Below are 111553 nucleotides of genomic sequence, written 5' to 3' on the forward strand. Positions count from 1 at the left end.
CGACTGGGGTGGGTTCCCCGGCCGCTGGGAGATCACGCGGTCGACGGCGGACACGGACGGCGAACTGCTGGAGATGCGATTCGAGATCGAGGACGTCCCCGAGGAAGGCCCGTTCGTCCACACCCATCCACACGCCGAGGAGCGCTACGAGGTGCTTTCAGGCGTGCTGGAAGTGTACGTGGACGGGGAATGGATGGAGGTGACGGCTGGTGAGGAACACATCGTTCCGCCAGGCACGCCCCATACGTTCCGGAACAAGACCGCCGTCGAGATCATAAACGTCCACGAGCCCGCCCTACAGCACGAGGCGTTCTTCCGGCGGTTCCATCAGCTCGTCACGGAGCGGGGTGTGTCGTTGCCTCCGGAGGGATTCAACGACATCCTGCTGTTAGCGATGCTGACGACGGACCACGAGGACGATATCTACGCGGTGAGCCCGCCGCATTGGGCCTTCAAGGCCCTGACCGTTCTCGGAGGTGTGTTGGGATACCGGCTGCCTGACTGACCGTCACCGCAGATAGCACCAGTGACTTCCAGTACAACGATTCGAGATCGACTATGACACGATCATCAGACCAACGAATGGAGAACCAAGACGGGTCGAACAGTCGACCGATCTGCCGACGCAGAACCGTCCTCAGAGCTACCGGACTCGGCGCAGCGGTCCCGATATTCGGAGACGTTGCTACGGCGAAAGAGAGTGCCTCCGAACCGCCAAACGGGCGGCATGAGGCTAATACTGCCCGTCCACCGATTATCCACTCCCACTTCGGCTATTCGGGGACGAGTGACGACGAGATTCCGAACCGGTTGGAGCCGGACGAGACCGTCGAACTCCACGTCGACGAGGACAAGATCGACGATTCGAATCTCCCGGCCCTGACGGTCGAGTTCGGTGCGTTCCACTTCGATCCCGTGGGGCTTCACGTGGAGCCAGGGGCGATCGTCGAATTCGTGTTCGACACGCCGGAGCACACGGCGACGGCGTACCATCCGGGCCAAGAACGTCAGCAACGCGTCCCCGACGGCGTTCCGGCGTTCTCTTCGACGGTCAACGAGCACCACGGGTTCTGGCTCTATCGCTTCGAGAAAGAAGGCGTATACGACCTGTTCTGTGCCCCGCACGAATGGGGTGGGATGGGCATGCGAATCGTCGTCGGGGACGACCCGGGTGGTGTCGTGCGGGCTCCTGGCCGTCCACCGCTTCCGATGACCGCCGCACTCCTCGGGACGGGACTAGACGGAGATATCGGCCATCCAGACCTGGAACCGCAGAACATCATCGACAACGGGCCAATCTCTGGGCAAGACCTGGGTATCGATCTCGAGGTGACGATAACTGCCCCAAGTCCGACCTGAGATCTCATCTATCTTGACTGCTGCTTTCTGTAAACGAGTAGAAATGAGTGGCGGATACAGTCACCGTATGGAGTACGTGAGGCGTGTCTGCTGAAAGATGCCTGTGTTATCGATCGACGAACGAAAGAGCAACCGTCGAAAGAAGAATCGGCTACTCGAACAGCAATAGAAGCCCTGATCCTCCCAAATCAGACTACCTGCTCTCACGCTGCTCGACCTCGTTCAGGTAGCTGAAATCCAGCACGGATTCTCCTGAAACGTTGGGGAATTGGTCCAATTGAAACCCTTCAAATCCGGGGAGAGTAGCCTTAAATACGCCGCACATATAAATGAACGACTGGGTAACCGCGCGATAAGGGTATGGTGTGGTAACTCGTAGCACAGGTATGGGCACGCCGCTCGACGAGAGATGGTTCGTAACATGCCAGAACCACAAACCGAAATAGACGAAGAAACCGTCCAAGGATTCAGCGCAGAGCTGCGAGGCGAAGTCCTTCGCCAAGGGGACGCGGGCTACGACGAAGCGCGCACAATTTGGAACGGGATGATCGATAAACGGCCAGCCCTCATTGCCCAGTGTGCGGGCGCCGCGGACGTGATCACGGCAGTGAACTTCGCACGAGAGAACAACCATGAAATCGCTGTGCGCGGCGGCGGCCACAACGTAGCCGGCACCGCCGTCTGCGACGACGGCATCGTTATCGACCTCTCAGCGATGCGGGCCGTGTGGGTCGACCCACGCGCGCGGACCGCCCGGGTACAGGGCGGTGCCCTGTGGAGTGACGTCGACCACGAGACCCGGGCCCACGGACTTGCGACCACGGGCGGCATCGTCAGTCACACCGGCGTTGCCGGGCTCACCCTCGGCGGCGGAATCGGCTGGCTGATGCGCAAGCACGGCCTCACCGTCGACAACCTGCTCTCCGCCGATATGGTGACCGCCGACGGCGAGTTCGTCCGCGCCTCGGACGACGAGCACTCGGACCTGTTCTGGGCGTTGCGGGGAGGCGGTGGAAACTTCGGGATCGTGACCTCCTTCGAGTTTGCCCTCCACCCTGTCGGTCCCACTGTACTCGCCGGCCCCGTGTTCTGGCCAGCGGACGACACCGCCAACGCGCTGCGCTTCTACCGCGACTTCGTGCGGGATGCGCCCGACGAGCTGGGCACTGTCGTCAAGTTCGGGACGATCCCTCCTCTCCCAGTTGCCCCCGAGGAGCTTCACTGGCGACCCGCCGTGGCCATCAACGCCTGCTACGCGGGTCCGGTTGAGGAGGGTGAGAGCGTACTCCGACCGCTGCGCGAACACGGCACACCGCTTCTCGACTTGGTCTCTCCCGAGCCGTATGTGGCGCATCAGAGCGGGACCGACAGTACCGTTCTCCATGGATGGCACTACTACTGGAAGTCGACCGACTTGCCCGAACTGTCCGACGACCTGATCGACGTGTTCGTCAACCACGCCTTCTCGGCTGAATCACCCCGTTCGTACTCGGTCCTGTTCCATCTCGGCGGAGCGGTGAGCCGGGTCGATAATGATGCCACCGCCTACACCGGTCGGAACGCGCCTCACAACATCAACATCAATGGCGTGTGGCGTCCCGACGAGACGGAGGAGTTCGCCGATTCGGAGACCGCGTGGGTCCGGCGATTTTTGGACGCACTCGAACCGTATCGAGAGGGCGTCTACGTGAATTTCCTCGATGCCGATGATGGCACCCAACGGGTCCGTGAAGCCTACGGTGAGCACACCTACCGACGACTCGCCGAGATCAAGGCCGAATACGACCCCGACAACGTGTTTCACCTCAACCAGAACATCGAGCCCACAGGCTGACGGTTCTCGACCAAGCCTGCTCACAGCCTTTCGCACCCACAAGAATGCCTGGATGAGTACACAATAAGAATATTGCTTGTTAGCACGTACCACAGTTATGACCACGCCCCTCGAGGAGATCGAGTTTCTCGCGCGGTCGCCGAACAGGGTAACCGTTCTCGACGAACTGACCCAGGGGCCGATTGGACGGTACGAATTGGAGGACTCGACTGGCGTGACACGAGCCACCCTCGGTCGTATTCTCGAAGATTTCATGGAGCGAGGATGGCTCCGTGAGGAGGACCGACAGTACCAGACGACCCAGCTCGGCACGTACGTCTCGCGGGAAATGATGAACGTCTTGGAACGGTTTGAGGCGGTCCCTGCACTCAATGAGGTGGCGCAGTGGTTCCCCGATGAGGGGTTCGGTTTTGACCTCAGGAGTCTCGCTGGCTCACGGATCATTCAATCAACGAAGCAGAATGCCCTTGCTCCAACGGCCCATATCTCGAAACGCATCCGAGGTGCCGACCGCGTCCGACTCATCACGTATTCTGTGCTTGCGGACGTCATGGACGAGTGCTGGCGGGGAATCGTCGATGGCGGGCTCGAACTCGAAGGCGTGCTCGATAGTGGAGCGCTCGAGAGCTTCGGAACCGACCCGCAGATACTCGAACAGGCACGAGAAATGATTGAAACCGAGCATTCAGAGGTCTACGTGTACAACGGCGACATCCCGTCTACCGTGTTCATCGTCGACGACGTGGTGCTCCTATGCCTGTCGGGTGGTCAGGGCGCACCGCTCGCGGTGATCGAGACCGACGACGAGGCGGTCCGCTCGTGGGCCGAGTCCACCATCGACGACCTCCGCGACGATGGAGAGCGACTCGACCCGGCCCTGTTCACGGCGTGAGCGTCGTTTGTCGGTGAGAGGGTGGCCCTCGTCGAATGTGGCATCGCGAATGAAACTGACGAATTCGTCGATCGACCTGTCCTCATAACTAGACTCACTCCGTGCACGGTTCTCACACCGTGTAAGACTCCCAGTGAGAGTGTATATCGGGTTCTCGGCGGAACAGTTACTTGCGGAGGGAATCGGCCATGGCAACTGATCACCAGCACCACGACCACGAAATGGACGGTCCGGGATACACCACACCCCAGGCCGCAATCGAAGAATCGACCCCAGAACAAGTCGCCTACGTCATCGGGCTCTACACCGGCAGTGACGTCGATGCACCGGACTTCATCGCGGTGGTCGATCTCGACCCGGACTCGGACACCTACCAGGAGATCGTCCACCGTGTCGAGATGCCGAACCGTGGCGACGAACTCCACCACTTCGGCTGGAACGCCTGTTCATCGTCGTGCCACGTCGAAGGGCTGGCGCGCCAACACCTCGTGATCCCCGGTAACCGATCCGGGCGTATCCACGTCGTCGACACGGCGGACCGTCGCAATCCCGAGTTGCTGACGGTTATCGAACCCGAGGAGGTCCACGAGTACGATCTCTCGGGGCCTCACACCGTCCACTGCATCCCTGATGGGAAGATCCTCATCAGCATGACCGGCAACGCCGATGGTGACCTCCCCGGCGGCTTTCTCGAATTGAACGACGAGTTCGAGATCGAACGCCGGTGGGACGCGCCCGGCGAGATCGAGTTCAACTACGACTTCTGGTACCAGCCGCGCCACGACGTGATGATCTCCAGCGAGTGGGCCGCGCCGAGAACATACCAACCGGGTTTCGACATGGAGGACGTCGAGGCCGGGGAGTACGGCCACCGCCTGCACTTCTGGAACTGGACGGATCGGACGGTCGAGCAGACGGTCGAACTAGGCGAAGAGGGGCTCGTCCCCCTGGAGACGCGGTTCCTCCACAGTCCAGAGTCGGTCCACGGGTACGTCAACGCCGCGCTCTCCTCGAACATCTTCCACTTCTGGGAGGAGGATGACGAGTATCAGGTCGAGAAGGTCATCGACTTCGAGTCGGGCGAGCACGCGGACTGGGACATGCCCGTCCCTGCGCTCCCGGTGGATATCCTCGTCTCGATGGACGACCGCTATCTCTTCGGGAGCAATTGGCTCCAAGGCGAGGTCTGGATGTACGACATCAGCGACCCGAAGACGCTACGGAAGGCTGACTCGATCTCCATCGGCGGGTACTTCGGTGACATCCGGGAGGTCCAGGGCCGCGAACTCGTGGCCGGCCCACAGATGCTCCAACTCTCGCTGGACGGCGAGCGCCTCTACTGGACGACATCGCTCTACTCGACGTGGGACGACCAGTTCTTCCCAGAGGAGCGCGAGCGGGGCTCGGTGATGTTGAAGGCCGACGTGAACCCGCGGAAGGGGACGATGACTCTGGACGAGGAGTTCCTCGTCGACTTCGGAGAGTTGCCTGCTGGGCCGGCGCGCGCACACGAGATTCGCTGGCCCGACGGCGACTGCACTAGCGACGTCTGGCTGTAGTGTGATGGCACCCACTCCCACGCTCACCCTCCTGTGGCGGGACGGAAGCGAAGAGGCCGTGCGAGCGAGTGGGGAGAGTACGGTCCTGGAGGCGGCTGAGTCGGCAGCAATCGGCCTGCCGTTCGGATGTCGTACTGGCGCATGCGGTACCTGTGCCGGGCGGTCAGTCGAAGGAACCGTCCAGTATAATCGTCCACCGCGGGCGTTGAAGACCCGGCACAGTGAGGCAGGTTACCTGCTTTGCTGTATCGCCCGACCTCTCACTGACTGCCAAATCGAGGTCGGGGCAGACGTACGGGCAGAAATGGTGTCGAACCCATGGAAGTAACGAACCGAAAAGAGCCGCAACCGTTGTCCACACCTGCCGGTGACGGACGCCCGCTGCGTTTCGCCAAATCACAGAAAATCCTACTATCAGGCACGCAGCGACTCCTCATTCGTCTCACGGTCTGGTTCGCTGCCCTCGTCGTCGGAGTGACACCGGTGGGCGCGCACGGAGCTGATGGACACGGCGGCGCTCCCGTCGCGTTCGCGGTCGTACTCGGCTTACCCATCATCGCTGGCCTCGTTGGGGGCGCCGTCATCGTTCGATGCAGAAACGAGGACCACAGGGCCGGGAGGGGTCATCCTACGAGTATCGGCCTCTTGCTCATCGTCTTGGGTATCACGTTCGCGGGGACTGCACTTTCGAGGAGCCTTTCACTGGGTATCGGAGGCGGAATCGTCGGTTCGCTTTCGGTACTGTGGGCCGCGCACAGTCGCGCATCCAAACGGCACGGGCACCTTTCGCACGCGAACCTCTCGCTCGGTGCCGTCTTCCTGCATCGCCTGTTCGAAGGAATCGTGCTCGGGACGCTCTACAGCGTCGGCGCAGCCGTGGGACTACTCGGTGCTGTCGTCATTGCCGGCCACACGGCCCTCGAAACGGTAGCAGTCGGAGGTCTGTTCACCCCTCACCGTCTCCGAGTTGTTGGCGCAGTCGTCCTGCTTCAGGTCGGCTACGCTGTCGGCGCCATGGTCGGAATCGTCGTAGCTGGGACCGTCCCGTCATCGGTCCACACCATCGCACTCGCGCTCGCCGGAGGGATACTCCTCGTCACGGGGATCAATGAATCGAGACGCGCCTCTCCAATCCATCCGACGGAGATACCCATCAAGGGACAACGTGCTAGGGTACCGGACGGTGGGCAACGGGTAGAAAGAGAGCGGACGGCCATCACGCTGCCAATCAAGCGGCGGCTCGAAATGCAGGGCTTCACGTGCTCGTCGGACCCAGCGTTCGAAGCCGTCGTCCCGTGGCTTCGGTTGTCGCCTGCGCTTACCACCACCGTCGCCACGCTAGGAATCATCCTGCCGTCACCGCTCGTCCTCGTCACCCTCGCTCTCGTCACGGGGTTCTGTGCGGTGACCACCCGACATCCATTCGACCTCCTCTACAATCACGGCATCCGGACGCTGATCGGGTCCGCGACGCTTCCTCGTAACGAAGTACCACGCCGGTTCGCCTGTGGCATGGCCACGGTCTGGTTAGTGATGACTGCGATCGCCTTCTGGAGGGGTACGACGCTCGTCGGATATGTTCTCGGTCTGCTGTTGATTGCATTCGGTGGACTCGTCGCCACGACGCACTTCTGTTTCGGGGCACTGGTGTATCGAGTACTGGTTCGACGTGGCGCCGAGCTGTTCCTCAGGTCATGATGGAATCTACCCACATCCGCGGCGAGACGACGGTGCAGGGGTTGTAGCAACTCAGCGGTCTGCAACTAACAGCGCCAGGATATTGCTGAGAGAACTGTCACTTGATACTGGTGTAGTCAGGGAGGAGGCGAGAGCAGTCTTGTATAACATGGTCAGACCGGGAGGCTCGCATTCTCACGCCACTCCTCATCTACCCGCGCTCCAATTTCCGTCAGGCTGTCGAACACTGTTTCGATGTCATCGATGGTCGTCCGGTGGCTGCAAATCGACATTCGGAGGGCGCGGCGGTCCTGGATCGACGTGGTCGTGAGAAATGCGAGTCCACTCTGCACGACCTCGTCTGCGATGCGCTGGTTGAGTTCGTCGAGGTACTGGTTGACTCGCACCAGCGGGACCGCCGGCGGGTCGACCAGCACCTCCTGGAGGTCTGCCGGAACGTAGCGGAACGAGTAGATGAACAAATTCGGTTCCTGAACTGCTGCGAAGTGGTCGTGAGCCCGGACGAGCGTATCGAGATGCTCGGCGCAGTTGACGCTCTTGCGCAGCAGCGCCTGATATCCCTCCTGCCCGTAGTGCTTCAGGGTCATCCAGAGCTTCAGCGCACGGAACCCGCGGGACATCTGCGGCCCGAACTCGTAGTAGTCGAATTCCTCCGGAGTCTCCGCAACTGACCCTCGGAGATACGACGCGTCCATCGCGAACGTCCGTGCGAGGATCTCCTGCTCGCGGACGAGAACGGCACCGCACTCATAGGGAATGAACAACCACTTGTGGGGGTCGACCGTTACGGAGTCAGCACGCTCCATCCCCGCATAGCGCGGCTCGAACTCGGGGACCATCGCCCCTACCGCCCCGCAGGCGCCATCGACGTGGAACCAGAGGTCGCGCTCCGCACAGATGTCGGCGAGTGCGTCAAGGGGGTCGATTGCACTCACGTTGATAGAGCCTGCCTGGCCGATGATACAGAAGGGTTCGTCTCCGTTTGCTTGGTCGGCTTCTAGCATCTGTTCGAGAGCGGCCACGTCCATCGTGAAGTCGTCGTGACTCGGCACTCGTCGGACGGCGTCGCGACCGAGATTCAGCATGTCTGCAACCCGGACGACGCTGGAGTGGCCCTCGTGATCGGCCACGTACAGTGTATACCGTGGGCGGTCGGTCTCCTGCAACCCAAGATCGGTTGTTTCGAAATCGGTATGCTTGCGGAGTGCGGCCAGAAGAGCGGTGAAGTTGGCCATTGTCCCGCCGCTGGTTAGCAGACCGCCAGTCTCAGATGAGTATCCGATCGCCTCTGCCAGCCACTGGATGCAGCGGCGCTCAACCTCCGTCCCTGAGGGTGCCGGGTGCCAACCGCCCGTGTTCATGTTCACCGTTGCTGCGATGGCGTCGGCTAGCGGAGCAAGCGGGGTACCCGACCCCATCACGAAGCCAAAGTATCGCGGCGAGGGGTTGTGGGTCGCATAGGGGATGACGAACTCTTCAACAGCGTCGAGGATCAGTTCCGGATCTTCACCCTCCTCGGGAAGAGGTTCGTCGAACGCAGTAACGATGTCCTCAGGGTCGGCCTGGACGTAGACCGAACGGTCATCGATACTCTCGTAGTAGTCGGCGATGATGTCCACGGTCCGGTATCCCAGTTCCCGGAACGTATCGTGGTCGAATTCGGAAACCGACGACTCATCTGGGGGTTTCATAACAGACGCTACGCTTTGGGGGGAGTTAACAACTAACACTAGCCGAGGGTAAACGACGGGATTCTCACCTTGAAAAATGATAGAACGCCTAAGACGTGTGTTTTGAGTCTTCCCTGCTCTCACGTTGCTCAGCTTTGTTCAGTTCGATAGCAAATTTATCGCCCCTCATAAATACACAAGGAGATATTGTTTGGTAATGCGATATGATGAGCGGGAGGATGTGTATGGCCGTGAGGAGTACTATTGGGGAACGGAGCCGAACAAGATGGCCGAGAAAACGGTCGAGGTGGCACCGGTGGTGGAAAATACGATAACAGCGATTGATATCGGAGCCGGTGAGGGACGAGATGCGGTGTTTTTCGCCGAACAAGGATGGCACGTCTATGCGACGGATGTTTCCCCTAACGGGCTGGCGAAGGCAGAACAACTTGCCGAGACTCGGGGAGTGACGCTTCAGACTATCGAAGCCGATGCAAATGACGCCACCCTTCCTGAGCCGGTCGATGTAGTCTATTCGGCCGGGGCGATCCAGTACATCCGCCCTGAGAACCGCGAGCGGCAGTTTGAGCACTTTAAATCTACAACGGCTCCCAGCGGGATCCATGCGATGTTCGCTTTCGTTGACCATCCCGACATCTCGACGCCACCGGATTGGACGAAAAACGAGTATTTCTACGCACAAGGTGAACTGGCAGAATATTACACAGAGTGGGAAGTGCTGCAAGCCGAGAGGTTCGTGTTCGATGACGATTCGGGTGACGAACGCCACCAACACGCCGCTGAGATACTCTACGCTCAGAAACCAAACTAACCGGCTATCCTATCCGATATACGCACTTCCTGTACTTCCCGATAATCTGTTATTGTGAGACGAATCCGACATATAGCATGAAACGGTCGTCGTGGCCGTATGTGCAACAGACTTGGGTCGAATCTTCCGGCTGCTCATCGAGTCTGAAAATACGGAGGGTGCTGTCGTGGATCGAGTTCCAAAGCACCAGTCCGTAGTTAGAAGCTCTGTGACAGCCGTCCTTTCCCCTACCGACTCTCCCGCTGCTCCACCTTGTTCAGGTAGCTGAAATCCGTAACACACACGTGTGAAAGAAAGCCGTTTTCCGAATCTGAAACCCTCGGATACAGTACGTAGAATCAATTTCTCGTCCCCGCTTATAAATGAGAGAGTGCAGTGGATAGTGAATCGCCGCAAACTGTCCTCAAAAAACGTCCGGCGACTTCCCGGTAATCGCCCACGATGGTCTCTGCCGTGGCCCTGTTGAAATCCTGAACAGTGACATCTTTCGACGCCCGTACTGAATACACAGCGCGTATCTTGTATGGAGCTCCGGCCAGTTCGAATCGGTCAATATAGGACGCTCATAACCGATTAATACAGGGCATTACTTACCAATTGGATGAATGTTTGACTGTAGACCGACGGGTACCGATGGTGGGGAAGAGGAGTTGGTCAGGCACTCACCGTCCAATGGGTCTTATACAGGCCATCCTCAGAACAGTACGGAGACCGCGCACTGAATTCGGATTCTAGTCGGGAAGACTGGATCGGCGAACGGTACAGGAATCCCCCAACTACTACAAAAGCAAAGACGAATCAGGAGATCCAATTCGACGGGCTGACGTCGTGGTGCGCTACGCGCCGGAAGACCGGTAGACGTTCGCGTCCTCTCGCCGAACCATGCAATCAGCCGTCCAGCGGCTCCTGTAACGCCTCCTCTATCGGCTCGTCGCCGGCCGCGATTTCGAACGTTTCGCCGTACGTGCTCTTGGCCTCGAGCGCCGCGACCAGTGTCCGGGCGACGTCCTCGCGCGGGATATCCACGTCGTCCCCGTCGAGATCGGCGCCGATTCTGATTCGTCCGGTGCCGTCCTCGTCTGTCAGCGGCCCGGGCCGGATAATCGTGTACGTCAGGTCGCTCTCCCGGAGGTACTCGTCGGCCTCGGCCTTCGCCTGGAGGTACTCTCGCAGCGCTTCCGGGCCGCTCTCGGGGCGATCGGCGTTAATCGAGCTGAGCATCACGAACCGTTTGATGCCTTCGGATTCGGCCGCGTCGACGAGGTTGATCGCGCCGTCGCGGTCGACGCCCCACACGTCCTCGCCGCCCGAACCCGCGGCGAAAATGATCGCGTCGATTCCCTCGACAGCGTGCGAGACGTCCCCGGTCAGATCCGCGACGACCGGCTCGGCGCCCAGGTCCTCGATGTCCGACGCTTGCGACTCCGCGCGAACCATCCCCCGAACACTGTGGTCGCTCTCGGCGAGGATATGTGTCGCGTGTTGGCCGACCTGTCCGTGCGAACCGGCAACGAGTACGTTCATACGCTAGATATCGGTCGGTATCGTGAAGAGGGTGGCGGCGATCGGCGGTCACAGGAGCGACGCAATAAAGGAAAGGGGACCACGTTGTGGTCGGAGCCGGATGCCTCAATGGCCTCGCATCCAACGTTGCCCGCCGCTCCGGTGAGTGCTATGCGAATTATCAGTAGCCTCTCGGCCCTTCACGGGTGTGGAGATGTGGTATGGTCTCACGAGCCGTGACAGCGCACGGTCCCGTCGCTCGATCAGAGACCGGAGGGAGCTACGTTGCACGCGTCGCGGAAGGCACCCTGGACGACCTCCGAGATGGCGGGGTGGACGTGGATCGTCTCTGCGATCAGCTCTGCATCGGCACCCGCTGCGACGGCCGTGCTCACCTCGTGAATCATCGTTGACGCCTCCGGGCCAATGATGTGACAGCCGAGCACCTCGCCCCCGCTCCCCACGATAGCCTTCGCGAATCCGCCCTCGTTACGCAGCGCCACCCCGAGCGCCGTGTCGTCGTAGGCGCAGGTTCCCACCTCGTAGACGACCCCCTCGTCGAGGTCACCCTCGTTTTGCCCGAGGCTGGCGACCTGCGGCGACCCGAAGATGGCGTGAGCCATCCCTGGGTACTCGACGGGTCGCTCGTTCCCGCGAACGGCGTTCTCGACGACGTATTTGGCCTCGTTGTCACCAGAGTGTTTGAACATATAGTTGCCCGCGATATCGCCCATTGCGTAGACGCCGTCGACCGACGTACGGAGGTACTCGTCGGTTTTGACGAACCCCTTTTCATCGGTCTCGATGTCGGCTGCCGAGACGTTCCAGACATCGCTGTTCGGTTTCCGGCCAGTTGCGATCAGGAGCCGGTCACCGCGAACATTGATCTCCTCGCCACCTTCCGACTCGGCGGTGACCACGCGCTCGCCGTCCTCATCTGCGATTGCCGTCGCTTCGAATCCGAGGTGTAACTCGTGTTTCTCCCGGTAGGCATCGGTGAGGCGCGCGGCTATCGCCGCGTCCTCTCGGGCGACGAGTGCGTCGCCACGGCCAACGATGGTCACGTCGCTGCCTACTTGTGAGAAGAAGTGACTCATCTCGACGGCGATGTAGCCGCCACCGACCACGACGAGTCGGTCAGGGAGTGTGTCAAGCCGAAGCGCCTCGTCGCTCGTAAGGTAGGGCGTTTCGTGGGTCCCGTCGATGGAGTCAGGGATCATCGGTCGGCTCCCGCCCGCCAGAACGATTGTCTCGGCAGCGAGCCGGTCGCCGCCCGGGCCGTCGTTGCTGTCGACTTCCACCTCGTGTGGACCGACGAACCGTCCCTCGGTCTGATAGAAGGTGAGGTTGCTTCGGTTGCGCGCGCGGCGAGCCTTCTCTTCGGCCGCCTCAGTGACGGTCTCTATCACGTCGTCGACGATTTCGCTGAACGCGATGCCATCGACGGACGCCTCGATACCGAACTCGTCGGCGTGACGGACGGTCTCGGCGATGTCCGCGCGGTGAATGAGTTTTTTCGAGGGGTTACAGCCGCGGTTCAGGCAGGTACCACCGAGCAGCCCTCGCTCGACGAGCGCCGTGTCCATCCCCATGTCGGCCGCCGCTGCGGCGACCTGGTTTCCGGTCCCGCCACCGAGCACGATGAGGTCGTGATCAGTCATTCTGCCTAGTGGTTGGGGGTTCAGGGGGGAGCCTCTTTCGCCTAGGAGGGTACCCTGGGTGCTCGTCCCCCGTTCGTTTTTTGGACTGGCACCCCAAACGCCCCCATGACTGCTGAATCACACAATGGATCGCACCTGATGCTCCACGTGAGGTGGGGCCGATGAGCGAGTGTGAATACACGCCAATCTAGGACTACGGTCTCGTGGGGAACTTGGAGATCGCCGCGTTCGTGGCCCCCGATGGGTCGATCGACTGGTTCCCCGTCCCGCACGTCGATTCCTCGAGTATCTTCGCCGCGATACTCGATGCGGACCGCGGCGGTCATTTTCGCATCGGTTCTATCAGCGGGGAAACGAGAACCCTGCGCTATCTCGACGGGACAAACGTCCTCGAGCTTTCCGATGGGAACCACCTGTCCCGGCGCCGTCTGCAACTCCTTGAACACCCCGACGACTGCACTCGTCAGGTCTTTTCCACTGACTACGGCTTCACCCAGGCGCTGGCCAATCGCTGCTCGCGACCAGCCATCCAGCTTCTCCGCCAGCCGCATCGACTGCTTGTTCACCGCCGCCAACTGCTCCTGCGTCAATTCTGCACGAGGGTCGTCTCGCTCTGGGTCTGCCCCACGGGTCCACGCTCGCCGCCTGTTTCTGGAACTCTGCACGCCGCTCAGCGCTCCGCTTCGCTGCGATGTCTCGCGTGCGCTTCTCCCGACCTTCTTGCGTCCCCATCTCTGTCTTGGCACTGATGCGCTCCAATTCAGCTTCTCGCGCCCGAATGCGCTCTTCCTGTTCGAGGGTCGCACCGTAGATCCGCTCTTCACTGGTGTCAACCATCCCATCCGGGTGGTTTGCATCGACCTTTGCTTGCACCTCCATCTGCACCGTCGCCTGGAATTCCGGCGTCTCATCGACGACCTCGAAGCCGTCCTCATCGACCGCCGCTTCGTCTGCTTTTTCGAATGCCTGTTCATCGACCGAAACTACTCCACTGGGAACGTTCTTACTTGACATTGGAATTCTCCAAAATTCCGAAGGCGCTCACGCGCCCGACACCGCGATGCTGCTACATCGCGGTTCTTCGACGACACGCCCGACAGAACCATCTACGCGCTCTCGGGGATTGGGGGTGAATACGCGTTCTTAAGTGCGTGCCGTGCTATTAGTTAGCATGGACGCAATGGTCATTACGGAGTTTGGCGGCACTGATGTCTTCGAACGACGTGACGTCGAGAAGCCGACTCCGGGGCCGACAGAGCTGTTGGTTCGCGTCCACGCGTCATCTATCAACCCCGTCGACTGCCAGATTCGAGAGGCGGGCTCGTGGGCTGGCATCTCTCCGCCTACGGTCATCGGGTACGACGTCTCGGGCGTCGTCGAATCGGTCGGTGGCGCCGTTACGGACTTCGAAGCCGGGGACGAGGTGTTCTACACGCCGGAGATATTCGGCAAACAGGGAAGTTACGCCGAGTATCACGTCGCCGACGAGTCGATCGTCGCGCGAAAACCGGATCGCCTCTCGCATCAGGAAGCCGCTGCGCTCCCTCTCGCAGGCGGGACGGCCTGGGAGGCGATTGTGGACCGCGGTGATGTGATGGCCAGCGAGACTGTATTGATCCACGGCGCCGGCGGCGTCGGTTCCCACGCGGTCCAGATCGCCGATGCCAGCGGTGCACAGGTCGTCGCGACGGCGAGCCCCCAGACGGTCGAACAGACGGAAAACCTCGGAGCGACGCGAGCGATCGATTACGAATCGGAGTCGTTCGAGGACGTGATCACGTCGGAGTTCGACGAATCGATGGATTTAGTCTTCGATACCGTCGGCGGAGAGATGCTCGTGAAATCCACCGACGTCACGAAAGCCCACGGCCGACTGGTCACGATCCTCGAACCGGAAGGCGCGTGGGGCAACGCCTATCAGAAGAACCTGACTGTCGAGATGCTGTTCCTCGAACGCGATCGACGGCCCCTCGACGGGCTGCGCCGTCTCGTCGAGCAGGGCCGACTCGACCCCGTCATCGATTCGGTTCTGCCCCTAGAGGAGGTCGCAAAGGCCCACGAGATGGTCGAAGGAAGCGGCCTAACCGGCAAGGTGGTGCTTGACGTCGCCGGCGACTAACAGCCGCCACGGATTTCGACTTCTCACAGCGATAACAGCACGGAGAGCACTCTTCTGGGGTAGGTAGCTTACTTCAGCATGTAGGTGTTCACGGAATCAGTTTGTAGTCCCGAAACGGCCGTTCAGCAGGTGGGTTTTCGATACCGCTCTTGGGAAGTAGATTGGTGACGGCGAGAGCGACGGCTGAAAGTCGATGAATGCAAGGGCATCGCGCCAGCCGTGCCCGATATGTTTCCAATAAGCCGGTTCGTCTCGGAATCGGTGGGACTCAACACACTGTAGCCACGAGCATCGAAGACCGGGGCCATATGGAGTACCCGGTATTGCTCGGCCGAGACATCCTCTCGGAGTATCGCGTCGATGTGGAGAAGCGAGTCAGCGAATCGGGTAGTGGGTCGGCCCCACGGGGCGAAGAGTAGTCGGGACTCGATTCTTCGACTCGTCATGCTTGATCAGTAGTATGGAGGACAGACTGAGAGACTTGTCTGATCACTTGGGCACTGACAGTCTGCGGGCTTTTGAGACGATCTCTGCAAGATATGCGTCCTGTATGCAGCACAACTGTTTGAACCTCTCACCAGTTGCGAATTTCAACAAGGCTAACGGCTGGTCTCAGCTGCGAAAGAGTCCGCACTCAGATTGGATTGACAGTGGGAGTAGTTGCAGTGGTGTCAACTTCCATGATGTCGACGTCGTCACGGGTGTGCGTCCGTAGGTATGCACCAATGTCGGGTTCGTTCCTGAGGAGGCGACTGATGAGGCGACGCCACGATGGGTCTCCGTCTCAGAGATTCAGAGGGAATCGACGGATAGAGTGACGGCACTCTATCTGTAGCTCGCAGTCGGGTTCCGGACGAAAAAGCGAGTCAACGGAACCGCAACTATCGAAAACCACCTGATTGACTCTTATCCTTCTTCAGCACCTTGTCATTTGTGAGCAATAAGCATTAGACCGTGCTCCGCGTAACGGACGTGTATGCAAACCGTTATTCATCTCGTTTCAGGAGACGTGACCGAGCAGAAAACAGCGCTGACTATTGCGAAAAACCTCTTGGACGACGAGACTGGCAGTATAGACGACGTTGCGGTTGTCGTTCAGGCGGATGGAATGAAGGCGATCAAAACTGGCCAAGAGAGCGAGGAGCAAGTTCGGGCCCTCTTGGACGACGGTGTCTCATTCAAGGCCTGTAGCAACACACTTGAGATGATGGATCTTGACGAATCCGACCTCGTTGAGGGCGTTGAGGCCGTCCCAGAGGGTGCTGTGGAAGTAACGCGATTGGAAACGGAAGGATACGCCTATATGCGGCCGTAGTGACCTCACGAAACTCTCACTTGATTTGGGAAAGTTTGCAGTCTAGTTCTTGCGGATGGCTCAGTCAAATACTGGTGGAATAAACAGAGTCCACCCTCTGTATGCAGCATGAGACTCTTGGCAGATGATTGATTAAAAGCGCCTATTCTCGTGACGCATCCGTCGAATAGCGATCCCAACCAACAGAAAGGTCGTGAACAAATAGCCTCGAATATCTCGACAGTCGCCGCAAGGTCACATTTAGATTCGGTGTCCGAGGCGGCTGTGGAACTGTGTTACCGTTCACCGACCGAGAAACTACAGAACAACTGCCGGAAGAAGAATTAGCTATCCGAACCGCAATAGATGCCCTAAAACAGCCGAATTTGGCTACCGACTCTCCCGCTGCTCTACCTTGTTCAGCTCGATGAGCAGCCGGAAGATCGCCTTGACGAGGTTTGCGTCGACCTCGAATCGTTCGGCGTTCTCGCCGGCACGGTCCATCACCGCCTGCTCCTGCTGTTCGTCGGTCGTCGGCAGGCCCTGGTCGGCCTTGACGTCCGCGATGGTGTCGGCGACGTACGTCCGTCTCGCGATGAGTTCGACGAGGTCGCGGTCTATCTCCTCGATCTCCGCGCGGAGTTCGTCGAGGGTCATCTCGTCCGGCAGCCGGTCTGTCGTGTCGTCGTGTGCCATGTGGTTCCGTCTCTCTCGTTCCAGTGTCCTGCGAGCGATTCGAGCGCGTCCGGACTGCCGACGGCGACGTAGCTGGGGCCGGTCCCAGACAGCGAGACGCCGTCGACGGCGGGCATCCCTTCCAGGAGCGGCTCCGTCGGAAAGCCGAGCGCGCCACAGAAGGCGAAGCCGTTGACCGTCATCGCCTCGGCGTAGCGGCCGTCGAGCGCGAGCTCCTCGACGAGCGCCGCGAGCGGGGCGACCCGCCGGCAGCGGTCGACGTCGGCGTCGGCGCTGAACGCCTGGGCGTCGGGCCACCAGACGAGCACGTCCCAGTCGACGACCTCGTGGCTGAGGAGCTCGTCGCGGTCGTTGTCGGTGACGGTGACGCCGCCGAGCATGCTCGCGCTGGCGTCGTCGAACGCTCCGGTGACGGTGACGCCGGCGTCGCGGGCGGCCTGCACGCCGAGCCGGCAGGCGTCGAGGGGCTCGGGGTCGACATCGAGTGCGTCGGCGGTCGCCATCACGGTCGCGTTCGCGGCTGCGCTCGAACTCTTGAGGCCGGCGGCCATCGGTACCTCGCTCTCGGTGCGGACCGTCGCACCCTCACCGTCGCCCCACTCCGCGACCGCGAGTTCGGCGCAGCGCTCGACGAGACCGGTGTCGGCGTCGGGTGCATCGGCGATCTCGCCGCGGAACTCGCCGCTCGCGTCGAGGTCGACCGTCGCGGTCGTCTCGAGGTCGATGGCGAAGGCCGAGCCTCGCCCGGTCGCGAGCGCGTTGAGCACCGTCCCCGCGGCGGGGGCGACGGCGCGGCCCTGGCCGTCCATGTGCGACCGGATGACGAGGGGGAACTTGGCGGTTGTGGTGCTCCCCAAACCTGCCGGACTGGTGGCTGTTCATGCGAGCACGGCGGGTGTCACGCCAGCGTGCCACGGCTGTCCCCGCATCGCGGCGCTTTTGCCCGCCGCCGAACAAGCAACGGCCATGAGCAACCGGAGCGACATCGCGCCGAGCACGCTCGGCGTCGAACTGCAGGAGGTCGGCGTCGTCGTCGAGTACACCGACGGCCGGGAGACGTTCTACAACGGCGTCCCACAGAAGAAAGAGGAGTCGGTGCGCTGCCCGCCGGGCAAGCACGTCCAGATCCTCGTCACCGACCCCACGGAGACGGAGGGCGTCATGCTGTACGTCAACGACCGCAACACCCACGACGACATCCTCGAATCCACCGGCGTCGGCCGTGTCATCCTCGACCCCGGCGAGGCGGAGGAGGTGTTCCCGGGCGTCACCGCCCGCGCCGACGGCTACGCGGTCGTCGTCGAGGCCGATCCCGAGCAGGCTCGCGGCCGCGTCTTCGTCTTCGCCGAGGACGAGATGAGCGAGCACTCCTACGAGGTCGTCTGATGCCGCTGCAGCGTCGCTGGGAGCCGTTCGAGCGCCGGACCGTCGGCTCCGCCCCGGACCGCCTCGGCGTGTACGAACTCGGCGATTCCGAGGGGACCGTCGTCGAGGTCGGTCACGGTGTGCTCCGCGACGAACTCAAGGACGCGCTGGCGTACCGCGACGCCGCGAAGGTGCGCTGGACCACGGTCCAGACGCGTGAGCAGGCCACGGCACTCGCGGCCGAGCACGAATCGAAGCTCTGAGCCGGGCTACTGGATGTACGACGGGTCCTCCCCGTCACAGTCCGTCTCGTGCATTCGTGCATCGTCCCGGTCGTCGAACAACAGCCCGCAGTCCTCGCACTCGTACCAGGTCTCGCCATCTCGGTGTGTCGTGGCGACCATGGTCGACATAACGACGGCGAGGACCATCGGTGTTTTCCCGTGTGTCGGTTCGTGGGTCCGGCGGGTCCCGACCGGACCCCGACGTGCGCGAGAGGACGAGCAATGTAGGACGAGAGGGCGGGGCGCTCTCGTCGTCACTGGTTCCAGTGCTCGTCCCGTCGGCTGCAGCTTCACAACGCGGTCCCGGAATCCAACACACGCGGGAGGGACAATTCTCAAGAGCGTCCGACCAAAAGGAATCGACATGAGTCCCGAGGGAGGGAAGGAGGTGCTGTTGACGGTCCGAGCCGCCGAGAAGCGCGACGCGGGCCGCGGGGTCGCCCGGGTCCCCGAGTCGGCGCGGCGCGCGCTGGGGGTGCTGAGCGGCGACACGGTCCTGGTGGAGGGAGCGCGCCGCACGGTCCTGAAGGTGTGGCCGGCCGACGGTGAGGTACCCGATGGGGTCATCCAGATCGACGCCGACGCGCGGGCGAACGCCGGCGCGAACGTCGGCGACCAGGTCCGTGTCTACGCCGAGGATGTGGAGGACGCGACCACCATCAGGCTCTCGCCGCCGCAGTCGCTTCGTGACGTGCCCGACGGAATCGTCGAGCGGGCCATCACCCGGGACCTGGAGGGGCATCCGGTGAGCGTCGGCGAGCGCATCAGGCTGGAGCGCATCGCGGCGGAGCCGTTTCGCATCGCGGAGACGACGCCCGAGTCGCCCGTTCGTATCACCTCGGGGACGCGGATCGTGGTCGACGCTGCGGAGCAGCCGGCGACGTCGAGTACCGGCAGCGCCGGTGGCCGGCCGCCCGGGACCGACGGCGAACCGAAGTCCGGGTCGTCGCCATCGAAACCGCCGTCCGGGGTCACCTACGAGGACATCGGCGGGCTGGACGACGAGCTGGAACTCGTCCGGGAGATGGTCGAACTGCCGCTCTCCGAGCCGGACCTGTTCCGGAAGCTGGGCATCGACCCGCCGCGCGGCGTGCTCCTGTACGGGCCGCCGGGCACGGGGAAGACGCTCATCGCGAAGGCCGTCGCCAACGAGGTGAACGCCTCGTTCCACCACGTCTCCGGCCCGGAGGTCATGTCGAAGTACAAGGGCGACTCGGAGAAGAAGATCCGCGAGACGTTCCAGTCCGCACGCGAGGAGTCGCCGTCCATCGTCTTCTTCGACGAGATCGACTCCATCGCGGGCAAGCGCGACGACGAGAGCGACGTGGAGAACCGCGTCGTCGCCCAGCTGCTCTCGTTGATGGACGGCCTCGAATCGCGTGGCGACGTGGTCGTCATCGGCGCGACGAACCGCGTGGACAGCATCGACCCCGCGCTGCGCCGCGGCGGCCGGTTCGACCGGGAGATAGAGATCGGCGTGCCCGACGAGAACGGCCGTCGGGAGATCCTCGACGTGCACACCCGCGGGATGCCCCTTTCCGACGACGTCGACCTCGACCGCATCGCGCGCCGCACCCACGGCTTCGTCGGGGCGGACCTCGACAGCGTCGCCAGCGAGGCGGCGATGATCGCCATCCGGAACCGCCCCACCGAGGAGGCGGCCCGCAGCGAGTGGAACCAGAACCCGACGGTGGGCCGGTCGGATTTCGAGTCCGCACTCGCCTCCGTCGAACCGTCCGCGATGCGGGAGTACATCGCAGAGAAGCCCAACGTCGACTTCTCCGACGTTGGCGGGCTGGACGACGCCAAGGAGACCCTGCGCGAGGCCGTGGAGTGGCCGCTGGCGTACGGCCCGCTGTTCGAGGCGGCGAACACGACGCCGCCCTCCGGGGTCCTCCTGCACGGCCCGCCGGGAACCGGAAAGACGCTGCTCGCCCGGGCGCTGGCCGGTGAATCGGGAGTCAACTTCATCCGGGTGAACGGTCCCGAACTGCTGGACCGCTACGTCGGCGAGTCCGAGAAGGCGGTGCGGAAGGTGTTCGAGCGCGCCCGCCAGTCCGCACCGAGCATCGTCTTCCTAGACGAGGTGGACGCCGTGGCGGGCCAGCGCGGGGGCGACACCAACGAGGTGACCGAGCGCGTCGTCTCCCAGCTGTTGACCGAGCTCGATGGGCTCGCCGAGAACCCGAACCTCGTCGTGATCGCGGCGACGAACCGCAAGCACCACGTCGACGACGCGCTCCTGCGGCCGGGCAGACTCGACACGCACATCCTCGTCCCCGAACCCGACGAGGCGGCCCGCCGGAAGATATTCGAGGTCACCGTCGCGGGCCGGCCGCTCGGCGACGACGTGGACCTCGACGACCTCGCCGCCCGAACGGAGGGGATGACCGGGGCGGACATCGACGGGCTGGTGCGGAACGCCTCGATGCGCGCGATCCGGGAGCTGGCCGAGGGTGTTCCGCCGGAGGAGGCCAACGAGCGCACGGCCGACCTGCTCATCGAGATGGCCGACTTCGAGACGGCGCTGGAGCGGCTCAAAGAGCAGTAGCGCGGTAGCGGTGGGTGGGCGGCTACGTGGGCCGTATCCACGCCACCGTGTCGCTTCGCGTGATTGTGTCGTCCTCCCGTTTGACGATCTCATCGAGCTCGCCAGCGACCGGCGCGGGCACGTCGAAGCTCACCTTCTCGATCTGGCACTCGCAGAGGCTCTCGCCCGCCGAGACGCTCGCGCCCTCCCGGGCGAACCAGTTGACGACGACGCCCTCGTCGTCCGGCTCGGCGTCCTCCGGCCAGACGGACTCGGGCGTGACGGCGACGCGGTCGCCGCCGTCGCATCGCAGCGGTGCTGCCGGCGTCGGACCACCGCACGGGGTCACGGCGCGGCCGGGATCCGAACCGCGCCGGGTCATCGCTCTGCCACGTCTCGCACGGCGGCCTCGATGTCGGCCGTGCCGGGCAGGACCTCGTTCTCCAGCGGCCGGGCGTACGGGATGGGCACGTCCGCGGTCGCGACGCGCTCGACGGCCTCCAGGTCGTCCAGCGCCTCGTCGGCGACGCGGGCGACGACCTCGCCGGTGACACCGAACGAGCGGTAGTCCTCGTCGACGACGACGAGCCGGCCGGTCTTTCTCACCGATTCGACGACGGTCTCGGTGTCGAGCGGGACGAGCGTTCGCAGGTCGACGACCTCGGCGTCGACGCCGTCGTCGGCGAGCGACTCGGCCGCCTCCAGCGCGCGGTGGACGTGCAGGCCGAGCGTGACGACGGTCACGTCGCTCCCCTCCCGTTTCACGTCTGCCTTCCCGAACGGGATGGTGTAGTCCTCCTCGGGGACGGGCGTCTTCGGTCCCTCCGGCGCGGGCATCCAGCCGATGCCCATCAGGCGCTTGTGGAACATGTAGACGACCGGGTCGTCGTCGCGGATGGCGTTGTGCATCAGCCCCTTCGCGTCGTACGCGGTGGAGGGCACGACCACCTTCATCCCGGGGAGGTGGGCGAAGGTGCCGTACAGCGTCTGGGAGTGCTGGGCGGCGTCGTTGTAGGTGCCGCCGACGGCGGTCGTCAGCACCATCGGGACCGAGAAGTTGCCGCCGCTCATGTACGTGTTCTTCGCCATCTGGTTGTACATCTGGTCCATCGCGACGCCGAAGAAGTCGACGAACATCAGCTCCGCGATGGGACGCATCCCCGCCTGTGCCGCGCCGACCGCGGCACCCAGGTACGCCGTCTCGCTGATGGGCACGTCCATGATGCGGTCGTGGCCGAACTCGTCGAGGAGGCCCTGCGTGCTGTCGAAGATTCCCCCGTAGTCGGCGACGTCCTCGCCCATGTAGAACACCTCGTCGTCCTCGCGCATCTCGTGGGCGATGGCCTCGACCATGGCCCGGCTCATCGTCAGGTCCCGCGTGACGGTGCGGGACTCGGCTTCGGCCTGCTCCCCGTCCTCGGTCTGCTCCTCGCCTTCGGTGGCCATCAGTCGTCACCTCCTGCGAGGTCGTACGCAGGTTCCTCGTCCGTCACGCCCGACGGCGGGTTCACCCACACGTCCTCGTGGGCGGCCGACGGGTCCGGCTCGGGCTGCTCCTTCGCCCACGCGATGGCCTCGTCGACGCGCTCGTGGGCTGCCTCGCGGCTCTCCTCGAGTTCCTCCTCCTCGATGCCGTAGGCGCGCAGCGTCTCGGCGAGGCGCTCGATGGAGTCGCGCGCGGACGCAGCTTCCTGGTCGGTCTCCGACCGATAGGTCTGCGGGTCGCCCATGAAGTGGCCCATCCGTCGGTGGACCTGCACCTCCAGCAGCGTCGGGCCGTTCCCGTCCCGCGCCCGGCCGATGGCCCGCCGGGCGGCCTCGTGGACGGCCTCGACGTCGTCGTGGTCGACGCGTTCGCCGTGAATCGCGAAGCCGTCGGCCCGCTTCGAGCCGTCCTCCACGTCGGTGATCCGCTCCTTCGGCATGCTGATGGCCCAGTCGTTGTCCTCGATCACGAAGACGACCGGGAGGTCCTGGACGCCCGCGAAGTTGAGCGATTCGAGGAAGCCCCCCTGGTCGATTGCGCCCTCGCCGAGGAACGCGACGGCGACCGCGTCCGTGTTGCGCTTCTTCGCCGCGAGTGCTGCCCCCGCTGCCGGCGGGCAGCCCTGCGCGATGATGCCGCTACACGCGAAGTTCACGTCCGGGTCGAACAGGTGCATGTGACCTCCTTTCCCCTTCCCGAGCCCCGTCTCGCGCCCGAATATCTCCGCGGTCATCCGCTTCAGGTCGACCCCCTTCGCGATGGCGATGTGATGCGGTCGGTGCGGTGCAGTCACCGTGTCGTCGTCGCGCAGGTGATGGCAGACGCCGATGCCCGCCGCCTCGTGGCCGGCCGCGAGGTGCAGCTCCCCCGGAATCGGGCCGGCGGAGATGTCGAACGCCGGCTGTTTGCCCTCCAGGTACTCCTCCTGTAACCGCTCCTCGTAGTACCTGGCGGTCACCATGTCCTCGTACATCGCGTGTAGCTCTGTGACAGAACTCATTCCCCTCTAGGCTGTCCGGGCATCGGCGAAAGTTATGAACGAGCTACCCCTGGCGAACGTCGCACTACCAGTGGACGGGACCGTGGCGACAGCTCGCTGCCCGGTGCCGAATCAGTTGTTCCAGAAGATGTCCGTCGCGCGGTGGCGGTCGTTGTACGCCTCCAGCCCGCGACCCATCACGCCGCGGAGCATGAGGTCGTCGTACAGCGTCGAGTGCGTGTAGTCCACGAACGTCATCGGGATCACGAGTTCGTCGCTCTCGCGGAGTACGCTCCCGATGGCGGTGAACTCGTGCTTGTGACGCTCGTCGTAGACACGCCCGCCGAAGACTGGCGTCGTCTGGTCGTACGCCGACACCGAGTGCAGCGCCTCCACGGAGCGGTAGACGAACTCGTAGCAGAACATGCCGCTGTTGCGGCCGTCCTCGAGCGCCGCGAAGTCCGTGGGCGACTCGAAGTGCTGGCGCAGGTCCACGCTGCCAAGCAGCACGTTGTCCTCGACCGAGCCGGCGGCGTACCGCGGGATGTCGTAGCTCGTGTGCCCGCGGAACGCGGGGACGAGCCCGTCGACGACGGCCTTCGGGTCGCGTGGGTCCGCCTCGGCGAACGCCTCGACGGTCGCCGGGTCGACGTCGGTGTAGCGGTTCTCGCGGAGGCGGGCGACCGAGCCGGGGCGGGCGTTCCCCTCCCGGACGCGCTCGAAGAACGGCTCGTACGTCGAGAACTCGAAGCGCACGCCGTCGACCTCGGCGGCGTTCGTGTCGCGCATCCGGGCGAGCGTCTCGTGGTCGGCGACCAGCGGCTCGAACAGTTCGACGCCGAGCTCGTCGTCGATCTCACGGGCGTCGGCTCGCGTCGCCGTCGCGAGGTCGAGCGACTCGTCGACGCCGTCGCCCTCGAGGAAGGCGACGCCGTCGTGGACCACGAGGTCGTTGTCGCGGACCCTCGTCCACGTGTTGCGCGGCTGGAGCCGCTGGCCGACGACCGTCGCGAGGTCCTGGTCGACGAGGTTCGTCCCCTCGACGATGCCGTAGCCGACGAACACGTTGTCGATGGCCTTGGCGGAGCCGGCGAAACCGACCGTGGTACCGAGCGCGGTGAGCGCGCGACGGCGCGTGACGCGCGTCCCGCCGCGGCCGTTGCCGCCGTTGCCCGCGTTGCCGCCATCGTCAGCGGCCTCGCTCGCTCCGTCGCTCCCATCGTCGTCGGGCAGCGGGAGTCGCTCGCGGACGGCGTTCCAGTTCACGGACGAACGGACGGGAGGGGTCGGCCTAAAAGTTCCGTCCCCGGCCGTCCTCGTCGGTCGGCACGTCGGCCAGCACCGACTCGCCGGCGCGCACGGTGTCGCCCGTCTCGACGCGCAGGTGGGGCCGGTCGACCGCGGGCGGGAACAGCACGTCGGCGCGGCTCCCGAACGCGATGTGGCCGACGCGGTCGCCCCGTTCGACCTCGGCTCCGGGTTCGACCCACGGGTGGATGCGCCGGGCGAACGCGCCGGCAATCTGCGTCAACTCGACCTCGGTGCCGTCGAGCGGTCCCGGCTCGCCCGCTGCTGCCGTCTCGGCCGCGTCGATGCGGACGTGGACGCGCTCGTTCTTATCCGAGTCCTTCGAGAACGCGGGGCGGTGCGCGCCGGGGACGTGCTCGACCTCGCGGACACTCCCCGACACCGGTGCGCGGTTGACGTGGACGTCGGTGACGTTCATGAACACGCCGACCCGAAGCTGGTCGCCCTCCTCGCGGACGACCGAGACGCGGCCGTCGGCGGGCGAGACGACGCCCGACGGGGGTGGTGACCGGGGCGGGTCGCGGAAGAAGTGCAGCGTCGCCGCGCCCGCGACGACGAAGGCGAGGCCAGCGATGGGCGTCGCGAGCACCGTCGCGATGGGGGCGGCGGCCAGCAGGAGGCCGGCGTATCGACGGCCGTCGGGCACGAATCGCATGCTTCGACCACCGTGGGCGACGGCTTTGTGCGTTTCGGGACCGGGCGAGTCAGTATCAGGATACTAATTGGTAAGAGTGACTCCGCCTGTCACTGCTTACTGATTAGCGCATGGGGCTATCTCCTCGCCCGACGACAGGATGGTATGGACTACTCCCCCAACTGTCCTGTCTGCGGCGGTGCAAACACGATGTCGACCCCCCTCGCGGGGCCCACGACGGACTTCTACTGTCCGTCCTGCGACTACGCGTTCTGACCGACCCGCGGACGACCCCGCCCACCACTCCCCCCTTCCGGGCGCGGTCACTCATCATGCTTTTCGTGACGACTGCTACCAGAAGCTCTGCGTCCGGGCGTACTCGCGCTCCTGTGCGAGCAGGTCCCGGTAGAACGCCTGCTCGTCCTCGCGCAGTTTGTTGATGACCCGGGCCGCGTTCGTCGGGCCGACGCCCCGGGCCGCGAGTGCGATGACTGCCTGCTTGCCGTGGCTCTGGACGAGGCTCGCGGCCTTGTACGCACGCTCCGTCCTGTACTCCTGCTCGTCGTCCTTCTCACCCGCGCGTACCGCTGTCACACTCTCCTCGTCCCACGGGTTGAGCGCGGCGACCATCGTCGACCCGCACTCGGGGCACTCCGGCTGGTCGCGGACCCGCCGGACCTTCGTCTTCTGCTTCCAGTCCGTGCAATGCACGCAGAACTGGATGACCCGGTCGTTCCGGATGCGCTCCTTGACGGTCTCGATGACGCTCGCGTCGGCGTTCTCCGGCGAGAGCAGCTCCTTGCCCGCGGAGCGACCGTCGGCCCCGATGGGCGTCCGGTCGCCGTGGACGAGCACCTCGCAGTCGCCGTCCCGGATCGCACTCAGCACGTCGGCGGCGGCCTCGACCGCGAGGTCCTCGTGGAACACCTCGCGGACCGCCTCGTCGTAGATCGGGGTGTCGGAGAGCGCGGCGAGCAGTCGGTCCCCGGAGACGCCGCTGCCCTCCCAGCGCTTGAGCGCCCCGAACTTCGCGGCGACCTGCGAGAGCCGGAACTTGAGGGCATCGGACCGCTTCAGCGAGAGTTCGACGATTGCCTCGACGTGGTCCGGGTCGGTCGTCTCCAGCAGCTCGCGCACCTCGCCGAGCGAGACGCCGGAGGGCACCTCCAGCTCGATGCGGTACGGGTCGGTGTCGAGGCCGACCGTCGAGCCCGCGCGCTGGCCGAGCAGCGAGGAGAGCACCCGCCCGAGCGTCGCGTTCGTCTTGTGGCCAAAGGGCGCGTTCACGACGAACGTGTTCCCGCGCCCCTCGACGACGATTCGTTCGCCGGTCGGCGTCGGCGCGCCCGCCTCGACGTGGTTCTCGACCTGCTCCAGCGCGCTGGCGAGCGTCGTCTCGTCGGCCGGGTAGCGGTTGGCGAACTCCCGTGCCACGCTGGTCCGGGGCGCGCCGCGGTCGAACTGCGGCGTCGCCACGTCGCGCATCGCACCGACCTCGCGTGCGACCGCCTCCGGGACCGGGATCTCCTGGCCCACCCACGACGGGACCTCGCCGGCCGGGTCCGAGACGGGCGACACCTTCACCGTGGACTCCTCGTCGTCGACGTTGACGATCCGCCACATCTCGCCGCGCTGGACGAACACCTCGCCCGCGGTGGCGAAGTTGACGACGAAGCGCTCGTCGAGCGTGCCGACCTGCTGGCCGCTGGCGACGTCCTCGACGTCGTACGTCTCCTCGTCGGGTATCATCGAGAGGTTCGCGTAGACGTACTGCCAGGTGCCGCCGGTGGTCTCGACGGTGTCCGCGGCTTCGTCGAACCAGACCACGCGGTTGCCCTTCAGCTCGGAGACCACCGCCCGGAGGTCGGCCTCTGCGAGGTCGCGGAACGGGTACGCCCGGGTGAACAGTTCGTGGAGGGCAGGGACGGAGATCTCGTCGACGTCCATCGCGATGCCCGGTATCTGGTTCGCCACCACGTCGAGGCTCCCCTCGTGGATGTTCGCCCGCTCGACCTCGCCGTCGCGGGCCCGGCGCGCGATGGCCAGCGCCTCGAACGTGTCGTCGGCGCGCGTCGTCACGACGGTCCCCGAGGATATCGCGTCGCGGCGATGGCCCGCACGGCCGACGCGCTGGAGGAGCCGGGCGACCTCGCGCGGACTCTGGTACTGGACGACGTGGTCGATGCGCCCCACGTCGATGCCGAGCTCCATCGAGGAGGTACAGAGCAGCCCGTCGAGCTCGCCGGCCTTGAACGCGTCCTCGACCTCGATGCGGGCCTCCTTCGAGAGCGAGCCGTGGTGGACGCCGACCCCCGCGTCCAGCTCCTTGAACCGCGAACCCAGCGCCTCCGCCGTCTGTCTGGTGTTGACGAATATCAGGGTCGACTCGTGCGTTTCGACGAGGTCGAGGATGGTCCGGACGTGACTGGCGACCGTGGCGTCGGTCACGAGTTCGCTCGCGAGACGCTCGTCGCCGTCCTCGACGGCGGGCTCGACCACGGACACGTCGAGGTCGCTCCCCACGTCGACCTGACGTATCTCGCAGCCCCTGCCGCCGGTGAGGAACGCGCCGACCTCCTCGGGGTCGCCGACCGTCGCGGAGAGCCCGATGCGCTGGAACGGCCCCGCCAGTTCCCGAAGGCGCTCCAGCGCCACCGTCAACTGCGCGCCGCGCTTCGAAGCGGCGAGTTCGTGGACCTCGTCGACGACGACGTGTTCGAGCGACTCCAGCCCGGTCCGGAGCTTCGACCCGGTGAGCATCGCCTGTACCGTCTCCGGCGTCGTCACGAGCACGTCCGGCGGGTCGTTCGCCTGCTTCGAGCGCTGGTAGTCCGTCGTGTCGCCGTGGCGCACGTCCACGTCGAGGCCAAGCTGCTCGCCCCACCAGTCCAGCCGCTCGCGCATGTCGCGGTTCAGCGCCCGCAGCGGCGTGATGTAGAGCGCCCGGAAGCCGTACGTGCCACGCTCCTCGTCCTCGTGGCGGACCAGCGCGTCGAACACCGGCAGCATCGCCGTCTCGGTCTTCCCGGTCCCCGTCGGCGCGACGACGAGCGTGTGCTCGCCCGCCGCGATCGGCGGGAGTGCCGTCCGCTGTGTACGGGTCGGCGTCTGGAATCCCCTGTCGGACAGCGCGGACCGGAGCTCGTCGCCGAGCACGGTGAACGCGGCCACTCCCTCCATCATCGCCCGTCCTAGCGGGGCGAGCGGAATAAGTCGCTCGACGGTTCGTTTCGCCGCCCAAAATCAGGATTTTTGACAAAGCGACTATCTCCCTCTGCGACGGTGATATATCCGGATGCGTGTACCCAACAGGTGGTATGGGGGGTACACAGTCGACGTCGAAGTGGACGACGTCGTCGTGAGGAAGGGCCTGGACCTGGAAACCCTCCCGTTACCGGCGGTGAAATTCGCGTTCGAGTCTACCCGGGATGCCCCGGTCGGCGTCCGCCTCACGGAGCGACTGCCCGAGCCAGTCCAGCAGGAACACGTCGCGGTCCACGCAGACTACGGCGGACAGGGCTGGACCGCCTTCGAGGACGGCCGACTCGTCTACACCGGCTCGGTCCCGCCGGGCGATACGGTCGTCACCCTGCTGATGGTCTGGCTCTCGGAACCCGACCACATCTACGGCTTCCTCGGACAGCCCCACCTCCGGGTCACGTCGAACCCGAACGCGCCGTCGCTCCGGCCCGTGGGCGTCGAGACCGACCTGCTCCGTGTCGACGGCCGCTTCGCCTCGGACGAACCGTTCGAACGGATCCGGGCCGCGGTCGAACGCGCGCTCACGTCGCCGGCAGACGCCGGTGTGGCCGGTCCAGCAGGGGACTCACAGCCGGTCGCCGCCCCACCACCGGGCGGCACCTGGGACGACGCCGATAGTTCGCCCACAGGCACCGGACCGACACCGGGCTCGGCCGTCACCGAACCGAGACGCGAGGCGCTCCCCGAACCCGACAACGACTGGCCCCATCCGGTCGTCCGCGGCGGCGCGGCCGAACTCGACCCGCCGGACGAGGAGACGGTCGACGAACTGGTCGACCAGCCCGTCACGCCGGGCAGCCACTTCGTCCGCGTCGAGACGCGCGACACCTACCACGGCGGGGGTGCGGTCGTCGTCGCCCAGGAGCTCGCCAACGCCTTCGAGATCGACGGCCGGCAGGTCTCCGGCGACGGCCGCCGGGACATCGTGGACGTGGTGGTCGTCACCGACCAGTCCCCGGGCCGCATCGTCGAGGCGCTCGTCGACCGGCCGCAGGTCGTCGACGTGTTCGTCTCTCCCATCACGGCCGAGGACGAGGGGCCCGAGCCGGTCATCGACGACGTCGTCGAGACGTTCGAGGAGCTCGCCGCCGAGTTCGACCCCGTCGACGCCGCCGAGTTGGAGGCCGAGCTCGACGAGACTGAGTTCCCGGGCCCCGACGGCGACGAGTTCACCATCGCCGAACTCGTCGGGGGCGAGGTCGACCCCGCCGACGTGGCGGGCGACGCGGACGACGACGAGCTCCACACGCTACAGGAGGAGATCAGCCGGCTCGCGGACCACGTCGCCGAGCTGGAGGCCGAACTCGACGAGCTCGACGGTGAGCCGGCCGTGGAACCGGACGCCGACGACTAGACGCTGCCGTACTCACCGAGGCGTGTCCCGTCGAGCAGGTACGCCTGCCCGTTCGGGAGGCCGTCGGGGAGGAACGGCGCGAGGAACTTCTCGTTCACGTTGACCCACGTCCCACCGCAGAGGTCGTTGAACGCCGGGAACACGACCAGCTCGGGGTCGTTCCACACCAGATCCAGATCCCGGTCGGCGAACGGCCCGCTCGCGAGCGGGCCACGGAGCCAGACGCGTTCGATGCGGCTCCCACCGACCTCGTCGGTGAGCCGCACGCAGGGGTGCTCGTGGCCGATGCAGACGATGTCGGCGGCGAGCACCTCCGCGTCGGGCCAGGTGTGGCCGTGGGTGAAGCCCACGTCGCCGAGCCTGATGCCGGTCCCACCGGTGACGGTCGCGTCGACCCACGACTCGATGTCGCCGTCGTGGTTGCCCTTGACGACGGTCGTCGGCACGTCGACGGATTCGAGCAGGACCTCTATCTCGCCCCGCTCCGCGCCACCGGGCCCGCCGATGGAGTGCATGAAGTCGCCGAGGACGACGAATCGGTCGGGATCGGTCGAATCGAGCATCGTGAGGACCGACTCGCGGCGCTCCTCGGCGCGGCTGTCGACGTGGACTCCGCTCTCGACCCTGAGTCCGGCCTCGATTCCGGCGTGGAAATCGGCGACGACGAGCGCGCGCTCGTCCCCGGTGTCGACGACGGCGGCCGGTCGCTCGGGCACCGGCTCTACGGTCGCCATCGCTCAGATCGCCTTCAACCGGTCGTCGCCCGGCTCGTAGCACTGCCCGCCGATGAGTGCGTCCTGAATCGCGTCCTCGACCGCCTCCTCGGACGCCCCCGTCTCGCTGGCGACGCGGTCGACCAGCTCGGCACGGTCCGCACCGTCGCCGTCGTCGAGTTCCGCCATGACGTCGAGCAGGTGGGATTCGAGGTCGACGTCATCGGCGGGTTCGTCGTCGGTGTCCGCCTCCGCTTCGTCCACCTCCGCTTCGTCAGCCTCGGCGGTCGCGTCCACCGCGTCCGCTTCGGCGGTCTCGACCTCCCCATCGGCGTCTTCCGCGTCGGACTCGGTCGCCTCGTCCGGCTCGGGCGTCTCGATGTCGGCCTCGCCGGGGTCGGCGACGTCGTTCCCACTGGAGAACTCGGTGCCGTACTCGTCCTCGATCTCCTCTCGTTCCGCCTCGTCCATCTCGTACATCCCGGCGTCCTCGGATGCGGCGGACGAGTCCGCGCTCGCGGGTTCGGCTTCGGGCTCGGTGTCGCCCTCGTCGCCGCCGAGGTCCCCCGGCTCGAAGTCGCCGATACCGTCGGAGCCGTCGTCGTCGGATTCGCTCTCGGCGGCGGCCGGCTCGGTCTCTGCGTCGGCCGTCTCGGCTTCGGCGTCTGCCGGCTCGGCCTCTGCGTCGCCCGGCTCGGCGGCTTCGTCCGTCGTTTCTGGCTCCTCGCTCTCGTCGGGTTCGGGCTCGGGTTCGCTCTCCGCCGACTCGCTCTCGTCCGGTTCGGCGGTGGACCCGCTCTCGACGGCTGCGGAGTCGGACGCACTCGCCGTCTCGGTATCGGCCGCGACCGGCTCCTCGCCGGCCGTCGAGTCGTCGTCCCCGCTCGCGGGTGCGACGGGTTCGGCCTCGCCCAGTGGCGAACCGAACGCGGCGCGGTCCTCGTCGAGCAGGTCCGCCCACGTCACGGTGCCGTCGCCCTCGTCGTCGGGGTCGATGGAGACGGTGTCGGTCTCGTCACGGTCGCCGGTGACGACTCGAACCGCGTCGAGTGCGGTTTCGCGGAGCCGCGAGAGGTAGGTGGCGGTCGTGCCGTAGTGGTCCATCGCGCGCGGGATGCCGTCGGCGAGTCCCGGCGGGACACCGCGGGACTGGAGTGCGACACGGAGGGCGTCGCCACGCTCGTCGAGGCCGGCCGCTGCGGCGTAGGTCGCGACGCGTTCGAGCGTCTGCTCGGCCGTGTCGACCACCCAGCGGTCCCGGGTCGCGGCGTCGACCTCGGTGATGCTCTCCGGACGCACCGAGGTGTAGACGCGGTCGGAGTCGTCCGGCGAGAAGGTGCGAGCCTTGCCCGTCACCGCGACGAAGGCGGGCGTGTCGAGGCGTTCGAGCGCGGCCATCTCGTCGGGCTGGTACTGCCCGGCGTAGACGACGAACGCGCCGGTCGGGTCGACGATGCGCCCGCGGAGCACGTCCTCGTTGACGGATTCGATCTCGGTGAGCACGCCGACCGCGAAGAGGCGGTTCACGCGTGCGCCTGTCGGCGTGATGACGTAGTTCGGCGCGCGCTCCTCGTCGGCCTCCTGGTGCGAGAGCGTCGCGTCGTCGAACTCGGCGGCGAACAGTCGGTATGCCGTCTCGCGGCGCTGGATGTCGCTCATGCGTCCACCTCGCTCAGCAGGGCCTTCGCACGGTCAGCCGGGTCGTCGTCGGTGCGGTCGAAGCTCGTCGCGTCGCAGTTCGCGCCGTAGTCATCGACCGAGAAGTGGCCGCGGACGCGGTACTCGAAGCCGACGATGTTCTCGCGGATGTCCTCGGACACGACCTCCTTGTCCATCGCGTCGCGGGCCTGCTCCTTGGCGTCGTCGAGCGTCCCGTCGTACACCTGTTCGGTGAGCTCGCGGCCGAGGACCACGGTGACGGTGGCGGTACCGTCGTCGAGGATGGCCTTCACGCGCAGGTCGTCCTCGCCCTCGACGTCGCCATGGCTGCGGCACTGGCCGTTCTGGACGATGCGGTTGCACTCGGGACAGCGCTCGATGAGCCCGGAGCCGTCCCGGACTGCGAGCACGTCACCGACGAGCTCCACGTCGTACATCCCGCCGGCAGCGATGGCCTCCGCGATGGAGACCTGCGTGGCCTCCTCGCCCACCGAGATCTCGCGGTCGAGCGGCGTGACGGTGGAGTACTCGGAGACGTTCACCTCGGGGACGCCGCGGTACTCCCGGACGTAGGCGTTCTCGATGCGGACGGGGTCGCCGTTCTCGATTGTCTCGTGGACCTCCCACGCGGTGAAGGGCAGGCGGCCGGACTCGTCGCCGAGGACGCCGCTGAGGATGTCCGTCTCGCCGTCGCGGCCGTCGATTGTCCGGCGTTCGACCTCCTCGACCGCGACCTCGACGGTGACGCCGCGGTCGCCGGACTGGAGCTCGTGCAGGGTCGCCTCCCCGCCGACCTCGTAGGGCACGTCGAGCTCCTCGTCGAGGAACGACAGCGAGGTGCTCTCGCCGAGATTGAGCTCGGGTTCACCGTCCCACTCGCGGACGCCCGCGTTGCCGACCTGGACGGTGTCGCCCGCGCTCAGGCCGAAGTCGGTCCACGCGGTGTAGGATATCTTCCCGGTCTCGTCGGCGAGTTCGCCCTCGAAGATGTCCTGCTGTTCGCCCTGCGTCTGGATGGAGCGTTTGCCCACCGTGAGCACGCGGGCGGTCAGGCTGACGCTGCTGTCGTCGGTCGTCACGTCGCCGATCTCCTTCTCCGATGGGGCCGAGCCGCCACCGCTGCTGCCGTCGCCGTACTTCCGGCGGAGGCTCTGGACGGCTTCGTCCATCGGCACGCTGTACGACACCAGATTCTCGAGGTCCGATTTGACCTCCTCTTTGTCGACACCGAGGTCGGAGGCGAGCTCCTCGGCGCGGTCGTCGAGACTCATGCCCGCGGATTGGTCGCGTTCGCATAAAAGGATTCGTGGCGCGAGATGGTTGGATTCAAGTCCGCCGCCGGAGCCTGTTCACTCGATGCGTCACGACCACCTGTTGACGGCGAACCAACTCACGCGGGAGGACATCGAGCTCGTCCTCGACCGCGCGGCCGAGGTGGACGCGAACCCGGCGGCGTTCGGGAAGCGCCACGCCGGGACGCTCCTCGGGCTCTGCTTCTTCGAGCCGAGCACGCGCACGAAGATGAGCTTCGAGGCGGCGATGAAGCGTCTGGGCGGCGACGTGGTCGACATGGGCTCCGTCGACTCGTCGTCCGTGAAGAAGGGGGAGTCGCTCGCGGACACCGTCCGCGTCGTCGAGGGCTACGCCGACGCGCTCGTCCTGCGCCACCCGCTGATGGGGGCGGCGAAGATGGCCAGCGAGTTCGTCGACGTCCCCCTCGTGAACGCGGGCGACGGCGCGGGCCACCACCCGACACAGACCCTCCTCGACCTGTACACCATCCGCGAGAACGCCGGGTTGGACGACCTCACAATCGGCATCATGGGCGACCTGAAGTACGGCCGCACCGTCCACTCGCTCGCGACGGCGCTGACGAACTTCGGCGCGAGCCAGCACTTCGTCTCGCCCGAGTCCCTCAAACTGCCCCGTTCGGTCCGCTACGACCTGCACGAGGCGGGCGCGACGGTGCGCGAGCACACCGACCTGGAGGCGGTGCTGCCCCAGCTCGACGTGCTGTACGTCACGCGCATCCAGCGCGAGCGCTTCCCCGACGAGAACGAGTACCACCGAATCGCCGGCGAGTACCAGATCGACGCCGAGACGCTCGACGCCGCGAAGGACGACCTCACCGTGATGCACCCGCTCCCGCGCGTCGACGAGATCGCCCCGGAGATAGACGACACCGACCACGCGCGGTACTTCGAGCAGGCGCACAACGGCGTCCCGGTCAGGATGGCGCTGCTCGACATGCTGCTGGAGGGAGACTCATGAGCGACACCGACAAACAGCTTCGCGTCTCGAAGATCGAGAACGGCACCGTCATCGACCACGTCCACGGCGGCCAGGCACTGAACGTCCTCGCCATCCTCGGCATCGACGGCAGCGGCGGCGAGCAGGTCGCCATCGGCATGAACGTCCCCTCGGATACGCTCGCGACGAAGGACATCGTGAAGGTCGAGGGTCGCGAGCTGAGCCAGGACGAGGTGGACGTGCTCTCGCTCATCGCGCCCGACGCGACCATCAACATCGTCCGCGACTACGAGGTCGTCGAGAAGCACCGTGTCGACCGCCCCGGGACGGTCACCGGCGTCCTTTCGTGCCCGAACCGCAACTGCATCACCAACGCGGACGAGCCGGTGGAGACGCGCTTCGACGTGCTACGCGACGGCGTGCGCTGTGAGTTCTGCGGCCAGATCATCCGCGAGGACATCGCCAGCCACATCGACGACGACTAGCTAATTCACGGCGCTGCGGCTCGGAAAGGAAATCGGTTCGGAAAGGACTAAATAGTCACCGGACGAACGTATTCTCATGTCGAAGAAGGTCAAACTACTGCTCGCCCTGCTAGTCGCAGTGCTCGTGTACAAGATGGTCACCAGCGGCGGTTCCACGGTCGAAGTCGACTACGACCTCGACGAGGAATAAGCCCTCGCGCCCTCTTTCGAACCACTTACCCCGCCAGCACACCGTAGCGACGGGTATGTACGGCGTCGTCACGCGCAACGAGGAGGAGCTCGACTGGGCGGAGTTCGAGCGGGGGTTCTACGAGGTCAAGGACGTGACCGGCCGGGCCGTCGAGCCGGTCGACTCGGCGGTGAACATGGTCTCCTGCTTCGGCGACACGGCCGCGGGCGAGGCGAAGCCGGATCTCGTCCCGGTGAGCGACGTGGGTGCGCCCGCGACCCGGGAGCGACCCTACTTCGACTGGGGCTACATCTGCCCGACCAGGGAACGCTACCGGGCCGGCCTGCTGGAGACCATCGCCGACTGCGCCGCCGCCAACGAGGCCGTCCGGCTCGACGACGTGGGGTTCCCGCGCGAGGAGTACTGCTACTGCGAGCACTGCCAGGACGCCTACGCCGAGTGGCGGGCCGACCGCGACGGCGGCGAGCCAGCCGACTACGACCTGTACGAGGCCAGCGACGACGACCGGTTCGACTGGCGCGCCGAGGTCATCACGGGGTTCGTCGCGGAGGCCGCCGAGCGCATCCCCGGGAAGACGTACTTCACGCTCTATCCAGACCCGTACCCGGGGCATCTGTACCGGCGTGCAGGGCTGGACCTGGACGCCATCGCCGAGCACGTCGACGAGTTCGTCGTCCCGCTGTACGACATGGCGTACGCGACGACGTACTGGCTGGAGGTCATCGCGAGCGGGTTCGTCGACGCGCTCTCGAAGCCGTTCTCCATCGAGCTCTACGCGGTCGACGTCGACATCGATAGCCTCGCGCACGCGACGGAGGTGGCAGACGAGTACGCCGCGGACGTCTACTTCGGCTACGACGCGAGCCAGGCGCGGGCGACCATCCGCCGGATGAAGGCCGATTCACAGGAGGGACAGACGTTCGGGGACGTGGAGTGAGTCGGGACGTGGATTGAGAGAGGAGCGTTGTCTCAGAGCTTCTTTCGGGGGCTCACGAACTTCGGCTGGAAGCCGAGCGAGTCGTAGAACGCCCGTGCGGGCTCGTTGTCGACGTGGACGGCGACGCCGAGGTGGTCGCAGTCCATCTCGCGGCCCCACTCCTCGAATCGCTCGAACAGTGCGGTAGCGATGCCTTCGCGCCGGGCGGAATCGCGGACGTAGAGCCCGTCGCAGTACGCGGTCGGGCCACGGGCGTAGAGCGGGCCGGACGCCGAGAGGAACCCCGAGACGTAGCCGCACAGCTCGTCGTCACGGACTGCAACGAAGATGACGGTGTCGTCACCATCGGTCCAGTTCGTCGGATCGGCGGCCTCCTCGTAGGCGTCGTCGGCGAGCTCGTTGAACGGGTCGTCCTCACCCGCGTCCTCGTAGGACGGCCAGAGCAGTTCGTCGGTGATGCGGTCGTGTTCGTCGGGTCGTGGTTGGCGTATCTCCATGGGTGGCTGTCGCTTCGCGGTCGGGAACGATGCGGCGTCGTGAACGGGCGCGCCGTGGTCCCGGGCCACCCGTCCCGGCTCAGTCGCGGGTCACGGCTGGCAGTGCAGCGCCCTGCCACTTCGTCGTTTCGCCGCCCCGGGAACGTGTCGCACAGACTGGTTTCGGCATGGTACGCCGCTTCCTCGCCCCTGAAACGTGTCCGGGGCCTAAATGCGGTGCATGAGTTCTGCACTGTTCGTCGTCAGTCAGGAGGGCTACTGGGCCGAGGAGTGTATCGAGCCGCTGACCACGCTGACCGACGCGGGCGTCGACGTGACGGTCGCGACACCGACGGGCGACCCGCCGGTCGTCGACGAGCGCTCGCTGGACCCCGACGAGGTCGGCGAGGAGTACGCCGAGGAGGCGAGGGAGATCCACGAGACGGACGAGCGACTCAACGACCCGGAGCTGCTCGCGTCGGTCGACGCCGACGACTACGACGCGGTCGTGTTCCCCGGCGGCCACGGAACCGTCTGGGACATCAACCAGGACCGGCACGCACGCGGGCTCCTGCGCGACGCCGTCGCCGGCGAGGAGGGGACGGCCCTCGTCGTCTGCCACGCCGTCGGCATCCTCGCGTTCACCCGCACCGACGAGGGTGGGTTCCTCGTCGACGGCCGCAGCGTCACCGGCTTCCCCAACGCCTGGGAGGCGGACATCGTCGACGACAACGACATCATGCCCGACGGTCGGAAGCTCCCGTACTGGGTCGAAGACGAGGTCGTCGCCGCCGGGGCGGACTGGGACGCCGAGCTCGACTCGGACACCTCGGTCACGGTCGACGGCGACCTCATCACCGGGCGTGGCCCGCCATCGTCGTCGGCCGCCGCCGCGACGCTGCTGTCCGAACTCGGTATCGAGACGCCGGTCTGAGCCGGCGCGGGACGTGTCGCCGGCCCACCGCGAATCAGTCCCTTTTTATCGCCGCCACGGATATCTCGGGGCATGAGCTTCGAGGAAGACGACACCGTCGTCCTGCACGACAAGCACAGCGAGTTCGACGGCGAGACCGGTACCATCACGCAGGTCATGGACACGATGTTCGGCGACGCCACCTACACCGTCTCCTTCGAGGACGGGCAGGAGCAGGGCATCCCCGAGGACCAGCTCGAGGCCGCCGAGGCCGACGACGACGAAGACGACGAGGAGTAACGCGGCCCACCACACGTTCCCACTATGGCTTCGGTCCCGTTCCACTACGTCGATCTCCGGGCGTTCTGCTACGCGACGGAGGACGAGAAACGCGTCGAGGACGCCCTCCGTCACTACCTCCCCGAGGAGTTCGAGCTGGAGCGGGCCGAGAGCAAGGGGCACCACGGCGACCGTATCGTCGTGCTGTCCGCCCGCGTCGAGAACGCCGACGACGTGCGCCACGTCCTCTCGAGACTGGCCGAAGCACCCGAGGTCGACCGGCTCGTCGACGAGCTCGACGACCGCGTCACGGAGAACTGCGAGTTCTTCGTCCACCTCGACAAGCAGGCCGCGTTCACGGGCGAGACCGCACTCGGTGACGGCATCACGTTCCGCGCGAAGGTCGAGGCGTACCCGGCGAAGCGCGAGAAGGCCGTCGTCAACGCCGAGGAGACGCTGGCGCTGCTGGCAGACGACGACGAGGAGTAGCACTGCGTTCGCTGGCGCTTGGCGTTGGTGGTCGCGGCTCGTTCTGGCCGTCCCAGCTCGACCAGCCGTGTGCAACTCGATTGGCCGCGGGTCGACGTGGCCACACGGAACGAAGTTTACAGTAGTCGTGAACTTCCGGTGTGCTCGACGCGGAACCGGAACCCTAAGGGAATCCGCCGAGAGACGACGAGCCATGTACGAGGCCGTCCACACACGCCCGGACGGCGACGCGACCGTCGCCCGCTACGCCCACACGGCCGCGAGCTACGGCTACGACGGGGTCGTGGTGCGGAACCACGGCGACGCCCGCGCGGAGTACGACGCCGAACGCGTCCGCGAGGAGACCGGCGTCGACGTGGTGCGGGGGATGGAGATCCGTGCGGACGACCCCTCGCAGGCGAGCGGCTACGTCGGCAACTACCGGGGTGACCACACCCTGCTCATGGTCCACGGTGGGACGAACGCGATGAACCGGTTCGCGGTCGAGCAGGACCGGGTCGACGTGCTCGCGCACCCGATGCGCGACGGCGGCGACGTGAACCACGTGCTGGCGAAAGCCGCCGTCGAGAACGGGGTGCGTCTGGAGTTCGACCTGAGCCGTGTCTCTCGGCTCTCCGGCGGGGGGCGGGTGCAGGCGCTCCGGGGGCTACGGAAACTCGCCGAGCTGGTGGACCAGTTCGACGTGCCGTACGTCGTCAGCGTCGACCCGACGAGCCACCTGCACCTGCGAGCACCACGCGAGCTGGCTGCCCTCGGTGAGGTCGTCGGCCTCGGCGAGGAGCGAATCCGCGAGGGGCTGGCGGAGTGGGGCCGGCTCGCGGCACGCAACCGGGAGCGACAGTCCGAGTCCTTCATTGAGCCCGGCGTGCGTAGAGGGCGGTATGAAGAAGTCGATCGATGAACACGCCGCCCGGTTCGACGACGTCGCCGCGGAGTACGACGACGAGCACAACCAGACCGACGAGTACCGCGCCTGCGTCTCGCTGGTGCTGGACCACGCCCGGGATGCGCTCTCCGGGACCGAGACGGTCCTCGACGTGGGCTGTGGTACCGGGGCCATCGGGCTCTCGCTCGCCGAGGACGCCGGGAGGGTTGTCTTCCGCGACATCAGCGAGGGGATGCTCGACGAGGCGCGCCGGAAGGCCGAGGAGGCGGGACTGACGAACGTCGAGTTCGGCGAGGGGACGTTCCGCGAGCCGAACTACGACGGCGACGTCGACATCGTGGTCTCGAACTTCGCGATGCACCACCTCTCCGACGAGGAGAAGCGGGAGGCAATCGACGTGCTCGGCGCGCTCGGCCCGGACCGCATCGTCCTCGGCGACGTGATGTTCTTCGGCGAGCCCGACCCCGACGAGCCGTTCTACTCGCCCGAGGTCGACGACCCCTCCACCGTCGGGCACCTCGCGGACTGCTTCACCGACGCGGGCTACGCGCTCATCGCGGTCGAGCCGGTCCACGACCAGGTCGGCGTGCTCGTCGGCGAGCGGGTCTGACCCGACCGCCGACTTCGAGAGGTTGAAACGGAGGCCTCCCGAACACTCAGACAGTGAAGCACCTCCCCAAACACCTCCGGCCGCGCTACCGCTACCTCGCGGTCGAGCTGGAGTCCACGCCCGATGCCTCGCTCTCGCGGCGATCGTTCCAGCGCGAGCTCTGGTACGCGGCGGGGAACCTGCTGGGCGACCCCGGCAGCGCGGACGCGGACTGTACCGTCGTCCGGTTCGACTTCTCGGAGGGGACCGGCGAGGCGGTCGTCCGTGCACGTCATGGGCAGAGCGAGGCGGCCCGGGCCGCGCTGGCCTGCGTGTCGGGCGTCGATGGCCACGACCTCGGCGTCGTCGTCCGCGGGATTTCCGGGACGATACGGGCCTGTGAAGAAAAGTATTTAGGACGGCCGAGGCAAACCTCGGCCCAGAGAACCGTCGCGTTCGAGGACCACGACAGACCGGCAGTCGAGCGAAACGGCGTTCTCGACGTGCGAGTCGACGACCGGTACATCGGCGCGACGCAGATCGATTTCGAGTGACACAGCATGCAGGGACAACAACAGCAGGCGTACGACCGAGGTATCACCATCTTCTCCCCGGACGGGCGTCTCTACCAGGTCGAGTACGCCCGCGAGGCGGTCAAGCGCGGGACGGCGAGTATCGGCGTCCGAACAGCGAAGGGGGTCGTCCTCGCGGTCGACAAGCGCATCCGCTCGCCGCTGATGGAGCGCACCAGCGTCGAGAAGATCCACAAGGCCGACGACCACATCGGCATCGCGAGCGCGGGCCACGTCGCCGACGCACGCATGCTCATCGACTTCGCACGCCGTGACGCACAGGTCAACCAGCTCCGCTACGGCGAGCCAATCGGCATCGAGACGCTGACGAAGCACGTCACCGACCACATCCAGCAGTACACCCAGGTCGGCGGCGCGCGTCCGTTCGGCGTCGCGCTCATCATCGGCGGCGTCGAGGACGGCGAACCCCGCCTCTACGAGACCGACCCGTCGGGCACCCCCTACGAGTGGAAGGCGCTGGCCGTTGGCGCGGACCGCGGCGAGATCCAGGAGTACCTCGAGACGAACTACGACGACGAGGCCGACCTCGAGGGCGGCATCGAGCTCGCACTCTCGGCGCTCGCGACGGCCAACGAGGACGGTCTCCGGCCCGAGGGCGTCGGGATGGCGACCGTCGACGCCGAGTCCGAGCAGTTCGTCGAGCTGACCGACGGCGAGATAGAGGAGTACCTCGAATCCTTCGACCTGCTCGCGGCCGAGGAGGACGAGGAACCGGACGAGAGCGACGCTGACGACGCCGATGTGGACGACGCCGATTCGGACGATGCTGACGCCGATGCGGACGACGCAGCGGGCGGCGAGGACGATTCCGAGGAGTGACCTCGCCACGGGAAACACCTTTTTAACCACCCCGCGTAAGGTTCGGGTATGATTTCGCTCGACGAAGCGGTGACCGCGCGACTGGAGAGCCACGGTGCGCGGTTCGAGGTTCTCGTCGACCCGGACGCTGCGCTGGCCATCAAACGAGACGAGTTCGAGGGCGACCTGGCGGACGTCATCGCGGCCGAGGACGTGTTCGAGGACGCCTCGCGCGGCGACCGCCCCGCGGAGGACGACCTGGAGACGGTGTTCGAGACCACCGACCCGATGGAGATCATCCCCGAGGTCATCAAGCGCGGGGAGATACAGATCACCGCCGAGCAGCGCCGCGAGATGCAGGAACAGAAGCGCAAGCAGCTCGTGAACAAGATCGCCCGGAACGCGGTCAACCCGCAGATGGACGACGCGCCCCATCCACCGGAGCGCATCGAGTCCGCGCTGGAGCAGGCCGGCTTCACGGTCGACCCGATGGAGCCCGTCGAGAGCCAGGTCGACGACGCGCTCGACGCGCTCAGGCCGATCATCCCCATCCGATTCGACGAGGTGACCGTCGCGGTCCACGTCCCCGCCGACTACGCCGGCAGCACGCAGGCGCAGGTCCGCAGCTACGGCGAGCTCGAACGCGAGGAGTGGCAGAACGACGGCTCGTGGATCGGCGTCGTGCGCTTCCCGGCGGGGATGCAGAACGACTTCTACGACATGGTGAACGACCGGACCAGCGGGACCGCCGAGACGCGCATCGTCAAGGACGAGGACGAGCTGAGTACGCGGTAGGGCGGTCACCGATTCGTTCGTTCACTCCTCGACGAGGGGTGACATCTCGACCGAGAGAATGCTGGGTAGCCATGAGGAACGTCCACGCCGCGAAGAATCGAACCGCCAGAAATCGGAGAGTGCTGCCGTCGACTATCCCTTCCGGAAGCCGACCATGAAGCCGCCGGTGAAGCCCGCGCCGATGGACAGCGTCGAGAGGATGGGCTCGACCCAGCCCGTGTCGACCTCCTGTGCGCCCTCGGCCGCGCCGAGGATACCGCCGCTGAGTTCGTCCCACTTCACGCTGATGTAGCCCTTCGATTCGAGGAACTTGAACAGTGCTAGCTCGATGCCGACGAGGATGGCGATGATCTTCGCGACCTTCTTCGCCGCGAACCCGATGAGGCCACCGATGACGGCCCCCGTCCCGAACTCCAGCCCGAGTTGCTGGGGGTCGATGGCGAGCTGTAGGGATAGCATATCCTGATACGGACGCGACTGCTGAATAAGTCTTTTGGGGCCCGTATTTAACCCAGTCCCCGACGGCGGCCGGATTCGTGTGGCGAGACCGTCGACCGTCGCGAACTGGCCGTCGGCCGGGAGTAAGGGGCCGTTACTGCGCCGTCGCGGGGAGAGATTCAAGAGGGGTGAGCGGCTAAGGTCGGTATGGAACGTGTTCGCAGAATCGAGGTGGCGGACCGCCGAGCCTAGCGTCGTCGGCCCGATGGCGGTCGCGCCGTCGGTCGGGACGCAGCATCGACCGGCCAGCGGCGCGGCCGAGGTGACCCGATGAGAGCCATCGTCGCGAAGCGCGTCGACAGCGGCGTGGCCGACACCGAGGAGATCCGACAGCTCGCCGAGGCGGCGGGCTACGAGGTGGTCGGGGAGTTGACCCAGTCCAGAACAGCCGACGCCGCGCTCCAGCTGGGCGAGGGGAAGGCCGACGAGCTCGCGGCGCTCGCGGCCCGCGAGGATGCGGACACCGTCATCTTCGACAACCGGCTCGGGCCGTACCAGATGTACAACCTGGGCCAGAAGCTCCCCGACGACACCGAGCTGATGGACCGGTTCACGCTCATCCTGGAGATCTTCGGCCAGCGAGCACAGACCCGCAAGGCACAGCTCCAGGTCGAGCTCGCCGAGCTCCGGTACGAGCTCCCCCGCGCGGAGGCAAAGACCAGCCTCGCGAAGCGCGACGAGCACCCCGGGTTCATGGGGCTGGGCGAGTACGACGAGAGCCGCGAGCAGGACATCAAGGACCAGATTTCCCGCATCAGGGACGAGCTGGCGCGCATCGAGCAGACCGAGCAGGACCGTCGCGAGCGCCGCCACGAGGCCGGGTTCGACCTCGTCGCGCTCGCCGGCTACACGAACGCGGGGAAGTCGACGCTCCTGCGCCGGCTCGCGACGGACCTCGACGTGGGCGAGAACGAGGACCTCCACCCGGACCTCGACGCCACCGCCGAGTCGGAGGACCGGCTGTTCACGACGCTGGGGACGACGACCCGGCGTGCAGACATCGACGACCGCGACGTGCTACTGACGGACACGGTCGGGTTCATCTCGGACCTGCCCCACTGGCTCGTCGAGTCGTTCAAGTCCACGCTCGACTCGGTCTACCGGGCCGACCTCGTGCTGCTCGTCGTCGACGTGAGCGAACCCGTCGAGGAGATCCGAGAGAAGCTCGTCACGTCTCACGACACGCTGTACGAGCGCAACGAGGCCCCAATCGTGACCGTCCTGAACAAGATAGACATGGTGGACGACGACGAACTCGCCGAGAAGCGCGAGGCGCTCTCCGCACTCGCGCCGAACCCCGTCGCCGTCTCGGGCATGGAGGGCCTGAACGTCGACGAGCTGCGCGAGCGCATCGTTGAGGAGCTGCCTGACTGGGAGCGCGAGCGACTCGTGCTCCCGATGACCGACGACACGATGAGCCTCGTCTCGTGGATCCACGACAACGCGAACGTCGACGAGGTGACCTACGGCGACGAGGACGTGATGGTCGACTTCGAGGCGCGGCCGGCCGTCGTCGAGCAGGCGCGGTCGCGGGCGGGCGACCTCTCGACGCCGGTGCAGTGAACCTCAGTTCTCGTGTCGGTGTTCGTCGAGACCGTCCAGTGTCGCCGCGGCCTCGGACACGACCGCGGTGACGACCTCGCCGGCCGGCCGTCGCTCGTCCGTCAGCCCGGCTGACTGTCCCGCGAACAGCGCCATGGCGTCGACGTCGCCGGACAGTTCGGGCGTCGCCAGCGCCTCGTCGTAGCGCTCGATGGGCTGGCCGTCGCCGGAGTGGGCCACGGTGTCGGTCTCGCCGGGCCGCTCGCCCGGGGCGGGTTCGCCGGCGTCACGCCACCGGCGTACGGTCTCGTTCTCGACGACGCGGTGGGGCATCCCGGGCCATCCCTTGTCGAAGAGCTCGGTGTCGGTCGTCTCCGACTCGCTTGCGGCGAGCACTCGCTCCCGGTACGCCCGGTGGACGCGTGCCTCCTCGGTCGCGAGGAACCGGGTGCCGAGCCAGGCGGCGTCGGCCCCGAGCGCGAGCACCGCGGCCAGCCCTCGGCCGTCCGCGACGCCGCCCGCGGCAACGACCGGCACGTCGACGGCGTCGGCGACGCACGGGACCAGCGGCATCGTCGCCACCTCGCCCTGGAGGTGGCCGCCGGCCTCCCAGCCCTGGGTGACGACGCAGTCGACCCCAGCGGACTCGGCCTCGCGAGCGGATTCGGCGTCGGTGACGGTCTGGAGCACCGTCGCACCGGCTTCGTGGCAGCGGTCGACGTGCGGGGCGGCGTCGCCGAACGAGAAGGAGACGACGTCGACACCGGCGTCGAGAACGGTCTCGACGTGTTCGGCGGGGTCCAGCACGCCGGTCTCCTCGTCGAGGACGAGGTTCACGGCGAACGCGCCCTCGGTCGCGGGGACGGTCTCCGCGATGACGCGATGGGTCTCCGCGATGACGCGACGGGTCTCCTCGCGGTCGCGCCACGTCACGGCGAGGTGACCCAGTCCACCGGCGTCGGCGACGGCCGCGGCGAGTTCGGGGCAGGTCGCGCTCCCGATGGGTGCCTGCACCACGGGGTGCTCGATACCGAGCAGGTCGGTCACGGCGGTATCGAAGCCCACGGTCACGGTTCCTCCTTCGTCTTCTCGACCACGCGAACGTCCTCGATTCCCGTCCTCGGGTACCCGCCGTCTTCGTCCTTCTCGGCGGCCTTCACCATGTCCCAGACGACGTTCAGCCCGGTCGTCACGCCTTCCAGCGCCTCCATCTCGCAGCCGGTCTTCCCGGTCGTCTCGACGGCGACGGACAGCGTGATGGCCTCGTCCGCCACGTCGAACGCGGTGTCGACGTTCGTCACGGGAATCTGGTGGCACATCGGGATGGTCTCCCAGGTGTGCTTGACCGCCTGGATGGCCCCGATCCGGGCCGTCGCGAGCACGTCGCCCTTGTCGACCTCGTTCGCGCGGACGGCGTCGACGGTCGATTCTCGCAGGTGGATGGTACCCTCGGCGACGGCCCGTCGCCGCGAGTCCGGCTTCGCGCCCACGTCGACCATCTGGGCGTCGCCGTCGTCGTCGACGTGGGTGAGGTCCCGGGCGTCCCCCGCCGGCTTCTCGTCCTCAGACATCGCGACCACCCCACATCGCGTGCGGAATCTCGGAAAGGAGGTCGCTGGCGAAGATGCCGTAGCCCTGCTCCGCGACGACGGCGTCGCCGGCGAGGCCGTTGACGTAGGCCGCCACGGAACCGGCGGTGACGGGGTCGTGCGTGCTCATGAGCGCGACGCAGATGCCCGCGAGCACGTCGCCGGTCCCACCGACGGTCATGCCAGGGTTGCCGGTGCGGTTCACGCGGGTCGTCTCGCCGTCGGTCACCACGTCGTAGGCCCCTTTCACGAGAAGAGTCTGTTCGAGGTCGGCCGCGAAGTCGGCGACGAGGTCGGCTCGTGTCTCCCAGTCGTCGTCCGTCTGGCCGCCCATCGCGACGAGTTCGCCCTGGTGGGGCGTACAGAGGAGGTCGGCATCGGTGCCGGCGGACGGGATCGCACGGAGCGCGTCGGCGTCGACGACCGCCCGGCCGTCGTACTCGGCGAGGAACTCGCCGACGGCGGTGAGCGTCCCCTCGGCGCGGCCGAGCCCCGGTCCCATCAGCACGCAGTCGGCGTCGACAGCGGCGTCGAGCAGCTGGTCCACGTGGCTCGGGCGGAGCAGCTCGCCGGCGAACCCGCGGACGATGAGCCCCTCCTCGTAGCCCTGGACAGTGTCGGCGACGCTCGCCGGGCAGGCGACGCGCACGAGGTCGGCTCCGGCGCGCATCGCGGCCTGTGCGGAGAGCGCGGGTGCGCCGGTGTACGGTCCGCCCCCGATCACCAGCACCTCACCGAAGTCGCCCTTGTGGGCCATCGGGTCCCGGGAGAGCACGCGCAGGTCGCCCGGGCCGACGAACGTCTCGGCGGCGTCGGGGATGCCGATGTCGGCGACGGTGACGGCGGCGTCCACGTCGGCGAGACCGGGCTTCATGTCGTGGAACGTGACGACGTGGTCGGCGTCGACGGCCGCGCCGGCCGCCTCGCCGGTGTCGGCGTCGACGCCGGAGGGCACGTCAACCGCGACGACCGTCGCGTCGGCGTCATTGATGGCCCCGGCGGCAGTCGCCTCGGGCTCGCGGAGTGCGCCCGTGACCCCCGTACCGAGCATCGAATCGACGACGACGTCGGCGTCGGGGAGCGAGACGGCCGTCGAGTCGCGCACCTCGCGGGTGTCGTACTCGGCCTGCTGGAGGGCGTCCCAGTTCTCCCGGGCGATGTCCGTCGTGATGGCGTCGGCGCGGCCGAGCAGCAGTGTCGTGACCTCGAACTCGTCGAGGAAGCGGACCGTGACGAACGCGTCGCCGCCGTTGTTCCCGCGGCCGGCGACGACGACGACCCGGTCACCGGGGTCGGCCACCTCGCGGACGACGCGTGCGACGGCGTGCCCGCTCGACTCCATCAGCTGTTTGCGGGGGACGCCGAGCCCCTCGGCGTTCTCGTCGACCTGGGCCATCCGGTCGCTCGTGATCATGGCCGGAGGTTCGGACGGGGACGTGGTAAATCCGCGCCCTCCGCAAGGGATTCGGTCCCGGGGGAGCAGGGTGCACCATGGAACTCCCACCGATGGGCCTGGGAACGATGGGCATCGGCGACCCGGAAGCCATCACGAGCGCGCTGGACGCCGGCTACCGTCACCTCGACACCGCACAGATATACGACAACGAGGCGGTCGTCGGCGAGGGGCTCTCCCGGAGCGACGTCGACCGCGGGGACGTGTTCCTCGCGACGAAGGTCTGGGCGACGAACCTCGCACCCGAGGACGTGCTCGAATCGACGCGGGCCAGCCTCGACAGGCTGGGCGTCGAGTCGGTCGACCTCCTGTACGTCCACCGCCCCATCGAGGCGTACGACCCGGCGACGACGCTGCCGGCGTTCGACGAGCTCGTCGACCGCGGCCTGACCGAGCACGTCGGCGTCTCCAACTTCACCCGCGAGGAGCTGGCGAGGGCGCGCGAGGTGCTCGACACGCCCGTCTTCGCCCACCAGGTGGAGTACCACCCGTACTTCCAGACGCCCGACCTGCTCGCGGACAGCCGTGCCCACGACGAGTGGGTCGTCGCCTACTCGCCACTGGCCGGCGGGCGGGTGTTCGGCGACCCCGTGCTGGCCGACATCGCCGACAACCACGACGTCACGCCCGCGCAGGTCGCGCTCGCCTGGCTCCGCGCGAAGGAGGGTGTCGTGCCGATTCCGAAGGCCGGCAGTCGGGAACATCAGGTGGGCAACCTCGCCGCAGCCGACCTCTCGCTCACGGACGCGGAGTGCGACCGCATCGACGAACTGGACCGGGGCGAGGAGCTGTTCCCCGAGTAGCGGACTCTGCCGACGCTCACCGACGGATGCGGAAGCCCTCCTCGCCCGCCGGCTCCTCGTACTCGACGTCCACCGACTCCACGTTGGCGGCCGGCGAGCCCTCGTGGCACCACTCGACCGTCGCCTCGACGGCGTCCGCGGAGCCCTCGAACACGGCCTCGACGCGGCCGTCGTCGAGGTTGCGGACCCAACCGTGGACGCCGTGCTCGCTGGCGGTGTCGCGGGTGTTCGCGCGGTAGTAGACGCCCTGGACCCGGCCGGAGACGAACACGTGTGCGCGAGTCCGGTGTTCGCTCATACGCCGACGTGCGGTCGCCAGGCTGAAAAACGATATCCCCGTCGCGGTCACCGCTGGTCGTCGAGGCTGTACAGCTTGTCGGTCGTTATCCAGGCCTCGGTGGCGAACTTCGTCTCCAGTCGCGTCTCCTGGACGTCGTTGACCGGGACGATGGTCGCCGTCCCGTCGGGGGCGGCGACCGTCTCGAGCTCGTCACCCGGCCGGGGCTCGGCGTCGAACCGCTCGACGAGTCGGTCGAGGTAGCCGCTGACGCGCATCACTCGCCCTCCGAGCCGTCCCCGACGGATGCACAGGGGTGGTCGGCGAGCGCGGCGAGGTGACCGATCTCCTCGACGAGCGTCGCCTCGCCGCGGTCGGTGAGCGAGTACAGGTTCGTCCGGCCGTCGAGGATGTCCTTCGCGACCAGCCCGTCGTCGACGAGCCGGTTCAGGTTCTGGTAGAGCCGCCCGTGGTTCACCTCGTGGCCGTAGTACGACTCCACGGCGCGCTTGACGCCGAGGCCGTACTCGCGCTCGCGGTCGTGGAGGACCGAGAGGATCCGCAGCTGGAACGCCGACAGCTCGAGCTCGGCGGCCCGGGTGGCAGCCGCCGTCGGGGTGGGCTCATCCGACGGGTCGCCGTCGGGTGCCGCGCGGCTCACACCGGGACACCCCCGTGCGGTCGGTGGTCGTGAACGATACCGTCTCTCGTGACCCACGCTGTCTCGGGGCCGATTGTCGTCGTCTGCATGGTCTGAGGGGGACGCCGCCGTCGCCGACGGCCGGTCGCTGTGATGGTCGCTCAGGGCACTCGCGCGGCGGTGAGCGACGGATCGATGGCCGACCAGGTCACGGTCTCGCGCACCCACTCCGGGACGGACCGCTCGCCGTTCGGGCCGGACACCTCGATGGTGCGCTGGCTGATCTCGATGGTCCAGACCTCCGCCTGGTCGCGACACCGGATGCGGATGCGGTCGGCCTTGCGCTGGACCTCGATGCGGACCCAGCCCGCTCGATCGACACCGACATCGTCGAATCGCTGTACCTCCGTCGCGGCCGGGACCAGCCGGTCGCCGGCGAACGCGTGATCGGGCTCAGCTGTCTGACTCGCCATCACGTTCGGTCGGAGGGACGCACGGACAAAAGGCGACACAGGGGGGTGTCCGGGTCTGTCCGGGTTTCGGCGAATGTGCAGAATACCAGCGATAGAAGGCCCGGAACAGTGGTTCCGGCGTGTCCGGGTTCGTGTCCGGGTTCGCCTACGTGGTCGCGACCGCGTACTCCCGACTCGGCCCCTCGCCGCGGGCGACCAGCAGGTCGTAGTACACCATCTTCTTCGCCGACCGGCGGGTCGTCCGCTGGGTCTTCGCGTCGTCGCCCATCCGGTCCTCGTACAGCTCCTGGAGGGTACCGGGGCTGACGGGGCCGTACTCGTCGACGATGTCGAACAGCACCTGCTGATGTGGGTCGAGCTTCGCGAGGTTCTCCTGCCGGAGTCGCTCCCGCGCCTCGGGTATGGCCTCGTCGATGAGCGTGTTCGTGATGGTCTGGCTCCGGCCCTGGGCGGCCTCGGCCGCCTCGCGGAGGGTGCTGATGGCCTTCCGGGCGTCGCCGTCGGCGTGCCGGGCGATGCGTTCGAGTTGGCGCTGGCTGATGACATCGTGTTCGAGGCCGTACTCGACGCGCTTCTCGAGGATGCGGACGAGCTCGTCGGCCGTGTACGGTTCGAGCCTGACCTCCTGCCCGACGCTCAGACGGGACTCGATGCGCGGGTCGAGGCTCCCGAGGAACGAGCGCGCCTCGTTCGAGACCAGCAGGAGGCTCGTCGACGGCAGGTCGGCCAGGTCGTAGAGCACGTCGGTGTCGACCACGTCCACCTCGTCGAGGACGACGATGCGCTGGCTGGTCGGGTCGTGCCGGTCGGTGGTCGACTGGAGCCGGTCGAGCAGGTCGAGCCGGGGCGTGGAGTCGTGGTGGAGCCGTGCGCCGCCGACGAGCTGGCGCGCGACCTCGAACGTGACCTCGTAGCGCGACCGGGTCGTCCAGCAGTTGACGCTCGCGATATCGACGGCGAGTTCGTCGCTGGTCCCCCGGACGAGTCGGTCGGTGACCGCCTCGGCGAGGAGGCTCTTCCCGACACCGCTCGGCCCCGTCAGGAACACCGGATTGACCGGGCGTCCGTTCTCCAGCCCCTGGAACGCGCGGGCGAGCTGCTGGAGCTCGTCCCGCCGGTGGACGATCATGCTCGCGTCCGGGGTCGTGGTGTGGTCGAGCACCTCCGGCCGACGTATCATTGTTGGTGAGTACCGGAGCGGCTGGTATAAAGCTCACTCGCGCGTCCGGAGCAGATGGAACACGTACGTCTGGACGTAGCCGGCGTACCGGCCGCCGAAGCGCTCGCGGAGCGCGCGCGAGGTCTCGGCGTAGCTGCCGCGGTCGCAGTCGGGGTAGTAGTCGGAGACGACGGTGCGCATCCACGTGTCCAGCGGGATGGCCTCGTCGTAGCCCAGCGAGAACAGGAGGATGCAGTCGGCGACCTTGTCGCCCACGCCGACGAACCGGGTGAGGTACTCGCGGGCGTCCTCGTACGCCAATCCGGTGGCCTCGACGGGGTGAGCCTCGCCTGCGGCGACCATCTCGGCGGTGCGCTGGACGTACGGCGCGCGGTAGCCGAGCCCGAGGTCCCGCAGTTCGGCCTCGGTCGTGGCCGCGAGCCGGTCGGGGGTCGGGAAGGAGTGGTAGGTGCGGTCGCCGAGCGCGACCGGCTCGCCGTACTCGCGGGCGAGCGTCGACACCATCCCGTGGATGCGCTCGACGCGCATCTGTGCCGAGCAGATGAACGAGACGGTACAGCCGAAGGGCGGGTCCCGCACCAGCCGGAGGCCGCGGTGGGCGTCGTAGGCCTCGCTTATCAGCGCCTCGTCGGGCGCATCCGCGACGATGGCGTCGAGGTCGTCGTCGAGCCGGAGGAGGTGGACGAGCGAGTCGTGGGCGTCGCAGGTCGCCTCCCACTCGACGGCGTCGTCGGCGACACGCATTCGGATCGCGTGTGGCCCGCGGTCGGGCAGCGGCACGGCTGTTGTGTCCTGCTCGTCGAGGGAAAGCGCGGTGTAGTACCACGGTGACCCGTCGTCGTCGCCCTCGTACATCCGTCCGTCCTCGCGCCGCCAGAGGTACGACTGGCCGCTCTCCAGCGTCGCGTGCGCGTCGAACCCCCCGGGAAGCGACGACAGCGGGATAGACCCTGTCTCCATCGACCGACCGTCCGGGCCGCGCCGGTTTGGGGGTTACGGACCCGGTACGCTGTGCCGACCGGTCCCATCGCCGTCGGGCGGCGGGGTGAACGAACGCCAACCTTGATACTGTTTGCCCGGCTACCACACTACTGCATGAACTGCAGAGTTGTCGTCGAAGCTGCAGTGCCGGTATACGACGTAGCGACACCGGACGAGGCCGTTCGTATCGCCATCTCGAAAACTGGCGAGATGCTGAATCCGGAGCTCAACTACGTGGAGATCAACATGGGTAGCCGGACCTCACCGTCGGGGGAGGAGCTCCCGCCGGCGTTCATCGCGGCCGACGAGGCGCTGGTCGCCCTCGAGCTCGAGATGACGGTGTTCAACGTCGAACGCGAGGAGCACGCCTCCCGCATCGCCCGCAAGGAGATCGGGATGCGACTGGAGAACATCCCGCTGGAGGTCCTCGAAGTCGAGGTCATCGAGGAGGAGGACGAGGCGAGCGACGACGAGGAATCCGCGGGCGACGAAGCGGACGAGGCTGCCGTCGACGACACCGTCGAGGGCGGCGACGACGACGAAGACGAGGCGGTCCTCCCCGAGTTCGAGGACCTCATCGAGTAGCCGGGCGCGAAAGGGGAACCGGATTCGAGAGAACGCCGTCGCTGGTCGGTGCTGGTCCAGTGTGGGACGAGAACTTCCGTTTAGTCTGCGGAGACGGCGACCGTCTCTTCGGACTCCTCGGAATGCATGTCGGAGGTGATGCCGTTCGCGAGTGCAAAAACAGCCGCCTTGTGGTCCGTCTTCGATTTGTGGATGCTTGTTGGTCGAATACCGAGCGACTCGTACTCGTCTAGGTTGAGGTCGCCGTCGGCCGTTGTCTCGTAATGTGTGGATACTTCTGCAAGCAGTCCGTGAAGGTGGATGAGCTCCTGCTTCTTCATAGCAAACCATTCTACCGGCTGGAGGGTTATATTATTATCCTGAGTCGCGTTAACACACGGTGGCTCCAGTCACCCCGCAGACAGCCGCTCGCGGCTTCCTCTCGCCCGGCGCGACCTGTCGGATGACCGTGATTGCTACGTGCGATTTCGCGCGTGGGTGCCCCTATCGTCAGTCGGCGGGAACGTTTAATGCCATCCGAGAACTGCCACCCGTATGGGTCTCAGGCAGCTGATCGAACGCGGCGAGGGGGAGTCACGGACCCTGACGGTCGTCGACAGGCAGTCGTCGGACATCGTCCAGGGGATGCTGGACGACCTGTTCGAGGAGCAACCGGTCGAAGTCGTCGAGAACGTCGGTGGGGACACCGTCCCCGGCGACACCGTCATCGTCTCGCGGACGGACGGCTCGTCGTTCAGCTCCTCGCTGGAGTCGATACAGAACGCCATCCTGTTCGTCAACTCGGACACCTACATCACGGGCGCACGCGACCTGGAGGCGGTCGACACGCCGGAAGCCATCCTCGGTCTGGCCGACACCGTGTTCACCGTCGAGGGGTACCCGGACACCCGCAAGCAGAAGTTCCTCCTCATCGAGCTCTCCAGATACATCGAGGCGCGGGCGTGGGACCACGGCGTCGGGGAGATTCATTCGAGTTTCCAGTACCTCTCGCGGTTGCGGGACGAGCGCGGCACCCACGAAGTCTACCGCTCGCTCGGCCGGACCGACCTCGACGTGAACATCTACGGCATCGAGGACACCCCCGTCCCAGCGGACGTCGATGCGAACGTCTACACGGACGGCCCCGTCGAGGAGCTCCGTCGGTCGTGGTTCGTCGTCTACACGCACCCGTCAGACCGGTCCGCGTCGGCGGCGCTCGTCTGTTACCGGCTCCCGGGTGAGGACGGGGGTATCGGGCCGTGGAAGGGCTTCTGGACGTTCGACGCGGACCGCGTCGAGGGCGTCCGAACGCACGTCTGCGGCAACTTCCAATGACCGACGAGCCCGCGGCACCGACAGAGGGGCACCGGCTGTTCGCGGCCGTCTACGACCCCGTCGTCGCCCCGTTCGAGCGCCGCATCGCGCCGCACCGTCGCTGGCTGGCGGCCGACCTCGAGGGGACGGTGCTGGACGTCGGCGTCGGCACCGGCGCGATGTTCCCGTTCTTCGCTGCGAGCGGGGCCGACGAGATCGTCGGGGTGGAACCGGACCCGCACATGCGCAAGCGTGCGGTCGACCGGGCCCGCGAGTGCGAGCTCTCGGTCACGATACACCCGACCGGCGCGGAGTCGCTCCCCCTCGCGGACGACAGCGTCGACGTCGTCGTCGCCGCGCTCGTGTTCTGTACGATTCCGGACGTCGACGCGGCGCTCGACGAGGTGGCCCGCGTCCTGAAGCCCGGCGGCGAGTTCCGGTTCCTCGAACACGTCCGCGCCGACGGCTGGGCTGCCCGGCTCCAGACGGCGGTCCAGCCTCTCTGGGGGCATCTCGCCGCCGGCTGTCAGCTCGACCGGGCGACCGACGAACGGTTCCTCGCGGACGACCGCTTCGAGACGGTCACGTTCGAGCGAATCGACGCCGGAATCCCGCCGGTTGACCCCATCGTCCGGGGGCGACTCGTCCGCAGCGGCGACGCCGCCGGTGACGAAGCGACCGCCGACGGCCTCCGTGGCCAGCTCCGCGCACTGCTCAGCCGCCGACCGGCGCTGCCGCTGTCGGCCGTCGCGTCGAAAGAATGGATCGGGGTGCTGTGAATCCGTGGTCCCTGTTCCCTCGTGTGCTGCCCGTCGGTAGCGGGACCTGTCGGTCGGTTACGAAGACGCTTCCGCCGTCTCCATCTGGTCGACGTACTGCGCTTCCCACTCCTGCCGGGCGTCGATCTCGCGGCGACCGCGCCGGGTCAGTGTGTAGAAGTTCGTCCGCCGGTCCAGCTCGCCCTTCTCGACGAGGCCCTTGTCGACGAGCGTGTCGAGGTTCGGGTAGAGTCGACCGTGGTGAATCTCGGATTCGTAGTAGTCTTCGAGCTCATCCTTGATCGCCAGTCCGTGGGGGTCGTCGAGCCCCGCAATCACGTACAACAGGTCCCGCTGGAACCCTGTAAGGTCGTACATAGTGATACAGAAGTATCCCGAGAAAATGAGTGTTTTGTTTCCTGAATCGATGTGGCCGATTCGGTTCCGGTGTCTTCAGCGTCGAAAGGATTCGACCGAACTCCGCGTATCGGCGCTGGGATATTTGGCGACACCAGTAAGGAAGGTGGGTGAATCTTGAAGCCAGTCGTCCGCCCGGACGGGACGTGGGATGGGTTCGAGTCGCGGCCCCGGTCTCAAAAGGACACCGGTTCGAAGCCGTCGGTGGAGGCCGACCCAACGCACTAATCCCGGCCATTTTTCTGCCGCTGGTCGAAAGGCGACCACGAGATGAACTCGCTGGAAATCGCCATCCGGCTACTCGCGGGTCTCGGTCTCATCCTGGCGAACGGCTTCTTCGTCGCCATCGAGTTCGCGCTGACGCGCGTCAGGCAGTACTCCGAATCGGAGTTCGACACCCCGGCACTCCGCCGCGCCTGGGAGATGACCGACGACCTGGAGATCTACCTGACCAGCTGCCAGGTCGGTATCACGGCGTCGAGCATCGCGGTCGGTATCGTCGCCGAACCGGCTCTCGGGGCCATCTTCGAGCCGTACTTCCACAACACGGCGCTGGCGTCCATCGGAGCGGGTGGACTCCTCGCGTTCCTCATCATCAACCTCGTCCACCTCACCCACGGCGAGCAGACGCCGACGTACCTCGGTGTCGAGCGCACGAAGTTCGTCTGCAAGTGGGGTGCGCGCCCGCTGTACTGGTTCGCGTGGGTCATCTCGCCTATCATCAGCGTCGGCGACACCGTGGCGAAGGCGACGCTGAAGCTGTTCGGTGTCGAGATGACCGGCGCGTGGCTCGAGGCCGAAGAGGACGTCATCGAGAACCGTGCACAGCTGCGGAACCGGCTGAACTTCCTGCTCGAACAGGGTGACCTCTCCGAGGAGCGTCACGAGGAGGTCATCAACGCGCTGACCGTCGACGAGATCATGGTCGACGACGTGATGGTCGACATCGACGACGCCGTCGTCCTCTCGACGGAGGACCCCGTCGAGGAGAACCTCGAGAAGGTGTACGACTCGCCGCACACGCGCTACCCGCTCATCGGCAGTGACTTCGACGACTACCGCGGCGTCGTCTACGTCCCGTCGCTGCTGGAGCACGTCGACGAGATCCGCGCCGGGGGGTGGGAGTTCGAGGACGTGGCTGCACCGCCGATGACCGTCGCCGCCGACACGAGCGTCAGCGACGTCATCGACCAGTTCCAGGCCGAAGGGCAGGAGCTCGCGCTCGCCATGTCCGAAGGCGAGGTCCAGGGGCTCATCACCGCGACGGACGCGCTGGAGACGGTCATGGGCGACATCGAGGATCCGCTCGACAGGGACGCGATGGCGTAACCCGGCGTCGGAACTCGCAGACCGCGGAGGGCATTTATTCTACACATATTCTGACGAAGAAAGAGGTTAATATTCCTGGGTGTGCTGTACGAACCAATGCCCGAGCAGTCCGACGGCCTCGAACGCCGAGACGTGCTCCAGTCGATGTCGGGCAGACGGGAGCCGCTTCGCTCCGGGGAGCGCTCTCGGAGGGTGTCACCGAGCTGCCGGAAGGGACGGGTGGCTTCGAGAGCTCCGGGGAGCGCTCCGTCGGCGTCATCGCGTACGCCTGGAACGACGACAGGGAGATCGTCGAGGCGAACACGTCGGAGCTGACGTTCGAAGTCACCGACGACTGAGGGTTCCGACGGGGTTTTGCCCGTCCCGGTCGTACGTCGTGCTATGACGACAGCACGAGCGACGCTCGGCGGCGGCTGCTTCTGGTGCATCGAGGCGGCGTTCGAGGAGCTCGACGGCATCGAGTCGGTCACGTCCGGCTACGCAGGTGGGCACGTCGAGGACCCGACGTACGAGCAGGTCTGCTCCGGCGAGACCGGGCACGCGGAGGTCGTCCAGCTCGAGTACGACACGGACGTCCTGGGCTTCGAGGACGTGCTCAAGGTGTTCTTTACGGTCCACGACCCGACCCAGCTCAACCGGCAGGGGCCGGACGTGGGCACGCAGTACCGCTCCATCATCCTCGCCCACGACGACGACCAGCGCGAGTTCGCCGCGGCGTTCGTCGGAGAACTCGACAGCGAGTACGACGACGACGTGGTGACCGAGGTCGTCGACCTGGAGACGTTCTACGAGGCCGAGGAGCACCATCAGGACTACTACGACAAGAACCCGAACGACCGCTACTGTACGTTCCACGCGGACCCGAAGATCGAGAAGGTCCGCGAGAAGTTCGCGACGAAGGCACGGTAGTCGCTGTCGCCGTCCCGTTCACTCGGCCCCCGGTGCGACCGGGAGCAACACGACGGCCCGCGAGCCGTTCTCGGTCCGTTCCAGCCTGAGCTCGCCGTCGGACTTCGAGACCAGCCAGCGGACGATCCACAGTCCGAGCCCGTCGGAGTGCTCCAGTGCGGTCTCGAGGCGGGACTCGCGGAGTTGGATCTCCGACTCGGGGATGCCCGGTCCGTCGTCGCTGACGACGAGGCGCGCACTCGTCTCGTCGTGGCGTGTGACCGACACCTCGACCGACGGATTCGGTTCGTCGTGGTGGACGATGGCGTTCTCGAGCAGGTTGTCGAGCACGAGCCGGACGTGTTCGTGTGCGAGCACCGGCACCCCGCTCGCCTCCGTGAGCGTCACCGCTGCGTGGGGGTGGGCGCCGGCCGCGTCGGCCACGGCGCGTTCGGCCAGTGCGCCGAGGTCGACGGTCGCCTGCGTCTCTGACTCGAACGCGGCTTCGATGCGTCTGGCACGCTGGCTCAGCGCCTCCAAATCGTCCAGCGACTGCCGGATGGCCTCGACCGAGGCTGCGGGAACGTCGGCCTGCTCGCTGATGCGGTCGAGGAGCCCACCCACGACGGTCAGATGTGACCGGAGGTCGTGCCGGAGGACGCGGTTCAGCACACTCACCCGTTCCGCCTGGTTCTGGAACGCCTGCTCGTGTCGTTTCTGTTCGGTGATGTCCGAGAAGGAGACGATGACCTCGCCCTTCTCACCACCGACGGGTGCGGCGTTGACCAGCAGCCAGAGCCGCTCGCCGTCGGCGCGGTCCACCACGTACACCGCGTTTCGCATCGACGTCCCGGTCTCAGCGACTCCCTGGAACAAGCCGGTGCCCAGTTCCTGCCCGTCGTCCGTGGTGGGGGTCATACGCCACGGTTCGCGCTCGTAGGCGTCCGCGACCGTCTCCGCGTCTTCGACGCCGAAGATTTCGCGAGCCCGCTGGTTCTCCTGTTCGAGCGCGCCGTCGCCCCCGACGACGAGGATTCCGACCGGGCTGGTCTCAAGAAGCCGCTGCTGGCGCTCCCGCTCCGCGGCCAGCTCGTCCTCGACGACCTTCCGCTGGAGGATGGCCCCGAGGTGGGCCGTGATGGTGTCGACCAGCTCGAGGAACCGGTCGTCGCGCCCCCGGCTCGTGTCGGTCAGGAAGACGAGCACGGTCAGGACGCTCCCGTCGGTCCCGAGGACGGGGACTCCGACGGCGCTCGCGAGGCCGGCGTGGACGATCTCCTCGATCCGGGGGAGCGAAGCCTCCGTGCGCTCGTCGAGGTTCAACACCCATTCGTGGTCGCCAGACTCCCAGACCCGACCCGGGAGGCCCTCGCCCTTGCCGAACCGTAATCCCTCGCTGTGGCGGCCGAACGATTCGAGTTCGGGCTCGTCGGTCCACCACGCGTTCTGGAGCTGTAACTCGCCACCATCGGGGAGCCACGCCTCCCCGTAGACAACGTTCGTGTTCGCCACGACCGTCCGCAGCGTCTCGGTCAGCGCGGCCTCGAGATCCGGTGCACGGGCGGCAGACTGGATGGCGTCGAGGAGCAGTTCTCGCTCCCGGTTGGCCGTCACCTCCTCGCTGATGTCGATGCCCTCGGCGATGATGGAGGCCACGGTGCCGTCGTCGCGGACGACCGGCCGGAGCGAGGTGTCGAGGTGGGCGAGTTCCCCGTCGGGACCGACGTTCGTCGTCTTGAACCGGACGAACTCGCCGTCGGCCGCGCGCTCGATGGCCGAGCGGACGCGGTCCTGTTCGGCGTCGGAGTGCTCCCACCATGGTAGCCGCCAGAAGCGGCGACCGGTCACATCGTCGGCGATGACGCCAGCGAACTCGCAGGCACGTTCGTTCACGTCCAGCAGCCGGCCGTCGGTGTCGAGGATGCCGAGGAACGACATCGGGTCGTCGAAGACCGCCTGGAATCGACGCTCCGTGCGCCGGAGCCGGTCGGCGCGCGCCTCGCGCTCGGTCACGTCGCGCCCGATGCCACAGACGCCGGCGATCTCGCCCTCGACCACGAACGGACTCGTCTTGAACTCGTACGGCCGCCGCTCGCCGTCGGCCGTGCGGACGTCGAGCTGGATGGTCCGGGACTCGCCCTCGATGACCGCCGCGAGGTGCTCGTCGAGTCGGGACCGGTCGGCGTCGACGAACACCGCGCGCACGTCGAGTCCGTCCAGCTCGCTTGCCGTCCTGTCGAGCACCGTCTCGACGGTGGAGTTCCAGCGCTGCAGGTGGCCGTCCCGGTCGAGGACGAAGTACACGTCCTCGAGGGATTCGAGCACGTTCTCGGTGGTCTCGCGCTCGCGCTGGAGGCGGGACTCCCGTTCGACCCGCTCGGTCACGTCGCGCGAGGAGACCACGTAGCCGTCGACCGGTGCGGTGAGGTCCTCGCTCTGGCTGACCGATTCGAGCCAGCGCCAGGAGCCGTCGGCGTGGCGGGCCCGGTAAACGTTCGTGTTGACCAGCGTCTCCGCGCTGTCGAGGACGGCCTTCGTCTCCGCGGCGACCTCGCGTCTGTCGTCGGGGTGGACGTACTCGAAGACGGGCGTGCCCACGAACTCGTCGCGGTCGTAGCCGAGGATGTCCTCGACGGCGGGGTTCGCGTAGCGGATTCGGCCGTCGGGGTCCACGACGGTGATGAGGTCCTGTGCGTGCTCGACCAGCGGTTCGAAGTCGAAGACCGGGGGGTCGGCGGGCGCTCGTGACCCGGCGACGGTTCGTCGGGCGCGCAGTGTGAACCGGACCGGGTCCGCCAGCGCGTCCCTCCAGACGACCTCGTCCACGGGGCCCGAACCGGTCGCCGCCTCGGCGGTGGATGCGTCGTCGACGACGAGCAGTGACGGCGGCGGTGACACCAGCTGCTCCGCACACCGCTCGAACCAGTCGAGCCCCGGTTGCCCCACCGCGACGAAGCATGTCGTCGTCAGGTCGTCGAGCTGGGTGACGTGGCCCTTCGCCGCAGAACCGGAGAGTACCTCGTCAACAACGTCGATGGCGGCCGGGTCGGGCGGTCCTGACTCGTCGCCGGCGACGACCCAGACGATTCGGACCGGTGGCTCGGGCTCCATCGGGGAATACTACTGGTACCGAACAGGAAACGGTATATAACCCTGGCGGCCCCGTGTCGCCGGTTCAGATGTGGCCGAGTGGCTGCTCCTTCGCGTCGGCGAGCCGTTCGAACTGCTCCTGGCTGAGGTCGACCGTCGCCGCGCCGAGGTTCTCCTCGAGCTGTTCGACGGTGCGTGCACCGAGCAGCGGGACGCTGACGCGGTCGTGGTGCTGGAGCCACGCGATGGCCGTCTGGGCGGGCGACGCGCCGACCTCGTCCGCGACGGCCTGGAGTTCGTCGAGTAGGTCGAAGTTCTCGTCGGTGAGGTAGTTCTCGCGGAAGCGGTCCTCGGTGGCGACCTTCGAGTCCGCCGGGTTCTGGTCCTCGCGGCTGTACTTTCCGGTGAGGAAGCCCTGTGCGAGCGGGCTCCACGGACAGAGGCCGAGGTCGTAGTCGGCGCACATGTCGAGGTAGTTCGCCTCGACCTCCCGGTCGGCGAGGTTGTACCGCGGCTGTGTGACGGTGAACGGCTCGTAGCCCTTGCGTTCGGCGAGCTCGTTCGCCTTCGCGACCTTCCATGCGTTGGGGTACATCGTCGACGCACCGAGGTAGTTCACCTTGCCGTCCTCGACGAACCGGTTGAGCGTGCGCATGAACTCCGCTGCCGGCGTGTCGTCGTCCCAGCGGTGGATGTACAGCAGGTCGATGTAGTCGGTGCCGAGGCGGTCGAGCATCAGGTCGATCTGTCGGCGGAGGTGTTTTCGCGAGAGGCCACGGCCGTTCGGGTCGTGCTCGCGTGTCGGCCAGTAGATCTTCGAGGCGATGACGTAGTCCTCGCGGTCGCGGTCGGCGAGCCAGTTGCCGATCCAGGTCTCGCTGTCGCCGCCGCCGTAGATGTCCGCAGTGTCGATGAAGCGTCCGCCGTGTGACTCGTAGGCGTCGAGGAGGTCGTAGGCGCGGTTCTCGCCGATCTCGACGCCGGAATCCGTCTCGCGGCCGAAGCGCCAGGTGCCCATCGCGAGTTCGCTGACCATCGTGCCCGTCCGTCCGAGCGGAACGTAGTCCAGTTCCATGCTCGACGGTTGCGCGGCCGGACGTATAAATTCGGAACCCCCGGTAAACCGTTCGTGGTGCGCGCGACCGTTCACCGCCGTTCGAACGACCCGTTCGAGACCGACAGGCCGGCACTGGAGTCGGTGTAAACAATCGTATGTAATCGAGCGGCGGAATCGCGTTAACCGGTTGAAATACGCTTGTGAAACTTCTAACCGTCTCTCGAAAGGTTTCGAAGTGCGTCGAAACGAATTAACAGGTGGTAAAACACTCCGAAATTAACCGAACGCTCGGCCCGTTATATGGGGCTGTCCGTCCAAGGAGTTGTTGCCGACGAGGTGCCCCTGATGTCCACCGCACTCCCCGACACCCACGACGCACGCATCGACACGAAATCACTGCTCGCTCCCGTTCGAAAGGGCAGCTTCTGGCTCGCAGTCGTCCTCCCGTTCGTCCACCTGCCGCTGCTCGCGTCGGGGCTCGGAAGCGCGGACGGTGCAGGGGCGTTCCTCGTACTGCTGGTCCTGAACGCGCTCGCGCTCGTCGTCGGCCACGGTCACGGCCCCGCCGACGAGCCTGCAGGCGCGTGAGGTCCCGACGGCACCCCACACCTCCACCCACCACACCACCCGATTCCACACCTCCACCCGCCACACCACCCGATTCCCACACCTCCACCCGCCACACCACCCGATTCCCACACCTCGTTCCCCCGCTCACTCCACCAGCCCTCCTGTCCCGACCCGTCGGCTCGTTCTCCAGTGGCCCGGCAGGCGTTCCTTGTCAGTTCACCTCGTTCCAGAACGACGTGTCCACATTAGAACAGGAGTCTCGGCAGGTCTCGGGGCATCTCCCGCTGTTTCTCGGGCTCACCGGTTCGGGTAGCGCACGAAACATCTAGCGCCACCTGTTTCCTTGCTGTCGTGTACTGTTCGTGCCATGCCATCCGCTGTGCGGAGCGACCCGGCAGGACGAGACGTGGACACACGGTCGAACAAGCCCCATCCCTCCCAGTGCGAGAACCCGCCGTCGGCACGGCCGGAGGTGCGACGATGACGGCGAGGGGACCGCGTGACCGACGTCGGGTTCTCTCGACGCTCGCGACGGCCGGCCTGACCTCGGCGGTCGCCGGCTGTCTGGGCGGTGGCGGCGGTGACGGGGGCGACGGGTCGACGCCGTCCCGGGGAACCACCGCCGACCAGACCGAGACGACCGACGGGGGCGACCCGGCGACCACGAGCGGCGGCACCGGGACGTCGGGTGTTGGCGGCAGCGTGACTGCCGACGTCTCGTTGACGGTCCGTTCCAGCCGGTCGAACATCGACCAGTTCCAGACGTTCCAGACGACGTTCGAGGCCCTCGAACTGGTGCAGGCCGACGGGACGGTGGTCCGGCGGGACGTCACCACGACGGACGTCGACCTGACATCCCTCGGTGCGGGCGGGAGCGTCGACCTGTTCCAGACATCGCTTCCCGCAGGAGAGTACACCGAGGCGCGGCTCTACCTTCCCATCCAGAACGCGACGCTCACGAACGGCGACGACCCCGAGTTCGAGCGCACCGTCCCCGCCTCGCGGGAGATCCGCAACGGCGACCCGATCGAGCTCCAGTCCGGGAGCACCGTGGACTTCGGGCTCACCATCGCGCTGTTGCGTATCGCCGGTGATGGTCCCTGGACGTACACGCTCGGGTGGGGAATCCAGTAGCACACCCGCGGACACCTCCGGCTTTTTTCGCGTCCGGCCCCAACCCCGACCCGATGGACAAGGAGACGATCCGCCAGCGGGTCTGGAACGACCTCGACGAGAGCGGGACGGCACGGTTCCCGTACCCGCCACACGACCGCATCCCGAACTTCGCCGGGGCGGACGCCGCGGCCGACCGACTGGCCGGGACCGACGAGTGGCGGGCCGCCGAGACGGTGAAGGCGAACCCCGACGCGCCGCAGTTGCCGGTCAGGCGCGCCGCACTCCGGGCGGGCAAGACGCTCTACGTCGCGGTCCCGCGGCTCCGCGACGAACGGTGCTTCGTCGAGCTCGACCCCGATACAGTCGCGGACATCGACGCCGCGACGACCGTCGGCGGGCTGGCCGACGCCGGCGTCGCTGTCGGCCCCGAGGACGTGCCACACGTCGATCTCGTCGTCAGCGGGAGCGTGGCCATCTCCGAGGACGGCGCGCGAATCGGTAAAGGGGAGGGCTACAGCGACCTCGAGTTCGCGGTCCTGTCCGAATTCGCCCGTGTCGACGACGAGACGACCGTCGCGACGACCGTCCACGAGCGACAGGTCTGGCCGGAGCCGTTACCGCACGACGACCACGACGTGCCGATGGACCTGGTGGTGACGCCTGAGCGGACGTTCCGGCCGTCGCGAGCGGGGCGGCGGCCGACCGGGCTCGACTGGGCGGCGCTCTCCGGGGAGCGGATCGGCGAGATACCGGTCCTGCAGCGGCTCCGCGACGAGGACCGGTGAGTCCAGCCGGCGCTCCCCGGCGGTCGGCCCCTCAGAGTTCGAGTGGGTAGGCCGACGGCTCGCACACCACGTCGACGAGGAACTCCCGCGCGGCCTCGACGACCGCCTCGGGCTCGCCCGTCGCCTCTCCGGCTGCCGACTCGACGCGCATCCGTGTGACCGTCGGCGTCTCGAAGTCGAGCGTCGTCGGCTCCAGTTCGAGGACGCTCGTCGCGGCGTCGAACCGGCGGGCGAACGGCGCTGTGTTGTCCAGCACCGGGTCGACGTCGGTGCCACCCTCACGCGCGGTCTCTGCCCGGGTTCGCGTGGCGTCCGGGTCGGCGGCAAAGACGCTGTCGCGCCGGGCCGGTTCGACTGGCTCGGTCGTGAAGATGGACTCCTGACGCATCCAGTGTACAGAGTCTGGGGCCGACCATGAATCGTCCGGCCGCGGTTCAAGCGGGGACTGAGCGGCTCCAAGGACCGGCTGTGGGTCGGTCCGCCGCCGCCGCGGGGCGCTGCCGTCGAGACCGACCGAGAGGGCCGGATGAAACTTCTCGACGGTTCTCGTCCGGCCGTGAAGGGTTCGGGGACGTCGATGAAACGTGGTTTCTCCCGGCGGGCGCGTGAAACGAACCGAACTCACCCCAAGGGTCTGGCCGTTATATGCTGTCGCCGGCACCAGTACGAGTCGTCCGACCCATGGCACCCGCCTCTCGCACACACAGCGTTGACGACCCGGCCACGCTCTCACCGTCGCTCGAACCCCGACCGCTCACCGGCGAGACCGTCACCGTCGACGTCGACGGGCGGCTCCTCCGGGCGGCTCGCTCGGCGCTCGGCTACCTCGACGACTCCGACCAGACCACCGAGACGGGCGCGTGCGTCGTCGACGCCGTCCGCATGCGCGTCGAATCGCTGACGGCTCGCCTCGACGCCCACCCGCACGACCGGTTCGCAGCCCGCTTCGACGCCTCCGACGTGGTGCTGCTCGTGAGCGGCATGTTCGGCGTCGCGCGACACTACGCGGACGCGGCCGAGCCGCTCGCCGCGGACTTCCACCGCGAACGGGCCGGACAGCTACTCAACGTGCTGGTCGAACAGCGGCCGGACCTCGTGAGAAATCTCCGCACCGTCGCCGGGAACTGACGGGGACAGCGGGCCCTCCTACAGCGTCGCCGTCCCTTCTACCTCGCCGCGAATCGCGTTCGCGAGCAGCGGGCGCATCATCCCGACGAGCGGTGCCTCGCCGCTGTCGGTCCAGACGGCCCGGTGGGTGCGGACGCTCGGGAGCTCCGTCGCGGCGTCGGCGCTGACGAGCAACGCCTCGCCGTCGGTCATCAGGACACTCGACACCGCACCGTCCCGTATGGGGACCGTCTCCCACCAGGTCCACGTCTCGACGACGGTCGCGCCCGCGACGCGGTCGGCGACACGCTGGCGGATGGACCCGTCGGGTGAACCGACGGTCACGTCGACGCCGGCCTCGTCCGCCAGGACGAGTGCGTCGAGCAGGTCGTCTGTGAGGAGGTCGGGGGCGGCGACGGCGAGCATCACCTCGTCGTCTGCTGCGCCGACGAGCGTGGCCATCCGTTCGGCGACCTCGTCGCTCCCGTCGGTGACCCAGATCTCGCCGCCCTCGTCGCCGCGCTCCCCCTCACGGAGCTGGGGGAGGAGCTCGCCGAGGCGTTCGAGCTTCCGGTCGACGCGCCGCTCGATGGTGTCGAGGGCGTCGTCGGAGTCGCTGCCGCGGTACTGGCGCGGCTTGGACTGCTGCACGTCGACGAGACCGCGGTCCTGCAGGGTCTCCATGCAGTCGTACACCCGTGCCTGTGGGACATCGGCGACCTCGCTGGCCTCCTTCGCGGTCCCCTGTCCGATGCGGGCGAGCGCGACGAAGCACTTCGCCTCGTACTCGGTCAGTTCGAACGATTTGAGGAGTTCGACCGTCTCCGCGACGATGTCGTCGGTCGCCCCCGCGTCGGTGTCTGTCATGCTCGGTCAGGTCGTTGGCTCTGGTTAGGCTGGGACTCGTTTAGTCGTTCGCACTGTCCGGTGGTCGATCCGCCCGCCGGGGTGGACGGGTCGGGGCGGGACCATCAGGCCGTCGCCTGCGGCGTCTGCTGGAACTCCTCGTCCGCCTGGAGCAGCTCCTTGTAGCGGTTCCGGATGGTGACCTCGCTCACGTCGGCTGCCTCGCCGATCTCGCGCTGGGTGAGCTTCTCGTCGGTCAGCAGCGACGCGGCGTAGATGGCCGCCGCCGCGAGGCCGACCGGCGACTTGCCGCTGTGGACGCTCTGGCGCTTGCCCGCCTCCAGCAGCTCCTCGGCACGGTGTTTCAGCTCGTTCGGGACCGCGAGCTCGGAGCAGAACCGCGGGAGGTAGTCGAGGGGGTCCGCGGGTTCGAGCGCGAGGTCGAGCTCCTTGACGATGTACCGGTACGCGCGGGCGAACTCCCGGCGGTCGACGCGGCTGACCGGCGCGAACTCGTCGAGGCTCCGGGGGACGTTCGCCTGCCGGGCGGCGGCGTACAGCGACGCCGTCGCCATCGCCTCGATGGACCGGCCCGGGAGCAGGTCGTCCTCCAGCGCACGGCGGTAGACGACCGACGCGGTCTCCTGGACGTTGTCGGGGAGGTCGAGCGCGCTGGCCATCCGGGTTATCTCGCCGAGGGCCTGCTTGAGGTTGCGGTCGCGGGCGCTCTGGGCGCGGAAGCGCTCGTCCCAGGTGCGCAGGCGTTGCATCTTCTGGCGCTTGCGCGGGGAGAGGGCGGAGCCGTAGGCGTCCTTGTTCTGCCAGTCGATGACCGACGAGAGCCCCTTGTCGTGGAGCATCTGCGTCGTCGGTGCGCCGACGCGCGACTTCTCGTTCTTCTCCCGGCTGTCGAACGCGCGCCACTCGGGGCCGTGGTCGACGAGGTCCTCCTCGAGGACCATCCCGCAGTCGCCACAGACCGTCTCGCCGTGCTCGTCGTCGGTGATGGCGTCGGTGCCGCACTCGGGGCAGACCTCGCGCTCGTCCTGGGTGCGCTCGGTGTCGTCCCGCTGCTCGTCCGCTCTGGTACGCCGCCGTCCGCGCGACGGCGCTCGACTCTCGGTCGTCTGCAGCGTCTGTTTCGGTCCGGTCATGGGTGAACCATCGAGCGGCTCGGATGCTCGTGTACCGCCAGCTACGGAGTATACTATCTTAATAGTTTCCACTGTAGTACTACGATAGTAGGAAACAGACTGGTCGCAACGACCCCGGCGCAGTCCGTGGTTTTCGCCACCGGGGCCGAGTGGACGGTCGGCGGTCGGCTACGATAGGCGTCCCCGCCGGTCGTCCACGGCGGCCGCGCGATGGCGAGGTTCCCCAGGGCACGATACACCGTACACTGCCTCCCCACTTCGGCGTACACCGCTACAGGTTAGGTACGGCCCGCTCCAGCGCCGGGACGCGTCTCAGAGCTGATGGCGCGTGGCGTCCTCGGCGGCCGCATACACCGCCTCGACCGCGCGCATGTCGACGAGGCCGTGTTCCCCGTCCGCCGGGATCGTCTTCCCGCCCAGCACGCGGTCCGCGAAGAAGCAGAATATCTCCCGCATCTGGTCCGCGGGCTCGTACGTCACGGTGGTCTCGCCCTCGGTGGTGGCGACCAGCAGCTCGTTCTCCCGGTCGCCGAAGAACCCCGGCCGCATCCGCACCTCGCCCTCGGTGCCGACCACCCGGAACTCGGCCGTGTGGTAGGCGTTCTGGGAGACGGAGCAGAGCGCGGTGACGCCGTCGGGGAACGAAAGCTGGAAGCTCGCACGCTCGTCGGGCACGCGGTCGAACCACTCGCCCCCACCGGACCAGGTCGACGCGCTCACGGCCACGGGGTCCGCATCGAGCACGAACCGGGTGGTGTTGATGGGGTAGACGCCCAGATCGGTGACCGACGCGCCCGGGCCCGCGAGGTCGGGCTCCAGCCGCCAGTGCGACGGGTCGTCGAACATCTCCGCGATGGGCTGGGACATGTGGCCGTGAACCTGCACGGGGTCGCCGACGACACCCTCGCGGACGATGCGTCTGACCGCCCGGCACGCCCGGTCGGTCTGCATCCGGTAGCCCACCATCAGCGGCACGTCGGCGTCCTCGCAGGCTGAGACGAGGCGCTCCGCGCGCTCGACCGTGGCCTCCATCGGCTTCTCGCAGAGCACCGCCTTCCCGAACCCGGCGGCGGTCTCGACGTGTGGGAGATGCAGCGCGTTCGGCGTGCAGACGTACACCGCGTCGTAGGCGTCGACCGCCTCGCCCGCAGCGAACTCGTCGTAGGAGAGGCCGTGTTCGACCGACGCCCAGTCGGCGACGACGCGCTCTCGCTTGGCCGCCGAGCCGCTGACGCCGACGGTGGCCCGGCAGTTCTCCAGGTCCGCGAGCGCCGGCAGGACACGCTCGCGAGACCACCAGCCGAGGCCGACGATGGCCATCCGGAGCGTGCCGTCGGCCGTGGGTTCCCAGTCGCGCTCGTCCGTCCCGAGATGTACGTCGAGGTCCATGGTCCACCGTCCACGGCGACGACCGTAACTCCCCGGACTACGGCGAGACTCCCGTCCGTCGGCGCATCGAAGAGGGGAACCGTTTTCGGCCGCCGGCTCCACTGCCCGAGCGAGGACCGTGTCCCACGTCGCCGCCGGAGCCAACCTGGTCGTGACCGCCCTCCTCGCGCCCGGCATCGCCGCCCACGAGTTCGCGCACGAGCTCGCCTGCCGGCTGCTCGGGGTGCCCGTCCACGGGAGCGCCTACCTGAACCCGCTGGCGAGCGACGCGTACGTCGACCACGAGCCGATCGAGTCGTTCCCCGCCGACGCCGTAGTCGCGCTCGCACCGCTGGTCGTCAACACGGGGCTCGCGCTCGCCGCGTTCGGCGGGGCTGTCGCACTGGCCGGGACGCCGGTGTGGCCCCTGCTGGCGTGGGTCGGTGGTACCCTCGCGCTCACCGCGTTCCCGAGTCACACCGACACGGAGTCACTGGTCGAGACGGCCCGGGCGCTCCCCCTGCTCGCCCGTCCGTTCGGTCTGCTCGTCGCCGTCCCGGTGCGACTCGCGACCGCGGTCCCCGGCATCTCGGGGTTCTACGGCTTCTTCTACGCGCTCTGGCTGTACGCCGTCGTGGCCGGTGTCGGGGTCTGAGGAAGGACACCCTAATGTACCACCGACCCGACGGTACGGGGTACCATGGATTACAGTGCGGTCTTCTTCGACCTCGACAACACGCTGTACCCGTACCAGCCCTGCAACGAGGCTGGCAAGCGGGCGGCCCGGCGTCGCGCGACGGACCTCGGCTACGACCTCGACCGCGAGGCGTTCGAGGCCCGCTACCAGGAGGCCCGGAGCGAGGTGAAACGCGAGCTGGCCGGCACCGCGTCGGCCCACGAGCGCTTCCTCTACTTCAAGCGGCTCATCGAGATCCACACGGGCACGCACAAGTCCCGGCACGCGCTCGAACTCGGCGAGGCGTACTGGGAGGCGTACATCGACGAGATGGAGCTGTTCGACGGGGTCGTCGAGACGTTCGACGCCATCGGCGAGGCGGGGCTGGACATCGCCATCGTGAGCAACCTCACGACCCGTATCCAGCTCAAGAAGATCGAACACCTCGGCATCGAGGGGAGCATCGACCTCGTCGTCACCAGCGAGGAGGCCGGCTCGGAGAAGCCGGCGTCGATCATGTTCACGCTGCCGCTCTCGCAGCTCGACCTGCGCCCGAGCGAGGTCGTGATGGTCGGCGACTCCGTGACGGCGGACATCGAGGGTGGCAACGCGGTCGGGCTGACGACGGTGCTGTTCAACTCCGACGAGACGGAGCTGGAGAGCCGGCGACGACCCGACCACCACGTCGACGCCTTCACCGACATCACCGGGGTGGTCGCGGCATGAGCCACGAACCACAGCGCCGGGCGGTCGTCGACTGGGCACCGGAACTCGCGGACCTCACGCCGGGCCGGACCGGCAACCTGAGCGTGCGCGAGGGCGACGCGTTCGCGGTGACGCCCACCGGCGTCCCCTACGACGGCTTCGACGCGGACGACGTGCCGGTCGTCGACCTCACGGGCGAGCAGCTCGCCGGCGAGATGAAACCGTCGAGCGAGGTGCCGATGCACCGCCACCTCTACCGGTTCCTCGACACCGGCGCGGTCGTGCACACGCACTCGACGTGGTCGACGACGATGTCGGTGTTGCACGAGCCGCTGCCGCCGGTGCACTACATGGTCGTCGCGGTCGGCCGTGAGGTGCCGGTCGCGGAGTACGCGCCGTACGGCACCGAGGAGCTCGCGCGGAACATCGTCGACGCCATGGACGAGGCGGACTCGCGGGCCTGCTTCATCGAGAACCACGGGCTCGTCGTCACCGGCGAGGACCTCCCGACGGCCGTCGAGAACACCGGCCACGTCGAGAACCTCTCGCAGGTGTACCTGCAGGCGAAACAGAACGGCGAGCCACGGACCCTCTCCGACGACCAGCTCGCCGTCGTCGAGGAGAAGTTCGAGTCCTACGGCCAGTAGCGCCGGAGATCGCCCAGACGGGCGGTGCGCTCCGTCACGCTCGGCGGGCCGAGTCGTCGCGGGGACAGAAAGATTCGGTGGACGGGCGGAGGTGGGCACGAGCTCCGCCCGTCGTCAAGGCCACCGGCGGCCTGGGCAAGGGGCCGGTGGCGTCCGAAACCGTGCGGCCGACGGCGGTGGGCAGGCACGAACCCACATCGTCGGCGATGCCGCCGAGGTCCCGGGCAAGGACCCGGCAGCGAGCCAGGATCAGTGGCGGACAGCCACGTCGGCGTCCCCCCGGGCACCGACGTGGTTCGGGTCGAACGTCTCGACCCTCCGTATCCCCCATCACGTCGACGTGACCGTAGTCCCACTGATCCCACTCTGGTGGACGTGTGCAGGCACACTCAACTCATCGACCGACACAGTGTCCCACGACGTGAGTTTTAATAACACCCCTGACAAATCACCTCGAACGATACATGAGTCCCGACGACGTCGCTTCGGCGGTCGAGCTCCTCGACCGACGACGGCAGGTGCTGGGCCACCTCGGGGGGGACGGACATCACGTCAGGGACCTCTGCGAGGAGCTAGACGTGTCCCGCTCGACGGTCAACCGCGCCCTCCGCGAGCTCGAGGACGCCGAGTGGGTCGAACGTGCGGACGACGGCTACGTCCGGACGACGACGGGCTCGCTCGCCCTCCAGAAGTACCGCGACCAGGTCACGGCCCTCGACGCCGTCCAGACGCACGCCGACGCACTGTCCCCACTGCCGGGTGACACCCCCCTCGACCCGGCGGTACTGGCCGACGCGACCGTCGAGACGGTTTCCGACGCCGACCCGTTCGAGCTGGTGGGGCGGCTCCGCTCGGCGTTCGAGGAGGCGAGTGCCGTCCGCGGAGTCTGGCCGACAGTCACCGACGACCGGACCGTCAGCGCGCTCGCATCCCTCGCGGACGACCGTGGGGCCGTCGCACTCACCGTGGACGAGGCCGTACACGCGACGATGCGGTCGGTCGCGCCGACGGTCTTCGGACGGACCGACACCGAGCACTGTCGGGTCGAGACCAGCGACGACGTGCCTGCGCGACTCGGTGTCTTCCTCGTCGACGCGCCCGACGACCGCCGCGTACTCGTTGCGATCTACGACGGGGACGGCAACATCCACGCCGTCGCCGACATCCCGGCGACCGACAGGGCGACCAGCTGGACGACGTCCGTGTTCGACACCACCGGGGTCCCGTCGTTCGACCGGGCCGATGTCGTCAGCCCCATCGTCGCGGCCGTACCGGAGGTGCCGACGTGGGACGACGACACCATGGATACGCTTCGGGGCCAGGGGTTCGTCCCCGTTGACGCAAGGACGCTCGCACACGAGGGGGGATGGTCCCCCGGGGCCATGCTTCGGACGACGCCGACGCTCGCGGCCGTCGCGGCGGGCCGGACCCTCGACCGCGAGCACGTCGTCGACGGCCAGCGACGCGAGTTCTCGGTCGACCTCGTCGACACGCTGGTGGCGGGCCGGAACCTGGCGCTGGTCGGCCCCCCGGGGTCGGGCAAGAGCACCGTCTGCAAGGCCGTCGCGTGTCGCTGGCGAGACCGTGGCCTCGGCCCGGTCTGCTACCGCGAGAGCGACAGCGCCGCAGTGCTCGACGACCCGTTGACGCTCGCCTCGTCGCTCGATGCAGCTTCTGGAACGCCGCTGGTCGTCGTCGAAGACGCCGTCCGACCGGCGGCCAACGCCATCTTCGAGACAGTCGAGCAGCTCACCGACGACGTCGCCTTCCTGTTCGACGCCCGGCGGTCAGAGTGGGCCTCGCCGCCGGAGCCGATTGACCCCCGGCGCGAGTCGCTCCGACGCGAGGGCGTCGACGTCGTTCCGATCCCCGGGCTGGACGACGAGGAACGCGAGCGACTCCACCAGCACGTCGAGGCCATCGTCGACGGGCCGATCCCCCCGTTCGACGAGTTCGTCGCCGACGAGGATCTCGCCGACGACTCCTGGGGGACTCCCCAGGCCACGGGGAGCGAGGGTGCCGGGGAGCTGCTGACGCTGGCCCACCGATACGGCAACGCGGCGGACATCTCCCTCGACAGGGACCGACGGGCCGCGAGTCCGCTGTCGCGGAACGTCCGTGACGTCTACGACGCGGTGGCCGACGACCGGAACGTGCTCGTCGTCGCGACGCTCGTGAACGTGCTCAACGCCACCGGGCTCCCGGTGGACCGTGACCTGCTCGACGCGCTCGCACTCGTGGACGACGGCCCCGGAGCCCACGACGTCGAGACCGCCGTGGACGTACTCGAGGGTCGAGTGCTGTTCCCCGACGAGAACGGGACGGAGCTGGTCCACGACGAGTGGTCGCACCGGTTCCTCATGCGTCTCGTCGAGGAGCGCGAGGACGCCAGCGCACATCGCCTGTTCGCCGCGGCCGTCAACCCGCTGTTCCGGCTCGTGACCGACCCCGAGCTGCGCGACGAGCTCGTCCGCTACCGACAGGGCGACGCGCCCACGGTCGCCGCGTTCGACGACAGCCCGGACCACTGGCGAGACGTGGTCGTCGACCGCGTCTACGACCTCGGCCGGGACTCCCCCAGCCTCGCCTCGCTGTACGGGCATCCGAAGTACACCGAACTGACGCTGCCCGACTCCTGTTCCACGCTGTGTCGGCGCAAAGCGCTCGTGGGGCGCGCGCAGATGTACGTCGACGCGAGCGAGTTCGACGCCGGCCGCCAGGAGTGCGAACGGGTCGACGAGATCGGGGAGGCGCTCGAACCGCAGCGGAAGGGAACGCTGCTGCGGGCCCGGAGTCTGGAGGTCCGGAGCATCATCGCCGAGCACAGGGGCGAGTTCGACCGCTCGCGCGAGCTGGCCGAACAGTCGCTGGCGCTCGTCCGCGAGGTCGACGACCGGAAAGGTGAGGCGTCGGTACTGAACAGCCTCGGACTGATCGCGTGGTACCAGGGCGACATCGACGAGGCCGAACGGCGGCTGCGGGACGCGCTCGCGATCTACGACGAGGTGACGGTGAAGCAGACCGAGGCGTCGGTCCTGAGCCATCTGGGAATCATCCAGTGGGAGCGAGGGAACCTCGAGAAGGCCGTCGAGTTCTTCGAGGCGAGCCACCAACAGCGACACGAGATCGGCGCGCGACAGCGGGCCATCAGTACCAGCATCAATCTCGGCGTCGCAGCCAGGGACCGCGGTGACCTCGACGAGGCCGTCGGCCGGCTCCGCGGTGCCCTCGAGGAGGCACGGCTCCTCGGCGTCGCGAAGCAGGAGTCGAACGCGAACAGAGCGCTCGGGAACGTGCTCCGCTGGCGGGGCGAGTTCGACGAGTCAGCAGGGTATATCGATCGCGCGCTCGAGATCGCCCGTGACGAGGACCTTCGGTATCACGAGTACCGCGCGCTGCGCGGACTGGCGGCGACCCGGCGGGAGCGCGGCGAGCTCGACGAGTCGATGCGGCTGCTCGACGCCTGCAACGAGCTCGCGGCCGATGTCGGTGACGAGCGGGACCGCGCACTCGTCCGGTCACACCGCGGCCTGCTCGCGCTCGCCCGTGGGGACACCGACGAGGCGACCGCGATACTCGGCGACGCCGTCGAGACGCTGGAGTCGCTCGACCGGTCGCCCGGCCTGGCCCGTGTCAGACGGTGGTACGGCCGGGCGCTCGATGCCGCTGGCGAGCACGAACGGGCCCGTGACGCCTACGAGGCCGCCGTCGACCAGTACGAGACCATCGGTGCGACACCCTACCTGCGGGAGACCCTCGACGAACTCAGTCAGGTCTGTGAACGCACCGGGGCGGACGAGACGGCGGCGACGTACCGGGACCGCCTGGACGCCCTCGAGGCTAATAACTGAGGCCGCCTCAGCCCCGGGTTGATACGAACTTCTTAATATATCTGGGCATATTCGTTAATACATGACTGTCGTCAGCGTCTCCATGCCGGAGGAGTTACTCGAGCGTATCGACCAGTTCGCGGACGAACACGGCTACACGGGCCGGAGCGAGGTCGTCCGCGAGGCCTCCCGGAACCTGCTCGGCGAGTTCGAGGACAAGAAACTGGAGGACAGGGAGCTCATCGGGGTCGTCACCGTCCTGTTCGACTACGAGTCCTCGAAGGTCGAACACCGGATGATGAACCTCCGCCACGAGTACGAGGACCTCGTCGCCTCGAACGTCCACAACCACGTCGGCGACCACTACTGCATGGAACTGTTCATCCTCGAAGGGGGCCTCACGGACATCTCGACGTTCGTCGGGAAGATCCGCGCCACGAAGGACATCCTCTCCGTCGACTACTCCGTGATGCCCATCGACGACGTGGGCACCATCGCGTAGATGTCCGACCAGACCGTCCTCGTCGTCCGCAACGAGGTCGACCCCGACGCCGAGTACCACGAGGAGGCGCTGCTCGCGCAGTTCGAAGCCCCCCGCGTCGTCCGGTACCCGGACGGCGACAGCCCCTCGCTCGACGGCGTCGACGCCGTCGTCCTCACTGGCAGCACCGCCGGCGTGTACGAGGCCGACGACCACCCCTGGATGGCCGACGAGATGGCGCTCGTCGACGAACTCCTCGACCGCGAGATTCCGACGCTCGCCGTCTGCTTCGGCCACCAGCTCGTCAACGCTGCCCTCGGCGGCACCGTCGAGCACCTCGGCACGACCGCGACGCTGGTCGACGTCGAGTTCGCTGACGACCCGCTGTTCGACGGCGTCGACCCGGTCGTCCCCGCGGTCCACGGCGACGCCGTCACCGAGGCGGGCGACGGGCTCGATGTCGTCGCGTCCGCCGAGCACTGCCACGTGTTCGGCACGCGACACCGGGAGGCACCGCTGTGGACGGTGCAGTTCCACCCCGAGTTCACCGCCGCTCACCGCGACCGACTCGTGGCCGACTTCGGCTGGGAGGACGGCGGTCACGAGTTCGACGACGTCGATGCGACGCGGGTGTACGAGAACTTCCTGCGACTGGCCGCCGACCGCTGACGGCGGGCCGTCGACTACCGACTGCGCTCCTCGCTCCCCGTCAGTGACGCGACCGCCTCGCGCTCACGGGCCGTGGCGACGACCGAGCGGATCGAGGACCCGTCGAGCCGGTACTCGCCGGTCGACTTCTCGCGGGCGACGACGCCCTCGCGCCGCAGTTCGGTGAGCGCGCTCTGGATGCGGTCGCTTCCGGTGTCGACGAACGTCGCGAGGTCGTCCACCGTCATCGGAGCCTTCTCGCCGAGCACCGTGACGACCTCCCAGGTGTAGCGTTCGTTGCAGTCCGCCTCCCGGATGGCTCGCTCGACCCGCTCCGCGATTGGCTCCGTCTCGACGAGTTCCGTCACGTCCGCTGTCGCGTCGAGGCTGTCCGCCGTCGCGGTGCTCGTCGCCTCGTCTCCCCGCCCGGAGCGCCGCCGCTGGAGCTGGTCGACGGCCATCTCGAGGAACGCGATGCGGTCCCGCTGGTCCTGCACCACGTCGGCGTCGACGTCGCCCTCCCGCAACGAATTGGCCTCCTCGCGCAGGCTCTCGTTGCGTTTCTCCAGTCGCTCGACCTCGCCCTCCAGCTCGCGCACCCGTCGCCGGAGCTGGTTGCGCTCGGCCTCGACCTCGGCGTTGGTCTGTTCCTCGTCGCCGTCCTCGGACACGTCGCTGTCGTCGCCGGTGGGGAGCGTCGACTGCTCGCCGGGCGTCTCGATGCCGGTGTTGCCCGCGACGGCGTCGGCCATCTGTTTCGCGGCGTTCGAGATGTCCTTCGCGCGTTCGAGCTCCTCCTCCAGCGTCTCGATGCGCTGTTCTTTCTTCTCCACCTCGGCCTCGAGTTCGAGGATGCGGTTCTCGCGGTGGGACTTCTCCTCGCTGATCTCCTCCAGGTCGTCCACCAGCGCGTCGCTGACCGACTTCAGCTCGGGCCGTTCGAAATCTTCCAGACCGGGTGTCGCGCCGGCGTCGAACGTGCGCTTGCGCCGGAACTGCACCGTCTGGACCTGCCCGTCGGCCCAGTCGGACATCACGAAGGCCTGGCCTGCGTCGAGTTCGGTCACGCGCTCCTCGTAGTCGCTGCCGAGGATCCGACCGACGACGTTCGTGTCGTTCTCCCAGGTGAGGCGGTGCCAGACCAGCCAGTTCGCCTGTGTGATGAAGTCCTTCTTCACGTCGGCCGGTCGCTGGCTGATGCCGACGATGCCCAGCCCGTGCTTGCGGCCTCGCTTGCCGATCTTGATGAGCATCTTGCCCGTCTCGTCCATCCCGCCACCCTCCGGGATGTACTCGTGGACCTCCTCGACGACCAGCAGGAACGGTTTCTTCAGCTTCTTCTCCTTCGCGAACAGGTGCTTCGCGGTCTCGAGGATGAGCTCGTTCGCCTCGCTTTCGTCCAGGTAGCCCGACACGTCGAGGATGATGGGGACGTTCTCCTCCAGCGCGAGGTTCGCCATCCGCTCGGCGTGCTCGGGTGCGATCTGGATGTCGCACTCCTCGTCGGCCCCGGCGTGGAGCAGCTCGTACTCCTCCTTCAGGCCGTAGTACTCGCCGTCCGTGTCGACGATGAGCAGCGGGAACCCGGCCTCCAGCAGCTCCTCGGCGATGACGCTCGCCGAGTTCGACTTCCCCGAGCCGGACTTGCCCGTCACGAAGCCACGCCCGGTCAGCAGTTCCACGACGGGTACCTCCACGGCCGCCCCGTCAACCGTCTCTCCCAGTAGAATCTCTTTCGTCTCGCTCATACCCGTCCTGCGCGGATACTTTCACCCGGGCTACCTGTATCTTTCCGTGGGGGTCGGCTACACCTGGTGGATCTCGGCGCGTTCGCCCTGGTACACCTCTGGGATGTCGCCGATGCTCCAGCCGGGGTTCGTCGTCTCGATGTAGGCGTAGGTCCGGCCCTCGTGGTGGTACCTGAACCCCTCGATATCGGGCCCCCAGATGCCGACACCCATGTGCCCTGGCGGCTGGATGAGCACGGCGTCCTTGTTGAACGCCGGTGCCTCGAGCACGGCCGCGAGCAGGATTGCAGTGTCCTCGCAGTCGTTCTGGCCGTCAACCAGGCTCTCCAGCATGAACTTCGTGTAGTCGTCGAAACCGGCGCTCACGCTGTCCAACGCGTACGGGAGCGACTGGACGAAGTCCACCGCGAACTCCACCTTCGCGTGCTCGCTCGTCGCCCCGTTCGACTCGGCTTCCTCCTTGAGAAGTGTCGCGAGCTCGTTCGCCGTCCCGTTGACGAGTTCGACGGTGACGTACTCGTCCCTGGCGCGGCCCCGCGACCGACGCCACGACTGCTCGTGGGCCGATTTGAACGCGAGCATGTTCACCTCCCAGTCGCGCCCCGCCGTCCGACCGTTCAGCGTCAGCAGGTACGCGCCCTCGATGGGCGTCCGGCCGTAGCGGCTGCCGTGTGACTCGCCCGGCTCCTCCTGGCTCGGCGCGCGTCGGATCCGCTGCTCGCCGGAGTAGACGACGAACGGGTCCGTCTCCATGACGAACTCCGTCCGGTCGGCGTCGACGTCGTCGATGTCCGCGTCGCCCGGCAGCAGGAAGACGACGTACTGCAGGCGTTCGTTCCGCGGCGCGGTCGACAGGTCGAAGTCGACGGTGATGGACTGTCGCCGCTGGGACCGCTGGAAGCGCTCGCTCGTCGCCTCGGCGATCACCTGCTGTCGGGGGTACTCCATCAGCGCGACGTACAGCTTCCCGACGTCGGAGTCGCCGACGGGCTGGTCGGGGTACACCTCGACCTCCAGCCCGTCGATGCTGTAGGACTTCACGTGGGTCCGGTTGCGCCAGTACTCGTCGGTCACGGTGAGCTCGCCGCCGTCCGACGGCGACGCCGCGGGCTGAGGTTCGCCCTCGGGCGGTGCCGGAGCGCGCTTCAGGGAGACCAGCGGCAGGTCCTCCACGCGCCGGAGGGAGTCGTCCTGCGGTCGAACGAGATCACCACGGTCGACCGGGTTGCTCCGACGTCTGCCGGGGTCGTCGTCCGTCGGCACCTGCACCTTGCTGACACACCCGCCCAGAAGGGACGCCGCGCCAGCGCAGGCTCCGAGCAGGTGCCGTCGCTTCATGTTGTCCTGTCGTAACGACCCGGAGGTTATAAAGCATACTGTTATCCATTCACACAGGTAACCCCGTTATGGCGTCGCTACCGAGGCGAACCGACCGTTACCTTCCGTCTCGGTCAGACAGTCCGACCTGTCACGCTGCCGGCCATCGAACGAGCCGTGGCGTACTGGCGACGGACGAGGCATCGAACGATGCGTTTCGAACAGGTGGGCGGTAGATCCGGACCGGGAGAACGCACCTAGCTTTCCGGGGTGGCACCGCCGAACTCGAACGCGGACTCCGACGACGAGGCCCGCTCCCCGGCGCGTTCGGCCAACCTCTCGCTGAGTTCCTCGGCTTCCCGCTCGTCCGCGGACGCGCCTGCGCCGGGGAGCTCCTCGCGGTCGGTACTGGCGGGCTCGAAGTCGATGACCTCCGTCTCCTTCGGGATCGCGTGGATCTCGATGCCGCGCCACTCGCCGTCGACGCCGAGCAGCGCCTCGGAGAACCCGGTATCCTCGTTGCCCGGCACGGCGTTCTGGACGAACCGCATCTGCGCGTGGTTCAGCTCGAACTCCTCGGCCCACTCCTCGTCCATGCCGTCCAGTCGGTGGAACTGCTTGATGGCGATCTGGTCGAGGATGGCCTCGCTCTCGTGGTGCTCGAAGAACTCGTCGACGGTCTGGGTGATGAGTCTAAAGGAGAGGTCGTGGTGCCGTTGGTGTCGTCTTGCTCCCGACACACCCTCACTTACTTTCCGTATGTGAATACATACAGAATTAATCATAGATATTTACTTTTAATTATCTGTCGTTCTACAGTTACTCACGAATCTGTAAAATCCACAGACAGACTGGTCGAGACGTCGCTGTTCGGCAGAAATCTTGATACCGGGTGCAACCCAGTTACGGACGAGTTCCACGTGGGCGAACTGATACCACTCGTCGTCGCCGAGAACCTCCCCTGGTGGCTCGGTGTCCCCCTCGCGCAGCTCCTGTTGCTGCTGGGGGGCATCGCCATCGAGAAGACCTACGTCAACCGTGTGACGCCGTTCACCGGCGCGATGGCGGTGTTCGTCCACGTGCTCGTCTCCGGGGAGTCCTCCATCTGGACCGGGCTCTATCTGGACCTGGGGCTCGTCCTCGGCCTGTTCGGTGTCTGGGCCTACGCGGAGAACATCGTCGTCAACAGACCGGAGTTCAAGCTCCTGGCGTACTTCGCCTACGCTCCCCTGACGGTGGTACTCGTCGTCCTCCTGCCGAGCTGGCTGCTGTTCCCCGCGCTCGTCGTCGGCGCGGTGGTGAACTTCAAGCTCGTCGAGGAGCTGGAGCCGGCGAAGCCGTACTACTTCGGCCACCCGGACGAGGAGCGCGACGACGGCGGGGCCGACATGGGCGACGTCATCACGGTCGTCAAAGAGCGCGTTCGGGACCTTCAGGAGACCGTCGAGGCCCAGCGCGAGGCGAGCTAGAGCCGGTCGAGCAGGCGTTCGTACAGAGCCTCCTCACGGTCGGCGACCGCCAGGACGGCGTCGCTCGCGGCGTCGTAGGCGCGCTGGCTCTCGTCCGGGTCGTCCGCGAGGCCGGCCTGCTTCAGATGCTGGGCGACGGTGCCCCAGTCGTCGTCGATACCGTGGACCTCGGCGACGACTTCGTCGTCCACCGCATCGAGTTCGGGGGCGACCTCCTCGACGAAGGGCGCGAACAGTCCGCGGAACGCGCTCCCACCGGTCCCGCGCTTCTCGACGTTCTGGTACGCGAAGCGGGTACACCAGTCGGCGTCGGGCAGGTCGGGCCAGTCGGGGAGCGAGCGGCCGAACGCGCGCAGGCCGTCGAGCCCGTTGGTCGCGTCGCCCTTCCAGGTCATCGAGTCCGGGTCGAGCATCGCCCGCGCGGTCGTCCGGAGGCCGTCCCGGGCGGCGTCGGCGACAGACCGGCTCGGGTCGTCGACCGCGACCAGCCAGTCGTTCGTCAGCTCGCCGAAGAAGCCGTGTTCGGAGCCCATCGCAGCACGCAGGTTCTCGAGCGAGAGCCGCTTGAGGTCGTCGTGCTCGCTGTCGGCGAGCGTCACCGACTCCTCGTCGTAGTCGACGGCGACGACGACGTGCGGGCTGAAGTGGACGTCGGAGTCGTAGTAGGGGAGGTAGAAGATGTCGACGAACAACAGGACCGGCCGGCCGGCGTCGAGGTGTGCGGTCACGTCGTCCCACGCCGCCTCGAAGGGCTGGCCCGAATCCCGCTCGACGGTGACGTCCAGGTGCTCGAAGAATGCCGTCTCCAGCCACGGCGTGCGCCCGACGAACTGCTTCGACGGTCCCTCCTCGGACTCGATGTAGCTGAAGCCGAGTCCCGCGCCGATACCGAAGCACATCGGCTCGGAGAGTCCCCACCGCCGGTACGTCGCCACGTCGGTCAGCGACGTGGAGCCGCAGTGGGCCCCCGCCGCGTGCTCGAATCCGTCCAACATGTTCCGACCGAGGGCGTGGGGCTAAAAATCGGTGCCGGAACGCGTCGGCCACGTGTCCGGCGACCCGCCCCCGTCCTCACGTCCCGGGGTTTGACGGCGCTGGCACACCGACAGACGCCATGGCCGACATCTCGCTCACACCGGTCCGGCGGGGCCGGCTCGTCGTCGACGGGGGCTACCTGTTCGAGGACGTGGGGCTGGGAACCGCATCGGACCCCTCGCCCACCCACGACCGCGTCGAGTGCCCCGTCTACAACGTCGTCGTCGAGCATCCGGAAGCGACCATACTCTGGGATACCGGCTCGCATCCCGATGCGGCCGACGGTCACTGGCCCGCTGCGATGTACGACGCGTTCACCCACGAGGGCCTGCGACCCCTGCGTGAGGACCTCGACGCCGCAGGCTTCGACCTCGCCGACGTCGACGCCGTCGTCCAGAGCCACCTCCACCTAGACCACGCTGGCGGCCTGGACGCGTTCGCGGGCACCGACGTCCCGGTCTACGTCCACCGCGCGGAGTTCAGCTTCGCGTACCTGAGTGCGAAGACCGGTGCGGGCGACGCCGCCTACCTTGCACCTGACTTCGACCACGACCTGGACTGGCGGCTCGTCTCCGGCGAGCGCGCCACACCCTTCCGCGACGTCGACCTCGTCCACCTGCCCGGACACTCCCCTGGGCTCGTCGCGACGGTCATCCACCGCGAGGCGGACACCGTGATTCTGGCGGGCGACGTGGGCTTCGTCGACGAGAACGTCGACGACCGCCGGCCGATGGACGGCTCGCTGCTCTGGAACAAGGCCGCGTGGTTCGACAGCCTCGACCGGCTCGCCGACCTGCGGCGACGCCACGACGCGACGGTCCTGACCGGGCACGACCCTGACGCCCCCGACCGGCTCGACGAGCTCTGAGGCCGGGGCCGCCACACCGCCGCGTCCGGACCGCCGGCTCCCAATCGCTTTTCACGGTTCCAGTGCATCCCGAGGTATGGTAGGCCCAACGGAACGCGTGCGGGCGGTAGAGCGGTCGAGTATCAGGGTGATGTTCGATCTTGCTGAGCGCCACGACGGTGACCTCGTCAGACTGGAGGTCGGTGAACCGGACTTCGACACGCCGGCACACGTCGTCGACGCCGCCAGCGACGCCGCCCGCGCGGGCCACACCCACTACACCGCGAACGCCGGTCTGCCCGAGTGCCGTCGCGCCATCGCCGAGACGATGCGCGACAGCTACGGCGTCGACCACGATCCGAGCGAGATCTGCGTCACCGTCGGCGGGATGGAGGCGCTCCACCTCGCCGTGCTCGCGACGGTCGGCCCGGGCGAGGAGCTCGTCGTCCCGGGACCGACGTGGCCGAACTACGAGACACAGGCCACCCTCGCCGACGGCGAGTTCGTCGAGGTGCCGATGCCCGCCGAGGACGGCTACGCGCTCGACGCCGACCGGGTCATCGACGCGATGACCGAGGAGACCGCCGCGGTCGTCCTCACCACCCCGTCGAACCCGACCGGGCGCGTGTTCGCTCCCGAGGAGTGCCGCGCGGTCGTCGCCGCGGCCGCCGAGCACGACGCCTACGTCATCGCCGACGAGGTGTACCTCGGGCTGACCTACGACGGCGAGCCGACGGGCATCGCCGCACACACCGGCCACCCGGACCACGTCCTGACGGTCGGCTCCTGCTCGAAGACCTACGCGATGACGGGCTGGCGGCTCGGCTGGCTCGCCGGGGACTCACATCTCGTGGACGAGGTCATCAAGACCCACGAGTCGACGACGGCCTGCGCCTCGACCATCGCCCAGCACGCCGCCATCGCCGCGCTCACCGGCCCGCAGGAACCCGTCGACGACATGTACGACGCCTTCGAGTCGCGCCGCGACCTCGTCGTCGACCGCATCGACGCCATCGACGGCCTCACCGCGCCGCGACCCGAGGGTGCGTTCTACGCCTTCCTCGACCCGGACGTGGAGGACGACCTCGACCTCGCGAAGTTCCTCCTGCGCGAGCACGGCGTCGTCCTCGCGCCCGGCAGCGGCTTCGGCGACACCGGGAAGGGGAAGCTCCGGCTCTCGTTCGCCAACTCCGAAGCACGGCTCCACGAGGGCTTCGACCGGCTGGAGGCCGGGCTGCGGGCGTACCGGAACCGGTAGACGCACTGGATTTTCGCCACCGGTTGCTGTGGCGCGCGGCTGGCGAGACCCTGCGAGCGGTGCGCGGGGCGTCAGCCCTCGAAACGCCACGAAATCTCAGCCCATCCGTTCGCCACCGTTCACGTTCAGCGTCTCCCCGGTCACGAACGTCGCGTCCCGCAGGTAGGCCGCGGCCTCCGCGATGTCCCCGGGCTCCCCGAAGTGGCCGACGGGGATCCCCGCCATCTCCTCGGCCTTCTCCTCGGGCGTGCGGTCGGCGGTCATGTCCGTCTCGATGTGTCCGGGTGCGATGGCGTTCACCCGGATGTCGGGCGCGAAGTCGCCCGCGTGACTCCGGGTCAGCGAGATGAGGGCACCTTTCGAGGCGGCGTAGTGGCACTCGATGGGTGCGCCGGTGTGGGCGAGGATGGAGGAGACGTTCGTCACGGAGGGGTCGTCGTCGGACGCCTCCAGATACGGGAGTGCGGCCTTCGTGACGTTGAACGCGGAGTTGACGTTCACGTCCATGATGCGGTCGAAGTCGGCGGGCGAGAGCGACTCGGTGTAGACGTGCTGGTCGATGCCGGCGTTGTTGACGACGTGGTCGACGCAGCCGAACGCGTCGGCCGCGGTCTCGACGAGGCGCGAGGCCGCGTCGGGGTCCGACACGTCAGCGCCGACGACGACGGCGTCCTGCCCGCGCTCGCGGACGGCGTCTGCGACCTCCGCGGCGGCGTCCTCGCTGGAGTGGTAGTTCACCGCGACGTCGTAGCCATCGCTGGCGAAGCGAAGCGCGATTGCTCGACCGAGACCTCGTGAGGAGCCCGTGACGACTGCTGCTGGCATACCGGCACCACGTGGCCCGGTCCCTTCGTGGTTCGGGTCGCGGAAGCGGGGCGCTCCTCAGCGGGTCCGCGAGGCCCTGTCCGTCGACGGCTTCCACGCCGTCGCGACGTCGTCCTGACCGACGTCGCTGTCGACCGTCTCGTACGCCAGCTGGTCGTCCTCGACCCGGGTGACGAGCCCCGCGTTCCGGAGCTGTTCGAGGTGGGCGAACGCCTCGCCGGCTCCGAACTTCACGTGGTAGCCCGCCATCTCGCCGAACAGCTCCTCGGCCAGCGCCCACGGCGTCGCCGGTTCGACCGTCGCGAGCGCGGCGAGCGCGCGGCCCGAGCGTTCGCGGTGATGTGCGCGCAGTTCCGCGACGCGCGGCGCGAGCGGGAACGACTCGCCGTGGCCGGGACGGGCCAGTTCGACCCGCGATTCGAGCCGCGAGAGGGTCCGGCGGTAGGCCGTCAGCGGGTCGCTCTGTCGGGTGTCGCCGCCGCCGACGTTCGGCGTGCAGGTCCGCAAGATGGCGTCGCCGACGAATCCCACGTCGTCGACGACGAAGGCAGCGTGTCCGGCGGTATGGCCCGGTGTGTGGAGGACGTCCACGCCCGCCACGGTGTCGCCGTCGGCGAGTTCCCGCACGGGCACCTCGTCGGGCACCGGCGAGGGGCTGTCGAAGTCGACCAGCGACGCGACCTGTTCCGAGGGGACCCCCCAGCGTTCGAGCGTCGCGGCGTCGCGCTCCAGTCGGCGCTCGCGCTCGGCCGCGTAGTCGCCGACGAGCGGTGCGTCCCGCTCGTGCATGGCGAGGGTCGCGTCGGCGGCCTCGCGGAGTCTCGCCGCGTTCCCGGTGTGGTCGGCGTGCCAGTGTGTGACGAGGACGTGTTCGATATCTTCGACAGCGAGCCCGGCGTCCGCGATGCCGTCGACGAGGCGGTCCCACGCCGACTCGGTCGGTGGTCCGGGGTCGACGAGTATACCCCTGTCTGGAAGCAGGTACGCGCTGTTGCCGCCCTCGGCGCTGCCGTCCGACCCACCGGACACCTGTATCCGTCGTACGTCTGCCATCGAGTGGTCGTGACCACGGGCGGTCGGCGGAAACGTGTTCCGGGTCGACACGCCGACTCCTGTCGGCTTTCCGGTACATCTATGGTGGTGCCTCCGAATCTCTGTGGCATGTCCCTCCACGCAGTAGACGAACTCGACGACGCGATCGACGTGACGAAGGGGTTGCTGTTCCCCGTCGACATGTGGCTTTGGCTCAAGCTCGCGCTCGTCACGCTGTTCGTCGGCGGCGGCGCAGGCTTCCCGTCCTACGCGTTCAATTTCGCCGGGTCGACCGGCGGCGATGGCGGTGGCGGCGGTGGCGGACCCGGGTTTGGCCTGACCGACGGCGAGTTGCTCCTCGTCGCCGGCGGGCTCGTCGTCGCAATCCTCGGGTTCTTCCTCCTGTTCGGCGCCCTCGGTGCCATCATGGAGTTCGTCTTCGTCGAGGCGCTCGTCGGCGGCGAGGTCCGGATCAGACGCGACATCGGCGAGTACTGGCGGCGCGGGCTCCGCCTGTTCGGCTTCCGCCTCGCGGTGAGTCTGCCGATGCTGCTGGTCGTCCTCGCCGTCGTCGCCGCGTTCCTGTTCCCCGTCCTGCTCGGTGGCGGGTTCGAACTCGGCATCATCCTGCTGCTGGCCGCGGTCCCGCTCGTCTTCATCCTCGCGTTCGTCGTCGGCATCGTCAACGGGTTCACGAGCGTCTTCGTCGTGCCGGTGATGCTCGCCGACGACTGCGGCGTCCTCGACGGCTGGCGGACCCTCTGGCCGTCGCTCACGGACGAGACGGTGGAGTACATCGGATTCGCCGTCATCAACTACGTCATCCGGCTCGTGACCGGGACCGCAGCCACGATGGTCCTCGGCGTGACCGCACTCGTGCTGCTCGTCCCGGCCGCCCTCTTCGTGTTCGGCGTGCTGGCGGTCCTCCCGGCTGCACCGGGCCTGCTCGCGGTCGCCACGTTCGTCGTGGTCGGTGCCGTCTACCTCGTCGCGCTGTTCGCCGTCTGGGCCGTCGTACTGGTTCCCATCGAGTCGTACCACCGCTACCACGCGCTGCTCGTCCTCGGTGACCTCCTGCCGGACTACGACCTCGTCGCGGACCGGCGGCCGGCGGAGAAGGGCGGCTCCGGTGGCGCTACCCCGGACGACGACGGTCCGGGCGGGTTCGACGAAGACGCCGACGGCTTCGGCGACGACCGGGACGACGGCTTTGACGACGACCGGGACGACGGCTTCGGCGACGGCTCGCCCGGTCCGGTGTAGGCCGTCCACGACCCGTCAGGGCCCCTAGACTGAAGCGACGACCAGCCGATGCTGCCCCTATGACCGACGACGAGGACGCTTCGACACCGTACGGTCGACACCGCCAGACGACGGTCTACACGACCGGGATGCTCACCGGGAACGTCCCCGACATCCCCGTCGACCCGGACCGGCTTGCGGAGCACGCCGAGGAGGAGCTGGACGGCCGGGCGTACGACTACGTCGCCGGCGGGGCCGGCGGCGAGTCCACGATGCGGGCCAACCGGCGGGCGTTCGAGGACTACCGCATCGTCCCGCGAGTGATGCGTGACACTGGGACACGGGACCTCTCGACGACCGTGCTCGGCCAGGAGTTCGCGGTCCCCGTCCTGCTCGCCCCCATCGGCGCGCAGGGAATCATCCACGAGGACGGCGACATCGCGAGCGCCCGCGCGGCGGCACGGTGGGACGTCCCGTACGTCTGCTCGACGCAGGCCTCGGAGCCGCTGGAGGACGTCGCCGAGGCGCTCGGTGACACCCCGAAGTGGTTCCAGCTCTATGCCAGCGAGGACCGCGACCTCACCCGGAGCCTCGTCGAGCGTGCCGAGGACGCGGGCTACGATGCCATCGTCGTCACGCTCGACACGCCCCACCTCGGCTGGCGCGAGCGCGACCTCGACCGCGGGTTCCTCCCGTTCCTCGACGGCGACGGCATCGCGAACTACACCAGCGACCCGGTGTTCCGCGACCGCCTCGACCAGCCGCCCGAGGAGAACCCCCGCGCCGCCGCTCAGGAGTTCGTGCAGGTGTTCTCCGACGCGACGCTCATCTGGGGCGACCTCGGCTGGATTGCGGAGCTAACCGACCTCCCGGTCGTCGCGAAGGGTATCCTCCACCCCGAGGACGCGAGAGCGGCCCTCGACCACGGTGCAGAGGGGGTCGTCGTCTCGAACCACGGCGGCCGACAGGTGGACAACGCCGTCGCCGCGCTGGACCAGCTCCCTCGAATCGTCGAGGCCGTGGACGAGGACGCCACCGTCGTCTTCGACTCGGGCATCCGCCGCGGCGCGGACGCCGTGGTAGCGCTCGCGCTCGGGGCGGATGCGGTCTCGCTCGGGCGTCCCTGGGTGTACGGGCTCGGGCTCGCCGGCGAGGACGGCGTCGCGAGCGTCTGCGAGAACTTCCTCGCGGACCTCGACCTGACGGTCGCGCTCGCCGGCTACGACGCCGTCGACGACATCGACGAATCCGCCCTACGTACCAGCTGACGCCACGGTCGCGTGCCGCGACACCCGACCGGTGTGATAGGTAATCACTAACCGGAACGCATTTTTTGTTTCGGCAGAACGGGGCTGATATGAAACGACGCGCGTTGCTCACGTCAGGTACCCTCGCACTGGGGAGCCTCGCGGGCTGTCTCGGCCGTGGTGACGACGGTGAACCAGCCCCCGCGACAGCCACGGACGCCCGGACGCAGACCAGTGGCGGGACCGACACGAACACGCCACAGGAGATCGGTGGCGACGGGACCGAATCCGGCGGGTCGTCGGGCTCGCCGCGGGAGGTGACCGCGAACCCCGGCGACCCGAACCCGACCGACGGCTTCGCACCCGAACCGGACGCCGTCCCGGCGGCGCGTGACATCGACACGTCGAGCTACGAGACCCTCGAAATCGAGGGCGAGCAGATCCAGCTCGCACCAATCGGGGACGTCCACTACTGGTGGGCCCGGCAGGAGGCTCGCATCGCCGACGCCCGGGGGCTGAGCCAGTACCGCGAGTCGCACATCCTGGGCGCGGTCGCGAGTCCGGTCGGGACCGAAATCGACGACACCTTCGTCGGCGACTGGGCGACCGACGAGCGCATCGTCTGCTACTGTGGCTGTCCGCATCACCTCTCCTCCATGCGGGCGGCGGAGCTCCAGTCGGCCGGCTACGAGAACGTCTACGTCATCGACGAGGGGTTCTTCGAGTGGGTCGACCAGTCCTACCCCGTCGTCGGGGCGGACGCGTCGAACCGCACTCTGTACCGCATCGAGGGTCGGACGCGACCGCGCTACGCCGGCGAGATGGTCGTGGCGCATCACGTCGGGAGCGACCGGGTGGAGGCCGCCCCGGTCAGGCGCGACGGCACCTACGAGATCCACGTCCGGTTCGCGGACGTGACGCCGGACTCCCGGCTCCGGGTCGAGACACCGGCCTACGCCGTCACGGCGACGCTCCAGGAGCTGACGAGCAGCGTCGTCACGGCGCGGTTGGCCGAGGACTGACAGACCCTTCCACCGTCAGCACGACGGTCGGTGGCTCCCCCGGGCGCTTTCGATTCTTCCGTCTTCGTCGGTCGCTGTTTGGGAAAGTATGACTACGACCGACAAATACCATAGTTTATCACCATCGGCTCCTGTCGGTGTGGTATGCGACGGCGTGACTTCCTGACGGCGCTGACGGTGGCGACATCGACCACGGCACTCGGCCGACGGGCGGCGGCCGAGGTTCGCGAGACGACGGCGACGACGGTCGACGCGCTGGAGTTCGACTCGTCTGCCAGTCTGCTCGACTCGAACGGCAACTACCTCACCGACGACTCCCGCATCGCCGTCAAGGCCGAGACGACGGCGCTGAACGAGGATTCGGACGGCAACGGCGACGCGACGTACTACGACGCCTCGACGGACATCCCCCTCGTGACCGTCGACGGGGACGTGGTCGGCTTCGGCGCGACGCTGGTCTCGAACCAGGCGAACTTCCGCAGCGGCAACGAGGAGTTCGTCCTGAACGTCTTCGACGCCCACCTCGGCGGGAGCGGGAGCGTCCTCTACGACGAGGGCCACGACCAGTACCACAGCCTGAACGACTTTTCGAACATGGCAAACTACGCCGAGAACGACGGCTACACGGTCGCGGCGACGACCGACCTCGCCACCGACCTCCCGTCAGCCGACGCGCTCTGGCTCACCGCGCCGTCGACCGCGTTCACGTCGAGCGAGAAGTCCGCGCTCTCGTCGTTCGTCGCGAACGGCGGCGCGGTGTTCATCTTCGACCGGGCGGACTACAGCGACTTCGACGAGACGGCGAACCTGAACGACGTGGCGAGCGCGCTCTCGCTCGCGTTCCGGTTCAACGACGACCAGGTGACCGACGACACGAACAACGGCGGCGCGTACTACAAGCCGACGACGACGAGGTTCGACACCGGCTTCGGCTACTTCGCGGACCGGCCGGGGATGGAGATCGACCCCGACGCGACCCACGTCGTGGACGTGACGAGCGTGGCAGACGGCGACACCTGCGACGTGCAGTTCGACTCCGGTCGGGTCGAGAATGTCCGCATCCTCGGCATCGACACGCCCGAGAAGGAGCAGTACCAGCAGTACGAGCGGACCCAGGAGTGGGAGGGCATCGAGTCGCTGACCTACCTCGCCGACGAAGGCGCGGCAGCGACGACGTTCGCCCAGAACGAGCTCTCGGGCGAGACCGTCGAGGTGAGCTTCGACGACGCAGAGGCGGGCATCTTCGACGAGTTCGACCGTCTCCTGGGGTACATCCACTACGACGCCGACGCCGACGGGGTCCGCGACGAGTTCTACAACTACCGGGCCGTCGAGCAGGGCTACGCCCGGCTCTACTCCTCGGCCTTCTCCAACCACGCGAGCTTCTTCCAGGCCGAGCAGGCCGCCCGGAGCGAGGGGCTGAACGTCTGGAGCCAGAGCGACCCGGCGACCAGCAGCGAGATACGCAACGGGAGCGTCAGCGAGCTGTTCTTCCCGACGGCGGCCAGCGTCCGGACGGCTGCCGGGGCCATCGACGCCGCACGTGTGCCCGTCCTCGCCGGGACGAACGCGAGCCAGACCGAGTCGCCGACGGTCACCTACACCGACATCCCGCTCGTCGGCGTGGATTCGGACGCGAACGTCGCACTCGTCGGGGCGCCGCTCATCGACGAGTCCTACGAGCAGGCCGAGGGGTACGCCGTCGACACCTCGGGCTACGGCAACTTCGCGTTCCTCTCGAACCTGCTCGACGAACTCTCGGACGTGGGCGGCCCGGTGCTCGTCGACGGCGGCCACGGACAGTTCGCGAGCGACTCCGCCATCGCGGGCGAGGACGCCGCCTACTACCAGCGCTATCTCGAGGGCGTCGGCCTCGGCTTCGAGCAGATCAACGACCTGAGCGAGAGCCGGCTGGACGACGCGCGGGCACTCCTCGTCGCCACGCCCTCTGAGGGGTTCACGACGAGCGAGGTGGATGAGCTGAAGGCGTTCCGCGACGCCGGCGGCGCGGTCGTCCTCGTCGGCTCCGGGAACGCGGCCGCCAGCGCGCGGTCGAACCTCAACTCGCTCGCAAGCGACCTCGGCAGCGACCTCCGCATCAACGACGACCAGGTCGTCGACAGCACCGACAACGTCGACGGCGACCAGACGGTCCCGACGACGACCCGGTTCGACACGTCCTTCCCCTATTTCTCGTCGTTCAGCGCCGACGACACGCACCTCTCGGTCGTGCAGGTCCACGCCGACGGGAGCACGCTGAACGACGAGTTCGTCGTCTTCCAGAACGACGGCGACACGGCGGTCGACCTCTCGGGCTACGTCGTCGAGGACGCCGCCGGCTACGACTACACCGTCCCGTCCGGGGTCACGCTCGACGCCGGCGCACAGGTCACGCTGCACACCGGCTCCGGCACCGACACCGGCACCGACCTCTACTGGGGCTCGGGCTCGCCCGTCTGGAACAACACCGGCGACACCGTCTACCTGCTCGACGACGCCGCCGCGACGGTGCTCTCTCGAACGTACGCCGGCGATGGCTTCGACGAGACCGACGGCGGCGGCGGCACCGGCGGCAGCATCGCCGTCGATTCGGTCCACGCCGACGCCGCCGGCAGCGAGTACGACAACCTGAACGACGAGTACGTCGTGTTCACGAACCCCGGCGATTCGGCCATCGACCTCACCGGCTACGCCGTCGAGGACGCGGCCAGCACCCACTACGACTTCCCGTCCGGCTTCAGCCTCGACGCGGGCGCGACGGTCACGCTGCACACCGGCTCCGGCTCCGATACGAGCACCGACCTCTACTGGGGGTCGAGCTCACCCGTCTGGAACAACGCCGGCGACACCGTCTACGTCCTCGACGACGGCGGGACGACGGTCGTGAACTACAGCTACTGACGGGTTCGCTCGTCGCCGCGGTCGTCCAGCTCGGCCACCCGGTCCGCGACCGCCGGCAGGAACTCCTCGACGGGCTCGCGGGCCACGTGGTCCGCACGCCCCGCGTACCTCGTCCGGTCGAGATTGACGACGACGAGCGTCGCGCCGTTCCGGAGCGCGGTATCGGGGAGGAGGCTGGCCGGGTCCACCGTGAGCGAGGAGCCCGCGGCGAGGAACACGTCGGCCGTCTCCGCCCGCCGATTCGACTCCTGCAGGGCGGTCCCTGGCAGCCGCTCGCCGAACAGGACCGTGTCCGGCTTGTAGACGCCGCCGCAGTCACAGGTCGGCGCATCCTCGCCCGATTCCACGCGGTCGCGGGCCGCCTCGACGGGGATGGACGTCCCACAGTCCGGACAGGTCGCCCGGGTGCCGGTTCCGTGGAGGTGCACCACGGACTCGGAGCCGGCTTCGAGATGCAGCCCGTCGACGTTCTGCGTGAGCAGCGCGTCGAGGTGCCCTCCGGACTCCAGCCGGGCGAGCGCGTCGTGGGCCGGATTCGGCGCGACCTCGCTGTCGAAGAAGTGCCCGTGGAGGTCGAGCCAGTCGCTCCAGAACCGCGCGGGCTGTGCGCGGTAGCGCCCGATGGTGAACGCCCGCTCGTCGAACTCGTCCCAGAGGCCGCCCTCGCTCCGGAAGTCGGGGATGCCGGAGGCCGTCGAGAGGCCCGCGCCGGTCAGCGCGACCACCTCGTCGGCGTCGGCGATCGCGGCCGCGACGGGGTCCGGGTCTGTCATCGTCGGGGTATCGGTCCCCGACGGTTAAGCACCTGCTGCTCGACGGTGTCTCCGAGCTCCGCACCTCCCGAACCACCCACCGACAGAACAGGCAGTCTTATGACCCGTTCTCCGGACATCAGCGTATGGAGCGTCGCCAGGTACTGTCTGCGCTCTGTGGTGTGGCCCCGCTGGCAGGCTGTCTGAGTGGGGACGGCTTCGGCATCGAGGACGCCGACACGACCGTCCCGGAACGCCGGTGCGTCGCCGACCCGGCGAACGATGCCTCGGTGCGGTTCGCCGATTCGGACGCGGTCGTCGTCTCCGGCGAACTCCTCTCTCACACGCTCTGCGACGACGTGAACCTGAGCGTGTTCACGTCCGAGGACGAGCGCGAGCGAGGGGAGGCCATCGTCGAGGTCGCGCCGGTCCAACCGACCGGACCCGACACCGACTGCGAGCCCTGCGAGGACCAGCCGGTGTGTACCTACGAGTCGCGGCTCACGTTCTCCGGGCGTGTCACCGGTGTCGACCTGCTCCACGGGCTCCCCGGTGGCGGGTCGGCGAACGTCGCCGTCGAGCACCGCAGGTAGATCGACGGAAACTGTCGCGGAACCGCCTCAGACACCCTGGAACCGGTGAACCACCACCGATTTCAGTATCCGAAGGTTGAAACGCGCCCAACACCTCCAGCGTGTATGGAATACGAGACACTTCTCGAGCGAGCACACGCAGATCTCCCCGACATGCCACAGGACGCGGGCAGCCGACTCTCCATCCCCGACCCGGCCGGCGAGACCGACGGCGCGTTCACACGACTCACCAACCTCCAGGCCATCGCGGACGCCCTCTCGCGGGACTCCCAGCACCTCCACCGGACCATCCAGCGCGAACTCGGGACCAACGGCCAGTTCGACGGCAACCGGGCGCGCTACAACGGTTCGTTCTCCGTCTCCGACTTCGACGCGGCCATCCAGCAGTACATCGACGAGTACGTCACCTGCGGCGAGTGCGGCCTGCCCGACACCCGCCTCGTGACCGAGGACGGCGTCGACATGCTGCGCTGTGAGGCCTGCGGTGCCTTCCAGCCCGTCTCGAAGAGCAAGTCCCCCAGCAGCGCCAACGTCAACCCCGACGAGGTCGAGGAGGGACGGACCTACGAGGTCAAGATCACGGGCACCGGCCGCAAGGGCGACGGTGTTGCCGAGAAGGGCAAGTACACCATCTTCGTCCCCGGCGCACAGGAGGGCGACGTGGTCCAGATCTACATCAAGAACATCTCCGGCACGCTCGCGTTCGCGCGACTCGCCTGACTCGGCGGTTCTTCTCTTTCGAGCAGTTCAGCAGGTAGCGACCGCCACCTCCGGCGGGAGCGTTTAGCCCCCGTGGCCCCTGTCTCCTGCATGGACATCGACCGGTACGACTCCCTCGACGGACAGGTCGCGCTCGTCACCGGCGCGAACCGTGGCCTCGGGGCCGAGATCGCGGCCGAGCTGGCCGAACTCGACGCGACCGTCTACGCCGGAGCGAGACGGCCGAACGACGTGACGGCCGACGACCTTCACCCGGTCGAACTCGACGTGACGAACGACGAGTCGATGCGGACCGCGGTCGAGCGAATCGACGAGGAGGCGGGGCGACTCGACGTGCTCGTGAACAACGCTGGCATCGGTGGCCCCTCCGCGGTGCTGCACCGGCTCGAACCCCGGGACATCGACGCCGTGTTCGACGTGAACCTGCGCGGGCCGACCATCCTCACGAGATTCGCCCTGCCGCTGCTGCTCGACCGACCGGGCGGGCGCGTCGTCAACCTCTCCTCCGGGATGGGCGCGCTGGGCGAGGGGATGTCCGGGGGGAGCGCCCCGTATCGAATCTCGAAGACGGGGCTCAACGGGCTGACGGCGTCCCTCCACGGCGAGTACGGGGACGATGGCCTGCTCGCCAACGCGGTCTGTCCCGGCTGGGTCCGCACCGACATGGTTGGGCCGGGTGCGAGCCGGAGCCCCGCAGAGGGTGCGGACACACCCGTCTGGCTGGCGACGTTCCGACCGGGCAGCCCATCGGGGCGGTTCTGGCGGGACCGTCACGTCATCGACTGGTGAGGGTTGAGCCGGCCTGTCGCCGCGTCACTCCCGCTCGATGAGCGTCGCGATACCCTGCCCGAAGCCGATGCACATCGTCGAGAGCGCGGTCTCCGCGCCGGTGCGCTCCAGTTCGTGGACGAGCTTCGTGACGAGCGCCGCGCCGGTCGCGCCGAGCGGGTGCCCGTGGGCGATGGCCCCGCCGTTGACGTTCGTGCGCTCCCACGGCGCGCCGGTCTCCTCCAGCCACGCGGCGACGACGCTCGCGAACGCCTCGTTCACCTCGAAGATGTCCACGTCGTCGACCGTCATGTCCTCCGATTCGAGCAGCTGCTGCGTGGCCGGAATGGGGCCGGTGAGCATCATCACGGGGTCGACGCCGACGACCTCCTGTGCGACGATGCGGGCCATCGGCTCCCAGCCGTTCGCCTCGGCGACCTCGCGCGAGCACACCAGGGTCGCGGCCGCGCCGTCGACGATGCCCGAGCTGTTGCCGGCGTGGATGACGCCCTCGCCCTCCTCGCGGAAGGCGAGCGGAAGCCCGCCCAGGGTGTCCATGTCGGTGCCGGGCCGGGCGTGGCCGTCTCGTTCGACCGTGATCGGTTCGCCGTCGAGCGTCGTCTCGACGGGGACGACCTGCGAGTCGTACCGGCCCGCCTCCCAGGCCTCGCCCCAGCGGCGCTGCGAGTCGACGGCGAGCTCGTCGAGGTCGGCCCGGTCGAAGCCCCACGTCCCCGCGATGCGTTCGGCGGACTCGCCCTGGGGGACGAGCTCCGAGTACTGCTCGCGGTAGGTCTCGGTCATCGACCCGCCGTCGGAGCCCATCGGCTCGCGGGTCATGTGCTCGACGCCGCCGGCGACGACGACGTCCTGGAAGCCCGCCGCGACCTGCCCGGCGGCGAAGTTGATGGCCTGCTGGCCGGAGCCGCACATCCGGTTGAGCTGGACCCCCGGCGGGCCGTGGCGGCCCTCGTAGGACGCCCCCGGACCGGCGTCGGCGGGTATCTCCTCACCCCATCCCGCCACGAGCGGGGCGATGCGGCCGATGTTCGACCCCTGGTCGCCCTTCGGCGTGACACAGCCGTACACCACGTCGTCGACGATGGCGGGGTCGAACCCGTTGCGTTCCTCCAGCGCCCGGAGCGGGACCGCCGCGAGGTCCTGCGGGTGGGTGTCCCGGAAGGCCCCGTCGCGCTTCCCGAACGGCGTCCGCACGGCGTCCACGATGACTGGCTCGTTCATCGGTGGAAACTATACCACGATTTACTTGTTTCTTTCGCCGGACGGGGCGAACTGTATGGACATCCAGAAATCCGGAGAACTATTTGAACTCAGTCTCTTATAAGTAATATAAGTGGGCGATAGAAAATTTTAATACCCCGTACTGTGAATATCGGGACACATGACGCGTACCCACGTCGTGCGGAACGAGGCTCGCACTGGTGGCGACCACCGGTTCGCCGCACACGGCGATCGACCGTCGACCACGGTCACGGGTACGCCGGTTTCTCGCTGACCGTCTCTACTCGCCGGCCACGGCCGGTAGCGCGTGTCCCACCGCCAGCGCAGTCGCTGGACCGTGACCACGCGTGGGGGTACCGCAGCTCGACCGCCCAGACCCGACTCCACGAACCCATGACCGAGTTCACCTTCGAGACGGACGCAGCGCACGCACCCTACAACCTCGCCCACCTGGTCGACGACCGCAGCTACCTGTCTCACCGCTTCGACGTCGAACCGGCGTACGACGACGGCGTCGCCGACCCCGGCACCGGCCGTCGCGACGCCCCGCCGGACTTCGGCGCGCGCCGTCGGGCCGTCGTCGAGTTCTACGGCGACCGCTGCGGCCGCTGCGCGACGCGGATCGACACCGGGAGCGCCGACGACGGCGAGGTCGCGTACCTGTTCAGTGTCGCGGACGACACCGAGGACAGCTGGGCGCTGCGCCACCTCGTCGCCGTCTGCGAGCCGTGCTACGACCTGCTCAGTACGGACTGCACCGACCGCATCGGTGGCTTCGGCGACGCCTACCGTCGCGCGCCCCAGTTCCCCGCCTGGATCGGCGACCCGCGCGTGGCGGTCGAGCGGCTCCCGCTCTCCGGGCGCGAGGTGTGGTTCCGCGACCGACTGAGCGAGCGGGTCGACGTCGAGGCCCCGACCGGCGAGAGCGTCAACGGCGACGCCGCACGCGAGGCCTGCCTCGCCCGGTCGACACCCGCCGCGGTCGCGGTCGCGCTCAACGAGGCGCTCGTGGCCGACGAGCGCGGCCCGCTCTCGACGGCGAACCGTCGGCTCTGCGACCGGTGGGACACGCTCTCCGAGCGAGAACGGACCGAGTACGAACGACGCGCGGTGGACGCCGAGACGGTCGTCGGCGGTGGGTTCGAGCCCTGCGTCGACCTCCAGCGTGCCTGAACACGGGTGGACGCTCCTCCCGGACCGTCGGGCGGTGTTCGCCACTCCCTCCACCCGTTGACGTTCACTCCCTCCACCCGCTGACGCCGTTACCTCCTCACACACGATACCGACCGGCCTCAGACCCCGACGTGCTCGGGGTCGGTGCGCTGGCGACCGAGGAACCACCAGACGGCGAGCAGCAGGACGCCGACGCCCGCGACGGCACCGGCCGCGGTCAGGCTGGTGGTCGCGCCGACCGTGACACTCGAGATGAGCGCGCCGCTCCCGAGTGCGAGCGCGAGGAACCGTTCGACGCCCTGGTCGAGCCGCGTCTCGACGACGGACTCCACGTCGGCCTCCGTGACGTAGTCCGACCGGAGCGTCTCCTCGACCCCGGTGAGGTCGGCGTCGGCCGCCGCGCGCTCGTCCAGCGCCTCGACCTCCTCGGCCAGCGTCGAGATGGCTGTGTCGAAGCGGTCCTCGGCGCTCCGCAGGTCCGCCGCGGCAGCGGCGTACTCCTCCAGTTCCGCGACCCGCTCGCGGAGCTTCGCGACGCGGCCTTCGAGCTCGTTCAGCTCCGAGGTCGTCGCGTGTGTCTCGACGACCTCGTCGATGCGCTCGTCGAGCCCGGTCCGGTTCGCGTCGATAGCCGACTCGAGGTCGTCGCGGGCCATCTCGATATCGGACGCCAGCGAGCGCTCCAGTGCGGCCACGTCGCGCTCCTCCGCCTTGCGCTCCTCCAGTTCACGGGCGGCCTCGGCGACGCGTTCGAGGTCGTCCGCCCGGGCTGCGTCGTCCGCGAGGTCGTCCAGTCGGTCGACCACGTCGGCCAGCGTCGACTCGGACGCGGCGCGCTCGTCGAGGTCGCGCAGTGACGCCGCCAGCGTCTGGACCCGCTCGGCCTCGGCAGCGGTGTCCTGCAGGTTGTCGAGGCGTTCCTCGACGTTCGCGACGGTGCTCGCGTCGGCCTTCAGCCCGTACAGGTCGGTGATGCTGTCCTCCAGTCCGTCCAGCTCCTCCGTGAGCTGGTCGCGCTTGCGCTTGGCGCGTGACTGCAGATGGTCGACGAACGAGGAGGTCGAATCCGTGAGCTCCAGGTTCAGCTCGTTGCGGAGCAGTTCGCGGTCCGCCTCGTCGACGCGGTCGTCCCGGAACGCCGCGACGAGCGCGCCGACCACGTCGTCGTCGGCGTCGAGGCGGGGGCCGTTCGTGGCCGAACCGTCGTCACTCTCGGACCCGGTGGCGGTGTCGGTCGATTCCTCGTCCGAGGGCGCGTTCTGGTCACCGGTCGAGGGTCCCGCAGCGGCGGGCTCCTCGAGGTCGAGCGTCGGCAGCTCGTCGTCCGCCTCGGCGGCGGAGCCGGAATCAGACGCGTCGGCCGCCGCGTCGTTCTCGGGGCTCGCGTCGGTCGTGTCCTGGTCCCCGAACGACCGCTCGATGGACGAGAGGTCCATGCCGCGCTCCCAGTCCGCCGGCTCCTCGTCGGGGGTCAGCGTCGGCTCCTCGGCCCCGGACGCCCCGTCGGATTCCCCGCCGACACTCGCCCCGGACGAGGTCGTCCGGCTCCCGTCGGCACCGAGGACCGTGAGCTCCGGTTCCGTCGCGAACGCGTCGGGGTCGGGGACGGACCCGGTGCGGAGCCCGACCACCGTCTCGACCCGGTCGTTCGGCCCGAGCGGACAGCGGAACTCCACGCCGTCGCCACGCTTCTGCCAGCGGTCGGCCTCGTAGTCGGCGTGGAAGCCCACGTCGTCCGCGTCGATACCGGGCGGCATCGTGTCCCGCAGGGAGACGGCGACCGCAGCGTCGGTCGTCGACTCGATCTCGTACCTGATGACCGGGATGGCCGCGGCGTCGTCGGAGAGGCTCTTTGCCACACGCACCCCGTCCGTCCTGACGACGGTCGATGACCCACCGTCAGCCGTCCCACCCGGGGACGCACGTGAACGTTGCCCAGACATATATTTCACACTGTGCTGCACTCATTTTAGTCTATCGGGCACAGATGTCAATGGTCGTGGAGCTCCGTCGAGAACCGGGTCCGCGGGCGGCGTTACTTGTCCTGGGGCGGCGCGACGAGCACCGGACGGTCCGCGTCGAGGATGACGCCCTGGGTCGTCGAACCGAACAGGGCCTTCCCGGCGGGCGACCGACGGCGACCGCTCACGCAGATGCAGTCGACATCCCTGTCGGCCGCCTCGTCGAGAATCTCCGGGGCGGGGTCCCCACTGGACTCCGAGAGCGAGTAGTCGATGCCGGCCTCGTCGAGCACGTCACGGACCGCGTGGACCGTGCCGAGCTGGGTGACCGACGCCCCTTCGGGGTTGTCCCGGAAGACGTGGAAGACGGTGACGTGGACCGAATCCGGGGCGTCCGGAAGGTCGACGACTGCCTCAGCCTGGGATCGTGCGCGCTCTTCGGCCGTATCGAGTGCCAGCAGTACCTCGTACATACCCACCGCTACACCCGTGGGTGGCTTATCTTTGGGGGGTTATTTGCACGGATTGATTACGAGACACCCCCGACGCCGCTGTCGGCGTCGGGCAGGTCGTGCTTCTCGACCTCGATGCCGAGTTCCTCCAGCGCGGCCGCCATGTGCTCGTCCTGCGCGTACTCCGCACCGTCCTCCTCGCGGATGCGCTGGGTCGTCGCCAGCACCTCGGCTCGGCGCTCGTCGGGGAACTCGTACTTGTCGGTGGCGAGCTCTATCACGAGCCCGTTGTTGTCGGTGGTGTACAGCGAGTGGAAGATGCCACGGTCGAAGATGTTGTAGCCGCGGCCGTCGGCCTCGATGGCGTCGACCACCTCCTCGAACCGGTCGGGGGCGACGCTGAACGCGAGGTGGTGGACCCCGCCGACGCCGGTGCGCTGCGGCCCGGTGTTCGACGGTCGGTCGTCGCTCACGAAGAACGTGAGGATGCGGCCGTCGCCGGTGTCGAAGAACAGGTGCGTCTGCGACGGGTCGTCGAGGTTCGGCTGTCGGAGCACGAGCGGCATCCCGAGCAGGTCGCGGTAGAACGCGACCGTATCTTCCTCGTTGCTCCCGATGATGGTCATGTGGTCGGTGCCGGTGGTGCGGAACGGACTGTCCGGTGCCTCGGCGGTGACCGGGATCTCCTCGTCGGGCATGTATCCGAGATACTCCACGGAGACGAATATAGCTGCCTCCAAACGACGCAGGTGACGCCGATGTAACCGGCTCAGCGCCGGCTCCGTCTGCCGTCAGCGCCGGTAGTGTCGCTCCCACTTCGGCACCGACCGCCGGTAGAGCACGACACCGATACCGCCGACGAGGACACCGCCGACGCCGAGTGCGACCAGCAGTTCGGTCGAGACGGGCGCGAGCACGAGCCCTACGACGAGGATGGGAACGAGCACGACGGCGAGCGCGAGCCCGAAGCCGGCGAACAGCACCGTGTCGAACAGGAACTCGTTGGGGTCGAAGCCCGCCAGCGCGACGGTCACGCCGAACAGGTAGAGCGCGAGTCCGACGAGCAGCACGAGCCCGACGACGGCCTCGGGGAGCCGCGCGCCCCGCCAGACGACCGCGAGCAGGAAGTAGCCGACACAGGTCGGGATTCCCAGCACGAGGAACGCACGGAACTTCGCCTGCACGACGTCGGCGATGGAGACGGGGTAGATCTGGTAGCTGGCCACGTCGTCGTACATCGTGATCCAGTTGTAGGTGGTGAACGCCGAGAGCGCGAGGATTGCGCCGAACGAGACGCCGGTCGACGGCTCCAGTCCGGTGATGGTCTCGGCGAGGTCGATGAGCAGCCAGCTCACCGCGAAGAGGATCCCGCCCGAGAACAGCACCTTCGTGACGCCGCCGCTGGAGCGCTGGACGTCGAGCAGCGTCTTCACGGTCAGCCCGTCGGCGTCGAACGGCAGCCGGGCCTGCCAGCGCGGGAACGTCCGGCCGGCGGTCCGGGCGGGCTTCTCGTAGCTGGTGTCGTAGACGGCAATGCCGACGGCCGCGAGCAGCGGAATCGGCGCGAGCGCGACGACGACCTCGGGGACGGTCGCGCCGTCGAACAGCCCGTACGGGGTGAACCGCACGAAGTCGACGCCGGTGGTGTAGGCGAGCCCCCCACCCGCCGCGAGTCCGAGCAGGAGCAGGCGGCCGGACGCCCCGCGCGTCGACAGCCCGATGGCGGCGAACGTGATGGTCACGCCGAGCAGGAACATGGCGGTCGTGGTCGCCCACGCCGTCGGAATCGCGAGCGGGGTGAGGTCACCCGAGACGACCGCCGGCGTGAAGCCGACCGCGATGGGGAGCAGGAAGAGGACGGCGTAGTACACGGCGTCCTTCAGCAGGAAGACGCCGAGCAGCCGGCGCTGGGAGACCGGCAGCGTGCGGGCGCTGAATACCAGCATCGTCACGTCGCCGAGCACGTCGCGCATGGCGTCCTGGCCGACGAATCCGGTCGAGCCGGTACGTAGCCCGAAGAACAGTGCGAGGCCGTGGACCCCCGCCACGACGGCGGCGATGTCGGTGCCGGTCGTCGTCAGCAGGTACACCGCACCCGATGTCAGGAGCGCGACGAAGACGGGGAAGCCGGCGAACCGGCTGCCGCCGAACAGCTCGCTGTGGAGCCGCCACTCCTCGCGGAGCATCTCGACGAACAGCCGCCGGTTGAGGCTAGTCATCGCCCGGGGTCGCCGCCGGTTCGGTCCACTCCTCGTCGCTCCCGACGTTGGCGACGAAGGTGTCGAGCAGCGACTCGTCGGGGTCCATCTCGCCCGGACGCCGGTCCGCGATGAGCCGGCCCTCGTAGACGATGCCGACACGGGTGCAGATCTCCTCGGCGACCTCGATGTGGTGCGTCGAGATGAACAGCGTGTTGCCCCGTTCGCGGTAGTCCTGGAGGTAGCGTTTCACGCGCTCCTGGACGATGGGGTCGAGGTTGGCCAGCGGCTCGTCGATGAACACGACCTCGGGTTCGTGGAGGAACGCCTGGGTTATCATCACCTTCTGCTGCTGGCCCCGCGAGAGGTCCGTGCTCAGGGTGTCGAGCTTCTCGGCGAACGAGAGCCGCTGTGCCCACTGCTCGACGCGCTCGTCGACCACGTCGGACGGGACGTCCCGCACCGTCGCGACGAAGTCGAAGTACTCCCGCGGCGTCATGAAACTCGGCGGTGACTCCTGCTCGGGGAGGATGCCGACGTGTCGGCGGACTCCGACCGGGTCCGCGACCGGGTCGTGGCCCAGCACCGACGCGGTCCCGGAGTCGGGCTGGAGCTGGCCGGTCAGGATACCGATGGTCGTCGTCTTGCCGGCACCGTTCGGGCCGAGCGCCCCGAACAGCTCGCCGGACTCGATGTCGAGCGAGAGGTCCGCGAGCGCGGTGACGTCGCCGTAGGTCTTCCGGAGGTTCTCGGTTCGGATCGCACTCATCAGTCGTCCGATGTGACGTATCGAAAGATAAAGACGGTTCTGCCCGAGGTATTCATCCACTATCTGGCTCTCGCGTCGAGAGAACGGCCGAGGGAACCCCTCGGCTCGCCCGCTCAGTTCGTCCGGCCGCTACGGACCCGCCGTCCGAGCCGCTGGAGCGGTCTCGTCCCGGTGTACAGCTGGACCAGGAGCGAGACGACCATGGCGGCGGAGAACACGAGTGCGACCCCGACCGGCCCCACGTCCGCGAGCAGCGGGACGCCGAGGTCCGCGGCGATGACGGTCGCCATCGCCGCGAGCCCGAGCACCAGATAGTGCTGGTACCACGGCAGTCCCGTGGTGCTCATGACCGTGGTGTAGGGCACGAGTTCGTCCGCGAGGTCGGTGAGCGACACCGACTTCGTGTTCGAATCGTACTCCACGATGTCCAGCCCGTCGAGCTTGGGCAGGTGGGTCTGGTGCAGGGAGGCGTAGACGCTGTCGCGGATGTTCCGCGGCGGCGGAGACTCCCCCGTCTCTTCCGCCGCGATGGACTCCGAGAGCTCGCGGAGCGTCGAGTTCCCCCCATTTCGACGGAGCTCCTTGAGTACGAGTCTGCGACGCTGGTTGCTCAGTACGGAATGTATATCCCCCTCTTCGAGCGCTGTCGCGTTCACAGCGCGTTCGGTACGACTAATCGATGGCGTGCTGATTGACACCTCTCTTCTCCCCCGGTGTGACGAAGGTTACCAACCATAATAGCTCTACGCCCTGCATGGCCAACACGTTTATATACTTACCCCGTTTCTGCGGATGGCCGGAAACGGGTCGTTACCGGTCGGTTGCGCCGGATAACCATCTCTTACGGTTATTTACGTCGGCGACATGCGGGCTACCGTCGCGGTCGGTCGGCGCGACACCCAACAGTTAACCCGGACCCAGACACTGCCTCGGATATGCACGTACTCGTCCCCATCGACGGCTCGGAGCCGAGCGTCCGCGCCCTCTCGTTCGGGATCGACCTGGCGGACCGCTTCGACGGGGAGCTCGACGTGGTCCACATCGGCGATCCGAACGCGGCGGCGACCGAACAGCTGCTCGACCGGACGCGCGAACAGTGCGAGGCGGGCGGCGTCGAGGCGACCATCGAGGCTCGACCGGAGGTCGAGGACGAGTCCCGGCTCCACTACGCGACCAAGATCGGCGGCCAGATACTCGAGCTCGCCGACGAGCGCGGCGTGGACCACATCGTCATGGGCAGCCACGGGCGGTCCGGCCTCGACGAGTACGTCCTCGGGAGCGCGGCCGAGACGGTCCTCGATGCTCAGGAGTACCCGGTGACGGTGGTGCCCTAACCGGATGCTAAACGTCCTGTTGTTCCTCGGAGTCGCAGCCGTGGGAACCGGCGTGACCTGGGTCGGTAGTACCTGGTTAGAGCGGGCGAGCGAGCGCATCGGCATCCACTACGGGCTGCCGCCCGTCGTGCAGGGTGCCATCGTCGCCGCCATCGGCTCCAGCTTCCCCGAGCTGTCGAGCGTGCTCCTCGCCGTACTGGTCCACGGGGAGTTCGAGCTCGGTGTCGCCGCCATCGTCGGCTCGGCGGTGTTCAACATCCTCATCATCCCCGCGGCCGCGGGACTGAGCGGCGAGGTCGGGCTCACCGCCGACCGCGACCTCGTCTACAAAGAGGCGCAGTTCTACATGTTGTCGGTCGCGACGCTGTTCCTCGCGTTCGCGTTCGCTGTCATCTACTACCCGACGGAGACCGGCACGGCGCTCAAGGGGAACATGACCCCGCTGCTCGCGCTCATCCCCCTCGCGCTGTACGGGCTCTACATCTTCAACCAGTACCAGGACACCAACGACTACGACGCCAGTCACCACGAGCGCTCGGCGAACATCGGGCGGCGCTGGCTTGAACTGATAGCCGGTCTGGCGGTCATCCTCGTCGGCGTCGAGATGCTCGTCGTCAGCGCGATCGAACTCGGCAACGCGCTCGGGACGCCCTCGTTCGTCTGGGGGCTGACCGTCATCGCCGCGGGGACGAGCCTCCCCGACACCGTCGTCAGCGTCCAGGCGGCCCGCGGTGGCCGCGACTCCACAAGCCTCGCCAACGTCTTCGGGAGCAACATCTTCGACCTGCTCGTCGCGGTCCCGCTCGGTGTCGTCGTCGGCGGGGCCGTCGAGATAAACTTCTCGCGGGCCGCCCCGATGATGGCCTTCCTCGTGTTCGCGACGGTGGTGCTGTTCACGCTGATGCGGACCGACATGAACGTCTCCGGCAGGGAGGCCTGGCTCCTCCTGGGGCTGTACGCCCTGTTCGTCGTCTGGCTCGTCCTGGAGGAGCTGGGCATCACCACCTTCGTCAAGGGCGGCTGACGAGCGGCGGCACCGGAGACAGCGATTTTCGGTCCGGTCCGCAGTGCGAGCGTGGACGCCGTCGAGTGTTCGACCGTCGTGTACGTGCCCCGCGAGGAGGCGTTCGAGTTCCTGCTGGACTTCGCGAACCACGAGCGCTACCCGGAGCGACGTCCTCCCACCCTCGATTCGCCGGCGGAGACCGGGTCGCTCTTGTGGGTCCGCCTCCTGAGCCGCACCCATGGACGGAGCGCTCGGACCGCCGGCGAAGATGGCCGAGCAGGCCGACGAGCTGACGCCGATGATGCGGCAGTACTTCGAGCTGACCGGGCGCTACGACGACGCGCTCGTGCTGTTCCAGGTCGGCGACTTCTACGAGACGTTCTGCGAGGCCGCCGAGGTCACCTCCCGCATCTGCGAGGTGACGCTGACCAAGCGCGAGGACTCGACGGGCCGCTACCCGATGGCCGGCGTGCCCATCGACAACGCCGAGACGTATATCGAGTCGCTGCTGGAGGCCGGCTACCGCGTCGCGGTCGCCGACCAGGTGCAGGAACCGGAGGACACGACCGGTGTGGTCGACCGCGCCGTGACGCGCGTCGTCACGCCCGGCACGCTCACCGAGGACGAGCTGCTCGCCTCCGCGGACAACAACTTCGTCGCCTGCCTCACCCGGAGTGCGGACCCGGACGACGACCCCGCGACCACCGGCGAGTACGGCTTCGCGGTGCTCGACGTGTCGACGGGCGACTTCTACGCGACCGCCCCGCCGTCGCCCGCCGCCGTCGCCGACGAGGTCGGCCGATTCGACCCCGCCGAGGCCATCGTCGGCCCCGAGGTGGGCACCGACGCCTTCCCGGCCGACTGCATGGTCTCACCGTTCGACAGAACGGCGTTCGACGTCGACGCCGCGGCCGAGACGGTCCGCGAGTACTTCGGCGACCCCGACAGCCTGCTCGCGGGCGAGGCCGAGGTCCGGGCCTGTGGCGCGCTGCTCGCCTACGCGGAGTACGCCCGCGGCGGCGCTGGCGAGCCCGCGACCGACGACTCCGAGGACGCCACCGACCCCGAGGACGGCCACCTCGACTACCTCAACCACCTCACCCGGTACGACCCCCGCGAGTACATGGTGCTCGACCCGACCGCGCTCGCCAGCCTCGAGCTGTTCGAGCGCCGCGCCGTGCGAGGAATCGAGGGCGCGACGCTCGCCGACGTGCTCGACGAGACGGCCTGTGCGATGGGCCGCCGCCGGCTCACCGACTGGCTCCGCCGGCCGCTCGTGGACGAGGAACGGATCGCCGGCCGGCACGACGCCGTCGGCGAGCTCGCCCGCGACCCGGCCACCCGAGAGCAACTCCACGGACTCCTCCGCGACGTCTACGACGTGGAGCGGCTCATCGCCCGCGTCTCCCGCGGCCGGGCCAACGCCCGGGACCTCCGCTCGCTGAAGGACACGCTCGACGTGGTGCCGGAGCTGAAGGCGACCCTCGCCGACGCCGACTGCGACCGCCTCGTCGGCCTCCGCGACGGCCTCGACGAACTCGAAGACGTGCGGGACCTGATCGGCCGTGCCATCCGCCCCGAACCACCCATCGAGGTGACCGAGGGGGGCGTGATTCGGGAGGGCTACGACGACCGGCTGGACGACCTCCGCGAGACGGAGCGCTCGGGCAAGCAGTGGATCGACGAGCTCGAGGCGGGGGAGCGCGAGCGCACCGGCATCGACTCGCTGAAGGTCGGGCACAACCAGGTCCACGGCTACTACATCGAGGTGACGAACCCGAACCTCGATTCGGTCCCCGAGGACTACCAGCGCCGACAGACGCTGAAGAACTCCGAGCGGTTCTATACGCCCGCGCTGAAGGAGCGCGAGGACGAGATCTTCCGCGCCGAACAGCGCGCCGACGACCTGGAGTACGAGCTGTTCCGCGAGGTGCGCGAGACCGTGGCCGCCGAGACCGAGCGCGTCCAGCGCCTCGCGGACCGCGTGGCGGCGCTCGACGTGTTCGTCGCCTTCGCCACGGCCGCCGCGCAGTACGACTACAGCCGTCCCACCTTCGCCGAGGACGGCATCGACATCGAGGCCGGCCGCCACCCGGTCGTCGAGCGCACGCAGGAGTCGTTCGTGCCCAACGACGCCAGCTTCGACCGCGACGAGTTCCTCGCGGTCGTCACCGGCCCGAACATGAGTGGGAAGTCGACGTACATGCGGCAGGTCGCCCTGGTCTGCATCATGGCCCAGGCCGGCAGCTTCGTCCCGGCCGCCGCGGCCGACCTCCGCATCCTCGACCGCGTGTTCACCCGCGTCGGCGCGAGCGACGACATCGCCGGCGGGCAGTCGACGTTCATGGTCGAGATGACCGAGCTCGCCGACATCCTGCGGGAGGCGAGCGAGGACTCGCTCGTCCTGCTCGACGAGGTGGGGCGGGGCACCTCCACGGCTGACGGGCTCGCCATCGCCCGCGCCGTCACCGAGTACGTCCACGACGAGCTCCGGGCGACGACCCTGTTCGCGACGCACCACCACGAGCTGACCGAGACGGCCCGCGAGCTCGACGGCGCGTTCAACCTGCACTTCTCCGCGACGGAGACCGACGACCGGGTCCGGTTCAACCACGAGGTCGGGCGCGGCCCCGCCACGGCGTCCTACGGCGTCGAGGTCGCCCGCGCGGCCGGCGTTCCGCCCTCGGTGCTCGACCGGTCGCGGGAGCTGCTGGCCCGGACGACCGCCGAGGCGGTCCCGAACGGTGGCGTCGACGCTGACGAGACCGAGAGCGACGGAGCCGACCTCGTCGCCGCCGACGCCTCCGCGGTCGCCGACCGCCTCCGCGAGATCACCGTCGCGGACACGACGCCGATGGAGGCGCTGCGGCTCCTCGACGAGCTACAGCGAGAACTGGAGTAGTTCCTAGACGGGGGCCTCGAACTGGTTGTCGCACTCGGGGCAGCGCAGGTACTGCCCGTCCTCCGTCATGAGGAACTGGAGCGTCTCCGACTCCCCACACTCGCGGCACTCCATCGGAACACGGATGTCCTCGCTCGGCTTCGGTGCCCCGAGCGCGATGACGACCGCGACCTCGTCGCCGTCGTTGACGCTCGTCTGGAAGTCGCCCGGCGCGAAGCGGACGACCTCGTGCTCGCCGACCACGAACTCCTCCTCCGGCGTCTGGAACGTCACCTCGCCCTCGACCACGTAGAACACCTCCTCCTGGTCGAAGTGGGCGTGCATCCCACCCGAGAGCGCCTCGCCGGGCTCGATGGCGTAGTAGTTGATGGCGAGGTCCTCGGTGCCGAGGTGCTTCGAGAGCCCCCGGCGGTCGAGGTCGGAGCCGTCCATGAACGCCGGTTCCACGTCGTCGATGTCAACTCTCTCCATGTGCCGGCTTCCGGACGGGAGGGTGAAAAGTCCACCCGTCGCGGCGAGGGCGTCGCTGGCGTCCCGGCCGGGTCTCACTCGCCATCGGACGGCGGCTCGACCGCCGAGAACTCCAGTCCCCGGTCGGCCAGCATCCGGCGTGCCCGCTCGGTGACCGACGGCGCGACGAGGATGCCCCGGACCGTGGCGTCGGCGTGGAGGTCCCGCTCCAGCGCGTCCACGTACCGGGACAGCTGGCCGACGGCGTCCGGGCCGACGCGCTTTCGCTTGAGCTCGACGACGACGACGTTCCCGTCGGCGTCCTCGCCGAAGATGTCGACCGCGCCGGCGGCTGTCCGGCGCTCCGTGACCAGCGGCTGGAACCCCGGCTCGACGAGTTCGGGCGAGTCGAGGATCCGCTGGCGGAGGTCCTCCTCCGAGCCGGTGAGCGAGAGCGTCTCGCCGTCGTCGACCGCGAACGCCGACACCTGCCGGACCGACTCGAACGCGACGACGAGTTCCTCGTCGGGATTCGACCGCGTGCTGACCAGCCGGAGCTCGTCGGTCCCCGAGTCCGCCGCGTCGCCCTCTCCGTGCTCGACGCGCTGCGAGCAGCCCGGCGGCTGCCAGTTCACCGGCTGCTGGCGCTCGTCGGTGTGGACGAGGACGGTTCCGTCGGGTTTCGCCGTGACGTGGCGGTCGCCCGGTCCCAACGTGCTCGACGCGCGGCCGTCGTAGTCGACCGCACACCGGCCGAAGACGGTGAGCAGATCGCCGTGTTCGAGAGCGTCTGCCATCGCCGCCGCCGCCTCGGACAGCGTCGGCTCGACGAGGGTGCGGACGCCGGCTCCCGCTCGCTCGCGTGACACTGCTCTCTTCTCGGTGGCGGCGGTACAAAAGCCGCACGCGTCGCTGTCGGCGGGCGACCCGGAGCCGGCGGGGTCGCGGATCAGGGAGCCAGCAACACCGTTCTCCCCTCGGCGGCCCACTCCCGAATCCGGGTTCGGAGGTGGTCGCGGGCCTCCTCGGGTTCGAGCTTCCCCAGTTCGGACAGGACGCGAACCGTGTCGGCGACGCCGCGGTACCACGCCGAGACCCGCGCCGCGTCGGCCACCGGGTCGGTGCCCCTGCGCAGCGAGACGATCGCGCCGTCGCCCACGGGTTCGGCGTCGTCGAGCGCTCGGCCGAACCAGCACGGCTGGAACGCACCGACATCCCCGGTGCGTGAGACGACGAACAGCGCCTCGTACTCCAGGAAGTCGAACCGCTCCGGGAGCGCGTCGAGCGAGGTGACGGTCCCCCGTGGTTCGGGGTCCACCGGCGGGTCGTTGCCTCCCGGTACGTCGGGGCCCTCGCCCCCGACGACGGCGTCGTGAGCGGCGACCTCCCAGTCTCCGTCGGCTCCGAACGGGTGCTCGGGGCCGATGTCGTCGAACAGAGCGAACCCCAGCGCGCCCCACTGCGAGTGGTGCAGCGAGTACGTCCCGTCGGCGCGGCCGTAGGCTACGAGCGCGCGGTGGCCCATGCTCCTCCTTCTCGTCGTGTGGTCGCCGTCCCCGGTCCAGTCTTTGTACAGCCGTGCGTCCGTCGCATCATCCACTCTGCCCCCGGCTTCCGGTATAAAGGGTGGCCGCGAGGCCCGCGGCCACTCACCGCAGCCGCGGCGCGAGCGCACCCAGCAGCTTGTTCTCGGCGCGCCGGAGGTGCTCCTCGGCGGTGCGGCGGTCCACACCGAGCGCCTCGCCCAGCTCCTCCGTCGTCGCTTCGCGCGGAATCTCGTAGTAGCCGGCCTCGAAGGCGGTGACGAGCGCCTCGCGCTGGCGCGGGCTGAGGTCCGGCAGTAACGTAGAACCCATCAAGCTAAGATCTTAACATATATTCCCTCAATCTCACCATAAGTCTGAAAATATATCAACCGGCATTAAAATAATTAAATACTTTTATATATTATAAATTATATAGATTTAAGTAATACTGGCGGAAAATCCGCGCCGTAACACGAAATAGCCGAAGGCGAGTGTTAGAAGCGATGGGTACTGGTGCAGCGATCGGTGCAGTAACTTCGATAGCTGCGGCCAGTTCAGAGCAGACAAGTAATATCCAGATACGCAAAGAGACTACTCCTGCAACGGCCGTTGATGCACGTCAAGCAGTCCAATCCTCTGCTGGTAGCGAACTACTCTCGATCATTGGTGGGCCAGATTTCGAACTCTCTGAAGCGACAAAAACACAGAGTTACATCGGCGATACGACGGTATCTGAGGCCGTTTCAGTCCCGACTGAAGTGGGGAAAATTCAGGTTATCAACAGTGATTACAGTCCCCAGTTGTCTCATTTAGAAATCAGTGTTGGTACAGACATATACAATAACAATATTAGTATTTCAGAGGATGCAAGAGGTCCTGCCAATGTCGCATCACACATCTATGGGAATTCCGAGGACGGATTCTGGCATATCCGGGAAGCAACTCAAAGAGAGGAAAATCAGGTCACGGATGAAATTGAGTCCGAAAGAACCCCATCGTTAGTTAGCGTCGGTGAAAAAATATCTGGGCCAGATGCGCATAGTTCTCCTGAACATCGTGCAATAATTGATGGAAATATATATTCAACTGATAATGATAAAAACCCAGTATCGAACACCGGCCGGAGTGACGTAGTGGCAAATGGATGTGAAGAAGACGGACTCTGCTGTGCTGCAGATTTGATGCTAGCGTACCCCCACTGCGCCCTCGGCGCTTGGGCCTGTTCCGGAGCGGGTCCAGGCGGGTTAGCGTGTGTAGTCGCATTAGTTAATCTGTGCTTCCCTAGTGCTGCTCTCGTAACAATCTCTGGGTGCTGCGAAGCAGTTTACAATAACTGCCTATAAATGGATGATTAGAGGATGAGGAGAACCGAGTGGCGTTTCGATGCGACAACGTCGATACTGCACCGGGGGCTGGCAGCGCTGATGTTCGCCTCCTTTGGTGGTGTTTCGCTGTTGCTCACATACACCCTGAGTCTGGTCGTACTTGGGAGAGTGGCTGGAATCAACGAGAGACCGTTCTCGGTCGCTGTCATTGTACTGGTCGTCGCCGTCACGTACTGGCTCGGTATCGACGGGCAACTGGAGGGTCTCTGGCCGTTTCGTGACTACAGCGTCCACCTTCCCGTCGTCGCGTCAGTCGTCGGCGCGGTCGGGCTCGCGGCCGCCGCGACCGTCTCGTTCGACGCGCTCGTCGGCTCGTTCCTCCTCGTCTTCGTCCCCTCGGCGCTCCTCCATGGGACCTGCCGGTCGGCAGGTGAGGTGGACCTCGATACCGGCCGTGTCGAGGTGAACGGCCGTCGCACGACGGTCGGGGAGGTCGAGTTCGTTCGGACGATTTCGGTCGGCATCGTGACCGTCGTCCGGTTCGAACCGACGGCGGACGCGGACGCACCGCTGTCGACCCCGTTCGTAGTTCGCCCCGAGACCGCCCGAGAGCTCCGTCAGCTGCTCGAACCCCGGCGCTGAGGGGGACGAAACGCTGTCGGGAGACGACAGCTCACCGCAAGCGCGGCGCGAGCGCACCTAACAGCTTGTTCTCGGCGCGCCGGAGGTGCTCCTCTGCTGTCCGGCGGTCCACGCCCAGCGCCTCGCCGAGATCTTCGGTCGTCGCTTCGCGCGGAATCTCGTAGTAGCCGGCCTCGAAGGCGGTGACGAGCGCCTCGCGCTGGCGGGGGCTGAGGTCCGGGAGGACCGCGTCGAGGTCGACCAGCGGGGAACTGCGGGACGGTCGCGCCCGGTCGTGCTTGGCCTCGACCGTCACGTCGTGGTCTGCGACCACGTCACGGTAGAACCCCGTCAGGTTCGCGGGGTCGAGTGCGAGCACGCGGACGACCTTCGCGCCGCGCTCGTACCGGATCGGCGGGACGAGGAGGCAGTCGTTCGCGGCGACGTAGGGCTCGATGGTGTCGTCGTGGTCGCGGAGGCAGGCCGCGGTGACGAGCAGGAGTTCGTCGTCGTGTGCGACGGCGTCGGAGACGCCGACGGCGTCCTCGACGTGCTCGCGCACGCCCTCGGCGGGGCCGCGCACGTGGAGCAGGTCGCGGTGGTCGTTACACCAGAGCTCGACCGTCGCGTCCGTCCCGGCGGTCGCGAGCGCGTACGGGCTG

General features: G+C 67.5%; 109 protein-coding genes and 5 pseudogenes (2 of these 114 cut by a window edge). 60 read left to right on the plus strand and 54 right to left on the minus strand.

Annotation, left to right across the window (positions count from 1 at the left end):
• The 7 genes from NOW55_RS02510 to NOW55_RS02540 all read left to right on the plus strand — a co-directional run.
• Positions 1–505, plus strand: partial view of a cupin domain-containing protein gene (locus NOW55_RS02510; protein WP_256398483.1) — the 3' portion only. 38 nt of this gene lie to the left of the window's left edge; only the last 505 of its 543 coding nucleotides appear in the window; the start codon falls outside the window, past its left edge; it ends in the stop codon at positions 503–505.
• A gap of 77 nt (positions 506–582) precedes the next feature.
• Complete coding sequence (locus tag NOW55_RS02515) at positions 583–1359, plus strand: cupredoxin domain-containing protein (protein WP_256398484.1); 777 nt, start codon at positions 583–585, stop codon at positions 1357–1359.
• A gap of 421 nt (positions 1360–1780) precedes the next feature.
• Positions 1781–3193: an FAD-binding oxidoreductase gene (locus tag NOW55_RS02520; protein ID WP_256398485.1), complete on the plus strand. Its 1413-nt coding sequence runs from the start codon at positions 1781–1783 to the stop codon at positions 3191–3193.
• A gap of 97 nt (positions 3194–3290) precedes the next feature.
• Positions 3291–4085: a helix-turn-helix transcriptional regulator gene (locus tag NOW55_RS02525; RefSeq protein WP_256398486.1), complete on the plus strand. Its 795-nt coding sequence runs from the start codon at positions 3291–3293 to the stop codon at positions 4083–4085.
• Positions 4086–4273: 188 nt separating this feature from the next.
• A complete protein-coding gene (locus NOW55_RS02530; protein WP_256398487.1) occupies positions 4274–5644 on the plus strand; it encodes a selenium-binding protein SBP56-related protein in 1371 nt (456 codons plus the stop codon).
• A gap of 4 nt (positions 5645–5648) precedes the next feature.
• Positions 5649–5972 (plus strand): 2Fe-2S iron-sulfur cluster-binding protein, encoded by a 324-nt coding sequence (locus tag NOW55_RS02535; RefSeq protein ID WP_256398488.1) that lies wholly within the window; start codon positions 5649–5651, stop codon positions 5970–5972.
• Positions 5963–7342: a DUF4395 family protein gene (locus NOW55_RS02540; protein ID WP_256398489.1), complete on the plus strand. Its 1380-nt coding sequence runs from the start codon at positions 5963–5965 to the stop codon at positions 7340–7342. Before NOW55_RS02535 ends, NOW55_RS02540 begins: the two co-directional genes overlap by 10 nt.
• Before the next feature lie 152 nt (positions 7343–7494).
• Here the strand turns inward: NOW55_RS02540 and NOW55_RS02545 are convergent, their stop codons facing one another.
• On the minus strand, positions 7495–9033 hold the full coding sequence (locus NOW55_RS02545; protein WP_256398490.1) for a pyridoxal phosphate-dependent decarboxylase family protein: 1539 nt from the start codon (positions 9031–9033) through the stop codon (positions 7495–7497).
• A 196-nt stretch (positions 9034–9229) separates the two neighbouring features.
• Here NOW55_RS02545 and NOW55_RS02550 point away from each other — a divergent pair, with 196 nt between their 5' ends.
• On the plus strand, positions 9230–9844 hold the full coding sequence (locus tag NOW55_RS02550; protein WP_256398491.1) for a class I SAM-dependent methyltransferase: 615 nt from the start codon (positions 9230–9232) through the stop codon (positions 9842–9844).
• Between the two features lie 888 nt (positions 9845–10732).
• On the opposite strand, the gene NOW55_RS02555 is transcribed toward NOW55_RS02550, so the two are convergent.
• Together NOW55_RS02555 and NOW55_RS02560 are read right to left on the minus strand one after the other, a co-directional pair.
• On the minus strand, positions 10733–11368 hold the full coding sequence (locus tag NOW55_RS02555; protein ID WP_256398492.1) for an SDR family oxidoreductase: 636 nt from the start codon (positions 11366–11368) through the stop codon (positions 10733–10735).
• Positions 11369–11610: 242 nt separating this feature from the next.
• The gene (locus NOW55_RS02560) at positions 11611–13008 is read right to left on the minus strand and encodes a dihydrolipoyl dehydrogenase family protein (protein ID WP_256398493.1); all 1398 of its coding nucleotides are present in this window, start codon (positions 13006–13008) and stop codon (positions 11611–11613) included.
• Positions 13009–13238: 230 nt separating this feature from the next.
• Between NOW55_RS02560 and NOW55_RS02565 the strand changes: the two are divergent.
• Positions 13239–13343, plus strand: a pseudogene (locus NOW55_RS02565) (trehalase-like domain-containing protein); the annotation flags it as partial.
• 30 nt (positions 13344–13373) lie between these two features.
• Here NOW55_RS02565 and NOW55_RS02570 read toward each other — a convergent pair.
• A pseudogene (locus NOW55_RS02570) lies at positions 13374–14022 on the minus strand (DNA-binding protein); the annotation flags it as partial.
• A 157-nt stretch (positions 14023–14179) separates the two neighbouring features.
• On the opposite strand from NOW55_RS02570, the gene NOW55_RS02575 reads away from it, so the two are divergent.
• The 3 genes and pseudogenes from NOW55_RS02575 to NOW55_RS02585 all read left to right on the plus strand — a co-directional run bounded on the left by NOW55_RS02575 (position 14180) and on the right by NOW55_RS02585 (position 16442).
• Complete coding sequence (locus NOW55_RS02575) at positions 14180–15127, plus strand: zinc-binding dehydrogenase (RefSeq protein ID WP_256398494.1); 948 nt, start codon at positions 14180–14182, stop codon at positions 15125–15127.
• 251 nt (positions 15128–15378) lie between these two features.
• Positions 15379–15546: pseudogene (locus NOW55_RS02580) on the plus strand (RimK/LysX family protein); the annotation flags it as partial.
• A 557-nt stretch (positions 15547–16103) separates the two neighbouring features.
• On the plus strand, positions 16104–16442 hold the full coding sequence (locus tag NOW55_RS02585; RefSeq protein WP_256398495.1) for a DsrE family protein: 339 nt from the start codon (positions 16104–16106) through the stop codon (positions 16440–16442).
• A gap of 369 nt (positions 16443–16811) precedes the next feature.
• Here the strand turns inward: NOW55_RS02585 and NOW55_RS02590 are convergent, their stop codons facing one another.
• Together NOW55_RS02590 and NOW55_RS02595 are read right to left on the minus strand one after the other, a co-directional pair.
• Positions 16812–17117: a chorismate mutase gene (locus NOW55_RS02590; protein WP_256398497.1), complete on the minus strand. Its 306-nt coding sequence runs from the start codon at positions 17115–17117 to the stop codon at positions 16812–16814.
• Positions 17075–17926 (minus strand): shikimate kinase, encoded by an 852-nt coding sequence (locus NOW55_RS02595; RefSeq protein WP_256398498.1) that lies wholly within the window; start codon positions 17924–17926, stop codon positions 17075–17077. Before NOW55_RS02595 ends, NOW55_RS02590 begins: the two co-directional genes overlap by 43 nt.
• A gap of 157 nt (positions 17927–18083) precedes the next feature.
• Here NOW55_RS02595 and NOW55_RS02600 point away from each other — a divergent pair, with 157 nt between their 5' ends.
• Positions 18084–18503, plus strand: a complete 420-nt coding sequence (locus NOW55_RS02600; RefSeq protein ID WP_256398499.1) for a DUF5796 family protein — start codon at positions 18084–18086, stop codon at positions 18501–18503.
• Entirely contained in the window at positions 18503–18745 is a 243-nt protein-coding gene (locus tag NOW55_RS02605; RefSeq protein WP_256398500.1) for a DUF7508 domain-containing protein, read from the plus strand. The genes NOW55_RS02600 and NOW55_RS02605 overlap by 1 nt, the downstream gene beginning before the upstream one ends.
• 6 nt (positions 18746–18751) lie before the next feature.
• On the opposite strand, the gene NOW55_RS02610 is transcribed toward NOW55_RS02605, so the two are convergent.
• A complete protein-coding gene (locus NOW55_RS02610; protein WP_256398501.1) occupies positions 18752–18886 on the minus strand; it encodes a DUF7128 family protein in 135 nt (44 codons plus the stop codon).
• 244 nt (positions 18887–19130) lie between these two features.
• On the opposite strand from NOW55_RS02610, the gene NOW55_RS02615 reads away from it, so the two are divergent.
• A complete protein-coding gene (locus NOW55_RS02615) occupies positions 19131–21317 on the plus strand; it encodes an AAA family ATPase (protein WP_256398502.1) in 2187 nt (728 codons plus the stop codon).
• Positions 21318–21339: 22 nt separating this feature from the next.
• Here the strand turns inward: NOW55_RS02615 and NOW55_RS02620 are convergent, their stop codons facing one another.
• The 6 genes from NOW55_RS02620 to NOW55_RS02645 form a co-directional block, all read right to left on the minus strand.
• Complete coding sequence (locus NOW55_RS02620) at positions 21340–21678, minus strand: lipoyl domain-containing protein (protein ID WP_256398503.1); 339 nt, start codon at positions 21676–21678, stop codon at positions 21340–21342.
• A complete protein-coding gene (locus NOW55_RS02625; RefSeq protein WP_256398504.1) occupies positions 21675–22742 on the minus strand; it encodes an alpha-ketoacid dehydrogenase subunit beta in 1068 nt (355 codons plus the stop codon). The genes NOW55_RS02620 and NOW55_RS02625 overlap by 4 nt, the downstream gene beginning before the upstream one ends.
• On the minus strand, positions 22742–23755 hold the full coding sequence (locus tag NOW55_RS02630) for a thiamine pyrophosphate-dependent dehydrogenase E1 component subunit alpha (protein ID WP_368407729.1): 1014 nt from the start codon (positions 23753–23755) through the stop codon (positions 22742–22744). The genes NOW55_RS02625 and NOW55_RS02630 overlap by 1 nt, the downstream gene beginning before the upstream one ends.
• 138 nt (positions 23756–23893) lie before the next feature.
• Positions 23894–25027: a hypothetical protein gene (locus NOW55_RS02635; protein WP_256398506.1), complete on the minus strand. Its 1134-nt coding sequence runs from the start codon at positions 25025–25027 to the stop codon at positions 23894–23896.
• Positions 25028–25052: 25 nt separating this feature from the next.
• Complete coding sequence (locus NOW55_RS02640) at positions 25053–25724, minus strand: protein sorting system archaetidylserine decarboxylase (protein ID WP_256398507.1); 672 nt, start codon at positions 25722–25724, stop codon at positions 25053–25055.
• Positions 25725–26054: 330 nt separating this feature from the next.
• Positions 26055–28886 carry a DEAD/DEAH box helicase gene (locus NOW55_RS02645; RefSeq protein WP_256398508.1) on the minus strand — a complete coding sequence of 944 codons (2832 nt, stop codon included), beginning with the start codon at positions 28884–28886 and terminating at the stop codon, positions 26055–26057.
• 160 nt (positions 28887–29046) lie between these two features.
• Between NOW55_RS02645 and NOW55_RS02650 the strand changes: the two genes are divergently transcribed.
• Positions 29047–30318, plus strand: coding sequence for a hypothetical protein (locus tag NOW55_RS02650; RefSeq protein WP_256398509.1), 1272 nt, complete (start codon positions 29047–29049; stop codon positions 30316–30318).
• Here NOW55_RS02650 and NOW55_RS02655 read toward each other — a convergent pair.
• From NOW55_RS02655 to NOW55_RS02665, 3 genes are read right to left on the minus strand one after another with little or no spacing between them, the layout of a single operon-like run.
• Entirely contained in the window at positions 30315–31052 is a 738-nt protein-coding gene (locus NOW55_RS02655) for a metallophosphoesterase (RefSeq protein WP_256398510.1), read from the minus strand. The two genes, NOW55_RS02650 and NOW55_RS02655, sit on opposite strands and share 4 nt — an antisense overlap.
• A gap of 3 nt (positions 31053–31055) precedes the next feature.
• Positions 31056–32690, minus strand: a complete 1635-nt coding sequence (locus NOW55_RS02660; RefSeq protein ID WP_256398511.1) for a hypothetical protein — start codon at positions 32688–32690, stop codon at positions 31056–31058.
• Positions 32687–33961 (minus strand): Single-stranded DNA binding protein, encoded by a 1275-nt coding sequence (locus tag NOW55_RS02665; RefSeq protein ID WP_256398512.1) that lies wholly within the window; start codon positions 33959–33961, stop codon positions 32687–32689. The genes NOW55_RS02660 and NOW55_RS02665 overlap by 4 nt, the downstream gene beginning before the upstream one ends.
• 85 nt (positions 33962–34046) lie before the next feature.
• On the opposite strand from NOW55_RS02665, the gene pyrB reads away from it, so the two are divergent.
• The 3 genes from pyrB to NOW55_RS02680 all read left to right on the plus strand — a co-directional run bounded on the left by pyrB (position 34047) and on the right by NOW55_RS02680 (position 36552).
• The gene (pyrB, locus tag NOW55_RS02670) at positions 34047–34961 is read left to right on the plus strand and encodes an aspartate carbamoyltransferase (protein ID WP_256398513.1); all 915 of its coding nucleotides are present in this window, start codon (positions 34047–34049) and stop codon (positions 34959–34961) included.
• Entirely contained in the window at positions 34958–35425 is a 468-nt protein-coding gene (gene pyrI / locus NOW55_RS02675) for an aspartate carbamoyltransferase regulatory subunit (RefSeq protein WP_256398514.1), read from the plus strand. The genes pyrB and pyrI overlap by 4 nt, the downstream gene beginning before the upstream one ends.
• A gap of 245 nt (positions 35426–35670) precedes the next feature.
• Entirely contained in the window at positions 35671–36552 is an 882-nt protein-coding gene (locus NOW55_RS02680; RefSeq protein ID WP_256398515.1) for a hypothetical protein, read from the plus strand.
• Between the two features lie 32 nt (positions 36553–36584).
• Here the strand turns inward: NOW55_RS02680 and NOW55_RS02685 are convergent, their stop codons facing one another.
• Positions 36585–37049: a GNAT family N-acetyltransferase gene (locus tag NOW55_RS02685; protein ID WP_256398516.1), complete on the minus strand. Its 465-nt coding sequence runs from the start codon at positions 37047–37049 to the stop codon at positions 36585–36587.
• Positions 37050–37269: 220 nt separating this feature from the next.
• Here NOW55_RS02685 and NOW55_RS02690 point away from each other — a divergent pair, with 220 nt between their 5' ends.
• The 8 genes from NOW55_RS02690 to NOW55_RS02725 all read left to right on the plus strand — a co-directional run bounded on the left by NOW55_RS02690 (position 37270) and on the right by NOW55_RS02725 (position 42370).
• Positions 37270–37962 (plus strand): type 1 glutamine amidotransferase domain-containing protein, encoded by a 693-nt coding sequence (locus NOW55_RS02690; RefSeq protein ID WP_256398517.1) that lies wholly within the window; start codon positions 37270–37272, stop codon positions 37960–37962.
• Positions 37963–38034: 72 nt separating this feature from the next.
• The gene (locus NOW55_RS02695) at positions 38035–38241 is read left to right on the plus strand and encodes a DUF1918 domain-containing protein (protein ID WP_256301201.1); all 207 of its coding nucleotides are present in this window, start codon (positions 38035–38037) and stop codon (positions 38239–38241) included.
• A gap of 24 nt (positions 38242–38265) precedes the next feature.
• Entirely contained in the window at positions 38266–38709 is a 444-nt protein-coding gene (locus tag NOW55_RS02700; protein ID WP_256398518.1) for an RNA-binding protein, read from the plus strand.
• Between the two features lie 193 nt (positions 38710–38902).
• Complete coding sequence (locus tag NOW55_RS02705) at positions 38903–39610, plus strand: RNase P subunit p30 family protein (protein WP_256398519.1); 708 nt, start codon at positions 38903–38905, stop codon at positions 39608–39610.
• Positions 39591–40205, plus strand: coding sequence for a class I SAM-dependent methyltransferase (locus tag NOW55_RS02710; RefSeq protein WP_256398520.1), 615 nt, complete (start codon positions 39591–39593; stop codon positions 40203–40205). Before NOW55_RS02705 ends, NOW55_RS02710 begins: the two co-directional genes overlap by 20 nt.
• Positions 40206–40258: 53 nt before the next feature.
• Positions 40259–40738, plus strand: a complete 480-nt coding sequence (locus NOW55_RS02715; protein WP_256398521.1) for an Rpp14/Pop5 family protein — start codon at positions 40259–40261, stop codon at positions 40736–40738.
• A gap of 6 nt (positions 40739–40744) precedes the next feature.
• Positions 40745–41596 carry an archaeal proteasome endopeptidase complex subunit alpha gene (psmA, locus tag NOW55_RS02720; protein ID WP_256398522.1) on the plus strand — a complete coding sequence of 284 codons (852 nt, stop codon included), beginning with the start codon at positions 40745–40747 and terminating at the stop codon, positions 41594–41596.
• Positions 41597–41644: 48 nt separating this feature from the next.
• Complete coding sequence (locus NOW55_RS02725; protein WP_256398523.1) at positions 41645–42370, plus strand: ribosome assembly factor SBDS; 726 nt, start codon at positions 41645–41647, stop codon at positions 42368–42370.
• A gap of 132 nt (positions 42371–42502) precedes the next feature.
• Here NOW55_RS02725 and NOW55_RS02730 read toward each other — a convergent pair whose 3' ends face one another.
• Positions 42503–42829: an FUN14 domain-containing protein gene (locus tag NOW55_RS02730; protein WP_256398524.1), complete on the minus strand. Its 327-nt coding sequence runs from the start codon at positions 42827–42829 to the stop codon at positions 42503–42505.
• Between the two features lie 309 nt (positions 42830–43138).
• Between NOW55_RS02730 and hflX the strand changes: the two genes are divergently transcribed.
• Complete coding sequence (hflX, locus tag NOW55_RS02735) at positions 43139–44431, plus strand: GTPase HflX (protein ID WP_256398525.1); 1293 nt, start codon at positions 43139–43141, stop codon at positions 44429–44431.
• Between the two features lie 3 nt (positions 44432–44434).
• Here the strand turns inward: hflX and NOW55_RS02740 are convergent, their stop codons facing one another.
• The 3 genes from NOW55_RS02740 to NOW55_RS02750 are packed head-to-tail and all read right to left on the minus strand — an operon-like array spanning position 44435 to position 47413.
• Positions 44435–45475, minus strand: a complete 1041-nt coding sequence (locus NOW55_RS02740) for an NAD(P)H-dependent flavin oxidoreductase (protein ID WP_256398526.1) — start codon at positions 45473–45475, stop codon at positions 44435–44437.
• A 2-nt stretch (positions 45476–45477) separates the two neighbouring features.
• Positions 45478–45981, minus strand: coding sequence for a cyclic pyranopterin monophosphate synthase MoaC (gene moaC / locus NOW55_RS02745; protein WP_256398527.1), 504 nt, complete (start codon positions 45979–45981; stop codon positions 45478–45480).
• Entirely contained in the window at positions 45974–47413 is a 1440-nt protein-coding gene (locus NOW55_RS02750) for an NAD(P)H-hydrate dehydratase (protein ID WP_256398528.1), read from the minus strand. Before NOW55_RS02750 ends, moaC begins: the two co-directional genes overlap by 8 nt.
• 77 nt (positions 47414–47490) lie before the next feature.
• On the opposite strand from NOW55_RS02750, the gene NOW55_RS02755 reads away from it, so the two are divergent.
• Complete coding sequence (locus NOW55_RS02755) at positions 47491–48255, plus strand: aldo/keto reductase (RefSeq protein WP_256398529.1); 765 nt, start codon at positions 47491–47493, stop codon at positions 48253–48255.
• A gap of 16 nt (positions 48256–48271) precedes the next feature.
• Here the strand turns inward: NOW55_RS02755 and NOW55_RS02760 are convergent, their stop codons facing one another.
• The 6 genes from NOW55_RS02760 to NOW55_RS02785 all read right to left on the minus strand — a co-directional run bounded on the left by NOW55_RS02760 (position 48272) and on the right by NOW55_RS02785 (position 51785).
• Positions 48272–48553 (minus strand): acylphosphatase, encoded by a 282-nt coding sequence (locus NOW55_RS02760; RefSeq protein WP_256398530.1) that lies wholly within the window; start codon positions 48551–48553, stop codon positions 48272–48274.
• A 47-nt stretch (positions 48554–48600) separates the two neighbouring features.
• On the minus strand, positions 48601–48810 hold the full coding sequence (locus NOW55_RS02765) for a hypothetical protein (protein WP_256398531.1): 210 nt from the start codon (positions 48808–48810) through the stop codon (positions 48601–48603).
• A complete protein-coding gene (locus tag NOW55_RS02770) occupies positions 48810–49193 on the minus strand; it encodes a PadR family transcriptional regulator (protein WP_256398532.1) in 384 nt (127 codons plus the stop codon). Before NOW55_RS02770 ends, NOW55_RS02765 begins: the two co-directional genes overlap by 1 nt.
• A 140-nt stretch (positions 49194–49333) precedes the next feature.
• On the minus strand, positions 49334–49645 hold the full coding sequence (locus NOW55_RS02775) for a hypothetical protein (protein ID WP_256398533.1): 312 nt from the start codon (positions 49643–49645) through the stop codon (positions 49334–49336).
• Positions 49646–49790: 145 nt separating this feature from the next.
• A complete protein-coding gene (locus NOW55_RS02780) occupies positions 49791–50825 on the minus strand; it encodes a Cdc6/Cdc18 family protein (protein WP_256398534.1) in 1035 nt (344 codons plus the stop codon).
• Positions 50826–50858: 33 nt separating this feature from the next.
• Complete coding sequence (locus NOW55_RS02785) at positions 50859–51785, minus strand: DNA-3-methyladenine glycosylase family protein (RefSeq protein ID WP_256398535.1); 927 nt, start codon at positions 51783–51785, stop codon at positions 50859–50861.
• A 135-nt stretch (positions 51786–51920) separates the two neighbouring features.
• Between NOW55_RS02785 and NOW55_RS02790 the strand changes: the two genes are divergently transcribed.
• Complete coding sequence (locus NOW55_RS02790) at positions 51921–52391, plus strand: DUF555 domain-containing protein (RefSeq protein ID WP_256398536.1); 471 nt, start codon at positions 51921–51923, stop codon at positions 52389–52391.
• 80 nt (positions 52392–52471) lie between these two features.
• On the opposite strand, the gene NOW55_RS02795 is transcribed toward NOW55_RS02790, so the two are convergent.
• On the minus strand, positions 52472–52711 hold the full coding sequence (locus NOW55_RS02795; protein ID WP_256398537.1) for a UPF0058 family protein: 240 nt from the start codon (positions 52709–52711) through the stop codon (positions 52472–52474).
• A 214-nt stretch (positions 52712–52925) separates the two neighbouring features.
• On the opposite strand from NOW55_RS02795, the gene NOW55_RS02800 reads away from it, so the two are divergent.
• Complete coding sequence (locus NOW55_RS02800; protein ID WP_256398538.1) at positions 52926–53705, plus strand: DICT sensory domain-containing protein; 780 nt, start codon at positions 52926–52928, stop codon at positions 53703–53705.
• The gene (locus tag NOW55_RS02805; RefSeq protein ID WP_368407684.1) at positions 53702–54463 is read left to right on the plus strand and encodes a class I SAM-dependent methyltransferase; all 762 of its coding nucleotides are present in this window, start codon (positions 53702–53704) and stop codon (positions 54461–54463) included. Before NOW55_RS02800 ends, NOW55_RS02805 begins: the two co-directional genes overlap by 4 nt.
• A 57-nt stretch (positions 54464–54520) precedes the next feature.
• Here NOW55_RS02805 and NOW55_RS02810 read toward each other — a convergent pair whose 3' ends face one another.
• A complete protein-coding gene (locus NOW55_RS02810) occupies positions 54521–54820 on the minus strand; it encodes a PadR family transcriptional regulator (RefSeq protein ID WP_256398539.1) in 300 nt (99 codons plus the stop codon).
• A 309-nt stretch (positions 54821–55129) separates the two neighbouring features.
• Here NOW55_RS02810 and NOW55_RS02815 point away from each other — a divergent pair, with 309 nt between their 5' ends.
• Both NOW55_RS02815 and msrA read left to right on the plus strand, forming a co-directional pair.
• Entirely contained in the window at positions 55130–56188 is a 1059-nt protein-coding gene (locus NOW55_RS02815; RefSeq protein ID WP_256398540.1) for a CNNM domain-containing protein, read from the plus strand.
• Positions 56189–56569: 381 nt separating this feature from the next.
• Positions 56570–57097: a peptide-methionine (S)-S-oxide reductase MsrA gene (msrA, locus tag NOW55_RS02820; protein WP_256398541.1), complete on the plus strand. Its 528-nt coding sequence runs from the start codon at positions 56570–56572 to the stop codon at positions 57095–57097.
• Positions 57098–57115: 18 nt separating this feature from the next.
• Here the strand turns inward: msrA and NOW55_RS02825 are convergent, their stop codons facing one another.
• Positions 57116–60187 carry a PAS domain S-box protein gene (locus NOW55_RS02825; protein WP_256398542.1) on the minus strand — a complete coding sequence of 1024 codons (3072 nt, stop codon included), beginning with the start codon at positions 60185–60187 and terminating at the stop codon, positions 57116–57118.
• Between the two features lie 64 nt (positions 60188–60251).
• A complete protein-coding gene (locus NOW55_RS02830; RefSeq protein ID WP_256398543.1) occupies positions 60252–61241 on the minus strand; it encodes an aldo/keto reductase in 990 nt (329 codons plus the stop codon).
• A gap of 327 nt (positions 61242–61568) precedes the next feature.
• On the opposite strand from NOW55_RS02830, the gene NOW55_RS02835 reads away from it, so the two are divergent.
• The 3 genes from NOW55_RS02835 (at position 61569) to NOW55_RS02845 (ending at position 63694) form a co-directional block, all read left to right on the plus strand.
• Positions 61569–61811 (plus strand): DUF8028 family protein, encoded by a 243-nt coding sequence (locus tag NOW55_RS02835; RefSeq protein ID WP_256398544.1) that lies wholly within the window; start codon positions 61569–61571, stop codon positions 61809–61811.
• A gap of 462 nt (positions 61812–62273) precedes the next feature.
• The gene (locus NOW55_RS02840; RefSeq protein ID WP_256398545.1) at positions 62274–62927 is read left to right on the plus strand and encodes a DUF4382 domain-containing protein; all 654 of its coding nucleotides are present in this window, start codon (positions 62274–62276) and stop codon (positions 62925–62927) included.
• A 53-nt stretch (positions 62928–62980) separates the two neighbouring features.
• Positions 62981–63694 (plus strand): 5-formyltetrahydrofolate cyclo-ligase, encoded by a 714-nt coding sequence (locus tag NOW55_RS02845; protein ID WP_256398546.1) that lies wholly within the window; start codon positions 62981–62983, stop codon positions 63692–63694.
• A 31-nt stretch (positions 63695–63725) separates the two neighbouring features.
• On the opposite strand, the gene NOW55_RS02850 is transcribed toward NOW55_RS02845, so the two are convergent.
• Positions 63726–64082: a hypothetical protein gene (locus tag NOW55_RS02850; protein WP_256398547.1), complete on the minus strand. Its 357-nt coding sequence runs from the start codon at positions 64080–64082 to the stop codon at positions 63726–63728.
• A 293-nt stretch (positions 64083–64375) separates the two neighbouring features.
• On the opposite strand from NOW55_RS02850, the gene NOW55_RS02855 reads away from it, so the two are divergent.
• Positions 64376–64822, plus strand: coding sequence for a hypothetical protein (locus NOW55_RS02855; RefSeq protein WP_256398548.1), 447 nt, complete (start codon positions 64376–64378; stop codon positions 64820–64822).
• Positions 64823–64840: 18 nt separating this feature from the next.
• Here the strand turns inward: NOW55_RS02855 and NOW55_RS02860 are convergent, their stop codons facing one another.
• The 3 genes from NOW55_RS02860 to gfo6 form a co-directional block, all read right to left on the minus strand.
• Positions 64841–65668, minus strand: a complete 828-nt coding sequence (locus tag NOW55_RS02860) for a TrmB family transcriptional regulator (protein WP_256398549.1) — start codon at positions 65666–65668, stop codon at positions 64841–64843.
• 104 nt (positions 65669–65772) lie between these two features.
• The gene (locus tag NOW55_RS02865; RefSeq protein WP_256398550.1) at positions 65773–66801 is read right to left on the minus strand and encodes a transcription initiation factor IIB; all 1029 of its coding nucleotides are present in this window, start codon (positions 66799–66801) and stop codon (positions 65773–65775) included.
• Positions 66802–67113: 312 nt separating this feature from the next.
• Positions 67114–68190 (minus strand): D-xylose 1-dehydrogenase Gfo6, encoded by a 1077-nt coding sequence (gfo6, locus tag NOW55_RS02870; protein WP_256398551.1) that lies wholly within the window; start codon positions 68188–68190, stop codon positions 67114–67116.
• 118 nt (positions 68191–68308) lie between these two features.
• Between gfo6 and NOW55_RS02875 the strand changes: the two genes are divergently transcribed.
• From NOW55_RS02875 to NOW55_RS02900, 6 genes are all read left to right on the plus strand, one after another.
• Entirely contained in the window at positions 68309–68824 is a 516-nt protein-coding gene (locus NOW55_RS02875; RefSeq protein ID WP_256398552.1) for a hypothetical protein, read from the plus strand.
• Positions 68825–68869: 45 nt separating this feature from the next.
• Positions 68870–69571, plus strand: coding sequence for a ribulose-1,5-bisphosphate 5-phosphatase (locus NOW55_RS02880; RefSeq protein ID WP_256398553.1), 702 nt, complete (start codon positions 68870–68872; stop codon positions 69569–69571).
• On the plus strand, positions 69568–70197 hold the full coding sequence (locus NOW55_RS02885; RefSeq protein WP_256398555.1) for a ribulose-1-phosphate aldolase: 630 nt from the start codon (positions 69568–69570) through the stop codon (positions 70195–70197). Before NOW55_RS02880 ends, NOW55_RS02885 begins: the two co-directional genes overlap by 4 nt.
• Positions 70198–70661: 464 nt before the next feature.
• Positions 70662–74048 carry a tetratricopeptide repeat protein gene (locus tag NOW55_RS02890; protein WP_256398557.1) on the plus strand — a complete coding sequence of 1129 codons (3387 nt, stop codon included), beginning with the start codon at positions 70662–70664 and terminating at the stop codon, positions 74046–74048.
• A gap of 61 nt (positions 74049–74109) precedes the next feature.
• Complete coding sequence (locus NOW55_RS02895; RefSeq protein WP_256398558.1) at positions 74110–74529, plus strand: CopG family ribbon-helix-helix protein; 420 nt, start codon at positions 74110–74112, stop codon at positions 74527–74529.
• The gene (locus NOW55_RS02900) at positions 74530–75177 is read left to right on the plus strand and encodes a type 1 glutamine amidotransferase (protein WP_256398559.1); all 648 of its coding nucleotides are present in this window, start codon (positions 74530–74532) and stop codon (positions 75175–75177) included.
• Positions 75178–75191: 14 nt separating this feature from the next.
• On the opposite strand, the gene NOW55_RS02905 is transcribed toward NOW55_RS02900, so the two are convergent.
• The 3 genes and pseudogenes from NOW55_RS02905 to NOW55_RS02915 form a co-directional block, all read right to left on the minus strand.
• Entirely contained in the window at positions 75192–76904 is a 1713-nt protein-coding gene (locus NOW55_RS02905) for an ATP-binding protein (protein ID WP_256398560.1), read from the minus strand.
• A gap of 57 nt (positions 76905–76961) precedes the next feature.
• Positions 76962–78242: a hypothetical protein gene (locus NOW55_RS02910; RefSeq protein ID WP_256398561.1), complete on the minus strand. Its 1281-nt coding sequence runs from the start codon at positions 78240–78242 to the stop codon at positions 76962–76964.
• Between the two features lie 236 nt (positions 78243–78478).
• Positions 78479–78946, minus strand: a pseudogene (locus NOW55_RS02915) (VirB4 family type IV secretion system protein); the annotation flags it as partial.
• A gap of 195 nt (positions 78947–79141) precedes the next feature.
• On the opposite strand from NOW55_RS02915, the gene NOW55_RS02920 reads away from it, so the two are divergent.
• A complete protein-coding gene (locus NOW55_RS02920; protein WP_256398563.1) occupies positions 79142–79690 on the plus strand; it encodes a hypothetical protein in 549 nt (182 codons plus the stop codon).
• Here NOW55_RS02920 and NOW55_RS02925 read toward each other — a convergent pair.
• The gene (locus NOW55_RS02925; protein WP_256398564.1) at positions 79687–80685 is read right to left on the minus strand and encodes a BtrH N-terminal domain-containing protein; all 999 of its coding nucleotides are present in this window, start codon (positions 80683–80685) and stop codon (positions 79687–79689) included. The two genes, NOW55_RS02920 and NOW55_RS02925, sit on opposite strands and share 4 nt — an antisense overlap.
• A gap of 119 nt (positions 80686–80804) precedes the next feature.
• Between NOW55_RS02925 and NOW55_RS02930 the strand changes: the two genes are divergently transcribed.
• Positions 80805–81593 (plus strand): N-acyl homoserine lactonase family protein, encoded by a 789-nt coding sequence (locus tag NOW55_RS02930; protein ID WP_256398565.1) that lies wholly within the window; start codon positions 80805–80807, stop codon positions 81591–81593.
• Positions 81594–81669: 76 nt separating this feature from the next.
• The gene (locus NOW55_RS02935) at positions 81670–82830 is read left to right on the plus strand and encodes a pyridoxal phosphate-dependent aminotransferase (RefSeq protein ID WP_256398566.1); all 1161 of its coding nucleotides are present in this window, start codon (positions 81670–81672) and stop codon (positions 82828–82830) included.
• Positions 82831–82926: 96 nt separating this feature from the next.
• Here the strand turns inward: NOW55_RS02935 and NOW55_RS02940 are convergent, their stop codons facing one another.
• Entirely contained in the window at positions 82927–83655 is a 729-nt protein-coding gene (locus NOW55_RS02940; protein ID WP_256398567.1) for an SDR family oxidoreductase, read from the minus strand.
• Between the two features lie 57 nt (positions 83656–83712).
• Complete coding sequence (locus tag NOW55_RS02945) at positions 83713–84708, minus strand: MBL fold metallo-hydrolase (protein WP_256398568.1); 996 nt, start codon at positions 84706–84708, stop codon at positions 83713–83715.
• A gap of 108 nt (positions 84709–84816) precedes the next feature.
• On the opposite strand from NOW55_RS02945, the gene NOW55_RS02950 reads away from it, so the two are divergent.
• The 4 genes from NOW55_RS02950 (at position 84817) to NOW55_RS02965 (ending at position 91099) form a co-directional block, all read left to right on the plus strand.
• A complete protein-coding gene (locus tag NOW55_RS02950; protein WP_256398569.1) occupies positions 84817–85950 on the plus strand; it encodes a DUF7544 domain-containing protein in 1134 nt (377 codons plus the stop codon).
• 59 nt (positions 85951–86009) lie between these two features.
• A complete protein-coding gene (locus NOW55_RS02955) occupies positions 86010–87197 on the plus strand; it encodes an alpha-hydroxy-acid oxidizing protein (protein WP_256398570.1) in 1188 nt (395 codons plus the stop codon).
• 89 nt (positions 87198–87286) lie between these two features.
• Entirely contained in the window at positions 87287–88198 is a 912-nt protein-coding gene (locus NOW55_RS02960; RefSeq protein WP_256398571.1) for a rhodanese-like domain-containing protein, read from the plus strand.
• A gap of 144 nt (positions 88199–88342) precedes the next feature.
• A complete protein-coding gene (locus tag NOW55_RS02965) occupies positions 88343–91099 on the plus strand; it encodes a lamin tail domain-containing protein (RefSeq protein ID WP_256398572.1) in 2757 nt (918 codons plus the stop codon).
• Here NOW55_RS02965 and NOW55_RS02970 read toward each other — a convergent pair.
• Positions 91093–91872 (minus strand): Sir2 family NAD-dependent protein deacetylase, encoded by a 780-nt coding sequence (locus tag NOW55_RS02970; RefSeq protein WP_256398573.1) that lies wholly within the window; start codon positions 91870–91872, stop codon positions 91093–91095. The two genes, NOW55_RS02965 and NOW55_RS02970, sit on opposite strands and share 7 nt — an antisense overlap.
• A gap of 125 nt (positions 91873–91997) precedes the next feature.
• Between NOW55_RS02970 and NOW55_RS02975 the strand changes: the two genes are divergently transcribed.
• From NOW55_RS02975 to NOW55_RS02985, 3 genes are all read left to right on the plus strand, one after another.
• Complete coding sequence (locus NOW55_RS02975; protein WP_256398574.1) at positions 91998–92444, plus strand: hypothetical protein; 447 nt, start codon at positions 91998–92000, stop codon at positions 92442–92444.
• A 105-nt stretch (positions 92445–92549) separates the two neighbouring features.
• Positions 92550–93164: a translation initiation factor IF-2 subunit beta gene (locus NOW55_RS02980; protein ID WP_256398575.1), complete on the plus strand. Its 615-nt coding sequence runs from the start codon at positions 92550–92552 to the stop codon at positions 93162–93164.
• 90 nt (positions 93165–93254) lie between these two features.
• The gene (locus NOW55_RS02985) at positions 93255–93953 is read left to right on the plus strand and encodes an SDR family NAD(P)-dependent oxidoreductase (protein ID WP_256398576.1); all 699 of its coding nucleotides are present in this window, start codon (positions 93255–93257) and stop codon (positions 93951–93953) included.
• 24 nt (positions 93954–93977) lie between these two features.
• On the opposite strand, the gene NOW55_RS02990 is transcribed toward NOW55_RS02985, so the two are convergent.
• Positions 93978–95174: a thiolase family protein gene (locus NOW55_RS02990; protein WP_256398577.1), complete on the minus strand. Its 1197-nt coding sequence runs from the start codon at positions 95172–95174 to the stop codon at positions 93978–93980.
• A 393-nt stretch (positions 95175–95567) separates the two neighbouring features.
• On the opposite strand from NOW55_RS02990, the gene NOW55_RS02995 reads away from it, so the two are divergent.
• Positions 95568–96347 carry a hypothetical protein gene (locus NOW55_RS02995; protein WP_256398578.1) on the plus strand — a complete coding sequence of 260 codons (780 nt, stop codon included), beginning with the start codon at positions 95568–95570 and terminating at the stop codon, positions 96345–96347.
• Between the two features lie 119 nt (positions 96348–96466).
• Here NOW55_RS02995 and NOW55_RS03000 read toward each other — a convergent pair whose 3' ends face one another.
• From NOW55_RS03000 to NOW55_RS03025, 6 genes are all read right to left on the minus strand, one after another.
• Positions 96467–98206, minus strand: coding sequence for a coiled-coil domain-containing protein (locus tag NOW55_RS03000; RefSeq protein ID WP_256398579.1), 1740 nt, complete (start codon positions 98204–98206; stop codon positions 96467–96469).
• 176 nt (positions 98207–98382) lie between these two features.
• Positions 98383–98781: a universal stress protein gene (locus NOW55_RS03005; protein ID WP_256398580.1), complete on the minus strand. Its 399-nt coding sequence runs from the start codon at positions 98779–98781 to the stop codon at positions 98383–98385.
• Between the two features lie 56 nt (positions 98782–98837).
• Complete coding sequence (locus tag NOW55_RS03010; RefSeq protein WP_256398581.1) at positions 98838–99458, minus strand: VOC family protein; 621 nt, start codon at positions 99456–99458, stop codon at positions 98838–98840.
• A 93-nt stretch (positions 99459–99551) separates the two neighbouring features.
• Positions 99552–100979 carry a hypothetical protein gene (locus NOW55_RS03015; protein WP_256398582.1) on the minus strand — a complete coding sequence of 476 codons (1428 nt, stop codon included), beginning with the start codon at positions 100977–100979 and terminating at the stop codon, positions 99552–99554.
• A complete protein-coding gene (locus NOW55_RS03020) occupies positions 100972–101727 on the minus strand; it encodes an ABC transporter ATP-binding protein (RefSeq protein ID WP_256398583.1) in 756 nt (251 codons plus the stop codon). The genes NOW55_RS03015 and NOW55_RS03020 overlap by 8 nt, the downstream gene beginning before the upstream one ends.
• Before the next feature lie 113 nt (positions 101728–101840).
• The gene (locus tag NOW55_RS03025) at positions 101841–102383 is read right to left on the minus strand and encodes a DUF7344 domain-containing protein (protein ID WP_256398584.1); all 543 of its coding nucleotides are present in this window, start codon (positions 102381–102383) and stop codon (positions 101841–101843) included.
• A 279-nt stretch (positions 102384–102662) separates the two neighbouring features.
• Here NOW55_RS03025 and NOW55_RS03030 point away from each other — a divergent pair, with 279 nt between their 5' ends.
• The 3 genes from NOW55_RS03030 to mutS all read left to right on the plus strand — a co-directional run bounded on the left by NOW55_RS03030 (position 102663) and on the right by mutS (position 106969).
• Entirely contained in the window at positions 102663–103061 is a 399-nt protein-coding gene (locus tag NOW55_RS03030) for a universal stress protein (RefSeq protein WP_256398585.1), read from the plus strand.
• 4 nt (positions 103062–103065) lie between these two features.
• Positions 103066–104085 carry a sodium:calcium antiporter gene (locus NOW55_RS03035; RefSeq protein ID WP_256398586.1) on the plus strand — a complete coding sequence of 340 codons (1020 nt, stop codon included), beginning with the start codon at positions 103066–103068 and terminating at the stop codon, positions 104083–104085.
• Between the two features lie 220 nt (positions 104086–104305).
• Positions 104306–106969: a DNA mismatch repair protein MutS gene (gene mutS, locus NOW55_RS03040; RefSeq protein ID WP_256398587.1), complete on the plus strand. Its 2664-nt coding sequence runs from the start codon at positions 104306–104308 to the stop codon at positions 106967–106969.
• Positions 106970–106972: 3 nt separating this feature from the next.
• Here mutS and NOW55_RS03045 read toward each other — a convergent pair whose 3' ends face one another.
• From NOW55_RS03045 to NOW55_RS03060, 4 genes and pseudogenes are all read right to left on the minus strand, one after another.
• Positions 106973–107440: a cupin domain-containing protein gene (locus NOW55_RS03045; RefSeq protein WP_256398588.1), complete on the minus strand. Its 468-nt coding sequence runs from the start codon at positions 107438–107440 to the stop codon at positions 106973–106975.
• A 74-nt stretch (positions 107441–107514) separates the two neighbouring features.
• Positions 107515–108288 carry an endonuclease NucS gene (gene nucS, locus NOW55_RS03050; RefSeq protein WP_256398589.1) on the minus strand — a complete coding sequence of 258 codons (774 nt, stop codon included), beginning with the start codon at positions 108286–108288 and terminating at the stop codon, positions 107515–107517.
• 80 nt (positions 108289–108368) lie between these two features.
• A complete protein-coding gene (locus NOW55_RS03055; protein ID WP_256398590.1) occupies positions 108369–109019 on the minus strand; it encodes a DUF6735 family protein in 651 nt (216 codons plus the stop codon).
• A 49-nt stretch (positions 109020–109068) separates the two neighbouring features.
• A pseudogene (locus tag NOW55_RS03060) lies at positions 109069–109263 on the minus strand (helix-turn-helix domain-containing protein); the annotation flags it as partial.
• Between the two features lie 185 nt (positions 109264–109448).
• Between NOW55_RS03060 and NOW55_RS03065 the strand changes: the two are divergent.
• Together NOW55_RS03065 and NOW55_RS03070 are read left to right on the plus strand one after the other, a co-directional pair.
• Positions 109449–110288 carry a hypothetical protein gene (locus NOW55_RS03065; RefSeq protein WP_256398591.1) on the plus strand — a complete coding sequence of 280 codons (840 nt, stop codon included), beginning with the start codon at positions 109449–109451 and terminating at the stop codon, positions 110286–110288.
• 150 nt (positions 110289–110438) lie between these two features.
• On the plus strand, positions 110439–110912 hold the full coding sequence (locus NOW55_RS03070) for a hypothetical protein (RefSeq protein ID WP_256398592.1): 474 nt from the start codon (positions 110439–110441) through the stop codon (positions 110910–110912).
• A gap of 31 nt (positions 110913–110943) precedes the next feature.
• On the opposite strand, the gene NOW55_RS03075 is transcribed toward NOW55_RS03070, so the two are convergent.
• Positions 110944–111553, minus strand: partial view of a helix-turn-helix domain-containing protein gene (locus tag NOW55_RS03075; RefSeq protein WP_256398593.1) — the 3' portion only. The gene runs 32 nt beyond the window's last position; the window shows 610 of its 642 coding nt (coding positions 33–642); the start codon falls outside the window, past its right edge; it ends in the stop codon at positions 110944–110946.

Source organism: Haloarchaeobius litoreus, assembly GCF_024495425.1.
GTDB lineage: Archaea > Halobacteriota > Halobacteria > Halobacteriales > Natrialbaceae > Haloarchaeobius > Haloarchaeobius litoreus.

Bases quoted from the DNA above. Each gene is read 5' to 3' on its own strand.
- NOW55_RS02625 (WP_256398504.1), bottom strand. From the start codon at position 22,742: ATGGCCACCGAAGGCGAGGAGCAGACCGAGGACGGGGAGCAGGCCGAA.
- NOW55_RS02795 (WP_256398537.1), bottom strand. From the start codon at position 52,711: ATGAAGAAGCAGGAGCTCATCCACCTTCACGGACTGCTTGCAGAAGTA.
- NOW55_RS03065 (WP_256398591.1), top strand. From the start codon at position 109,449: ATGGGTACTGGTGCAGCGATCGGTGCAGTAACTTCGATAGCTGCGGCC.
- NOW55_RS03045 (WP_256398588.1), bottom strand. From the start codon at position 107,440: ATGGAGAGAGTTGACATCGACGACGTGGAACCGGCGTTCATGGACGGC.
- NOW55_RS02525 (WP_256398486.1), top strand. From the start codon at position 3,291: ATGACCACGCCCCTCGAGGAGATCGAGTTTCTCGCGCGGTCGCCGAAC.
- NOW55_RS02680 (WP_256398515.1), top strand. From the start codon at position 35,671: ATGTACGGCGTCGTCACGCGCAACGAGGAGGAGCTCGACTGGGCGGAG.
- NOW55_RS02805 (WP_368407684.1), top strand. From the start codon at position 53,702: ATGACCGACGAGCCCGCGGCACCGACAGAGGGGCACCGGCTGTTCGCG.
- NOW55_RS02685 (WP_256398516.1), bottom strand. From the start codon at position 37,049: ATGGAGATACGCCAACCACGACCCGACGAACACGACCGCATCACCGAC.
- NOW55_RS02930 (WP_256398565.1), top strand. From the start codon at position 80,805: ATGGCCGACATCTCGCTCACACCGGTCCGGCGGGGCCGGCTCGTCGTC.
- NOW55_RS02755 (WP_256398529.1), top strand. From the start codon at position 47,491: ATGGAACTCCCACCGATGGGCCTGGGAACGATGGGCATCGGCGACCCG.
- moaC (WP_256398527.1), bottom strand. From the start codon at position 45,981: ATGTCTGAGGACGAGAAGCCGGCGGGGGACGCCCGGGACCTCACCCAC.
- NOW55_RS02595 (WP_256398498.1), bottom strand. From the start codon at position 17,926: ATGGACGGCCAGGGCCGCGCCGTCGCCCCCGCCGCGGGGACGGTGCTC.
- NOW55_RS02535 (WP_256398488.1), top strand. From the start codon at position 5,649: ATGGCACCCACTCCCACGCTCACCCTCCTGTGGCGGGACGGAAGCGAA.
- NOW55_RS02835 (WP_256398544.1), top strand. From the start codon at position 61,569: ATGTCCACCGCACTCCCCGACACCCACGACGCACGCATCGACACGAAA.
- NOW55_RS02855 (WP_256398548.1), top strand. From the start codon at position 64,376: ATGGCACCCGCCTCTCGCACACACAGCGTTGACGACCCGGCCACGCTC.
- mutS (WP_256398587.1), top strand. From the start codon at position 104,306: ATGGACGGAGCGCTCGGACCGCCGGCGAAGATGGCCGAGCAGGCCGAC.
- NOW55_RS02620 (WP_256398503.1), bottom strand. From the start codon at position 21,678: ATGACCCGGCGCGGTTCGGATCCCGGCCGCGCCGTGACCCCGTGCGGT.
- NOW55_RS02560 (WP_256398493.1), bottom strand. From the start codon at position 13,008: ATGACTGATCACGACCTCATCGTGCTCGGTGGCGGGACCGGAAACCAG.
- hflX (WP_256398525.1), top strand. From the start codon at position 43,139: ATGAGAGCCATCGTCGCGAAGCGCGTCGACAGCGGCGTGGCCGACACC.
- NOW55_RS02695 (WP_256301201.1), top strand. From the start codon at position 38,035: ATGAGCTTCGAGGAAGACGACACCGTCGTCCTGCACGACAAGCACAGC.
- NOW55_RS02860 (WP_256398549.1), bottom strand. From the start codon at position 65,668: ATGACAGACACCGACGCGGGGGCGACCGACGACATCGTCGCGGAGACG.
- NOW55_RS02895 (WP_256398558.1), top strand. From the start codon at position 74,110: ATGACTGTCGTCAGCGTCTCCATGCCGGAGGAGTTACTCGAGCGTATC.
- NOW55_RS02520 (WP_256398485.1), top strand. From the start codon at position 1,781: ATGCCAGAACCACAAACCGAAATAGACGAAGAAACCGTCCAAGGATTC.
- NOW55_RS02775 (WP_256398533.1), bottom strand. From the start codon at position 49,645: ATGGCGAGTCAGACAGCTGAGCCCGATCACGCGTTCGCCGGCGACCGG.
- NOW55_RS02515 (WP_256398484.1), top strand. From the start codon at position 583: ATGGAGAACCAAGACGGGTCGAACAGTCGACCGATCTGCCGACGCAGA.
- NOW55_RS02610 (WP_256398501.1), bottom strand. From the start codon at position 18,886: ATGGTCGCCACGACACACCGAGATGGCGAGACCTGGTACGAGTGCGAG.
- NOW55_RS03020 (WP_256398583.1), bottom strand. From the start codon at position 101,727: ATGAGTGCGATCCGAACCGAGAACCTCCGGAAGACCTACGGCGACGTC.
- NOW55_RS02710 (WP_256398520.1), top strand. From the start codon at position 39,591: ATGAAGAAGTCGATCGATGAACACGCCGCCCGGTTCGACGACGTCGCC.
- NOW55_RS02865 (WP_256398550.1), bottom strand. From the start codon at position 66,801: ATGACCGGACCGAAACAGACGCTGCAGACGACCGAGAGTCGAGCGCCG.
- NOW55_RS02845 (WP_256398546.1), top strand. From the start codon at position 62,981: ATGGACAAGGAGACGATCCGCCAGCGGGTCTGGAACGACCTCGACGAG.
- NOW55_RS02800 (WP_256398538.1), top strand. From the start codon at position 52,926: ATGGGTCTCAGGCAGCTGATCGAACGCGGCGAGGGGGAGTCACGGACC.
- NOW55_RS02660 (WP_256398511.1), bottom strand. From the start codon at position 32,690: ATGAGCGACATCCAGCGCCGCGAGACGGCATACCGACTGTTCGCCGCC.
- NOW55_RS02730 (WP_256398524.1), bottom strand. From the start codon at position 42,829: ATGCTATCCCTACAGCTCGCCATCGACCCCCAGCAACTCGGGCTGGAG.
- NOW55_RS02990 (WP_256398577.1), bottom strand. From the start codon at position 95,174: ATGAACGAGCCAGTCATCGTGGACGCCGTGCGGACGCCGTTCGGGAAG.
- NOW55_RS02850 (WP_256398547.1), bottom strand. From the start codon at position 64,082: ATGCGTCAGGAGTCCATCTTCACGACCGAGCCAGTCGAACCGGCCCGG.
- NOW55_RS02830 (WP_256398543.1), bottom strand. From the start codon at position 61,241: ATGGAACTGGACTACGTTCCGCTCGGACGGACGGGCACGATGGTCAGC.
- NOW55_RS02545 (WP_256398490.1), bottom strand. From the start codon at position 9,033: ATGAAACCCCCAGATGAGTCGTCGGTTTCCGAATTCGACCACGATACG.
- NOW55_RS02905 (WP_256398560.1), bottom strand. From the start codon at position 76,904: ATGAGCGAGACGAAAGAGATTCTACTGGGAGAGACGGTTGACGGGGCG.
- NOW55_RS02825 (WP_256398542.1), bottom strand. From the start codon at position 60,187: ATGGAGCCCGAGCCACCGGTCCGAATCGTCTGGGTCGTCGCCGGCGAC.
- NOW55_RS02960 (WP_256398571.1), top strand. From the start codon at position 87,287: ATGAAACGACGCGCGTTGCTCACGTCAGGTACCCTCGCACTGGGGAGC.
- NOW55_RS02550 (WP_256398491.1), top strand. From the start codon at position 9,230: ATGCGATATGATGAGCGGGAGGATGTGTATGGCCGTGAGGAGTACTAT.
- gfo6 (WP_256398551.1), bottom strand. From the start codon at position 68,190: ATGGACCTCGACGTACATCTCGGGACGGACGAGCGCGACTGGGAACCC.
- NOW55_RS03015 (WP_256398582.1), bottom strand. From the start codon at position 100,979: ATGACTAGCCTCAACCGGCGGCTGTTCGTCGAGATGCTCCGCGAGGAG.
- NOW55_RS02760 (WP_256398530.1), bottom strand. From the start codon at position 48,553: ATGAGCGAACACCGGACTCGCGCACACGTGTTCGTCTCCGGCCGGGTC.
- NOW55_RS02665 (WP_256398512.1), bottom strand. From the start codon at position 33,961: ATGAGTCTCGACGACCGCGCCGAGGAGCTCGCCTCCGACCTCGGTGTC.
- NOW55_RS02725 (WP_256398523.1), top strand. From the start codon at position 41,645: ATGATTTCGCTCGACGAAGCGGTGACCGCGCGACTGGAGAGCCACGGT.
- NOW55_RS02840 (WP_256398545.1), top strand. From the start codon at position 62,274: ATGACGGCGAGGGGACCGCGTGACCGACGTCGGGTTCTCTCGACGCTC.
- NOW55_RS02885 (WP_256398555.1), top strand. From the start codon at position 69,568: ATGAGCCACGAACCACAGCGCCGGGCGGTCGTCGACTGGGCACCGGAA.
- NOW55_RS02645 (WP_256398508.1), bottom strand. From the start codon at position 28,886: ATGATGGAGGGAGTGGCCGCGTTCACCGTGCTCGGCGACGAGCTCCGG.
- NOW55_RS02765 (WP_256398531.1), bottom strand. From the start codon at position 48,810: ATGCGCGTCAGCGGCTACCTCGACCGACTCGTCGAGCGGTTCGACGCC.
- NOW55_RS02950 (WP_256398569.1), top strand. From the start codon at position 84,817: ATGTCCCTCCACGCAGTAGACGAACTCGACGACGCGATCGACGTGACG.
- NOW55_RS02750 (WP_256398528.1), bottom strand. From the start codon at position 47,413: ATGATCACGAGCGACCGGATGGCCCAGGTCGACGAGAACGCCGAGGGG.
- NOW55_RS02615 (WP_256398502.1), top strand. From the start codon at position 19,131: ATGAGTCCCGAGGGAGGGAAGGAGGTGCTGTTGACGGTCCGAGCCGCC.
- NOW55_RS02640 (WP_256398507.1), bottom strand. From the start codon at position 25,724: ATGCGATTCGTGCCCGACGGCCGTCGATACGCCGGCCTCCTGCTGGCC.
- NOW55_RS03035 (WP_256398586.1), top strand. From the start codon at position 103,066: ATGCTAAACGTCCTGTTGTTCCTCGGAGTCGCAGCCGTGGGAACCGGC.
- NOW55_RS03005 (WP_256398580.1), bottom strand. From the start codon at position 98,781: ATGTACGAGGTACTGCTGGCACTCGATACGGCCGAAGAGCGCGCACGA.
- NOW55_RS02655 (WP_256398510.1), bottom strand. From the start codon at position 31,052: ATGGCGACCGTAGAGCCGGTGCCCGAGCGACCGGCCGCCGTCGTCGAC.
- NOW55_RS02630 (WP_368407729.1), bottom strand. From the start codon at position 23,755: ATGTACGAGGACATGGTGACCGCCAGGTACTACGAGGAGCGGTTACAG.
- pyrI (WP_256398514.1), top strand. From the start codon at position 34,958: ATGAGCGACACCGACAAACAGCTTCGCGTCTCGAAGATCGAGAACGGC.
- pyrB (WP_256398513.1), top strand. From the start codon at position 34,047: ATGCGTCACGACCACCTGTTGACGGCGAACCAACTCACGCGGGAGGAC.
- NOW55_RS02985 (WP_256398576.1), top strand. From the start codon at position 93,255: ATGGACATCGACCGGTACGACTCCCTCGACGGACAGGTCGCGCTCGTC.
- NOW55_RS02980 (WP_256398575.1), top strand. From the start codon at position 92,550: ATGGAATACGAGACACTTCTCGAGCGAGCACACGCAGATCTCCCCGAC.
- NOW55_RS02785 (WP_256398535.1), bottom strand. From the start codon at position 51,785: ATGGAGACAGGGTCTATCCCGCTGTCGTCGCTTCCCGGGGGGTTCGAC.
- NOW55_RS03010 (WP_256398581.1), bottom strand. From the start codon at position 99,458: ATGCCCGACGAGGAGATCCCGGTCACCGCCGAGGCACCGGACAGTCCG.
- NOW55_RS03030 (WP_256398585.1), top strand. From the start codon at position 102,663: ATGCACGTACTCGTCCCCATCGACGGCTCGGAGCCGAGCGTCCGCGCC.
- NOW55_RS02995 (WP_256398578.1), top strand. From the start codon at position 95,568: ATGACCGAGTTCACCTTCGAGACGGACGCAGCGCACGCACCCTACAAC.
- NOW55_RS02815 (WP_256398540.1), top strand. From the start codon at position 55,130: ATGAACTCGCTGGAAATCGCCATCCGGCTACTCGCGGGTCTCGGTCTC.
- NOW55_RS02575 (WP_256398494.1), top strand. From the start codon at position 14,180: ATGGACGCAATGGTCATTACGGAGTTTGGCGGCACTGATGTCTTCGAA.
- NOW55_RS02965 (WP_256398572.1), top strand. From the start codon at position 88,343: ATGCGACGGCGTGACTTCCTGACGGCGCTGACGGTGGCGACATCGACC.
- NOW55_RS02970 (WP_256398573.1), bottom strand. From the start codon at position 91,872: ATGACAGACCCGGACCCCGTCGCGGCCGCGATCGCCGACGCCGACGAG.
- NOW55_RS02880 (WP_256398553.1), top strand. From the start codon at position 68,870: ATGGATTACAGTGCGGTCTTCTTCGACCTCGACAACACGCTGTACCCG.
- NOW55_RS02890 (WP_256398557.1), top strand. From the start codon at position 70,662: ATGAGTCCCGACGACGTCGCTTCGGCGGTCGAGCTCCTCGACCGACGA.
- NOW55_RS02780 (WP_256398534.1), bottom strand. From the start codon at position 50,825: ATGATACGTCGGCCGGAGGTGCTCGACCACACCACGACCCCGGACGCG.
- NOW55_RS02705 (WP_256398519.1), top strand. From the start codon at position 38,903: ATGTACGAGGCCGTCCACACACGCCCGGACGGCGACGCGACCGTCGCC.
- NOW55_RS02605 (WP_256398500.1), top strand. From the start codon at position 18,503: ATGCCGCTGCAGCGTCGCTGGGAGCCGTTCGAGCGCCGGACCGTCGGC.
- NOW55_RS02940 (WP_256398567.1), bottom strand. From the start codon at position 83,655: ATGCCAGCAGCAGTCGTCACGGGCTCCTCACGAGGTCTCGGTCGAGCA.
- NOW55_RS02935 (WP_256398566.1), top strand. From the start codon at position 81,670: ATGGTAGGCCCAACGGAACGCGTGCGGGCGGTAGAGCGGTCGAGTATC.
- NOW55_RS02700 (WP_256398518.1), top strand. From the start codon at position 38,266: ATGGCTTCGGTCCCGTTCCACTACGTCGATCTCCGGGCGTTCTGCTAC.
- psmA (WP_256398522.1), top strand. From the start codon at position 40,745: ATGCAGGGACAACAACAGCAGGCGTACGACCGAGGTATCACCATCTTC.
- NOW55_RS02910 (WP_256398561.1), bottom strand. From the start codon at position 78,242: ATGAAGCGACGGCACCTGCTCGGAGCCTGCGCTGGCGCGGCGTCCCTT.
- NOW55_RS02955 (WP_256398570.1), top strand. From the start codon at position 86,010: ATGACCGACGACGAGGACGCTTCGACACCGTACGGTCGACACCGCCAG.
- NOW55_RS02900 (WP_256398559.1), top strand. From the start codon at position 74,530: ATGTCCGACCAGACCGTCCTCGTCGTCCGCAACGAGGTCGACCCCGAC.
- NOW55_RS02585 (WP_256398495.1), top strand. From the start codon at position 16,104: ATGCAAACCGTTATTCATCTCGTTTCAGGAGACGTGACCGAGCAGAAA.
- NOW55_RS02925 (WP_256398564.1), bottom strand. From the start codon at position 80,685: ATGTTGGACGGATTCGAGCACGCGGCGGGGGCCCACTGCGGCTCCACG.
- NOW55_RS02590 (WP_256398497.1), bottom strand. From the start codon at position 17,117: ATGGCACACGACGACACGACAGACCGGCTGCCGGACGAGATGACCCTC.
- NOW55_RS02690 (WP_256398517.1), top strand. From the start codon at position 37,270: ATGAGTTCTGCACTGTTCGTCGTCAGTCAGGAGGGCTACTGGGCCGAG.
- NOW55_RS02975 (WP_256398574.1), top strand. From the start codon at position 91,998: ATGGAGCGTCGCCAGGTACTGTCTGCGCTCTGTGGTGTGGCCCCGCTG.
- NOW55_RS02555 (WP_256398492.1), bottom strand. From the start codon at position 11,368: ATGAACGTACTCGTTGCCGGTTCGCACGGACAGGTCGGCCAACACGCG.
- NOW55_RS02530 (WP_256398487.1), top strand. From the start codon at position 4,274: ATGGCAACTGATCACCAGCACCACGACCACGAAATGGACGGTCCGGGA.
- msrA (WP_256398541.1), top strand. From the start codon at position 56,570: ATGACGACAGCACGAGCGACGCTCGGCGGCGGCTGCTTCTGGTGCATC.
- NOW55_RS02945 (WP_256398568.1), bottom strand. From the start codon at position 84,708: ATGGCAGACGTACGACGGATACAGGTGTCCGGTGGGTCGGACGGCAGC.
- NOW55_RS02810 (WP_256398539.1), bottom strand. From the start codon at position 54,820: ATGTACGACCTTACAGGGTTCCAGCGGGACCTGTTGTACGTGATTGCG.
- NOW55_RS02540 (WP_256398489.1), top strand. From the start codon at position 5,963: ATGGAAGTAACGAACCGAAAAGAGCCGCAACCGTTGTCCACACCTGCC.
- NOW55_RS02600 (WP_256398499.1), top strand. From the start codon at position 18,084: ATGAGCAACCGGAGCGACATCGCGCCGAGCACGCTCGGCGTCGAACTG.
- NOW55_RS02790 (WP_256398536.1), top strand. From the start codon at position 51,921: ATGAACTGCAGAGTTGTCGTCGAAGCTGCAGTGCCGGTATACGACGTA.